Source organism: Pseudomonas sp. RT4P38, from assembly GCF_054897765.1.
The window spans coordinates 6,506,630-6,618,577 of record NZ_CM142703.1 but is presented as its reverse complement, the minus strand read 5'-3'; the positions used below and the strand labels follow the sequence as shown (position 1 = coordinate 6,618,577).

General features: G+C 59.6%; 107 protein-coding genes and 4 pseudogenes (2 of these 111 only partly in view). 62 read left to right on the top strand and 49 right to left on the bottom strand.

The annotated features are described in order from the left end of the window. A protein-coding gene (gcvP, locus tag ACYZT7_RS30870; RefSeq protein WP_462039408.1) for an aminomethyl-transferring glycine dehydrogenase crosses the window boundary here: on the top strand, positions 1–2,320 show its 3' portion. Its footprint begins 554 nt before the window's first position; only the last 2,320 of its 2,874 coding nucleotides appear in the window; the start codon falls outside the window, past its left edge; the stop codon is at positions 2,318–2,320. A 170-nt stretch (positions 2,321–2,490) separates the two neighbouring features. Here the strand turns inward: gcvP and ACYZT7_RS30865 are convergent, their stop codons facing one another. The 5 genes from ACYZT7_RS30865 to ACYZT7_RS30845 all read right to left on the bottom strand — a co-directional run bounded on the left by ACYZT7_RS30865 (position 2,491) and on the right by ACYZT7_RS30845 (position 6,573). Then, complete coding sequence (locus ACYZT7_RS30865; RefSeq protein ID WP_010466645.1) at positions 2,491–2,808, bottom strand: DUF2388 domain-containing protein; 318 nt, start codon at positions 2,806–2,808, stop codon at positions 2,491–2,493. Between the two features lie 68 nt (positions 2,809–2,876). Then, positions 2,877–3,326 (bottom strand): NfeD family protein, encoded by a 450-nt coding sequence (locus tag ACYZT7_RS30860; protein ID WP_462039407.1) that lies wholly within the window; start codon positions 3,324–3,326, stop codon positions 2,877–2,879. An 8-nt stretch (positions 3,327–3,334) separates the two neighbouring features. Further along, positions 3,335–4,255 carry an SPFH domain-containing protein gene (locus tag ACYZT7_RS30855; RefSeq protein ID WP_008150402.1) on the bottom strand — a complete coding sequence of 307 codons (921 nt, stop codon included), beginning with the start codon at positions 4,253–4,255 and terminating at the stop codon, positions 3,335–3,337. 108 nt (positions 4,256–4,363) lie between these two features. Next, the gene (locus tag ACYZT7_RS30850; RefSeq protein ID WP_462039406.1) at positions 4,364–6,148 is read right to left on the bottom strand and encodes a GspE/PulE family protein; all 1,785 of its coding nucleotides are present in this window, start codon (positions 6,146–6,148) and stop codon (positions 4,364–4,366) included. 62 nt (positions 6,149–6,210) lie between these two features. Beyond that, positions 6,211–6,573 carry a hypothetical protein gene (locus tag ACYZT7_RS30845; RefSeq protein WP_462039405.1) on the bottom strand — a complete coding sequence of 121 codons (363 nt, stop codon included), beginning with the start codon at positions 6,571–6,573 and terminating at the stop codon, positions 6,211–6,213. Positions 6,574–6,699: 126 nt separating this feature from the next. Between ACYZT7_RS30845 and ACYZT7_RS30840 the strand changes: the two genes are divergently transcribed. Then, on the top strand, positions 6,700–7,164 hold the full coding sequence (locus tag ACYZT7_RS30840; protein WP_046045137.1) for an Lrp/AsnC family transcriptional regulator: 465 nt from the start codon (positions 6,700–6,702) through the stop codon (positions 7,162–7,164). Between the two features lie 115 nt (positions 7,165–7,279). Here the strand turns inward: ACYZT7_RS30840 and ACYZT7_RS30835 are convergent, their stop codons facing one another. After that, complete coding sequence (locus ACYZT7_RS30835; protein WP_462039404.1) at positions 7,280–8,647, bottom strand: CYTH domain-containing protein; 1,368 nt, start codon at positions 8,645–8,647, stop codon at positions 7,280–7,282. 158 nt (positions 8,648–8,805) lie between these two features. On the opposite strand from ACYZT7_RS30835, the gene argE reads away from it, so the two are divergent. Then, the gene (gene argE, locus ACYZT7_RS30830; protein ID WP_462039403.1) at positions 8,806–9,975 is read left to right on the top strand and encodes an acetylornithine deacetylase; all 1,170 of its coding nucleotides are present in this window, start codon (positions 8,806–8,808) and stop codon (positions 9,973–9,975) included. 267 nt (positions 9,976–10,242) lie between these two features. Then, complete coding sequence (gene argA, locus ACYZT7_RS30825) at positions 10,243–11,541, top strand: amino-acid N-acetyltransferase (protein ID WP_462039402.1); 1,299 nt, start codon at positions 10,243–10,245, stop codon at positions 11,539–11,541. A gap of 198 nt (positions 11,542–11,739) precedes the next feature. Here the strand turns inward: argA and tauA are convergent. After that, positions 11,740–11,928 (bottom strand): annotated as a pseudogene (gene tauA / locus ACYZT7_RS30820) (taurine ABC transporter substrate-binding protein); the annotation flags it as partial. A gap of 432 nt (positions 11,929–12,360) precedes the next feature. Here tauA and ACYZT7_RS30815 point away from each other — a divergent pair. The 8 genes from ACYZT7_RS30815 (at position 12,361) to ACYZT7_RS30780 (ending at position 19,646) form a co-directional block, all read left to right on the top strand. Then, positions 12,361–13,701 (top strand): OprD family porin, encoded by a 1,341-nt coding sequence (locus tag ACYZT7_RS30815; RefSeq protein WP_462039401.1) that lies wholly within the window; start codon positions 12,361–12,363, stop codon positions 13,699–13,701. Between the two features lie 295 nt (positions 13,702–13,996). Beyond that, positions 13,997–14,635 (top strand): peroxiredoxin, encoded by a 639-nt coding sequence (locus tag ACYZT7_RS30810; protein ID WP_462039400.1) that lies wholly within the window; start codon positions 13,997–13,999, stop codon positions 14,633–14,635. Between the two features lie 333 nt (positions 14,636–14,968). Continuing rightward, positions 14,969–15,562, top strand: coding sequence for an NADPH-dependent FMN reductase (gene ssuE, locus ACYZT7_RS30805; RefSeq protein ID WP_462039399.1), 594 nt, complete (start codon positions 14,969–14,971; stop codon positions 15,560–15,562). Between the two features lie 101 nt (positions 15,563–15,663). Further along, on the top strand, positions 15,664–16,629 hold the full coding sequence (locus ACYZT7_RS30800; RefSeq protein ID WP_462039398.1) for a sulfonate ABC transporter substrate-binding protein: 966 nt from the start codon (positions 15,664–15,666) through the stop codon (positions 16,627–16,629). 25 nt (positions 16,630–16,654) lie between these two features. Next, complete coding sequence (ssuD, locus tag ACYZT7_RS30795; protein WP_462039397.1) at positions 16,655–17,803, top strand: FMNH2-dependent alkanesulfonate monooxygenase; 1,149 nt, start codon at positions 16,655–16,657, stop codon at positions 17,801–17,803. 8 nt (positions 17,804–17,811) lie between these two features. After that, positions 17,812–18,594, top strand: a complete 783-nt coding sequence (ssuC, locus tag ACYZT7_RS30790; RefSeq protein ID WP_462039396.1) for an aliphatic sulfonate ABC transporter permease SsuC — start codon at positions 17,812–17,814, stop codon at positions 18,592–18,594. After that, entirely contained in the window at positions 18,591–19,397 is an 807-nt protein-coding gene (ssuB, locus tag ACYZT7_RS30785) for an aliphatic sulfonates ABC transporter ATP-binding protein (RefSeq protein WP_462039395.1), read from the top strand. The genes ssuC and ssuB overlap by 4 nt, the downstream gene beginning before the upstream one ends. A gap of 33 nt (positions 19,398–19,430) precedes the next feature. Continuing rightward, entirely contained in the window at positions 19,431–19,646 is a 216-nt protein-coding gene (locus ACYZT7_RS30780; protein ID WP_007942473.1) for a TOBE domain-containing protein, read from the top strand. 12 nt (positions 19,647–19,658) lie between these two features. Here ACYZT7_RS30780 and ACYZT7_RS30775 read toward each other — a convergent pair whose 3' ends face one another. Together ACYZT7_RS30775 and ACYZT7_RS30770 are read right to left on the bottom strand one after the other, a co-directional pair. Beyond that, positions 19,659–20,294, bottom strand: a complete 636-nt coding sequence (locus tag ACYZT7_RS30775) for a TetR/AcrR family transcriptional regulator (RefSeq protein WP_462039394.1) — start codon at positions 20,292–20,294, stop codon at positions 19,659–19,661. 255 nt (positions 20,295–20,549) lie between these two features. Next, positions 20,550–21,926 (bottom strand): glutamine synthetase family protein, encoded by a 1,377-nt coding sequence (locus ACYZT7_RS30770; protein WP_282376101.1) that lies wholly within the window; start codon positions 21,924–21,926, stop codon positions 20,550–20,552. Positions 21,927–22,204: 278 nt separating this feature from the next. Here ACYZT7_RS30770 and ACYZT7_RS30765 point away from each other — a divergent pair. The 8 genes and pseudogenes from ACYZT7_RS30765 to ACYZT7_RS30730 all read left to right on the top strand — a co-directional run. Beyond that, positions 22,205–22,522 (top strand): annotated as a pseudogene (locus ACYZT7_RS30765) (gamma-glutamyl-gamma-aminobutyrate hydrolase family protein); the annotation flags it as partial. A 100-nt stretch (positions 22,523–22,622) separates the two neighbouring features. Beyond that, entirely contained in the window at positions 22,623–23,981 is a 1,359-nt protein-coding gene (locus ACYZT7_RS30760) for a glutamine synthetase family protein (RefSeq protein ID WP_462039393.1), read from the top strand. 57 nt (positions 23,982–24,038) lie between these two features. Beyond that, positions 24,039–25,403: an aspartate aminotransferase family protein gene (locus ACYZT7_RS30755; RefSeq protein WP_462039392.1), complete on the top strand. Its 1,365-nt coding sequence runs from the start codon at positions 24,039–24,041 to the stop codon at positions 25,401–25,403. Between the two features lie 197 nt (positions 25,404–25,600). Continuing rightward, entirely contained in the window at positions 25,601–26,698 is a 1,098-nt protein-coding gene (locus ACYZT7_RS30750) for a polyamine ABC transporter substrate-binding protein (RefSeq protein WP_462041889.1), read from the top strand. A gap of 239 nt (positions 26,699–26,937) precedes the next feature. Then, on the top strand, positions 26,938–28,035 hold the full coding sequence (locus ACYZT7_RS30745) for a polyamine ABC transporter substrate-binding protein (RefSeq protein ID WP_462039391.1): 1,098 nt from the start codon (positions 26,938–26,940) through the stop codon (positions 28,033–28,035). A gap of 73 nt (positions 28,036–28,108) precedes the next feature. Beyond that, the gene (locus ACYZT7_RS30740; RefSeq protein WP_462037357.1) at positions 28,109–29,251 is read left to right on the top strand and encodes an ABC transporter ATP-binding protein; all 1,143 of its coding nucleotides are present in this window, start codon (positions 28,109–28,111) and stop codon (positions 29,249–29,251) included. Between the two features lie 35 nt (positions 29,252–29,286). Then, on the top strand, positions 29,287–30,168 hold the full coding sequence (locus ACYZT7_RS30735; protein WP_462041804.1) for an ABC transporter permease subunit: 882 nt from the start codon (positions 29,287–29,289) through the stop codon (positions 30,166–30,168). After that, positions 30,165–31,055: an ABC transporter permease subunit gene (locus ACYZT7_RS30730; RefSeq protein ID WP_462039390.1), complete on the top strand. Its 891-nt coding sequence runs from the start codon at positions 30,165–30,167 to the stop codon at positions 31,053–31,055. Before ACYZT7_RS30735 ends, ACYZT7_RS30730 begins: the two co-directional genes overlap by 4 nt. Before the next feature lie 61 nt (positions 31,056–31,116). Here the strand turns inward: ACYZT7_RS30730 and ACYZT7_RS30725 are convergent. After that, positions 31,117–31,362: pseudogene (locus tag ACYZT7_RS30725) on the bottom strand (phosphohydrolase); the annotation flags it as partial. 118 nt (positions 31,363–31,480) lie between these two features. On the opposite strand from ACYZT7_RS30725, the pseudogene ACYZT7_RS30720 reads away from it, so the two are divergent. Then, positions 31,481–31,820: pseudogene (locus ACYZT7_RS30720) on the top strand (AraC family transcriptional regulator); the annotation flags it as partial. A gap of 141 nt (positions 31,821–31,961) precedes the next feature. On the opposite strand, the gene ACYZT7_RS30715 reads toward ACYZT7_RS30720, so the two are convergent. Continuing rightward, positions 31,962–34,361, bottom strand: a complete 2,400-nt coding sequence (locus tag ACYZT7_RS30715) for a penicillin acylase family protein (protein ID WP_462039389.1) — start codon at positions 34,359–34,361, stop codon at positions 31,962–31,964. Between the two features lie 112 nt (positions 34,362–34,473). Next, positions 34,474–35,055: a DUF6436 domain-containing protein gene (locus tag ACYZT7_RS30710; RefSeq protein WP_462039388.1), complete on the bottom strand. Its 582-nt coding sequence runs from the start codon at positions 35,053–35,055 to the stop codon at positions 34,474–34,476. A 97-nt stretch (positions 35,056–35,152) separates the two neighbouring features. On the opposite strand from ACYZT7_RS30710, the gene bipL reads away from it, so the two are divergent. Next, on the top strand, positions 35,153–36,100 hold the full coding sequence (bipL, locus tag ACYZT7_RS30705) for a phospholipase BipL (RefSeq protein ID WP_462039387.1): 948 nt from the start codon (positions 35,153–35,155) through the stop codon (positions 36,098–36,100). Positions 36,101–36,220: 120 nt separating this feature from the next. On the opposite strand, the gene ACYZT7_RS30700 is transcribed toward bipL, so the two are convergent. Then, positions 36,221–36,973: a DUF2059 domain-containing protein gene (locus ACYZT7_RS30700; protein WP_449646073.1), complete on the bottom strand. Its 753-nt coding sequence runs from the start codon at positions 36,971–36,973 to the stop codon at positions 36,221–36,223. A 108-nt stretch (positions 36,974–37,081) separates the two neighbouring features. Here ACYZT7_RS30700 and ACYZT7_RS30695 point away from each other — a divergent pair, with 108 nt between their 5' ends. Continuing rightward, a complete protein-coding gene (locus ACYZT7_RS30695; protein WP_462039386.1) occupies positions 37,082–37,714 on the top strand; it encodes a 2OG-Fe(II) oxygenase in 633 nt (210 codons plus the stop codon). A 2-nt stretch (positions 37,715–37,716) separates the two neighbouring features. Then, positions 37,717–38,202 (top strand): 2-thiouracil desulfurase family protein, encoded by a 486-nt coding sequence (locus ACYZT7_RS30690; RefSeq protein WP_462039385.1) that lies wholly within the window; start codon positions 37,717–37,719, stop codon positions 38,200–38,202. Between the two features lie 129 nt (positions 38,203–38,331). Here ACYZT7_RS30690 and ACYZT7_RS30685 read toward each other — a convergent pair whose 3' ends face one another. Then, entirely contained in the window at positions 38,332–38,916 is a 585-nt protein-coding gene (locus ACYZT7_RS30685; RefSeq protein ID WP_462039384.1) for a transporter substrate-binding domain-containing protein, read from the bottom strand. Positions 38,917–39,051: 135 nt separating this feature from the next. Between ACYZT7_RS30685 and ACYZT7_RS30680 the strand changes: the two genes are divergently transcribed. After that, a complete protein-coding gene (locus ACYZT7_RS30680; RefSeq protein ID WP_462039383.1) occupies positions 39,052–39,477 on the top strand; it encodes a DUF4399 domain-containing protein in 426 nt (141 codons plus the stop codon). A gap of 63 nt (positions 39,478–39,540) precedes the next feature. On the opposite strand, the gene serA is transcribed toward ACYZT7_RS30680, so the two are convergent. Next, the gene (gene serA / locus ACYZT7_RS30675) at positions 39,541–40,770 is read right to left on the bottom strand and encodes a phosphoglycerate dehydrogenase (protein ID WP_462039382.1); all 1,230 of its coding nucleotides are present in this window, start codon (positions 40,768–40,770) and stop codon (positions 39,541–39,543) included. 204 nt (positions 40,771–40,974) lie between these two features. On the opposite strand from serA, the gene ACYZT7_RS30670 reads away from it, so the two are divergent. The 4 genes from ACYZT7_RS30670 (at position 40,975) to ACYZT7_RS30655 (ending at position 45,338) form a co-directional block, all read left to right on the top strand. Then, on the top strand, positions 40,975–42,369 hold the full coding sequence (locus tag ACYZT7_RS30670) for an FAD-binding oxidoreductase (protein WP_462039381.1): 1,395 nt from the start codon (positions 40,975–40,977) through the stop codon (positions 42,367–42,369). Positions 42,370–42,405: 36 nt separating this feature from the next. Next, positions 42,406–43,071: a fumarylacetoacetate hydrolase family protein gene (locus tag ACYZT7_RS30665; protein WP_462039380.1), complete on the top strand. Its 666-nt coding sequence runs from the start codon at positions 42,406–42,408 to the stop codon at positions 43,069–43,071. 290 nt (positions 43,072–43,361) lie between these two features. Continuing rightward, positions 43,362–44,291, top strand: a complete 930-nt coding sequence (locus ACYZT7_RS30660; protein ID WP_462039379.1) for an SdiA-regulated domain-containing protein — start codon at positions 43,362–43,364, stop codon at positions 44,289–44,291. A 129-nt stretch (positions 44,292–44,420) separates the two neighbouring features. Beyond that, the gene (locus ACYZT7_RS30655) at positions 44,421–45,338 is read left to right on the top strand and encodes an SdiA-regulated domain-containing protein (protein WP_462039378.1); all 918 of its coding nucleotides are present in this window, start codon (positions 44,421–44,423) and stop codon (positions 45,336–45,338) included. 126 nt (positions 45,339–45,464) lie between these two features. Here ACYZT7_RS30655 and rpiA read toward each other — a convergent pair whose 3' ends face one another. After that, positions 45,465–46,139 (bottom strand): ribose-5-phosphate isomerase RpiA, encoded by a 675-nt coding sequence (gene rpiA / locus ACYZT7_RS30650; protein ID WP_415772079.1) that lies wholly within the window; start codon positions 46,137–46,139, stop codon positions 45,465–45,467. Between the two features lie 147 nt (positions 46,140–46,286). Here rpiA and ilvA point away from each other — a divergent pair, with 147 nt between their 5' ends. Together ilvA and ACYZT7_RS30640 are read left to right on the top strand one after the other, a co-directional pair. After that, positions 46,287–47,801 (top strand): threonine ammonia-lyase, biosynthetic, encoded by a 1,515-nt coding sequence (gene ilvA / locus ACYZT7_RS30645; RefSeq protein ID WP_462039377.1) that lies wholly within the window; start codon positions 46,287–46,289, stop codon positions 47,799–47,801. 39 nt (positions 47,802–47,840) lie between these two features. Then, positions 47,841–48,269, top strand: coding sequence for a DUF2269 domain-containing protein (locus ACYZT7_RS30640; RefSeq protein ID WP_462039376.1), 429 nt, complete (start codon positions 47,841–47,843; stop codon positions 48,267–48,269). A 104-nt stretch (positions 48,270–48,373) separates the two neighbouring features. Here ACYZT7_RS30640 and ACYZT7_RS30635 read toward each other — a convergent pair whose 3' ends face one another. After that, positions 48,374–49,030: a histidinol-phosphatase gene (locus ACYZT7_RS30635; RefSeq protein ID WP_462039375.1), complete on the bottom strand. Its 657-nt coding sequence runs from the start codon at positions 49,028–49,030 to the stop codon at positions 48,374–48,376. 143 nt (positions 49,031–49,173) lie between these two features. Here ACYZT7_RS30635 and ACYZT7_RS30630 point away from each other — a divergent pair, with 143 nt between their 5' ends. Beyond that, the gene (locus ACYZT7_RS30630) at positions 49,174–49,653 is read left to right on the top strand and encodes an RNA pyrophosphohydrolase (RefSeq protein WP_008150514.1); all 480 of its coding nucleotides are present in this window, start codon (positions 49,174–49,176) and stop codon (positions 49,651–49,653) included. Between the two features lie 22 nt (positions 49,654–49,675). Further along, the gene (gene ptsP / locus ACYZT7_RS30625) at positions 49,676–51,955 is read left to right on the top strand and encodes a phosphoenolpyruvate--protein phosphotransferase (protein WP_462039374.1); all 2,280 of its coding nucleotides are present in this window, start codon (positions 49,676–49,678) and stop codon (positions 51,953–51,955) included. Between the two features lie 105 nt (positions 51,956–52,060). On the opposite strand, the gene ACYZT7_RS30620 is transcribed toward ptsP, so the two are convergent. After that, positions 52,061–52,807, bottom strand: coding sequence for an NRDE family protein (locus ACYZT7_RS30620; RefSeq protein WP_462039373.1), 747 nt, complete (start codon positions 52,805–52,807; stop codon positions 52,061–52,063). Positions 52,808–52,927: 120 nt separating this feature from the next. On the opposite strand from ACYZT7_RS30620, the gene ACYZT7_RS30615 reads away from it, so the two are divergent. From ACYZT7_RS30615 to ACYZT7_RS30605, 3 genes are all read left to right on the top strand, one after another. Then, positions 52,928–53,710, top strand: a complete 783-nt coding sequence (locus ACYZT7_RS30615) for a sulfite exporter TauE/SafE family protein (protein WP_462041888.1) — start codon at positions 52,928–52,930, stop codon at positions 53,708–53,710. A gap of 80 nt (positions 53,711–53,790) precedes the next feature. Then, entirely contained in the window at positions 53,791–54,600 is an 810-nt protein-coding gene (lgt, locus tag ACYZT7_RS30610; RefSeq protein WP_462039372.1) for a prolipoprotein diacylglyceryl transferase, read from the top strand. Positions 54,601–54,648: 48 nt separating this feature from the next. Continuing rightward, complete coding sequence (locus ACYZT7_RS30605) at positions 54,649–55,620, top strand: thymidylate synthase (protein WP_462039371.1); 972 nt, start codon at positions 54,649–54,651, stop codon at positions 55,618–55,620. A 120-nt stretch (positions 55,621–55,740) separates the two neighbouring features. Here ACYZT7_RS30605 and cadR read toward each other — a convergent pair whose 3' ends face one another. After that, positions 55,741–56,190, bottom strand: a complete 450-nt coding sequence (cadR, locus tag ACYZT7_RS30600) for a Cd(II)/Pb(II)-responsive transcriptional regulator (protein ID WP_462039370.1) — start codon at positions 56,188–56,190, stop codon at positions 55,741–55,743. 85 nt (positions 56,191–56,275) lie between these two features. Between cadR and ACYZT7_RS30595 the strand changes: the two genes are divergently transcribed. The 9 genes from ACYZT7_RS30595 (at position 56,276) to ACYZT7_RS30555 (ending at position 66,406) form a co-directional block, all read left to right on the top strand. Further along, positions 56,276–58,540, top strand: a complete 2,265-nt coding sequence (locus tag ACYZT7_RS30595) for a heavy metal translocating P-type ATPase (RefSeq protein ID WP_462039369.1) — start codon at positions 56,276–56,278, stop codon at positions 58,538–58,540. A gap of 16 nt (positions 58,541–58,556) precedes the next feature. Next, complete coding sequence (locus ACYZT7_RS30590; RefSeq protein ID WP_462039368.1) at positions 58,557–59,420, top strand: LysR family transcriptional regulator; 864 nt, start codon at positions 58,557–58,559, stop codon at positions 59,418–59,420. Between the two features lie 212 nt (positions 59,421–59,632). Continuing rightward, positions 59,633–60,709, top strand: a complete 1,077-nt coding sequence (locus tag ACYZT7_RS30585; protein ID WP_462039367.1) for a putative 2-aminoethylphosphonate ABC transporter ATP-binding protein — start codon at positions 59,633–59,635, stop codon at positions 60,707–60,709. Next, on the top strand, positions 60,709–62,433 hold the full coding sequence (locus ACYZT7_RS30580) for a putative 2-aminoethylphosphonate ABC transporter permease subunit (RefSeq protein WP_462039366.1): 1,725 nt from the start codon (positions 60,709–60,711) through the stop codon (positions 62,431–62,433). Before ACYZT7_RS30585 ends, ACYZT7_RS30580 begins: the two co-directional genes overlap by 1 nt. A gap of 36 nt (positions 62,434–62,469) precedes the next feature. Continuing rightward, the gene (locus ACYZT7_RS30575; RefSeq protein ID WP_462039365.1) at positions 62,470–63,495 is read left to right on the top strand and encodes a putative 2-aminoethylphosphonate ABC transporter substrate-binding protein; all 1,026 of its coding nucleotides are present in this window, start codon (positions 62,470–62,472) and stop codon (positions 63,493–63,495) included. 119 nt (positions 63,496–63,614) lie between these two features. Then, positions 63,615–64,748: a TIGR03364 family FAD-dependent oxidoreductase gene (locus ACYZT7_RS30570; RefSeq protein ID WP_462039364.1), complete on the top strand. Its 1,134-nt coding sequence runs from the start codon at positions 63,615–63,617 to the stop codon at positions 64,746–64,748. Beyond that, the gene (locus ACYZT7_RS30565) at positions 64,748–65,347 is read left to right on the top strand and encodes a phosphonate degradation HD-domain oxygenase (RefSeq protein WP_462039363.1); all 600 of its coding nucleotides are present in this window, start codon (positions 64,748–64,750) and stop codon (positions 65,345–65,347) included. The genes ACYZT7_RS30570 and ACYZT7_RS30565 overlap by 1 nt, the downstream gene beginning before the upstream one ends. Positions 65,348–65,441: 94 nt before the next feature. Then, the gene (locus ACYZT7_RS30560; RefSeq protein ID WP_462039362.1) at positions 65,442–65,975 is read left to right on the top strand and encodes a hypothetical protein; all 534 of its coding nucleotides are present in this window, start codon (positions 65,442–65,444) and stop codon (positions 65,973–65,975) included. A gap of 23 nt (positions 65,976–65,998) precedes the next feature. Beyond that, positions 65,999–66,406, top strand: a complete 408-nt coding sequence (locus tag ACYZT7_RS30555; RefSeq protein ID WP_462041887.1) for a hypothetical protein — start codon at positions 65,999–66,001, stop codon at positions 66,404–66,406. Between the two features lie 69 nt (positions 66,407–66,475). Here ACYZT7_RS30555 and ACYZT7_RS30550 read toward each other — a convergent pair whose 3' ends face one another. Both ACYZT7_RS30550 and ACYZT7_RS30545 read right to left on the bottom strand, forming a co-directional pair. Then, positions 66,476–67,852 carry a GTPase/DUF3482 domain-containing protein gene (locus ACYZT7_RS30550; RefSeq protein ID WP_462039361.1) on the bottom strand — a complete coding sequence of 459 codons (1,377 nt, stop codon included), beginning with the start codon at positions 67,850–67,852 and terminating at the stop codon, positions 66,476–66,478. Beyond that, complete coding sequence (locus ACYZT7_RS30545; protein WP_462039360.1) at positions 67,845–69,224, bottom strand: DUF2868 domain-containing protein; 1,380 nt, start codon at positions 69,222–69,224, stop codon at positions 67,845–67,847. The genes ACYZT7_RS30550 and ACYZT7_RS30545 overlap by 8 nt, the downstream gene beginning before the upstream one ends. An 85-nt stretch (positions 69,225–69,309) precedes the next feature. On the opposite strand from ACYZT7_RS30545, the gene ACYZT7_RS30540 reads away from it, so the two are divergent. Continuing rightward, positions 69,310–69,822, top strand: coding sequence for a dihydrofolate reductase (locus ACYZT7_RS30540; RefSeq protein ID WP_462039359.1), 513 nt, complete (start codon positions 69,310–69,312; stop codon positions 69,820–69,822). Positions 69,823–69,880: 58 nt separating this feature from the next. On the opposite strand, the gene ACYZT7_RS30535 is transcribed toward ACYZT7_RS30540, so the two are convergent. Further along, positions 69,881–70,474, bottom strand: coding sequence for a cation:dicarboxylate symporter family transporter (locus tag ACYZT7_RS30535; protein WP_462041886.1), 594 nt, complete (start codon positions 70,472–70,474; stop codon positions 69,881–69,883). A 181-nt stretch (positions 70,475–70,655) separates the two neighbouring features. Between ACYZT7_RS30535 and ACYZT7_RS30530 the strand changes: the two genes are divergently transcribed. Then, on the top strand, positions 70,656–71,723 hold the full coding sequence (locus tag ACYZT7_RS30530) for an HAD family hydrolase (RefSeq protein ID WP_462039358.1): 1,068 nt from the start codon (positions 70,656–70,658) through the stop codon (positions 71,721–71,723). Positions 71,724–71,965: 242 nt separating this feature from the next. On the opposite strand, the gene ilvD is transcribed toward ACYZT7_RS30530, so the two are convergent. The 5 genes from ilvD to ACYZT7_RS30505 form a co-directional block, all read right to left on the bottom strand. Further along, positions 71,966–73,807: a dihydroxy-acid dehydratase gene (gene ilvD, locus ACYZT7_RS30525; protein ID WP_462039357.1), complete on the bottom strand. Its 1,842-nt coding sequence runs from the start codon at positions 73,805–73,807 to the stop codon at positions 71,966–71,968. A 258-nt stretch (positions 73,808–74,065) separates the two neighbouring features. Continuing rightward, on the bottom strand, positions 74,066–75,274 hold the full coding sequence (locus tag ACYZT7_RS30520) for an MFS transporter (RefSeq protein ID WP_462039356.1): 1,209 nt from the start codon (positions 75,272–75,274) through the stop codon (positions 74,066–74,068). Then, a complete protein-coding gene (locus ACYZT7_RS30515) occupies positions 75,267–76,244 on the bottom strand; it encodes a diiron oxygenase (protein WP_462039355.1) in 978 nt (325 codons plus the stop codon). The genes ACYZT7_RS30520 and ACYZT7_RS30515 overlap by 8 nt, the downstream gene beginning before the upstream one ends. Next, positions 76,241–77,320 (bottom strand): SagB family peptide dehydrogenase, encoded by a 1,080-nt coding sequence (locus ACYZT7_RS30510; protein ID WP_462039354.1) that lies wholly within the window; start codon positions 77,318–77,320, stop codon positions 76,241–76,243. The genes ACYZT7_RS30515 and ACYZT7_RS30510 overlap by 4 nt, the downstream gene beginning before the upstream one ends. Before the next feature lie 423 nt (positions 77,321–77,743). Continuing rightward, a complete protein-coding gene (locus ACYZT7_RS30505) occupies positions 77,744–78,940 on the bottom strand; it encodes a class I SAM-dependent rRNA methyltransferase (RefSeq protein ID WP_282381575.1) in 1,197 nt (398 codons plus the stop codon). Between the two features lie 233 nt (positions 78,941–79,173). Here ACYZT7_RS30505 and ACYZT7_RS30500 point away from each other — a divergent pair, with 233 nt between their 5' ends. From ACYZT7_RS30500 to ACYZT7_RS30490, 3 genes are read left to right on the top strand one after another with little or no spacing between them, the layout of a single operon-like run. Then, positions 79,174–79,989 carry an HDOD domain-containing protein gene (locus ACYZT7_RS30500; RefSeq protein ID WP_462041885.1) on the top strand — a complete coding sequence of 272 codons (816 nt, stop codon included), beginning with the start codon at positions 79,174–79,176 and terminating at the stop codon, positions 79,987–79,989. A 28-nt stretch (positions 79,990–80,017) separates the two neighbouring features. Further along, the gene (mutM, locus tag ACYZT7_RS30495) at positions 80,018–80,830 is read left to right on the top strand and encodes a bifunctional DNA-formamidopyrimidine glycosylase/DNA-(apurinic or apyrimidinic site) lyase (RefSeq protein WP_462039353.1); all 813 of its coding nucleotides are present in this window, start codon (positions 80,018–80,020) and stop codon (positions 80,828–80,830) included. Between the two features lie 52 nt (positions 80,831–80,882). After that, complete coding sequence (locus ACYZT7_RS30490) at positions 80,883–81,206, top strand: multidrug transporter (protein ID WP_462039352.1); 324 nt, start codon at positions 80,883–80,885, stop codon at positions 81,204–81,206. A 143-nt stretch (positions 81,207–81,349) separates the two neighbouring features. Here ACYZT7_RS30490 and ACYZT7_RS30485 read toward each other — a convergent pair whose 3' ends face one another. The 5 genes from ACYZT7_RS30485 to ACYZT7_RS30465 form a co-directional block, all read right to left on the bottom strand. Beyond that, on the bottom strand, positions 81,350–81,601 hold the full coding sequence (locus tag ACYZT7_RS30485; protein WP_010466792.1) for a YfhL family 4Fe-4S dicluster ferredoxin: 252 nt from the start codon (positions 81,599–81,601) through the stop codon (positions 81,350–81,352). A gap of 102 nt (positions 81,602–81,703) precedes the next feature. Then, the gene (gene coaD / locus ACYZT7_RS30480; protein WP_008150570.1) at positions 81,704–82,183 is read right to left on the bottom strand and encodes a pantetheine-phosphate adenylyltransferase; all 480 of its coding nucleotides are present in this window, start codon (positions 82,181–82,183) and stop codon (positions 81,704–81,706) included. A 115-nt stretch (positions 82,184–82,298) separates the two neighbouring features. After that, the gene (locus ACYZT7_RS30475; RefSeq protein WP_462039351.1) at positions 82,299–83,894 is read right to left on the bottom strand and encodes a GMC family oxidoreductase; all 1,596 of its coding nucleotides are present in this window, start codon (positions 83,892–83,894) and stop codon (positions 82,299–82,301) included. Between the two features lie 82 nt (positions 83,895–83,976). After that, positions 83,977–84,522 carry a twin-arginine translocation pathway signal protein gene (locus ACYZT7_RS30470; RefSeq protein WP_462039350.1) on the bottom strand — a complete coding sequence of 182 codons (546 nt, stop codon included), beginning with the start codon at positions 84,520–84,522 and terminating at the stop codon, positions 83,977–83,979. 28 nt (positions 84,523–84,550) lie between these two features. Continuing rightward, positions 84,551–85,981 carry a coniferyl aldehyde dehydrogenase gene (locus tag ACYZT7_RS30465; RefSeq protein ID WP_462039349.1) on the bottom strand — a complete coding sequence of 477 codons (1,431 nt, stop codon included), beginning with the start codon at positions 85,979–85,981 and terminating at the stop codon, positions 84,551–84,553. A 146-nt stretch (positions 85,982–86,127) separates the two neighbouring features. Between ACYZT7_RS30465 and ACYZT7_RS30460 the strand changes: the two genes are divergently transcribed. After that, complete coding sequence (locus ACYZT7_RS30460; RefSeq protein WP_462039348.1) at positions 86,128–86,799, top strand: TetR/AcrR family transcriptional regulator; 672 nt, start codon at positions 86,128–86,130, stop codon at positions 86,797–86,799. Positions 86,800–86,843: 44 nt separating this feature from the next. Then, entirely contained in the window at positions 86,844–87,698 is an 855-nt protein-coding gene (locus ACYZT7_RS30455) for a sulfurtransferase (protein WP_462039347.1), read from the top strand. A gap of 136 nt (positions 87,699–87,834) precedes the next feature. Here the strand turns inward: ACYZT7_RS30455 and ACYZT7_RS30450 are convergent, their stop codons facing one another. From ACYZT7_RS30450 to ACYZT7_RS30435, 4 genes are all read right to left on the bottom strand, one after another. After that, positions 87,835–88,833: a hydrolase gene (locus ACYZT7_RS30450; protein ID WP_462039346.1), complete on the bottom strand. Its 999-nt coding sequence runs from the start codon at positions 88,831–88,833 to the stop codon at positions 87,835–87,837. A gap of 63 nt (positions 88,834–88,896) precedes the next feature. Next, a complete protein-coding gene (gene rsmD / locus ACYZT7_RS30445; RefSeq protein ID WP_462039345.1) occupies positions 88,897–89,508 on the bottom strand; it encodes a 16S rRNA (guanine(966)-N(2))-methyltransferase RsmD in 612 nt (203 codons plus the stop codon). Then, a complete protein-coding gene (locus tag ACYZT7_RS30440) occupies positions 89,508–90,998 on the bottom strand; it encodes a M16 family metallopeptidase (protein WP_462039344.1) in 1,491 nt (496 codons plus the stop codon). The genes rsmD and ACYZT7_RS30440 overlap by 1 nt, the downstream gene beginning before the upstream one ends. After that, positions 90,991–92,346 (bottom strand): M16 family metallopeptidase, encoded by a 1,356-nt coding sequence (locus ACYZT7_RS30435; RefSeq protein ID WP_462039343.1) that lies wholly within the window; start codon positions 92,344–92,346, stop codon positions 90,991–90,993. The genes ACYZT7_RS30440 and ACYZT7_RS30435 overlap by 8 nt, the downstream gene beginning before the upstream one ends. Before the next feature lie 344 nt (positions 92,347–92,690). On the opposite strand from ACYZT7_RS30435, the gene ftsY reads away from it, so the two are divergent. The 4 genes from ftsY to rpoH all read left to right on the top strand — a co-directional run bounded on the left by ftsY (position 92,691) and on the right by rpoH (position 96,842). Beyond that, a complete protein-coding gene (ftsY, locus tag ACYZT7_RS30430; protein ID WP_462039342.1) occupies positions 92,691–94,187 on the top strand; it encodes a signal recognition particle-docking protein FtsY in 1,497 nt (498 codons plus the stop codon). Further along, positions 94,184–94,855 (top strand): cell division ATP-binding protein FtsE, encoded by a 672-nt coding sequence (gene ftsE / locus ACYZT7_RS30425; protein ID WP_008152655.1) that lies wholly within the window; start codon positions 94,184–94,186, stop codon positions 94,853–94,855. The genes ftsY and ftsE overlap by 4 nt, the downstream gene beginning before the upstream one ends. After that, positions 94,852–95,874 (top strand): permease-like cell division protein FtsX, encoded by a 1,023-nt coding sequence (gene ftsX, locus ACYZT7_RS30420; protein ID WP_462039341.1) that lies wholly within the window; start codon positions 94,852–94,854, stop codon positions 95,872–95,874. The genes ftsE and ftsX overlap by 4 nt, the downstream gene beginning before the upstream one ends. A 113-nt stretch (positions 95,875–95,987) precedes the next feature. After that, on the top strand, positions 95,988–96,842 hold the full coding sequence (gene rpoH, locus ACYZT7_RS30415; protein WP_007897890.1) for an RNA polymerase sigma factor RpoH: 855 nt from the start codon (positions 95,988–95,990) through the stop codon (positions 96,840–96,842). Positions 96,843–96,981: 139 nt separating this feature from the next. Here rpoH and mtgA read toward each other — a convergent pair whose 3' ends face one another. Then, positions 96,982–97,704, bottom strand: coding sequence for a monofunctional biosynthetic peptidoglycan transglycosylase (mtgA, locus tag ACYZT7_RS30410; RefSeq protein WP_462039340.1), 723 nt, complete (start codon positions 97,702–97,704; stop codon positions 96,982–96,984). Between the two features lie 74 nt (positions 97,705–97,778). On the opposite strand from mtgA, the gene ACYZT7_RS30405 reads away from it, so the two are divergent. Beyond that, positions 97,779–98,150: a DUF423 domain-containing protein gene (locus tag ACYZT7_RS30405; RefSeq protein WP_462039339.1), complete on the top strand. Its 372-nt coding sequence runs from the start codon at positions 97,779–97,781 to the stop codon at positions 98,148–98,150. A 50-nt stretch (positions 98,151–98,200) separates the two neighbouring features. Here ACYZT7_RS30405 and ACYZT7_RS30400 read toward each other — a convergent pair whose 3' ends face one another. Continuing rightward, on the bottom strand, positions 98,201–100,192 hold the full coding sequence (locus ACYZT7_RS30400; protein ID WP_462039338.1) for an acyltransferase family protein: 1,992 nt from the start codon (positions 100,190–100,192) through the stop codon (positions 98,201–98,203). Between the two features lie 244 nt (positions 100,193–100,436). Here ACYZT7_RS30400 and thiS point away from each other — a divergent pair, with 244 nt between their 5' ends. Genes thiS through trmB form a run of 3 tightly spaced genes read left to right on the top strand, consistent with a single transcriptional unit; the run spans position 100,437 to position 102,227 of the window. Continuing rightward, positions 100,437–100,637 (top strand): sulfur carrier protein ThiS, encoded by a 201-nt coding sequence (gene thiS / locus ACYZT7_RS30395; protein ID WP_462039337.1) that lies wholly within the window; start codon positions 100,437–100,439, stop codon positions 100,635–100,637. Positions 100,638–100,697: 60 nt separating this feature from the next. After that, positions 100,698–101,492 carry a thiazole synthase gene (locus ACYZT7_RS30390; protein WP_007897902.1) on the top strand — a complete coding sequence of 265 codons (795 nt, stop codon included), beginning with the start codon at positions 100,698–100,700 and terminating at the stop codon, positions 101,490–101,492. Positions 101,493–101,501: 9 nt separating this feature from the next. After that, positions 101,502–102,227 carry a tRNA (guanosine(46)-N7)-methyltransferase TrmB gene (gene trmB / locus ACYZT7_RS30385; RefSeq protein ID WP_462039336.1) on the top strand — a complete coding sequence of 242 codons (726 nt, stop codon included), beginning with the start codon at positions 101,502–101,504 and terminating at the stop codon, positions 102,225–102,227. A gap of 132 nt (positions 102,228–102,359) precedes the next feature. Here the strand turns inward: trmB and ACYZT7_RS30380 are convergent, their stop codons facing one another. The 9 genes from ACYZT7_RS30380 to ACYZT7_RS30340 form a co-directional block, all read right to left on the bottom strand. Next, positions 102,360–102,683, bottom strand: coding sequence for a DUF3392 domain-containing protein (locus ACYZT7_RS30380; protein WP_090178584.1), 324 nt, complete (start codon positions 102,681–102,683; stop codon positions 102,360–102,362). A 22-nt stretch (positions 102,684–102,705) separates the two neighbouring features. Next, entirely contained in the window at positions 102,706–103,911 is a 1,206-nt protein-coding gene (gene hemW / locus ACYZT7_RS30375) for a radical SAM family heme chaperone HemW (protein ID WP_462039335.1), read from the bottom strand. Next, positions 103,908–104,504: an RdgB/HAM1 family non-canonical purine NTP pyrophosphatase gene (gene rdgB, locus ACYZT7_RS30370; protein WP_462039334.1), complete on the bottom strand. Its 597-nt coding sequence runs from the start codon at positions 104,502–104,504 to the stop codon at positions 103,908–103,910. The genes hemW and rdgB overlap by 4 nt, the downstream gene beginning before the upstream one ends. Further along, positions 104,501–104,935, bottom strand: a complete 435-nt coding sequence (locus ACYZT7_RS30365) for a DUF4426 domain-containing protein (RefSeq protein ID WP_462039333.1) — start codon at positions 104,933–104,935, stop codon at positions 104,501–104,503. The genes rdgB and ACYZT7_RS30365 overlap by 4 nt, the downstream gene beginning before the upstream one ends. Positions 104,936–104,961: 26 nt before the next feature. Then, positions 104,962–105,582: a methionine biosynthesis protein MetW gene (gene metW / locus ACYZT7_RS30360; RefSeq protein ID WP_149628312.1), complete on the bottom strand. Its 621-nt coding sequence runs from the start codon at positions 105,580–105,582 to the stop codon at positions 104,962–104,964. A gap of 25 nt (positions 105,583–105,607) precedes the next feature. Further along, positions 105,608–106,750: a homoserine O-succinyltransferase MetX gene (gene metX, locus ACYZT7_RS30355; RefSeq protein ID WP_462039332.1), complete on the bottom strand. Its 1,143-nt coding sequence runs from the start codon at positions 106,748–106,750 to the stop codon at positions 105,608–105,610. A 196-nt stretch (positions 106,751–106,946) separates the two neighbouring features. Next, entirely contained in the window at positions 106,947–107,537 is a 591-nt protein-coding gene (locus ACYZT7_RS30350; RefSeq protein ID WP_462039331.1) for a YggT family protein, read from the bottom strand. Between the two features lie 10 nt (positions 107,538–107,547). Further along, on the bottom strand, positions 107,548–108,366 hold the full coding sequence (gene proC / locus ACYZT7_RS30345; protein ID WP_462039330.1) for a pyrroline-5-carboxylate reductase: 819 nt from the start codon (positions 108,364–108,366) through the stop codon (positions 107,548–107,550). A gap of 33 nt (positions 108,367–108,399) precedes the next feature. After that, on the bottom strand, positions 108,400–109,098 hold the full coding sequence (locus ACYZT7_RS30340; protein WP_462039329.1) for a YggS family pyridoxal phosphate-dependent enzyme: 699 nt from the start codon (positions 109,096–109,098) through the stop codon (positions 108,400–108,402). Between the two features lie 56 nt (positions 109,099–109,154). Between ACYZT7_RS30340 and ACYZT7_RS30335 the strand changes: the two genes are divergently transcribed. Beyond that, positions 109,155–110,189, top strand: coding sequence for a type IV pilus twitching motility protein PilT (locus ACYZT7_RS30335; protein ID WP_462039328.1), 1,035 nt, complete (start codon positions 109,155–109,157; stop codon positions 110,187–110,189). Positions 110,190–110,331: 142 nt separating this feature from the next. Here ACYZT7_RS30335 and ACYZT7_RS30330 read toward each other — a convergent pair whose 3' ends face one another. Next, positions 110,332–110,949, bottom strand: coding sequence for a C40 family peptidase (locus ACYZT7_RS30330; protein WP_462039327.1), 618 nt, complete (start codon positions 110,947–110,949; stop codon positions 110,332–110,334). A gap of 249 nt (positions 110,950–111,198) precedes the next feature. Between ACYZT7_RS30330 and ACYZT7_RS30325 the strand changes: the two genes are divergently transcribed. Beyond that, positions 111,199–111,630, top strand: a complete 432-nt coding sequence (locus tag ACYZT7_RS30325) for an NINE protein (protein WP_462039326.1) — start codon at positions 111,199–111,201, stop codon at positions 111,628–111,630. A 39-nt stretch (positions 111,631–111,669) separates the two neighbouring features. On the opposite strand, the gene ACYZT7_RS30320 is transcribed toward ACYZT7_RS30325, so the two are convergent. Beyond that, positions 111,670–111,948, bottom strand: partial view of a dihydroorotase gene (locus ACYZT7_RS30320; RefSeq protein WP_462039325.1) — the 3' portion only. 993 nt of this gene lie beyond the right edge of the window; only the last 279 of its 1,272 coding nucleotides appear in the window; the start codon falls outside the window, past its right edge; its stop codon occupies positions 111,670–111,672.

Sequence of the window (111,948 nt, the reverse complement as noted above, 5' to 3'; positions counted from 1 at the left end):
TTCCGTGGTGCAGACCCGAGCAGAAGGGTTCGGCTTCGAGCTGATCATCGACACTGTGGATAACTTGAAACAGCACCAGGTGTTCGGCGCGCTCCTGCAATATCCCGATACCCACGGCGAGATCCGCGATCTTCGTCCCTTGATCGATCATCTGCATGCTCAGCAAGCCTTGGCATGTGTCGCCACCGACCTGCTGAGTTTGCTGTTACTGACGCCGCCGGGGGAGTTGGGCGCCGACGTGGTGTTCGGTTCATCCCAGCGTTTCGGCGTGCCCATGGGTTACGGCGGGCCTCACGCAGCGTTTTTTGCCAGTCGCGATGAGTACAAACGGGCGATTCCCGGGCGGATCATCGGCGTGTCGAAAGATGCTCGCGGCAATGTCGCCTTGCGCATGGCCCTGCAAACCCGCGAGCAACATATCCGCCGGGAGAAGGCTAACTCGAACATTTGTACCGCTCAGGTATTGCTGGCCAACATTGCCAGTTTCTATGCGGTCTATCACGGTCCGGAAGGGCTCAAACGCATTGCCCAGCGCGTCCATCGGCTGACCAGCATCCTCGCCGTCGGCCTTGAGCGCCATGGCATCACCCGCCTCAACACACACTTTTTCGACACGCTGACGCTGGAGGTCGGTGGTACTCAGACGGCAATTATCGAAAGCGCTCAAGCGGCGCAGATCAACTTGCGCATTCTTGGGCGCGGGCAGTTGGGTCTGAGCCTCGACGAAACCTCTGACCAATCCACCGTCGCGAAGTTGTTTGATGTGTTCCTCGGGTCCGATCATGGGCTTAACGTCGACGAACTGGACGCTGAAGCCCTTGATTCCGGCATTCCCACAGGTCTGCTGCGTACCTCGCCTTATCTGCGGCACCCGGTGTTCAGCGCACATCACAGCGAAACCGAGATGCTGCGCTACCTCAAGCAACTGGAGAACAAGGACCTGGCGCTCAACCAATCGATGATCCCGCTGGGCTCCTGCACCATGAAGCTCAACGCCACCAGCGAGATGATTCCCATCACCTGGCCGCAGTTCGCCAACCTGCACCCGTTTGCGCCGAAAGAGCAGGCGGTCGGTTATTCACTGATGATCGAAGAACTGGAGCGCTGGCTCTGCGCGATTACCGGTTTCGACGCAATCTGTATGCAACCCAACTCCGGCGCCCAAGGCGAGTACGCCGGGTTGCTGGCGATCCGCAAATACCATGAGAGTCGTCATGAGGGTGCGCGGGATATTTGCCTGATCCCGTCCTCGGCGCACGGCACTAACCCGGCGTCGGCGCAGATGGCCGGGATGCGCGTGGTGATCGTCGAGTGCGACGAGGCGGGCAACGTCGATCTGGATGACCTCAAAGGCAAAGCCGCCGAGGCGGGCGACAAACTTGCCTGCCTGATGGCGACGTATCCTTCTACCCACGGGGTATACGAGGAAGGCATCAGCGAAATCTGCGAAGTTATCCACAGCCACGGCGGTCAGGTGTACATGGATGGCGCCAACCTCAACGCCCAGGTCGGGCTGGCGCGCCCGGCGGACATAGGCGCCGACGTGTCCCACATGAACTTGCACAAGACGTTCTGTATTCCCCACGGCGGAGGCGGGCCGGGCATGGGGCCGATTGGGGTGCGGGCGCATTTGGCGCCGTTCGTGGCCAATCACCCGGTGGTGCCGATTGAAGGACCACTGGCGCAAAACGGCGCAGTCAGTGCGGCGCCCTGGGGCAGCGCGAGCATTTTGCCGATCAGTTGGATGTACATCGCGATGATGGGGCCGCAATTGGCGGATGCCAGCGAGGTGGCGATTCTTGCCGCGAATTACCTGGCGCAGCATCTGTCCGGTGCATTTCCGGTGCTCTATACCGGGCGTAACGAACGGGTGGCTCACGAGTGCATTCTTGACCTGCGGCCACTCAAGGCGCTGACCGGGATCAGCGAGGAAGACGTCGCCAAGCGGTTGATGGACTATGGCTTCCATGCGCCGACCATGTCGTTTCCGGTGCCGGGGACGTTGATGGTGGAACCGACCGAAAGTGAGTCGAAGGCAGAGCTGGACCGGTTTATCGGCGCGATGCTGAGTATCCGCGCGGAAATCACCGAGGTGCAGAACGGCAACTGGCCGGCCGATGACAACCCGTTGAAACGTTCGCCGCATACCCTGGCGGACATCACCGGAGTTTGGGAGCGGCCCTACACCATCGAGCAGGCAGTGACGCCGGATGCTCATACCAAGGCGCATAAATATTGGCCGGTGGTGAACCGGGTGGACAACGTCTACGGTGACCGAAATCTGTTCTGCGCCTGTGTGCCGGTAGACGATTACCGCTAATAGCACCGCCCCCTGTAGGAGCGAGGCTTGCCCGCGAAGGCGATTTAATATTCAACATTTACGTCGACTGATACACCGCTTTCGCGGGCAAGCCTCGCTCCCACAGGGGTTTTGTGCTGGACAAAAAAATGCCGCTCATTGGGAGCGGCATTTTTGTTCAGCTGGAAAGCTTACTCGGAGGCAACGGCATTCTTCGCCAGGATCGCATTCGCCAGTTCCATGTCCGTGGCCTGCAGGCCAGGGTTGTCGGCGCGGACTTTCTGCATCGCGGCTTCCAGGTATGGCCCACGAATGCCGCCATCACTGGCAACAAAGCTGCCGGCGTCGTCCTGGGCGGCAACGATCAGCTTGTGATCCTTGAAGGTCAGGTAGGTCGAGCCGGTGGTCGCACCGGACGAGATGACGTTACGCCAAAAGCTATCGGCCATCGCCGAACCGACGGGAAGGGACAACAGGGCGATGGTAGCGACAGCAAGTTTGAGACGCATAAGGGGTGACTCCACTGGGTTATCTACGGCCTTTGATTGCCAATCACCCAGTCGAGTTCCGTAACGGCTCATTCAGCCGGTTCAACCAGCAAAATAGCCCCTTGCTGCCCGATCACCCGAACGCGGCAGCCCGCTGCGGCGTCAGGCCCTCGGGCCATCCACACGCCGTCGGCGACCTTGATCTTGCCGCGACCGTCGACAATCGCTTCATGTACCACAAAGGTTTTGCCGATCAATTCCTGACCGCGCAGATTGAGGTTCGGCTGATCACTCAGCCGCACCGCGCTACGCTGGCGTCTCCACCAGTACAGGGCGGTAGCGATCGAGAGCAGGCCGAACAGCAGAAACTGCAATTCCCAGGTGATGTCCGGCGCTGCATAAGTCAGTACGCCAACGGCGGCGGCTGCCATGCCGATCCACAGCAAGTAGCCACCGGCGCCAAACACTTCGAGAATCAGCAGCACGGTGCCTAATGCCAGCCAGTCCCAGAACGATAAATGCTGCAGGAATGCCCACATATCGTGCCTCAGGCTTTCTTGTTATCGAACGTGGCCTTGACGATTTCGCCGATGCCGCCGACTGCGCCGATCATCGAACTGGCCTCGAGCGGCATCAGAATCACTTTGCTGTTGTTGGCCGAGGCCAGTTTGCCCAGCGCATCGATGTACTTCTGCGCGACGAAGTAATTGACTGCCTGCACGTTGCCGCCAGCGATGGCTTCGGAAACCACTTTGGTGGCCTGGGCTTCGGCTTCGGCCTGGCGTTCACGGGCTTCGGCCTCAAGGAACGCTGCCTGACGGCCACCTTCGGCCTCCAGGATTTGTGCCTGCTTCTTGCCTTCTGCAGTCAGAATCGCCGCGGCGCGCAGGCCTTCGGCTTCAAGAATTTGCGCACGCTTGATCCGCTCGGCTTTCATCTGCCCCGACATTGCAGCCATCAAGTCCGCGGGCGGGCTGATGTCCTTGATCTCGATCCGGGTGATCTTGATGCCCCACGGCGCCGTGGCTTCATCGACGGTGCGCAGCAGTTTTTCGTTGATCCCGTCACGCTGGCTGAGCATCGCGTCCAGCTCCATGGAGCCGAGCACGGTACGGATGTTGGTTTGCAGCAGGTTGCGGATCGCGTGTTCGAGGTTGTTGACCTCGTAGGCGGCCTGGGCAGTGTTGACCACCTGGAAGAAGCACACCGCGTCGATCTGCACCGTGGCGTTGTCGGCAGTGATGACTTCCTGAGGCGGAATATCCAGCACGCTTTCCATGACGTTGATCTTGCGACCGATGCGGTCCATCACTGGAATGATGATGTTCAGGCCGGGCTTGAGCGTGTTGGTGTAACGGCCGAAACGTTCGACCGTCCATTGGTACCCCTGAGGCACGACCTTGAAACCCATGAACAGAATGGCGACCACCAGGCCGACAAAAAGTAAAAGCACGCTACCGATCTGCATAACGATTCCCTGTTGATCAATGAAGTTGCGATCGCAGGAGTGTAGCGGCGCCGGCTGGGGATAAGAACCGTTAGTCGGCCCTCGCATCATCAGGAGACATAAAAGGCTTCATTTCTGCTCGCTCTGCGGCGTCACCCGCAAGACTTCCTCAATCGTCGTTAAACCCGCCGCCACTTTTTGCGCCCCCGACAACCGCAAACTGCGCATGCCTTCCTTGAACGCCTGACGCCGCACCGCCAGCAAATCGGTGTCGGGGTTGATCAGCGCTTTGACGCCGTCCGTCAGCTGCATGATTTCGTAGACCCCGGCGCGGCCGCGGTAACCGGTATCGCGGCATTCCAGGCAACCAATGGCGCGATGTGCGTTGTTCGGCAATGGTGCCTGCCAGGGGCGGGTCAAGGTTTGCCAGTCTTCTTCACCCAGCGTCAGCGGCGCCTTGCAATGCGGGCACAAGGTGCGGACCAGGCGCTGGGCCATGACGCCGAGCACCGTGGCTTTGATCAAGTAATGCGGCACGCCCAGTTCCAGCAAGCGGCTGATCGCGCTCGGTGCATCGTTGGTGTGCAGTGTCGACAGCACCAAGTGACCAGTGAGCGCGGCCTGGATCGCCATTTCTGCGGTTTCGAGGTCACGGATCTCACCGATCATGATGATGTCCGGATCCTGTCGCATCAGTGCGCGCACACCGGCGGCGAAAGTCAGGTCGATGTTGTGTTGGACCTGCATCTGATTGAACGCCGGCTCGACCATTTCGATCGGGTCTTCGATGGTGCAGAGGTTGACCTCTGACGTCGCCAGCTTCTTTAACGTGGTGTAAAGCGTGGTGGTTTTACCGGAACCGGTCGGCCCGGTGACCAAAATAATGCCGTTGGGCTGGCTAGTCATGTCCTGCCAGCGGCGCAAGTCATCGGCGGAGAAGCCCAGCTGGTCAAAGTCCTTGAGCAGTACCTCCGGGTCGAAGATCCGCATGACCATTTTTTCGCCGAATGCGGTAGGCAATGTCGATAGCCGCAGCTCGACTTCGCCACCGTCCGGGGTTTTGGTCTTGACCCGGCCGTCCTGGGGTTTGCGTTTTTCCGCGACGTTCATCCGCCCGAGGCTTTTCAGGCGGCTGACGATCGCCATGGTCACTTGCGGCGGGAATTGATAGACGTTGTGCAGCACGCCGTCGATGCGAAAGCGCACCGTGCCTTGTTCGCGCCGGGGTTCGATGTGGATGTCACTGGCGCGTTGCTGGAACGCGTACTGGAACAGCCAATCGACGATGTTGACGATGTGCGCGTCGTTGGCGTCCGGTTCCTGGTCGCTGGCGCCGAGGTTGAGCAGCTGCTCGAAGTTGCCCAAGGTGTTCATCTGCTGATCGGCGTTGGTCGCGCCGCTGACCGATTTGGCCAGGCGGAAAAACTCCACGCTGAAGCGCTGGATGTCGACCGGGTTGGCCACCACACGCTTGATCGGCAGTTTCAGCACATGGGTCAGGTCGGCTTCCCAGCCGGTGACGTAGGGCTGGGCGCTGGCCACGGTCACCGCGTCGCGGTCGATGGAGACCGCAAGAATCTTGTGGCGCTGGGCGAAGGCGTAGGACATCAGCGGCGTAATCGCCGCAACGTTGATTTTCAGCGGATCGATCCGCAGATAAGGCTGGCCGGCCTGCTGCGACAGCCAAAGCGTCAGGCCTTCCAGATCGAGGTGTTTACCTGGACGACTGAGGTCGTCCAGGTGTTGGCTGGCGATGAATTCCAGTGGGTGCATCTGGCCATTGGCGGCGTGACGGCGTCGGGCATTGAGCGCGTGTTCGGCCGAGTCCTGGCTGATAAAGCCTTGGGCGACCAGTTCACGCAGCAAATCATTGAGATCCAGCCAGCGGTCCTGAATGGCAAGGTGAACGGACATGCGGGCTCCTCATGAACAACAGTTCGCAAAGGATAGTCGCGGACCCGCAGACCGTTGGGCCACTACCCGACGAAGCCGTGTCGAGTTCTTTCAGCCTGTTGAGCCGGTTCATCCCAAGCGCAATCAGCCGCTTGCAGCTCAACCGAACAGACGCTGATCAGGTTACGTAATTTTTCCGCGATCACTTGGGCACGGTGCCAGCTCAGGCCGTCTATCACGATGTCGATCGACAACAGATCGTCCATCCGCTGCACGTTGACCTGTTGCGGCGTCAGAAACTGCAAAGCGAACAGGTTGAGCGCCCGGCACAGCAGGTCCGGTTCGGCCTCGGCCAGCATTTGATAGTGAACGCGGCAGTGGGCGTTGCTGACGTTCCAGACATCGGCGCGGGTGTGCGGGGTGTTCACGGCTTCTAGATGCGGCATGGTCGGTCTCCAAAATCACTGGAGGAATTTTTACATTCGGTGCCGGGTATTTCTTATCTATGATTGGGCTTATTGGCGATTATTTGAATTGCTTGATTCGGTAAGTTATCAATCAAAGGTTTTTTTATGCATAGCGAGCTGGATGGCTACGACCGCAAGATTCTCGCGTTGCTGCAAGAGGACGCTTCACTCTCCAGCGCACAGATCGCCGAGCAGGTGGGGCTGTCGCAGTCGCCGTGCTGGCGACGGATTCAGCGGATGAAGGAGGAGGGGATTATTCGCGGGCAGGTGACCTTGCTCGACCGGAAGAAAATCGGTCTGAACACGCAGATCTTCGCTGAAATCAAACTCAACGCTCACGGGCGTTCGAACTTCACCGAGTTCACCGAGGCGATTCGTGGCTTTCCCGAAGTGCTGGAGTGTTATGTGCTGATGGGGTCGGTGGACTTCTTGCTGAGGATTGTGACGGCGGATATTGAGGCGTATGAGCGGTTTTTCTTCGAGAAGCTGTCGATGGTGCCGGGGATACAGGAGGTGAACTCGATCGTGGCGTTGTCGGAAATAAAGTCCACGACGAGTTTGCCAGTCTGAGGTTTTGCGGTGAATGGGCTGGCCTCTTCGCGGGCAAGTCGGGTCGCCGCATCGCTCACTCCTACAGGATTTCGGTGATCCTCTGTAGGAGCGAGGCTTGCCCGCGAAGGCGGTGTTACATACGCAGCAGCATCTTCCAGGCACGATTCTGATACACCGCAATCGCCTGCTGCTTGCGCGCATCCAGCGATTCGTCGGTGATCGGCTCGTTAGCAAGCAGAGCAAGCTGTTTCAGCTCACCGTACAGGCGATCCATTTCCGGGATGTCCAGCACGCTGCGGGCGTGGTGCAGCCAGGCCTGGATGCGCTCGATGCGCGGCAGTTGCTCGGCCAGGTCTTCCGGCTGTTGCTGATAACGCTGCAGTTGCAGCGAAGTCGCTTCTTCACCCAGCAGGCGCGGCAACCAGCTGCCCAGTTGCGCAGCGCCTTGGCGATTGCCGCGGACGTTGCGATCGGCCGCCCAGGTGCGCGCCAGCAACCAACGCGACGTGTTCAGCGAGAACAGGCCCCAACGCGGGTCTTCGAGTTCTTCGAGGAACTGCTCCGGCGCGGCTTTGCGCACGTCTTCGTCGTCGACACCGGCTTGCACCAGCGGACGCCAGTCTTCGAGCAAGGCATCCAGCGCGACGCGCAGATCGTGCGTCGACTGACGCGGTGCGGCTTGACCCAGGCTGCTGAGCAGCGCGCGCAATTCAGCCAGGTTTTCGACCCAGTCCTGCAGCAGGCGCCAGTGGCCGTTGAAGCGATACTGCTCGGCCAGACGCTGGCTGCTGCTCAGCAAGTGCCAGCTCAGCGCGGCGAAGGCGTCATCCAGCGGGGTTTCGGCGGTGATCTGCGGCGCCGGCAGGCTCAATGAGTAGCTGTTGGCGTCGTACAAGCGATAACCGCGTTCGGCCTTGCTGATGTCACATGGCATCAGGGCCAGGGTCGCGGCCAGTTCGGCGGCCAGTTCCAGCAAAGCGGCCGGCTCGCCTTCGCGCAGTTCCAGTTCCAGTTCGCAGATTTCTTCTTTCTGCTTGCCGACCACCACATGGCCGAGGTCCAGCGCGGCTTCGATGACCACTTTGGTCTTGCCACGGCCCCAAGCGATTTCAGCGCGTTCGCGGACGAAATCGGTGGTGAAGATCGCCTTCAGGGTTTTCTTGTCCAGCTCGGCGAGTTCTTCGGGCCAGCATTCGCCGTCGAGTTTCTTCACGTCGAGCTTGGCTTTGGGCAGGTTCCAGTCGTATTCGTTACGCACCGACAGACCGGCGACGCTCTGGCCACGGGTCTTGAGGGTTTGAATCACTTCTTCGCCATCGCGGCGCAGGCGCAGGGCAACCTTGGCGCGGGCCAGGTCGCGCTCAGGCGTGTCGAAGTACTGGTTCATCAACTCACGGCGTTCCCAGCCACTTTTGTTGCGTTTTTTCAGGAGCGGGTGCTCGCGCAGGGCCGCGAGAGTTTCTCGGCTGACGCGGAGTTTGATTTCGGTTTCTTTCTGCATGGCCGGAAAATCCAGGATCGGGAGCGCAGCCGGGGGGAATGTGTGGCTGCCAAGGCCGTGCAGTGTACAGGACTCATCAGTCCTACGTGCCGCGGCGGTTTATTCCTGTCACTGGATGGCTCTATGATGGACTTCAAATCGGGAGTTGGGAGTCAGCGATGCCTTTGCCGTCCATGAAAGATCAGTTCGCTGCGCTGATCGCTACGCCGTCCGTCAGCTGCACCCAACCCAGCCTCGATCAATCCAACCGCCCGGTGATTGACCTGCTGGCGGGTTGGCTCGGTGACCTTGGTTTTGCCTGCGACATTCAGCAGGTCAGCCCCGGCAAGTTCAACCTGCTGGCCAGTTTCGGTTCTGGCCCCGGGGGGCTGGTGCTGGCCGGTCATAGTGACACTGTGCCGTTCGATGGCGCGCTGTGGCAGACCGACCCGCTGAAGCTGACCGAAGTCGATGGCCGCTGGATCGGGCTGGGCAGTTGCGACATGAAGGGTTTTTTCGCCCTGGCCATCGAAGCCGTCATTCCTCTGCTCGACCAACCGTTCAAACAACCGCTGCTGATCCTCGCTACCTGTGATGAAGAAAGCTCGATGTCCGGCGCTCGCGCCTTGGCCGAAGCCGGGCGTCCGCTCGGTCGTGCGGCGGTGATCGGCGAGCCGACCGGGCTGAAGCCGATCCGCATGCACAAAGGCATCATGATGGAGCGCATCGACATCCTCGGCCAGAGCGGCCACTCCTCGGATCCGCGCCTTGGCCACAGCGCCCTCGAAGCCATGCACGATGCCATCGGTGAACTGCGTGGTTTGCGGTTGGCGTGGCAGCGTGAATTCCGTAATCCACAGTTCAGCGTGCCGACGCCGACCCTGAATTTCGGCTGCATCCATGGCGGCGATAATCCCAACCGTATTTGCGGCCAGTGTTCGCTGGAGTTTGATCTGCGCCCGTTGCCAGGCATGGACCCCAATGCCCTGCGCGCGCAGATTCTGCAGAAGCTCAAGCCCATTGCCGAGTGGCATCAGGTGAAGATCGATTACGCGCCGCTGTTCCCCGAAGTGCCACCGTTCGAGCAGGCTGAGGACGCCGAATTGGTCCGGGTCGCGGAAAAGCTCACCGGCCATCGCGCCGAAGCAGTGGCGTTCGGCACCGAAGCGCCTTATCTTCAGCGTCTTGGCTGCGAAACACTGGTGCTGGGCCCTGGCGATATCGCCTGCGCGCACCAACCGGGGGAATACCTCGAAATGTCACGTTTGCAGCCTACGGTGCATCTATTACGACAACTGATTAAACATTACTGCCTGACACCGGCCAAAACGCCAATGCCAGTCAATTGAGCACAATTCCATGTGGGAGCGAGCTTGCTCGCGATGGCGGTTGTACATTCGACACATGTGTTGCCTGTCAGTCCGCTATCGCGAGCAAGCTCGCTCCCACAGGTTCTGTGTTTTGGCTAACTAACCGTATAAATTGCCAGTGTCCCAACCCGTATTCATGAGGAGAGCGCGCGTGTCGCCAAGCCTGTTCCGACGATAACCATCAGCCCGCTGTGCGTTTTCTGTTTCGCCCATTTTTTGGCTGCTATTTATTACAGGCCCAGGTTCATGCCCGAATACGTTAATTGGCTTCGTCACGCTTCGCCCTACATCAACGCCCACCGTGATTGCACCTTCGTCGTCATGCTGCCCGGCGACGGCGTGGAGCACCCGAACTTCGGCAATATCGTCCACGACCTGGTGCTGTTGCACAGCCTGGGCGTGCGACTGGTGCTGGTTCACGGTTCCCGTCCGCAAATTGAAACCCGCCTGGCCGCGCGCGGCCTGACCCCGCATTACCACCACGGCATGCGCATCACCGATGCAGCAACGCTGGAGTGTGTGATCGATGCGGTCGGCCAGCTGCGTATCGCCATCGAAGCGCGACTGTCCATGGACATGGCTTCATCGCCGATGCAGGGCTCGCGTCTGCGGGTGGCCGGCGGCAATCTGGTGACGGCGCGGCCGATCGGCGTGCTCGAAGGCGTCGACTATCACCACACCGGCGAAGTGCGTCGGGTCGACCGCAAGGGCATCAATCGTCTGCTGGATGAACGTTCCATCGTGCTGTTGTCGCCACTGGGTTACTCGCCGACCGGTGAGATTTTCAACCTCGCCTGCGAAGACGTCGCCACTCGCGCGGCCATCGATCTGGGGGCGGACAAGCTGCTGTTGTTCGGCGCTGACCTGGGGCTGATCGATGAAAACGGTCGGCTGGTTCGTGAGTTGCGTCCGCAACAAGTGCCCGCGCATCTGCAGCGCCTGGGCAGCAACTATCAGGCTGAGCTGTTGGATGCGGCCGCTGAGGCCTGCCGCGGTGGTGTGGCGCGCAGTCATATCGTCAGCTACGCCGAAGACGGCGCGCTGCTGACCGAACTGTTCACCCGTGACGGTGGCGGTACGCTGGTGGCCCAGGAGCAATTCGAGGTTGTGCGCGAAGCGGCCATCGAAGACGTCGGCGGCTTGCTGGATTTGATCAGCCCGCTGGAAGAGCAGGGCATTCTGGTGCGGCGTTCCCGTGAGGTGCTCGAGCGTGAGATCGAGCAGTTCAGTGTGGTCGAACGCGAAGGCATGATCATCGCCTGTGCGGCGCTGTATCAGATTGCTGATTCGGATGCGGGGGAGTTGGCGTGTCTGGCGGTGAACCCGGAATACCGCCATGGCGGTCGGGGTGATGAGCTGCTGGAGCGCATCGAAACCCGCGCCCGGGCGCAAGGGTTGAAAACCTTGTTCGTACTGACTACCCGGACCGCTCACTGGTTTCGCGAGCGTGGTTTCGTGCCGAGCAGCGTCGAACGCCTGCCGTCGGCGCGGGCATCGCTATACAACTTTCAGCGTAATTCGAAGATCTTCGAAAAAGCCTTGTAACCGCAGGCTGATCGTTCCCACGCAGCGTGGGAACGATCATTAATCCTGCACAAACTTCGCGCTGACATACGGCGAATAATCCGGCAGCACTGTCTCGACCTTCCCTTGTTCCTTCAAGAACTTCGCCGTTTCACCAATGGCCTTGGCCGTGCCGCCGTCCAGCAGCGCGGTGGTCTGTTGAGCCTTGGCATCCGGGAAGGCTGAGCCGCGGCTGCCGATCTGCACATCGCCGGAAGCAATGGCTGTAACCACTTCCGGGCCGCTGTTGAAACGACGCCAGTCAATTTTCTGGCCGATGGTTTTCTCGTACAGTCCATCTGCCTGGGGGACTTTGCTGGGGTCGATACCGGTTTGATAACCGACGGTGAGGTTCGCTGCATGGGCGGTAAAAGAAAATGCGAGCGATACACAAACTGTAACAAATCGACTAGATAGTGCGCGTTTGGCCATCATGGCGTCGCCTTTTCGATAGGGACTGACGTTTGGGGAATGCGTCAAAGCTAATCGATCTAAAAAAATGCTAACAAATACCATTTAGGAATTAGCTTAGGTGCCGATACGTTGTGTCCGGCTCAGAAGCCTAGTGCGGGGCTATATTCCATAATGGTATGAAAAAGAATGAAATAATTCTTTTTGGCTTTATGAAGAAGCCATTACCCTTGCACGGACCAAATAACTGCGGTTAGACCTTGGTCGTAGACACACATAGTTACGATTGACTTGTCAGTCGCGGTCTGGCGCTAATCGCGCATCTTAGGATCCGGGGCACTCGACCCAGGACCAGGACCACAAGAATTAGAAACGATAGGAGCGAAACAAATGAACAAGTCCACCTTGGCCCTGGCTGTGGCCGTAGGGGTTTTGGCGCAGCAGGCAGGCGCCGCCGGTTTCATCGAAGACAGCAAGGCTACTTTGGGGCTGCGTAACTTCTACATCAACAACGATAACCGTGATCACGCTGCTGCCACTGCTTCTGGCGTGCAGAGCAAAAACGAAGAATGGGGCCAAGGCTTCGACCTGCGTTTCATCTCCGGCTACACCCAAGGCACCGTCGGCTTCGGTATCGATGCTATCGGCCTGCTGGGCGTGCGTCTGGATTCGGGCGGCGGCACTAACGGCGCCACTTCGACTTCTTACGGCGGTACTGTTTTCCCAAGCAAGTCCAACGGCGAAGCGGTTGATAACTTCTCCAGCGTGGGCCTGACTGCCAAAGCCAAGATCTCCCAGACCGAACTGAAGTTGGGCACCCTGCAGCCAAAACTGCCGGTTATCGTGACCAACGATGGCCGTCTGCTGCCGCAAACCTTCCAGGGCGGTCAGATCACCTCGAACGAGATCAAAGACCTGACGCTGGTCGGCGGTCAGATCGAGCACGTCAAAGGCCGTAACTCCAGCAGCAATGAACAACTGTCTATCGGGGGGGCTTCCGCGCGTACCGCCAACAGCAACAAGTTCATCTATGCCGGCGGCGACTACAAGATCACCAAAGACCTGACTGCCCAGTACTACTACGGCAATCTGGAAGACTTCTACAAGCAACACTTCCTGGGTCTGGTGCACAACTGGTCGATCGGTCCGGGCGTGTTGAAGTCTGACCTGCGTTATTTCAACAGCTCCGATGACGGGCTGAATGGCAACACTCCGGCCTATTACAGCAACGGTAACTACAACAGCACCGCCAACGGTAAAGGTAAGGTCGACAACAACCTGTACAGCGGCCTGTTCCTGTATACCGTTGCCGGCCACACCTTCGGCGGCGGCTATCAGGTCAGCAACGGCAGCAGCGACTTCCCTTGGTTGAACCAGGGTGACGGCTCGTCGGCTTATCTGACTACCGACAGCCAGATCGCCAAGTTCGCCCGTGCCGGCGAACGCACCTGGCAGGCACGCTACTCGTATGACTTCGTCAAGGTTGGCGTGCCTGGCTTGACCGCCGGTATGGTTTACTTGCGTGGCGACGACATCGATACCCGGTCCCCGGCGAGCACTAACAGCTCCGAGTGGGAACGCGATCTGACCCTGGCATACGTAGTCCAGAGCGGTCCAATGAAAAACCTGGGCCTCATGTGGAAAAACGCCATGTGGCGCAACGACATCCCAGGCCAACGCGACCAGGACGAAAACCGTCTGATCGTCAGCTACTCGATCCCGCTGTTGTAATAGCACTCGCGTAACTGAAGTAAAAAAAGCCCCGCCCGGCATCACGCCGGGCGGGGCTTTTGCGTTTTCAAGTCAGGCTCACCCCCGTAAACCCTCCTCGAAATTTCCCTCTTTGTGCAGCAACTCAAGGCCTTCTCGAACCTTGTGGGCGATAGTCGTCCTGATCGTCGCCAAGGTCCAATGAACACATTTTTAATATTCATTTACGATCTAAACAAATCGATATTTATTCTTTTTAATGAATAAGAAATGCAGGCACAGTTGACCTCAACAAGCACTCACCAGGAGCAGCATCATGAGCCTCAGACTGGGCGATATCGCCCCCGACTTCGAACAGGATTCCAGCGCCGGCACCCTCCGTTTCCACGAATGGCTTGGCGATAGCTGGGGCGTGCTGTTTTCCCACCCGGCGGACTTTACCCCGGTGTGCACCACCGAGTTGGGCTTCACGGCCAAGCTAAAGGACGAATTTGCCCAGCGCGGTGTGAAAGCCATCGCCCTGTCCGTGGACCCGGTGGACTCGCATCACAAGTGGATCGAGGACATCAACGAAACCCAGAGCACCCTCGTCAACTTCCCGATCCTCGCCGACGCCGACCGCAAGGTGTCGGACCTTTACGACCTGATCCACCCCAACGCCAACGACACCCTGACCGTGCGCTCGCTGTTCGTGATCGACCCGAACAAAAAGGTTCGGCTGACCATCACCTACCCGGCGAGCACCGGCCGTAACTTCCATGAAATTCTGCGGGTGATCGACTCGCTGCAACTCACCGACAACTACAAGGTGGCCACGCCGGCCAACTGGCAGGACGGTGATGAAGTGGTGATCGTGCCTTCGCTCAAGGATGAAGACGAAATCCAGAAACGTTTTCCCAAGGGCTATCGCGCGGTGAAGCCGTACCTGCGTCTGACGCCACAACCAAACAGGTAAACCATTAACCCTAGCGGTGTGGCTTAAATCGCCATCGCGAGCAAGCTCGCTCCCACAAGTAGAGCGCGATCCAATGTGGGAGCGAGCTTGCTCGCGATGACGGCATACCTGGCGCCGCAAAATTCAGATTGAACCGTATCCACAAAGCAGGGGATTTCAGGCCGTTTTTACGGCCTATTTTTTTGCCTGGGAAAAGACAATCCACATAGATCTATAAGGAATAAACAAATGAATAAATATGATTTATGGATATAACAATCACCTGTTAAGGTCACTCCATCACAGCGAGATCGCAAGCCGCGAATCGCCAACACCGTTCAAGGAATCGCCTGAATGCTGGTCGTCTCACTCGGTGGCAGTCCCAGCTTACGCTCGCGTTCCGGGGTGCTGCTGGAGCGCTCCCAACGTTGGTTGCAAGAGCAAGGTGTGGAAGTGGTGAGTTACCAGGTACGGGACTTCCCGGCCGAAGACTTGCTGCATGCACGCTTCGACAGCCCGAAGGTCATCGACCTGCTGCAGCAGATTGAAAGCGCCGATGGCCTGCTGATCGCTACACCGGTGTACAAGGCGTCGTTCTCCGGCGCATTGAAAACCGTGCTGGACCTGCTGCCCGAGCGCGCCCTGGCCCACAAGGTGGTTTTGCCAATGGCCACCGGTGGCAGCATCGCCCACATGCTGGCGGTCGATTACGCGCTCAAGCCGGTGCTGTCGGCGTTGAAAGCCCAGGAAATGCTCCACGGGATTTTCGCCGTGGACAGCCAGATCGCTTACGGCGAAGGCAGCGCCCAGGCGCAGTTGGTACCCGAGCTGGAACAACGACTGAATGAATCGCTGGAGCTGTTTTTCAGCGCCATGGCCCGGCGGCCCAAGCCGATCGATCCGAACCTGTTGAATGAACGTTTGTTGAGTGCTCGCTGGAGCATTTAAGCCAGCACTTAAGCCACACCTGAAATTGATCCACTCACCTTACTCAGCCGCTAACGGCCAAGCAGGTGCAGCCAAAACCCAACTGCAAAAAGGAGAGCGCCATGCGCACTGTCATTTTGCGTCGTGGTCTGGTCGCTCTGTTTGCTGCGGCTGTAACCTTCGGCGCCATTACTCAAGCTCAAGCCGAGACTCTTCGGATCGGTTATCAAAAGTACGGCACTTTGGTGCTGCTCAAAGCCAAAGGCACTTTGGAAAAACGCCTCGCCACCCAAGGCGTGGACGTGCAATGGACTGAATTCCCCGGCGGCCCACAACTGCTCGAAGGCCTGAACGTCGGCTCCATCGACTTCGGCGTTACGGGTGAAACGCCACCCGTATTCGCTCAAGCCGCCGGCGCCGATCTGCTCTACGTCGCCTACGAACCGCCTGCTCCTCACAGCGAAGCGATCCTGGTGCCGAAAGACTCGCTGATCAAATCGGTGCAGGACCTCAAGGGCAAGAAAGTCGTCCTGAACAAAGGCTCCAACGTTCACTACTTGCTGGTCCGCGCACTGGAAGACGCCGGCCTCAAATACACCGACATCCAGACCGTCTTCCTCCCGCCGGCCGATGCCCGCGCCGCGTTCGAGCGTGGCAGCGTCGATGCCTGGGTGATCTGGGACCCGTACCAGGCTGCCGCCGAACAGCAACTGCAAGCACGCACCTTGCGTGATGGCCAAGGCATCGTCGACAACCATCAGTTCTACCTCGCGACCAAGCCTTATGCGCAGAAGAATCCAGAGGTGATCAAGACCCTGGTGGAAGAAGTGCGTGCGGTCGGCGAATGGTCCAGGGCCAATCCCATCGAGGTGACTAAACAAGTCTCACCGCTGCTCGGCCTGCCAGCGGACATCACCCTGACTTCGGTGAAACGCCAAGGCTACGGCGCGCTGTTCCTCACGCCTGAAGTGGTCGCCGCGCAACAGAAAATCGCCGACAGCTTCTACCAGCTCAAGCTGATTCCAAAGCCGCTGAGCATCAAAGACGTGATCTGGACGCCACCGGCGGCCGTTGCCAAAGCTCAGTAATTCGATTCCCTAAGGAGACCACTCCATGAGCCTCAATATCTTTTGGTTCCTGCCTACCCACGGCGACGGCCATTACCTTGGCACCTCCGAAGGCGCTCGCGCCGTCGACCACGGTTATCTGCAACAAGTCGCGCAAGCGGCGGATCGCCTGGGTTTCGGCGGGGTGTTGATTCCTACCGGTCGCTCGTGCGAAGACTCGTGGCTGGTAGCGGCGTCACTGATCCCGGTGACCCAGCGTTTGAAATTCCTCGTCGCGCTGCGCCCCGGGATCATTTCCCCGACGGTGGCAGCGCGTCAGGCCGCGACGCTGGATCGCCTGTCCGGCGGTCGTGCGTTGTTCAACCTGGTCACCGGCGGTGATCCGGAAGAATTGGCCGGCGACGGATTGTTCCTCAGTCACGAAGAGCGCTATCAAGCCTCGGTGGAATTCACCCGCATCTGGCGCCGCGTGCTGGAAGGTGAAACCGTTGATTACGACGGTCAGCACATCAGCGTGAAGGGGGCGAAGTTGCTGTATCCGCCGATCCAGCAACCGCGTCCACCGCTGTACTTCGGTGGATCTTCGGAAGCGGCGCAAGACCTCGCGGCAGAGCAGGTCGAGATGGTCCTGACCTGGGGCGAACCTCCGGCAGCCGTTGCCGAGAAGATCGAACAAGTGCGTGCCAAAGCCGCGAAGCTCGGTCGCACGGTGCGCTTCGGCATTCGTTTGCACGTGATCGTTCGCGAAACCAATGCCGAAGCCTGGCAAGCGGCGGATCGGCTGATCTCTCATCTGGATGACGAAACCATCGCTCGTGCCCAGGCCTCTCTGGCGCGCTTCGACTCGGTCGGTCAGCAACGCATGGCCGCATTACACGGTGGCAGCCGCGACAATCTGGAAGTCAGCCCCAACCTGTGGGCCGGTGTCGGCCTGGTGCGCGGTGGTGCTGGCACGGCGCTGGTGGGCGACGGTCCAACCGTGGCCGCCCGCGTGAAGGAATACGCGGACCTGGGCATCGACACGTTCATCTTCTCCGGTTATCCACACCTGGAAGAGTCTTACCGCGTTGCCGAGTTGCTGTTCCCGCACCTGGACATCGAGCGTCCAGAGCTGCCAAAAGGAGCCGGTTACGTCAGCCCGTTTGGTGAGATGGTCGCCAACGACATTCTCCCCAAAGCCGCGTCGCAGAGCTGAGGCGCGCCATGAAGAAGCTTATCCACAGTCTTGCGCCCTGGGCGTTATCTGTTTTGCTGCTGGCGGTGTGGCAGTTGTCGGTGTCGGCGGGCTGGTTGTCGACACGGATTCTGCCGGCGCCGATTGCGGTCATCGAAGCCGGCGTCAGCCTGGTGCGCAGCGGTGAAATCTGGACTCACCTGGCGATCAGCGGTTGGCGCGCAGCGCTGGGCTTCGCCATCGGCGGGGGTATCGGTCTGGCGTTGGGTTTCATCACCGGTCTGTCGAAATGGGGCGAACGGCTGCTCGACAGTTCGGTTCAGATGATCCGCAACGTGCCGCACCTGGCGCTGATTCCGCTGGTGATCCTGTGGTTCGGCATTGATGAGTCGGCGAAGATTTTCCTGGTGGCATTGGGCACGTTGTTCCCGATCTACCTCAACACCTATCACGGCATCCGCAACGTTGATCCGGCGCTGGTGGAAATGTCCCGCAGTTATGGCGTGTCCGGTTTCAGTCTGTTCCGTCAGGTGATTCTGCCGGGCGCGCTGCCTTCGATTCTGGTCGGCGTGCGGTTCGCGCTGGGCTTCATGTGGCTGACGTTGATCGTCGCGGAAACCATTTCCGCCAGCTCCGGCATCGGTTACCTGGCAATGAATGCCCGGGAGTTCTTGCAGACCGACGTGGTGGTGCTGGCGATTCTTATGTACGCGGTACTCGGCAAACTCGCCGACCTCGCGGCCCGTGGACTTGAACGCGTGTGGTTGCGCTGGCACCCGGCCTATCAGGTTGTTAAAGGAGGTGCGGCATGACGGCTCAACAACCTCCACGCCTGCTGCGCGGGATTCCGTTGGTGGTGCAAAAGCTGCAAAAAACCTTTGGCTCGCGGCAAGTGCTGCGCGAGATCGATCTACACATCCCGGCCGGTCAGTTTGTCGCCGTGGTCGGTCGTAGCGGTTGCGGCAAAAGTACCTTGCTGCGCTTGCTCGCCGGTCTCGACAAACCCACGGGCGGTGAATTGCTGGCCGGTTCCGCGCCGCTCAGTGAGGCGCGGGAAGACACCCGATTGATGTTCCAGGAAGCGCGTTTGCTGCCATGGAAAAAGGTCATCGACAACGTCGGCCTCGGGCTCAAGGGCAACTGGCGGCCACAAGCGCTGGAAGCCTTGGAGTCGGTAGGTCTGGCAGACCGCGCCAATGAATGGCCGGCTGCCTTGTCCGGCGGCCAGAAGCAACGTGTGGCCCTGGCCCGCGCGCTGATCCATCAACCGCGCTTGCTGTTGCTGGACGAACCGCTGGGCGCGCTGGATGCGCTGACCCGAATTGAAATGCAGCAGCTGATCGAGCGGCTCTGGCAGAAGCACGGTTTCACCGTGTTGCTGGTCACCCACGACGTCAGTGAAGCGGTGGCGATTGCCGATCGGGTGATCCTGATCGAGGAGGGCGAAGTCGGTCTCGACCTGCACGTGGAACTGCCGCGCCCTCGGGTTCGCGGCTCCCATCGGCTGGCGGCGCTGGAAGCCGAAGTCCTCAATCGCGTGCTGGCGTTGCCCGGCGAACCGCCGGCGCCGGAACCTGTTTCACCATTGCCCACGCAATTGCGTTGGGCTCAATAACTCAAGCCTTATCCAACGACAGGAATCAACATCATGACTATCAAGGCCATCAACGTTCGCAACCAGTTCAAAGGCGCCATCAAGGAAATCGTACTCGGTGACGTGCTGTCGGAAATCGACGTACAGACCGCTTCCGGCATCGTCACCTCGGTGATCACCACGCGCTCGGTGAAAGAGCTGGAACTGGTGGTCGGCAGCGAAGTGATCGCGTTCGTGAAATCCACCGAGGTGTCGATCGCCAAGTTGTAAGCGCGGGAACGATCAGAGCGCGGGCCGTTTGTGCAAATACGGCGGCAAATACAGACCCAGATAGGCGTCGAATACCCGCATGCCTTCTTCGGCCATGCGCGGGGTGATCTGTCCGTGTTGTTGCACCGAGCGCGCATAGACGCGGTCGCCGAGCTCCATGGCCAGGGCAAACACATCGACGTCGGTCGGTAGCGTCGGCAGCTCGAAGTGATGGTCGAAGAGTTTGTGCATCAGATCGCCGAGTTCGATGTCGTGCTGACGGTCGGCCTGGGTGACCTCGGTCAAACCGTGCTGGGCAAGAATGAGCTGGCGGGCGGCGGCGTCCTCGCTGTAGATCGCGAGCATGCGTTGCTCCACCAGTCGCGAGAGATCGCGCCAGCCGTTCAGGGCGTTGTGGTCGATGGGCGCTTGCAGGCAGGCACGGAACGCCGCGTGGACGTCAGCCGTCAGGGCTTCGAGCAGCGCCGGGACGCTGGCAAAGAAGTGGTAGACGGAGGAGGGCGGGATCTCCGCGCGTTCGGCGACACTGTAGATCGACAGGCTGGCCACGCCCTCGGCAGCCAGCAGCGTGCGGGCGGCATCGAGTATCGAATCGATCCGGGCCTGGCTGCGTGCGCGGGGTTTGCGTGGGGTGGCGAGTCGGGTCATTGGTGTCTCCTGCAGGGCAGCGGGCATTGTACGAGCAGGCATCTATGTTGTCTGCCCGGCCGCCATCGTCGGAACGCCGCCCGGAGCAAGCTCGCTCCCACAGGGGATCTTCTGTGTACACAAAATTTAGTTTCACTGGAGATCTACTGTGGGAGCGAGCTTGCTCGCGATGAATCCACCGCGGTCCTACTCAATGAGCCCATAAAAAAACGCCGCAAGCTGTGAGGCCTGCGGCGTTGTTTTTACTGCAACCGCTTAAACGGTATGCAGGTACCAGTTGTACTCAAGGTCGGAGATGGAGTGTTCGAACTCCTCCAGCTCGCTCTCTTTACACGCGACGAAGATATCGATGTATTTCGGATCGATGTACTTGGCCATGACTTCGCTGTCGTCCAGCTCGCGCAATGCATCGCGCAGGTTGTTCGGCAAGCTTTGCTCGTTCTGCTCGTAGGAATTGCCTTCCACGGGTGCGCCTGGCTCGATCTTGTTGGTCAGACCGTGGTGCACGCCTGCCAGGACCGAAGCCATCAGCAGGTACGGGTTGGCATCGGCGCCGGCAACGCGGTGTTCCAGACGGACCGCGTCGGCGGAACCGGTCGGCACACGCACCGCAACAGTACGGTTGTCCAGACCCCAGCACGGTGCATTCGGCACGTAGAACTGTGCGCCGAAACGACGGTAGGAGTTGACGTTCGGGCAGAGGAAAGCCATCTGCGCCGGTAGGGTCTCGAGCACACCGCCGATCGCGTGACGCAGTGCGGCGTTCTGCTCGGGATCCTCACTGGCAAAAATGTTTTTGCCGTCTTTATCAAGAATCGAGATGTGGACGTGTAGACCATTACCCGCCTGGCCTGGATAAGGCTTGGCCATGAAGGTGGTATCCATTTCATGGTCGTAGGCGATGTTTTTGATCAGACGCTTGAGCAGAACCGCGTAGTCGCAGGCCTTGATCGGGTCGGCCACGTGGTGCAGGTTCACTTCGAACTGCGCCGGGGCACTTTCCTTGACGATCGCGTCGGCAGGAATGCCTTGCTCTTTCGCACCTTCCAGAATGTCCTGGAGGCAGTCGACGTATTCGTCGAGGTCGTCGATCAGGTAGACCTGTGTCGAGTGCGGGCGTTTGCCGGACACTGGCGAGCGTGGCGGTTGCGGACGACCGTTCACGTTCTCCTGGTCGATCAGGTAGAACTCCAGTTCGAACGCGGCGCAGATGGTCAGGCCCATCTCGTCGAACTTGCGCACGACATTGGCCAGCACTTCTCGCGGGTCGGCAAAGAACGGCTGGCCTTCCAGTTCGTGCATGGTCATCAACAGTTGCGCGGTAGGGCGTTTCTGCCAAGGCTCATTACACAGGGTGTCAGGGATTGGATAGCAGATTCGGTCAGCATCGCCGATGTCCAGGCCCAGACCGGTGCTTTCGACCGTCGAGCCATTGATATCCAGAGCAAATAGAGAGGCCGGCAGGTTGATGCCTTTCTCGTAAACCTTGTGGAGACTGGTGCGTTCAATGCGCTTGCCGCGCACCACACCATTCATATCCGCAATCAGAAGGTCAACGTACAGAACCTCAGGATGTTCCTTAAGGAACGCGTTCGCTTCGTTAAGCTGAACGGCACGCGGGGGTACCGACATGATGCAACACCTTTGTTGTTAAAAATATCAATCATTGATCTCTTCGGGTTTCAGTCAACCCGAACGGCATGCCGAAGTCAAGCGAGGCCTTTTTTGCCCTAAAAAAGCGCCCGTAGGGCTTTTTTGAGGCAGTTTGGAGCGTTTTTATGCCTTTGAGCGCTTTGGCGCCCGCAGGCTTGAGCGGGCCGTGTTGTATTTTTTACGGGGGTGTTGTGTAAAAAAATGAACAAGGCTAAGCTCGATTCAAACCCATAACAGCAATAATACCGGGGTGCTTCATGTCTCGCCTGCCGTTAATCGGCGTCACCATCTGCTCTAGGCAGATAGGTCTGCATGCTTACCACATCAGTGGCGATCGTTGCGTTCACGCTGGGGCCTTCATCGCCAAAGGCGTGCCGTTGACTCTTCCTTCCCCGGCGGTTCTGCTGGCCCCGTCCGATATTCTGGACGGCCTGGATTGCATTCTCTTTACTCGCTCTCCTTCCAATATAGAACCGTTTCACTGTAGCGGCCCAGCCAATGCGTCAGGTCCTGCTCATGATTCTGCACGTACCACTATGCTCTCGTTGACCCGCGCCACTACCCGGGCGGGTATTTGTGCGCGGCAATTGCAGTGGCAATCTGTATCACGCGACGCCGATGCGTCAAACAACGCCTGACTTATAAGAGTCAGGAAACCAAGCCTAAGAGGCATTTATGAGTAACAACCTCGACCAGCTCACCGATTGGTTGAAAGACCACAAGATCACAGAAGTCGAATGCATGGTTGGCGACTTGACGGGTATCACCCGGGGCAAGATCTCGCCGACCAACAAGTTCATTGCCGAAAAAGGCATGCGCCTGCCCGAGAGCGTTCTGTTGCAGACCGTGACCGGCGACTATGTCGAAGACGACATCTATTACGAACTGCTCGACCCGGCCGACATCGACATGATCTGCCGCCCGGACTCGAATGCGGTGTTCCTGGTGCCGTGGGCCATCGAGCCCACCGCTCAGGTGATCCATGACACCTACGACAAGCAAGGCAACCCGATCGAGCTGTCGCCGCGCAACGTGCTCAAGAAGGTGCTGAAACTCTATTCCGACAAGGGCTGGCAGCCGATCGTGGCGCCAGAAATGGAGTTCTACCTGACCAAGCGCTGCGAAGATCCGGACTTCCCGCTGCAACCGCCGGTTGGCCGTTCCGGTCGCCCGGAAACCGGTCGCCAGTCCTTCTCGATTGAAGCGGCGAACGAATTCGATCCGCTGTTCGAAGACGTCTACGACTGGTGCGAATTGCAGGAGCTGGACCTCGACACGCTGATCCACGAGGACGGCACGGCGCAGATGGAAATCAACTTCCGTCACGGTGATGCCCTGTCCCTGGCCGACCAGATCCTGGTGTTCAAGCGCACCATGCGCGAAGCCGCGCTCAAGCACAACGTGGCGGCCACTTTCATGGCCAAACCCATGACTGGCGAGCCGGGCAGTGCGATGCACTTGCACCAGAGCATCATCGACATCGAGACCGGCAAGAACGTCTTCTCCAACGAAGACGGGAGCATGAGCCAGTTGTTCCTGAATCACATCGGTGGTTTGCAGAAACTGATCCCCGAGCTGTTGCCGCTGTTCGCGCCTAACGTCAACTCGTTCCGCCGCTTCCTGCCGGACACCTCGGCACCGGTGAACGTGGAGTGGGGCGAAGAGAACCGCACCGTGGGCCTGCGGGTTCCGGATGCAGGGCCGCAAAACCGTCGGGTGGAAAACCGCCTGCCGGGCGCCGACGCCAACCCGTACCTGGCGATTGCCGCGAGCCTGCTCTGCGGTTACATCGGCATGGTCGAAGGCTTGAACCCGAGTGCGCCGGTGGTGGGTCGTGGCTATGAACGCCGCAACCTGCGCCTGCCACTGACCATCGAAGACGCGCTGGAACGCATGGAACACAGCGCGACTATCGAGAAATACCTGGGCAAGAAATTCATCACTGGCTACGTCGCGGTCAAGCGGGCCGAGCATGAAAACTTCAAGCGCGTGATCAGTTCGTGGGAGCGGGAATTCCTGCTCTTCGCCGTCTGATGCGCCGGGCGCCGCTGATATTGGCGGCGCTTTCACTGAAATCTTAGGAGAATTCGCATGACCAGCAACAACCCGCAAACCCGTGAATGGCAAACCCTGAGCAACGATCACCACCTGGCCCCGTTCAGCGACTTCAAGCAGCTGAAAGAGAAAGGCCCGCGGATCATCACCAGCGCCAAGGGCGTTTACCTCTGGGACAGCGAAGGCAACAAGATCCTCGACGGCATGGCCGGCCTGTGGTGCGTGGCGATCGGCTACGGTCGCGATGAACTGGCCGATGCCGCCAGCAAACAAATGCGCGAACTGCCTTACTACAACCTGTTCTTCCAGACGGCTCACCCGCCGGTGCTGGAACTGGCCAAGGCCATCTCCGACATCGCGCCACAAGGCATGAACCACGTGTTCTTCACCGGTTCCGGCTCTGAAGGCAACGACACCATGCTGCGTATGGTTCGTCACTACTGGGCGATCAAGGGCCAGCCGAAGAAGAAAGTCATCATCAGCCGCAAGAACGGCTATCACGGTTCCACCGTGGCCGGCGCGAGCCTGGGTGGCATGACCTACATGCACGAACAAGGCGACTTGCCGATCCCGGGCATCGTCCACATCGCGCAGCCGTACTGGTTTGCTGAAGGCGGCGAGATGACACCGGAAGAGTTCGGTATCTGGGCGGCCAATCAGCTGGAAGAGAAGATTCTGGAAGTCGGCGTGGACAACGTCGGTGCCTTTATCGCCGAGCCGATCCAGGGCGCCGGCGGCGTGATCATTCCGCCAGACACCTACTGGCCGCGCATCAAGGAAATCCTCGCCAAGTACGACATCCTGTTCGTGGCTGACGAAGTGATCTGTGGTTTCGGCCGTACCGGTGAGTGGTTCGGTAGCGATTTCTACGACCTCAGACCCGACATGATGACCATCGCCAAGGGCCTGACGTCCGGCTACATCCCTATGGGTGGCCTGATCGTGCGTGACGAAGTGGTTGCGGTGCTCAGCGAAGGTGGCGATTTCAACCACGGCTTCACCTATTCCGGGCACCCGGTGGCTGCTGCGGTGGCACTGGAAAACATCCGCATCCTGCGCGAAGAAAAAATTATCGAGCGCGTTCATGCAGAAACGGCACCCTATTTGCAGAGTCGCCTACGAGAACTGAACGATCATCCCCTGGTGGGGGAAGTGCGTGGGGTGGGGCTGCTGGGGGCGATCGAACTGGTGCAGGACAAGGGCACGCGCAAGCGTTACGAAGGCAAGGGCGCTGGCATGATTTGCCGTACGTTCTGCTTCGAAAACGGCCTGATCATGCGCGCTGTCGGCGATACCATGATCATTGCTCCACCACTGGTGATTACACCGGCAGAAATCGATGAGTTGATGACCAAGGCACGCAAGTGTCTGGACCTGACCCTGAGTGCGTTGCAGGGCTAAGTGCTAGGCTCTGAGCGGGGTGCGAAGTTTGCATTTCGCTCAGCGCAAACAAAGGATGGGTCTTTCCTTGAAAGCCTGCCTCGGATCTTGCCAGACTACCGGTTGTTTTAGTTGCCCAGGAATAGGCCGCTGGCTCTTGGTTAACAAGCACGTGGTTAAAAAGAAAAATTGGAGCATTACCCATGAAGGCATTAGGTATGAAGATAGCTGGCAAGACCCTCCTCGCCATGTCCCTGATGGGCGTGATGGCGGGCGCAGTTCAGGCGGACGACAAGGTTCTTCACGTGTACAACTGGTCCGATTACATCGCACCGGATACCGTCAAGAAGTTCGAAGCCGAGTCGGGGATCAAGGTTGTTTACGACGTATTCGACAGTAACGAAACCCTCGAAGCCAAGTTGTTGGCAGGCAAATCCGGCTACGACATTGTCGTGCCGTCGAACAACTTCCTGGCCAAGCAGATCAAGGCGGGTGTTTACCAGAAGCTCGACAAGTCCAAGCTGCCTAACTGGAAGAACCTGAACCCTGACCTGCTTAAAGCAGTATCGGTCAGTGACCCGGGCAACGAACACGCGTTCCCGTACATGTGGGGTTCGATCGGTATCGGCTTCAACGCCGAGAAGGTCAAGGCTGCACTGGGTGCCGATGCGCCAACCAATTCCTGGGACCTGCTGTTCAAACCTGAAAACGCCGCGAAGTTGAAGTCGTGCGGTATCAGTTTCCTCGATTCGCCAACCGAGATGATTCCGGTGGCGTTGCACTACCTGGGTTATCCAACCGACAGCCAGGACAAAAAACAACTGGCCGAAGCCGAAGCACTGTTCCTGAAGATTCGTCCTTCGGTGGGCTACTTCCACTCGTCCAAGTACATCTCTGACCTGGCTAACGGTAACATCTGCGTCGCTGTCGGTTACTCGGGCGACATCTACCAGGCCAAGTCCCGCGCGGCTGAGGCTGGTGACAAGGTGAAAGTCAGCTACAACATTCCGAAAGAAGGTGCGGGCAGTTTCTACGACATGGTCGCCATCCCTAAAGATGCCGAAAACGTCGAAGGCGCCTACAAGTTCATGACCTTCCTGCAGAAGCCGGAAATCATGGCCGAAATCACCAACGCCGTACGCTTCCCGAACGGAAACGCGGCCGCCACCGCATTGGTCGATAAAGACATCACCGCCGACCCAGGCATCTACCCGCCAGCGGACGTGCTGGCCAAGCTGTACGCGATTGCCGACTTGCCGGCCGCGACCCAGCGGATCATGACCCGCAGCTGGACCAAGATTAAATCCGGTAAATAAGTAAAACCCTGTAGCAGCTGCCGAAGGCTGCGTTGAGGTCCGAAGGACCTCCGCTTTTCGACAGCACAACGGCTTCGCAGTTGAACGCCGCCTTCGGCAGCTGCTACAGGTCTCTGCATAAAAGTTTTGCTGGAACGGTTTTTCGAGGGTAAGTTGCGCGCCGGTTTTGTTGCCAGGCAGCCATGGCTGTCATGTAACGCTGGGCAACTTGGGCCCAACTAAATTTAGAGGACCTCCACGTGCCTATTTTTTCTTTGTTGCGCAATGCACTGCTGGTCGGCGCCGGACTGACACTTGCCGTTAGTGTTCAGGCCGCTGGCACTGTGCATATTTATAACTGGTCGGACTACATCGGTTCGACGACCCTGGCAGACTTCCAGAAAGAGACCGGCATCAAACCGGTGTATGACGTTTTCGACTCTAACGAAACCCTGGAAGGCAAGTTGCTGGCCGGGCGTACCGGTTATGACGTGGTCGTGCCGTCCAACCACTTCCTTGGCAAGCAGATCAAGGCGGGCGCTTTCCAGAAGCTCGACAAGTCGAAACTGACTAACTACGCCAACCTCGACCCGGTGCTGCTCAAGCGCCTGGAGCAAAACGATCCGGGTAACCAGTACGCCGTGCCGTACCTGTGGGGCACCAATGGCATCGGTTACAACGTCGACAAGGTCAAGGCTGTGCTGGGTCTCGACAAGATCGATTCTTGGGATGTGGTGTTCGAACCGGAAAACATCAAGAAACTGCACAGCTGCGGCGTGGCGTTCCTCGACTCTGCCGATGAAATGATGCCCACAGTCCTCAACTACATGGGCCTGAACGCCAACAGCACCAACCCCGAAGACTACAAAAAGGCCGAAGCCAAGTTGCTGGCGGTGCGGCCTTACGTGACCTATTTCCACTCGTCCAAATACATCGCGGACCTGGCCAACGGCGATATCTGCGTGGCGATCGGTTTTTCCGGCGACATGTTCCAGGCCAAGGCCCGCGCGGCTGAAGCTGGCAAAGGCATGAACATCGCCTACTCGATTCCCAAAGAGGGCGGCGCGCTCTGGTTCGACATGCTGGCGATCCCCAAGGATGCGGCCAACGTCAAGGAAGCCCATGCCTTCATCAACTATTTGCTGAAACCCGAGGTGATCGCCCAGGTCAGTGATTCCGTGGGTTACGCCAACCCTAACCCAGGGTCGGACACACTGATGGAACAGTCCATTCGCACCGACGAATCGGTTTATCCACCGCAAGCAGTCCTCGACAAGACTTACGTGTCTATCGAGTTACCACCAAACATTCAACGTTTGATGACCCGCAGCTGGACCAAGGTCAAGTCGGGTAAATAGCTTCAAGGCTCAAACTATCCAAGGTTGGCTCACCTTGAGCGAACTGCACTCTTTTTTTTTGGGAGTTTCGTAAATGGCAGTTGCCTCCGGCGCCTATAAGAAAGCCCTCGAGGGCGACCAGTCACCTAAACAGGTGTTGGTCAAAATCGACCGGGTCACGAAGAAGTTCGACGAGACGATTGCCGTGGACGACGTGTCCCTGGAAATCAGGAAAGGCGAGATTTTCGCCCTGCTCGGCGGTTCGGGATCGGGCAAATCCACGTTGCTGCGCATGCTCGCAGGCTTCGAACGGCCCACGGAGGGGCGCATTTTCCTCGATGGTGTCGACATCACGGACATGCCGCCGTACGAGCGGCCGATCAACATGATGTTCCAGTCCTACGCCTTGTTCCCGCACATGACCGTGGCGCAGAACATCGCCTTCGGCCTCAAGCAGGACAAGCTTTCCGGCGCAGAAATCGATGCTCGCGTAGCCGACATGCTCAAACTGGTGCAGATGAGCCAGTACGCCAAGCGCAAGCCGCATCAATTGTCCGGTGGTCAGCGTCAGCGTGTGGCCCTGGCGCGTTCTTTGGCCAAGCGACCGAAGCTGCTGCTGCTCGATGAACCGATGGGTGCGCTGGACAAGAAGCTGCGTTCGCAAATGCAGCTGGAGCTGGTCGAGATCATCGAGCGGGTCGGCGTAACCTGCGTCATGGTGACCCACGACCAGGAAGAGGCCATGACCATGGCCGAGCGTATCGCGATCATGCACCTGGGCTGGATCGCCCAGATCGGCAGCCCGATCGACATCTACGAAACCCCGACCAGCCGTCTGGTCTGCGAGTTCATCGGCAACGTCAACATCTTCGACGGTGAAGTGGTGGACGACGCCGAAGGCCATGCGACCATCACCTGCAAGGACCTGGACCGTCAGATTTATGTGGGCCACGGCATCAGCACCTCGGTGCAGGATAAATCGGTCACCTACGCGATCCGTCCGGAAAAACTGCTGGTCACGGTCGACATGCCGACCTGCGAGTACAACTGGTCCAGTGGCAAGGTGCATGACATCGCCTACCTCGGCGGTCACTCGGTGTTCCACGTCGAGCTGCCGAGCGGCAAGATCGTCCAGTCCTTCGTTGCCAACGCCGAACGCCGTGGCGCGCGTCCGACCTGGGGTGACCAGGTTTACGTGTGGTGGGAAGACGACAGCGGCGTGGTACTTCGCTCATGAACATGCGCAAATTCAAACGCCGCCTCAACCGAATAATTCCCGGTGGCCGTCAGTTGGTCATCGGGGTTCCGTTCATCTGGTTGTTCCTGTTCTTCATGTTGCCGTTCTTCATCGTCTTGAAGATCAGCTTCGCCGAAGCCGACGTCGCCATTCCGCCGTACACCGAGATCTACAGCTACATCGACCAAAAGGTGCAGTTGCTGCTTAATCTGAGCAACTACGCGATGCTGGCCGGCGACGAGTTGTACATCGCCGCTTACCTTGGCTCGTTGAAAATGGCGCTGATCAGCACCATCCTCTGTTTGCTGATCGGCTACCCGATGGCCTACGCCATCGCCAGTGCCCGCAAAGAGATGCAAACGGTGCTGGTGCTGCTGATCATGATGCCGACCTGGACTGCGATCCTGATCCGCGTCTACGCGTGGATGGGCATCCTCAGCAACAACGGCCTGCTCAATGGTTTCCTGATGACGATGGGCTGGATCGATGAACCGCTGCAGATCCTCAATACCAACCTCGCGGTCTATATTGGGGTCGTTTACTCCTATCTGCCGTTCATGATCCTGCCGCTCTACGCCAACCTGGTGAAGCACGACAACAGCCTGCTGGAAGCTGCATCCGACCTGGGTTCGAGCACCTTCAACAGCTTCTGGAAGATCACCATTCCGCTGTCCAAGAACGGCATCATCGCCGGCTGCATGCTGGTGTTCATCCCGGTCGTGGGTGAGTTCGTGATCCCGGAACTGCTCGGCGGCCCGGAAACCCTGATGATCGGTAAAGTGCTCTGGCAAGAATTCTTCAACAACCGCGACTGGCCGGTGGCATCTGCCCTGGCAGTGGTGATGTTGCTGATCCTGATTGTGCCAATCATCCTGTTCAACCGTAGTCAGGCCAAAGAAATGGAGGGCAAGGAATGAAGCGCTTCCGTTTCTCAAGTTTCATGCTGGTAGCGGGTTTGCTGTTCATCTACGCGCCGATGCTGATCCTGGTGATCTACTCGTTCAACGCCTCGAAACTGGTGACGGTGTGGGGTGGCTGGTCGATCAAGTGGTACGTCGGGTTGATGGACAACACCCAGCTGATGGGCTCGGTGGTGCGCTCGCTGGAAATCGCCTGCTACACGGCGGTGGCGGCGGTGGCGCTGGGTACGTTGGCGGCGTTCGTCCTGACCCGTATCACCCACTTCAAGGGACGCACGCTGTTCGGTGGCTTGGTTACCGCGCCGCTGGTGATGCCCGAAGTGATCACTGGTCTGTCGCTGTTGCTGCTGTTCGTGGCGATGGCGCAGATGATCGGTTGGCCACAGGAGCGGGGCATCATCACCATCTGGATCGCCCACACCACGTTCTGTGCGGCGTATGTGGCGGTGGTGGTGTCGGCGCGCTTGCGTGAGCTGGACCTGTCCATCGAAGAAGCGGCCATGGACCTCGGTGCGCGGCCATGGAAGGTGTTCTTCCTGATCACCATCCCGATGATCGCGCCATCCTTGGGGGCCGGCGGCATGATGTCCTTCGCCCTGTCCCTGGATGACCTGGTGTTGGCGAGCTTCGTGTCCGGCCCGGGTTCGACGACCCTGCCGATGGAAGTGTTCTCGGCGGTGCGTCTGGGCGTGAAACCCGAGATCAACGCCGTGGCCAGCCTGATTCTGCTGGCGGTGTCGTTTATGACGTTCCTGGTCTGGTTCTTCAGCCGCCGTGCCGAAGAAGCGCGCAAGCGTGCGATTCAGCAGGCGATCGAAGAAGGTGCTGCCGACTCCTGGAAACAACCGGACGCTCGTCGCGCCCCGGCGCCGGAAGCGGCTTAAAATCGGTCGTACAAAAAACCTCACTCCCTGAAAAGGCAGTGAGGTTTTTTTTATGTGTGCTTCAGGAAACCCACAGCGATTTGCGGATGATCTCGACGAAGTTCATCGGCTTGAAGCCTGGCTCGCTGTCGACCAGCACATCAGCGTTTACAGTGCCGAACGTAGAGTCCGGTCGGTGTTTGAAGCCATTGGCGAACGCACACAGGATGCACTCCTTGAACCCTTCGCCACGCGGGTGGGCGTGCACCACTTCTTCGCGGTGCGCACTGGGGAACGCCGCGTAATCGATGCCCAACACATCCATTTCGGACAGACTGAACCCATCAACGCCGCCACGGCGTTCCCCACGAGGACAGCACCATGAGCAGCACCATCGCCGGTATCAAAGTTTCTGACAGCGTTGGCCATTCACCCGAAACCGGACGGCAAAACGATTGGTGGTGTTCACTCAGCGCTCCGGCGGGCAGTCACAGTTCAGCCCATTCCTCGCGCCACACGCCGAACCCACTTCTGCCGTGGCACTGGCGCAGCTCTACGTGTTGGCCAACCTGACGGGTGATTTGACGATTGCCGACCTGGCCAACGCCGCCAACATGAGTGCCCGCAACTGCAGCGCGGGTGCTGCTTGAAAGCACGCATTCACCGCTTAAAACCGTGGCTTATCAGTGCGGGTTTCGCGATGCCCAGCACATGCGCAGTGTATTCAACCGCAGGCTGGGGGTGACGCCGCAGCAGTTCAGGCTGAGTTTTGCGGCGATGGTTTGAGCTGAACTTTTTGTCGCTTGTCAGGGCCTCATCGCGAGCAAGCTCGCTCCCACAATTGACCGAGTTGTTAAGACGGACGCGGTCAAAATGTGGGAGCGAGCTTGCTCGCGATGGCGGCAGAACAGCCGATGAGATTTCGATCTACTGCGCCGACCGCGCCGGCAACAGCTTCAACGTGCTCCGCGTATTGGCCGTGACTTCTTCTTCATTGAGATGCGCCTGGTAGTAGACCCCTTCGATAAACGCCTCAGCCTGGTCGTCATAGTGGCTGTCGAACAGCACGCCGCTCTGGCCGACCGGGTTGATGGTCAGGCTGTGGGCGGGGTCGGCGAAGTCGATCAGGCGGCGGGTCGACGGACCATACGTCACTGGCCATGGCGCCGGACCGATTTTCGCCGAAAGGTTGTTCGGCACTTCGTGAGTACCTGGCGCCGCGAACGGGCCGACATTGAAGAGACGGTCCAGCGGCTTTTGCTGCCCCAGCGGATGGCCATGCGTCAGCGTGTGCGCCTTGCCCCACTGCCATTGTGCGAAATCGGCGCCGAGGGTGGTCTTGAGGTGAGCGATGCTCGCTTGCCACGCAACCTTGACCGTATCGGCGCGGGTTTCCTTGCCGAGGGTGTTGCGGTTGTCCCACCACGGCGAATCGGGGGTCGCGGCCAGTCGCGGTAATGCCGCATCAATCACCCGGGTCGACAGCAATGTTTCGAAGAAGTCATTGCCCAGCTCATCGTGCATCGTCGCGTCAGCCAGGTTGAACAGGAGCTGGTTGAACAGCGTGGCGCTGGTGGAATCGAGCGGGTAGTCGCCTTTCCACTGGGTCAGTTGCTCAACCAGTTTGAGCTCGGCGGGGTCACTCACTACTTCACGCAATACCGGCAGCAACGGCGCCAACACGCGAGGGCCGTAGGCAGTGGTGGTGCCCAGTTGCAGCTTCTGGCTGGCGTCCAGATCCCATTTGATTGTTTTGTCGCTGAGCTGGCGATTAAGCTGCTGACCTCGATCGGCCAGGTTGTAGTAACCGGGAATCTCCATGCCGGTCGGCGACACCGGCTGGAAGTTGGCCGAGACGATGTAACCGCGTGCCGGGTTCTCTTCCTGTGGGTTGGCGCTGAACGGGTAGAAGCCTTCCTTGTCAGTTTCAGCGGTGCTGCCGTCGAGGATGAACCCCGGACGCACACCCGCCGGACGTTTTGGCAATTGCGCTGCTGCCCACCAGCCGATGTCGCCCTTGGCGTTGGCCCAGACGATGTTCAGACCCGGCGCCTGAATCTTCGCCGCGGCACTGCGCGCCTTGGCCAGGGTGTCGGCGCGGTTGAGCTGGTAGAAGCCTTCAAGGATCGGATTCTGACTTTCTAGAAACCCCCACCACATGGCGATCGGTGTTTTGCCGACGCTGCTGCCCAGCGCATCGTTGACGATCGGACCGTGGGGCGACTGGCGCAGCACCAGTGTCACCGGCGCCTGGCCCTTGACCGCGATCTGCTGTTCGCTGGTCACCATGTCCACCCACTTGCCGCGATACCAGACCTGATTGGGGTTGTCGGGGTTGACCTTCTCGGCGATCAGATCGAGGTCATCGTTCTGGAACATGGTGATGCTCCAGCCGAAATCGCGGTTCAGCCCGAGGGAGGCGAACGGCATCAACGCCTGATAGTGGCCGTAGAGCTCAAAGCCCGGCGCCGAGAGGTGCGCTTCATACCACACCGACGGCGCGGAAAAGCGGATATGCGGGTCGCCGGCCAACAGCGGTTTGCCGCTTTTGGTTTGGCCTCCAGAGACGACCCAGGCGTTGCTGCCCTCGAACTGCGGCAAGCCGTTGTCGGCGAGTGCCTGTTCGCTAAGGCGGGCGAGGGTGTTGAGGTCTTTCCAGTCGATACTGGCCAGGGGCGGCGTGCTGCCGTTGAGTACACCTTTGGGCTGCCAGTCGAGATCGAAGATGTTCAGGTAGTTGGCGCCCAACTGATCGCGCACGAAGGTCAGCAACGGTTCGGTGCGAAACGCCGCGGCAAAACTGTAGGCCATGTAGCCGGCGATGCTGATGGTGTCCTGAGCAGTGAACGGGCGTTTGGGGATGCCCAGAACGTCAAACTCTGCGGGTTTTGGATGGCTGTCTTGATACTGGTTAATGCCGTCCAGATAGGCTTGCAGGGCGATAAAGGTCGGCGACTGTTTGTCCAGATTCGCCAGGTAGGTTTCGGCGCGTTCGCGAATGCGCAGGCTGCGCATCAACTTGTCAGTGTCGAGCAGTTTCGGGCCGAGCATCTCGGCCAGCTCTCCGCGGGCGAGGCGGCGCAGGACTTCCATCTGAAATAGCCGGTCCTGGGCGTGCACGTACCCGAGGGCGCGGTACAGGTCGGTTTCGTTCTCAGCGCGGATGTGCGGGATGCCGCGCTCGTCGTAGCGCACGGTGACCGAACCTTGCAGGTGTTGCAGCTCCACCATGCCCTGGCGTGTCGGCTGCTTGCTGTAGACATACCAACCTGCACCTGCGGCGAGCGCGACAATCAGCAGGGCGAGAACGGTCAGGCTACGTTTCATGGTGATTCCTTGTTGTTATAAGTGGCAGCAGATCCCTGGCGGCACTGTTTAACACGACCTGCCGCATCGGCCCATCACCCGTAGGAGGGATTCTTGTTTGCCTTGTTTGTCCCTACTTCGTTGCATCGACCGGCCACGGGCAGTAACAACCCACCGCCAGCGTGTGCGTGGCATTCACCGCGCGCCCTTCGTTCAACGCTTGCAGAATCGGCTCGATAAAGCTGTTACTCGAATTGCAGGTCAGGCCTTCGCTGTACGGGCCGAAATACGCCAGTTTGCCGCTGAGATCCCAGATCGCCACGGCCGGGCTGGCGGGGATCTGTTCGGAACCAGGGAGGACGGCGATGCTTTTCAGGCGGCTTAAAGTGCTCGGCAACTGACCGTGGCTGCCAGGCTTTTGTACCGCATAAAACTCCACGCCTTGCGGTACATAATGCTCAACCAGTTCGCTCAGGTGCTGTTGGTTACCCACATTGCACGGGCAGGCCGGGTCCCAGAAGTGCACGAGGCGGATGGCACCGGGGCCGGCGAGATGATCGGGCAGGCGCAGCGGGTCACCGGAGAACACCGCGGTATGCTCGCTGAACGCTCGCAGGTAGCGGTCCTGAAACCAGTCGTAAGCAACCCACAGCACCCCGGCACACACGAGGGCGAGCAGGCTGGCAAGCAGTGTGGCGCGGTAGGGCGAACGCATGGGTTTCAATCCTCGAAGGTCGGCTAGCTTGCCATGCTTGCCGCGACAGATGAATATCGCAGGCCCATAAAGTCCGTTTCGCGTTTTGGAATTGCTCATGTCTGCCACTTTCGATCCCGATCATCTGCGTGCCAGCCTGCGGCCACTGGCCGACAGGCAGCCGCTGTCGGTGGAAGCGCTGGCTTACCAGCGGTTCTACGGGCTGGATTTTGCGGGGCGTAATGTGCGCAGTAGCCTTGGGCGTTTCGAGGTCGATGGTTATGAAGTGGTCAGCCAGGTCTGGTGGCCCGAGCGGGCGAAGGGGACGCTGTTTTTATTCCACGGCTTTTACGATCACGCCGGGCTTTACCGGCATGTGATCGAGTGGGCGCTGGATCAGGATTTTGCGGTGATTGCCTGCGATTTGCCGGGGCATGGGCTGTCCAGTGGTGAACGGGCGAGCATCAAGGATTTCGCCGAGTATCAGGACACGCTGCAAGGATTGTTCGCCGAGGCGTTGTCCCTTGATCTGCCGCAGCCGTGGCACCTGTGCGGGCAAAGCACTGGCGGCGCGATCGTGATCGATCATGTGCTCAATCAGGGCGCCAGCAGTCCGGCCCAGGGCCAGGTAATCCTGTTGTCACCGCTGGTGAGGCCGCGGGCCTGGGGTTGGTCGCTGCTCAGCTATTACCTGCTCAAGCCTTTCGTCAAAGCCATCGCCCGGCGCTTCAGCGAAAACTCCAACGACCCGGATTTTTTGCCCTTCCTGCAAACCGATCCATTGCAGCCGCTACGCTTGCCGACCGCCTGGGTCGGTGCGTTGGCGTGCTGGATCAAACGCATCGAAGCCGCACCGAGCAGTCCGCGGCGACCGTTGATTGTTCAGGGGCAGGCGGACATGACCGTGGATTGGGAGCATAACCTTGAAGTATTGCGGGGCAAGTTCGATCGGCCGCAGGTGCTGATGTTGCCGCAGGCTCGACATCATTTGGCGAATGAGACGTTGGCGATGCGAGGGGAGTATTTCGGGTTTTTGACGAAGCGGATTAAGGGGCGGAATCTTTAGCGGTAGAAAGGGCCTCATCGCGAGCAAGCTCGCTCCCACATTCGACCGTGCTTTCCCGGACAACTCGGTTAACTGTGGGAGCGAGCTTGCTCGCGATAGCGATCTATCAGGCGCCAAAGATTACTGGGTGAGGCTCGGCGTACTCTGCCCCACCGCCAGGCCCGCCCGAATCGCCGCCAGTGCTGCCTGATAGTAAGCCTTGCCTTCGTCAGACTCGGCAAACGTGGCGAACTCTTCCAGTTCGTTATCCGACAGGTCGCGATAGACATACAACAGTGTGTTGTTCAGATCGCTGCCTATCTGGTCCATCAAGCGCTGACGCTGACCGTTCAACATGCCTTGAGCCTGACCACCGCCGAGCAGGCCGGGGATCATCGAACTGAGGCTGTCGGCCGCGACACCGGCAATCGCCAGGCTGACTTCAGCGCCGGCCTCGCGAGCGGGCAGGGCCTGAGCCAGATGGCCGATGATCAACAGGCGGCTGTCGCTGGCCTGGATCTTGGGTAAACCCTTGGCGTTTTTTGCCAGTTGATCACGACGGGTCGCGAGCAGTTCGGCGGCGACGATTTTCTTGCCCAAGGGCGATTGAAAGAACGCCAGCGCGGGTTTCGGATCGGCAAGGGTCTTGCGCAATTGCGCTTCGGCGCGCTGGTCCACGGCCTGGGGGGCAAAGCGCTGATTGCTGTTATTCACCAACGCCTGGAAAACGGCCGGTGGCAGGCTGTTCTGATACCGCTGCTGAGCGGCCGAGAGAGCGTCGTTGAAATGCGCGCGTTGTTCTGGCCAACCGGCGACCTTGTACAACTGGTCGTGGCCGTCTGCCCAAGCAGGCATAACGCAGAACATCAGCATTGAGAAAAGCAAACGGCGCATAGGGACTCCTGTCAGCAGGCGACTATTCTCCGTGTGGCATTCGTCCTTGTCGAGAATTCGTATCAAGCCGCTGCGCGGCTCTGTCGGATTTCCGGGCACAGGAATACTATGCGCGCCATGCAAGTACCCTCTGATCACCCGCTGCTGTTACGTATCGTCGACGACTTGGCTGAACACGGCTGGTCGCAGCAGAATATTTTCCTGCCCAAGGCTCTGACCCTGGAACTGGCGGCTGAGTGCCGTAAACGTGCTGCCGAGGGCGAATTGACCCCGGCCGCCGTGGGGCGCGGGCCGACAACCGAAATTCGCGAGGGGATTCGCGGCGACCATATCCAGTGGATCGAGCCCGGCCAGGCCGATGCTTGCGACAACTATCTGGAGTTGATGGACAGCCTGCGCGAGACGATGAATCGCGGTTTGTTTCTGGGCCTGGAAGATTTCGAAAGCCATTTCGCCCTGTACCCGCCCGGCGCTTTCTACCTCAAGCATGTCGACCGTTTTCGTGATGATGACCGGCGCATGGTGTCGGCGGTGGTTTACCTCAATGACGCCTGGCTGCCCGAGCACGGCGGCCAGTTGCGCATGTACCTCGATGAAAGCGTCGAATACGATGTAGTCCCTACCGGCGGATGCCTGGTGGTGTTCCTGTCGGGCGAGGTGCCCCACGAAGTCCTGCCCGCGACCCGAGATCGCCTGTCGTTGACCGGCTGGTTCCGGCGTCGAGGTAACGAGCCGTTCTGATCATGCAGAAAATTCTGGTAAGCCGCTGCCTGCTGGGCCACCGCGTACGTTACGACGGCGGGGCCAGCGGGTCTTTCGATCAGCTTCAGCAGTGGCTTGATGAAGGTCGGGTGGTGCCGTTGTGTCCGGAGGTTGCCGGTGGCTTGCCGACGCCGAGGGCAGCGGCGGAGATTCCGGGCGGGCAGGGTGGTGAGGTGCTTGATGGCCACGCCTCTGTGATTACCACCGAGGGCGAGGACGTCAGCGCCGCGTTTCTCTCGGGGGCTTGTCAGGCGTTGGAACTGGTGCAAAAGCACGGCATCAGGATCGCCGTGCTCAAGGCCAACAGCCCGTCTTGCGGGAATTTGCTGACGTATGACGGGACGTTTAGTGGAGTGAAGGTCAGTGGCGAGGGGGTTACTGCGGCGTTGCTCAAGCGCCATGGCGTTCAAGTCTTCAGTGAGCTGGAGCTGGCTGAAGCAGCCTCTGCATTGACCGCCCAAGACTAACGATCAACACAAAACCACTGTGGGAGCGAGCTTGCTCGCGATGGCGGCCGAACATTCAACATTGATGTTGACTGGTAAGGCCTCATCGCGAGCAAGCTCGCTCCCACAGGGGTAGTCGCCAGCCTGGAATCAGGGTTTCGGCGGCACACTCGTATCCACCCCCAACCACTTCTGTTCCAGTGCTTCCAATCGTCCATCCGCCTTGATCCGCTGCAACGCGTTTTCCAGGCTGGCATGAAAGGCCGGGTTACCCTTCTGAAACGGAATCGCCAGGCTCACTGCAGGGCCAGCCTTCGGCTTCTCTTCCGTCAGCGACTGCACCAGCAGAATCGAACGTGGCTCCTCCTTCTGCGCGATCAATTGCGCATCAGTGTGAATGTAAGGTTCGCTGAAATCGAAACGATCCTTGAGGTCCGGGGTCACTGCTATGTGGTTAATGGCGATGTCGTATTTACCGGTTTCAACGCCTTGCAGCAGATCGCTGGAATCGGTAACGACGAAGTCGGCCCGTACATCCAGTTCGTTGGCCAGCAGTTGGCCCAATTCGACCTCGAAGCCCGTTAGATTGCCATCGTCCTTGAAATTGAACGGCGGTGTATTAGCCTCAAGAGCAATGCGCAATTCGCCACGGTCGTTTACATCGTCCATCAGTTCGGCATGAGCCAAAGGGCTCAAAAGGGGTAGCAGGCAGATCAGGCCAGGCAAAAAACGCATGGTCACTCCTTTGAATTCATTATCGCGATGCTCTGGTTCAGGCTCGCTTTGCTATGGTTGTCGAGTGACTTCGACAACGAATGGCCGTGAAGTTGTCATGGCCACGCGGATTTTACGAAAAAACTGGAGAAGAGAATGAAAACCTTTATGTCACGAGCAGCATTGGCTGGCCTGTTGCTGGGGGCTTCGATGCTGGCAACGGCTGCCACACCGGCTCCCGAGGGTGCAGAAGTGTCCATCGTTTCTCCCGCGGACGGTGCCACGGTTCCGCAAACCTTCATCGTCAAGTTCGCCGTCGAGAACGTCGCGCTGGCGCCTGCGGGCGATGTCACCAAAAACACCGGCCATCACCATCTGCTGATCGATGTCGACAAGCTGCCTGCCAAAGGCGCACCGATTCCGAATGATGCCAACCATATGCACTTTGGCAAGGCGCAGACCCAGGCTGAAGTAAAACTGGCACCGGGCAAGCACACCTTGCAGCTCGAACTGGGCGACAGCGTTCACCTGCCGTTCGATCCGCCAATCGTTTCGAAAAAAATCACCGTCAACGTCAAGTAACGTTGTCGCGCGCATGAAAAAGGGAGACCCGAGGGTCTCCCTTTTTTGTCGCTCAAGTCGCTATCAGAACAACACGCGGCAACGAATGGTGCCGTTGATGTGCTGCAGCTTCTCTTGCGCCATTTCCGAGTATTCGGCGTCGACGTCGATCACGACGTAGCCGACTTTCTCGTTGGTCTGCAGGAACTGACCGGAAATGTTGATGCCGTTTTCGGCGAAGACCTTGTTGATCTCGCTCATCACACCCGGAATGTTCTCGTGGATGTGCAGCAGACGGTGCTTGCCAGGGTGAGCCGGCAGTGCTACTTCCGGGAAGTTCACCGACGATACCGACGTACCGTTGTCGCTGTACTTGACCAGCTTCTCTGCCACTTCCAGACCGATGTTGGCTTGCGCTTCAGCGGTGGAACCGCCGATGTGCGGGGTCAGGATCACGTTGTCCAGGCCACGCAGCGGGCTTGCAAACTCTTCGTCGTTGGAGCGAGGCTCCACCGGGAATACGTCGATGGCCGCGCCGATCAGGTGCTTGTCCTTGATCGCGTCCGCCAGGGCGTCCAGCTCGACCACGGTGCCGCGAGCAGCGTTGATCAGGATGCCGCCCTTCTTGATCGCGCGGATTTCCTTCTCGCCGATCATCCACTGGGTCGCAGCGGTTTCCGGAACGTGCAGGGTGACGATGTCGGACATGCCCAGCAGCTCGGTCAGGCTGGCAACTTGCGTCGCGTTGCCCAATGGCAGCTTGGTCACGGTGTCGTAGAAGTACACCTGCATGCCCAGGCCTTCAGCCAGGACCGACAATTGAGTACCAATCGAACCGTAACCCACGATGCCGAGCTTCTTGCCACGGATTTCGAAGGAGTTGGCTGCGCTCTTGATCCAGCCGCCACGGTGGCAGGAAGCGTTCTTCTCAGGAATGCCGCGCAACAACAGGATCGCTTCGGCCAGCACCAGCTCCGCTACGGAACGCGTGTTGGAGTACGGTGCGTTGAACACCGCGATGCCGCGTTCGCGAGCCGCGTTGAGGTCGACCTGGTTGGTGCCGATGCAGAAACAGCCGACAGCCACCAGTTTCTTCGCCTGATCGAAGATCTCTTCGGTCAGTTGAGTGCGCGAGCGAATGCCGATGAAGTGCGCATCAGCGATCTTTTCCTTCAGCTGGGCTTCCGGCAGAGAACCTGTAAGGTACTCGATGCTGGTGTAGCCCGCCGACTTGAGGACGTCGACAGCCGATTGGTGGACGCCTTCGAGAAGAAGGAACTTGATCTTGCTCTTATCGAGAGAAGTCTTGCTCATCTGCGTAAACCTGTATCCCGGAGAAAAATGGCAGGAGATAGCCAGCAGACGCTGACCCGGACGACAAGAATGCCGTCGCCGCAGAACAGCCGTTGGGCACTATGCTGCGGGGTCGGTATGCTAGCATATGCACCCCGCTAAACACTCATTCCTGCGACGTGAAGCGTTCTCAGGATGACCATGAATTGTTCGAGAGTTCTGTCGATGACCAATCCTGCCCTGATTGAAGAGCTGAAGACCCTGGTTGAGCCTGGCAAGGTGCTGACCGATGCCGACTCCCTGAATGCTTACGGTAAGGATTGGACCAAGCATTTCGCCCCGGCCCCAACCGCCATCGTGTTCCCCAAGACCACCGAGCAGGTTCAGGCCATTGTTCGCTGGGCCAATGAGCACAACGTTGCGTTGGTGCCGTCCGGCGGTCGCACCGGTCTGTCCGCTGCTGCCGTGGCCGCGAATGGCGAAGTCGTCGTGTCTTTTGACTACATGAACCAGATCCTCGACGTGAACCTGACCGATCGCACGGCGGTCTGCCAGCCAGGCGTGGTCACCGAACACCTGCAGAACGTCGCCGAAGAAAAAGGCCTTTACTACCCGGTGGACTTCGCTTCGGCAGGTTCCAGTCAGATTGGCGGCAATATCGGCACCAATGCCGGCGGGATCAAGGTCATTCGCTATGGCATGACCCGCAACTGGGTCGCGGGCATGAAAGTCGTCACCGGCAAAGGCGATCTGCTGGAACTGAACAAAGACTTGATCAAGAACGCCACGGGTTACGACCTGCGTCAGCTGTTCATCGGCGCTGAAGGCACCCTCGGTTTTGTGGTCGAAGCCACCATGCGCTTGGACCGTGCGCCGAAGAACCTCACCGCGATGGTCCTCGGCACTGCCGATTTCGACTCGATCATGCCGGTGCTGCACGCGTTCCAGAGCAAACTCGACCTGACTGCTTTCGAATTCTTCTCCGACAAAGCGTTGGCCAAGGTGATGGCTCGCGGCGATGTGCCGGTGCCTTTCGAAACCGATTGCCCGTTCTACGCGCTGCTGGAGTTCGAAGCGACCACCGAAGAAGTGGCCAACCACGCCCTGGAAACCTTCGAGCACTGCGTCGAGCAGGGCTGGGTGCTGGACGGCGTGATGAGCCAGAGCGAAACCCAGCTGCAGAACCTCTGGAAGCTGCGCGAATACATCTCCGAGACCATTTCCCACTGGACGCCGTACAAGAACGACATTTCGGTCACTGTGTCGAAAGTCCCGGCGTTCCTGAAGGAAATCGACGCGATCGTCGGCGAACACTATCCGGATTTCGAAATCGTCTGGTTCGGCCACATCGGCGACGGCAATCTGCACTTGAACATCCTCAAGCCGGAGAACCTGAGCAAGGACGAGTTCTTTGCCAAGTGCGCGACCGTCAACAAGTGGGTGTTCGAAACCGTCGAGAAGTACAACGGCTCGATTTCGGCCGAACATGGCGTGGGCATGACCAAGCGTGACTACTTGACCTACAGCCGCTCGCCAGTTGAGATCGAGTACATGAAAGCCGTCAAAGCGGTGTTCGACCCGAACGGCATCATGAACCCGGGCAAGATTTTCGCTGTTTGACTTTTGAATTTAAGAGCTACGAAACAGGAGTCGGTAATGAGCTATCAGCACCAGTATGTCGACGGTACGCGTATTCACTTTCCGCTCGGGAAGGTGGTGTGCATCGGCCGCAACTACGCCGAACACGCCAAGGAACTGGACAACCCGGTGCCTACAGAACCGTTGCTGTTCATTAAGCCGGGCAGTTGCGTAGTGCCGCTGGAAGGCGGTTTCAGCATTCCGACCGAACGCGGCTCGGTGCATTACGAAGCGGAAATCGCGGTGTTGATCGGCAAGCCATTGTCGACCAAGCCAAACCGTGAAGAAGTACTCGATGCTATCTCCGGCTTCGCTCCGGCCCTGGATCTGACGCTGCGCGACAAGCAGGCCGAGCTGAAATCCAAGGGCCTGCCGTGGGAAATCTCCAAGTCCTTCGACGGTGCGGCGGTGATTGCGCCCTTCGTGTCCGGCAGCACGTTCGCTGACCTGACCGACATCGGCATCCGCCTGACCATCAATGGTGAAGTCCGCCAGGACGGCAACAGCAGCGCGATGCTCAACCCGATCGTGCCGATGATCCAGCACATGGCCGGCTGCTTTTCGCTGCAGGCCGGTGACGTGATCCTGACGGGTACGCCGGTTGGCGTCGGTCCGCTGAATGTCGGTGATGAACTGGTGCTGGAATTGCCAGGCGCCAGCAGCTTCACCAGCAGCGTCCGCTAAACCAAACACCACTAAACCCTGTGGGAGCGAGCTTGCTCGCGATGAGGTCGTGTCAGTCGATAGAGATATCGACTGTCAGATTGCCATCGCGAGCAAGCTCGCTCCCACAGTGGTTGTTGTTGTTGTTGTTGTTGTTGTTGTTGTTGCCTCAAGTCCTGCGTCTGCACAGGGCAATCCCGCCATTTCCCGTTTTTTTCACATCTCGTCCGGATAATTCCGGGACTTGCGGCGTCTGAGCCGGTCCCAATTGTGCTATTACCCATAGCCTGAATTTCTGGAACGCATCCTTGATGGCCACCCAACCGCTGCCCACGCTTAAAACTGCCCGCCGCTCGCGCTTTGTCATGCGTTGGTATTCCTGGCTTTTGCTGGGGGGCGCCGCCGCGTATGGCCTCGCGTTTGCGATGCACTGGGATGACCGTGGTGTGCTCTGGGTGCTGGAGCGTTTCGAAAGCCCCGCCGAACGTCAGGAGAGCATCTGGCTGCCGGATTACCGGGCAGTGATCGACGCCAAAGTGCTGCCGGGCATGGAAAAGGACGAAGCGTCGGACCTGGCCTACGATCCGCAGTCCAAAACCCTGTTTTCGGTCATGGGCAATAAACCGTTCCTGGTCGAGCTGACTTTGCAGGGTGACGTGCTGCGCAAGATGCCGCTGGTGGGCTGGAGCAACCCGGAAGGGGTGACCGTGATGGGCAACGGTTTGCTGGCCATCGTCGATGAGCGCGAACACATGCTCTCCATCGTCAAGGTTGACGCCGACACCCGCGAGCTGAATATGGCCAACTTCCCGAAATACGACCTCGGCCCTTCGAAAGACCAGAACAAGGCCTTCGAAGCCATCGTCTGGGACTCGCGCAATCAGCAAATGTTGCTGGGTGAAGAGCGTCCACCGGCGTTGTTCACCTGGAAAAGCAACGATGGCCAGACACTCACCGGCGACAAGCAGAAACTTGCCAATGACGAACTGGACATCCGCAACCTGTCTGCCTTGGCCATCGACCCGCGCACTGGTCATACCCTGGTGTTGTCCGCCGACTCCCACTTGCTGCTGGAGCTGGACGAGAAGGGCGAGCAGGTCAGCTTCATGACCTTGCTGGGCGGCTTCAATGGTCTGAAGAAAACCATCCCTCGCGCCGAAGGCGTGACCATGGACGATGCGGGTAAGCTGTACATCGTGAGCGAACCGAACCTGTTCTACCGTTTCGAAAAACAGAAGTAAGCCCGTCGTGAGGGTGGCGCGCGGTCGCTTGTTGGGGTAAACCTTCCGGGCCGCGGCCACTGGCCATTAAGCTTCAATTCAGGCTGGCGTGGTATTTCATCCGCCTGTTCTGTTCTCGAGCTTGCCTGAATGCGCCGACTTGCCCGCCCCAAACCCCTGATGTTGATCCTGTCGGTGATTGCCCTGATCGCGCTGATTGCGGTCGGCCAGTACCTGCGCCTGTTCGAGCGCGGCTGGTTCAATCTGCACACGCTCTGGCAGCCGACGAACGATCAGTCCATCGCTCTGGATCACTATCAGGTGACGGTCGAGGCGCGAGTCATTGAAGGGCTGGATGACGATGTTTCGGCGTTGACCTTCGATCCGGTGCGCAAAAGCCTGTTCACCGTCACCAACAAAAACTCTGAGCTGATCGAGCTGTCTCTGGACGGCCAGATTATTCGACGCATTGCGCTGGTCGGGTTTGGCGATCCGGAAGCCGTAGAATTCATCAGCGCCGACACGTACGTGATCACTGACGAGCGCGAGCAGCGGCTGATCAAGATCCATCTGGAGAAGGACACAACGTTCCTCGACGCAGCGGATGCCGAGCAGATGACCCTTGGCGTGCACATGAGCAGCAATAAGGGCTTCGAAGGTCTGGCTTACGACTCGGTGGGCAAGCGGTTGTTTGTCGCCAAGGAACGCGACCCGATGCTGATCTATGAAGTGCAGGGCTTTCCGCATTACAACCCGGAAAAATCCTACGCGGTGCACGTGGTGAACAACCCCAAGCGCGATGCCGGGATGTTCGTGACGGACCTGTCGAGCCTGCAATACGACGAGCGCAGCGGCCATCTGCTGGCGTTGTCGGATGAGTCGCGACTGATTCTGGAACTGGATGTGAACGGGCGACCGCTGAGCACCCTGTCACTGAGCAAGGGCCGTCAGGGGTTGCAGAAGACGGTGCCGCAAGCGGAAGGGATCGCCATGGATGACGACGGTACGATGTACCTGGTGAGCGAGCCGAACCTGTTTTACACCTTCAAAAAACCGCCACAACCCTAACAAACGCCCCAAACAAATGTGGGAGCGAGCTTGCTCGCGATATCGGTTTGTCATTCAACATCTCTGTCGACTGACATGGCCTCATCGCGAGCAAGCTCGCTCCCACAGGTTTCGTGTTGTGTCTAATTACTCAGCGCGCAGGGTTTTCACGCCTTCGCTGGTGCCCAGCAGCAACAGATCCGCCGGACGCGCCGCGAACAAACCGTTGGTGACCACGCCGACGATGGCGTTGATCTGCGTCTCCAACTCCACCGGGTTGGTGATCTGCATGTTGAAAACGTCGAGGATGATGTTGCCGTTGTCGGTCAGCACGCCTTCACGGTAGACCGGGTCGCCGCCCAGCTTCACCAGTTCGCGGGCCACATGGCTGCGGGCCATCGGAATCACTTCCACCGGCAGCGGGAACGCGCCGAGCACCGGCACCAGTTTGCTGGCGTCGGCGATGCAGATGAAGGTCTTGGCCACGGCTGCCACGATCTTCTCGCGGGTCAGGGCTGCGCCGCCGCCCTTGATCAGGTTCAGGTGCTCGTCGCTTTCGTCGGCGCCGTCGACGTAGAACTCCAGGTCGCTGACGGTGTTCAGCTCATACACCGGAATGCCGTGGCCCTTGAGGCGGGCAGCGGTGGCTTCGGAACTGGCGACCGCGCCGTCGAACGCGCCTTTGTGCTTGGCCAGTGCATCGATGAAGCAGTTGGCGGTGGAGCCGGTGCCGACCCCGACGATGCTCTTGTCGTCGAGTTTCGGAAGGATGAAGTCGACGGCGGCCTGAGCCACTGCCTGTTTGAGTTGATCCTGGGTCATGCGGGCTCCGAAGCGGGCAAGGGGAGAACGGAAAGGCCGGCATTATAGCCCCATGCCGGGCTAAAACCTCTTGATTCGTGTGGTCGCCCGCCCGAAAGCCGGGTTAGACTCCTTGGCCCTGCCCAACCCGCTCAGTGATGCTTTCCGATGCTCGAACAGTACGTCAAAAAGATCCTCACCTCGCGCGTTTATGACGTTGCCGTAGAAACCCCATTGCAGACTGCCCGCCAGCTCTCCGAGCGGCTGGGCAATAATATTTGGCTCAAGCGCGAAGACTTGCAGCCCGTATTCTCGTTCAAGATTCGCGGCGCCTACAACAAGCTGACCCAACTGAGCGATGAAGAGCGCGCTCGCGGTGTCGTGACCGCGTCGGCGGGCAACCATGCGCAAGGCCTGGCCCTGGCGGCAAAGGTGTTGGGCGTGAAAGCGACCATCGTCATGCCCAAGACCACTCCGGAAATCAAAGTCGAAGGCGTGCGCTCGCGCGGCGGCAAAGTGGTGCTGCACGGGGATTCGTTCCCGGAAGCCCTGGCCTACTCGCTGAAACTGGTCGACGAAAAAGGCTACGTCTACATCCATCCGTACGACGATCCCCACACCATTGCCGGGCAGGGCACGGTGGCGATGGAGATTCTGCGTCAGCACCCAGGGCGTCTGGATGCGATTTTCGTCCCGGTGGGCGGCGGCGGGCTGATCGCCGGGATCGCGGCGTACGTGAAGTACTTGCGGCCTGAAATCAAAATCATCGGCGTCGAGCCGGATGATTCCAACTGCCTGCAAGCCGCCATGGCCGCTGGCGAGCGCGTGATCCTGCCGACCGTGGGCCTCTTCGCCGACGGCGTCGCGGTGGCGCAGATTGGTCAGCACACCTTTGATATCTGCAAAGACTATGTCGATGAAGTGATCACCGTCAGTACCGATGAAATCTGTGCGGCGATCAAGGATATCTACGACGATACCCGCTCGATCACCGAACCTGCAGGCGCTCTAGGCGTGGCCGGGATCAAGAAGTACGTCGAGCAACGAGGTTTCACCGGGCATACCTTCGTGGCCATCGACTCCGGCGCCAACGTCAACTTCGACCGCCTGCGCCACGTCGCTGAACGCGCCGAGCTGGGCGAAGGTCGCGAGGCCATCATCGCCGTGACCATCCCCGAGAAACCGGGCAGCTTCAAGGCGTTCTGCGAAGCCATCGGCAAGCGCCAGATCACCGAATTCAATTACCGCTACAACACGGGCAGCGAAGCGCACATCTTCGTGGGCGTGCAGACGCATCCGGAAACCGACCCGCGCAGTGCGCTGCTTGCCAGCCTGACCGAGCAGGGTTTTCCGGTGCTCGATCTGACCGACAACGAACTTGCCAAGCTGCACATCCGCCACATGGTCGGCGGGCGTGCGGCTCATGTGGTCGATGAAGTGGTGCTGCGCTTTGAGTTCCCGGAGCGTCCGGGCGCGCTGTTCAACTTCCTCAACAAGCTCGGCGGGCGCTGGAACATCTCGATGTTCCACTACCGCAACCATGGCGCGGCGGATGGCCGTGTCGTCGCGGGCCTGCAAGTGCCTCACGATGAACGCCATCTGGTGCCCACTGCGCTGGAAGAAATCGGCTACCCATACTGGGACGAAAGCGACAACCCTGCCTATCAGTTGTTTCTCGGCTGAGCGGCTACGCTGATGGGCAAGCCATAAGGAAATCGAACAATGGAAACGTTAACCGCCCTGAAAATGGCTCACATCGTGGCAACAGTGCTGCTGTTGGTCAGCGCGTTGGGTCTGGCGATCTGGGTCTGGCGTACGCGTCGTAACGGTGATGCGACGGCTCACACGCGCACGTTGCAACGGCCACGAGTGTTTATCTGGCTGGTGATGGGGCTGGCGCTGCTGAGCATGCCGTTTACCGGCTGGTGGATGGTGCATCTGGTGGGCTGGCCGCTGGGGCAGACCTGGTTGCTGGCGTCCAGTGTGCTTTACACCGTCGCGGCGTTGGGCTGGTTCTGGCTGTTGGTGCGGCTGAATCGGCTGCGTAAGGCACCGGCAGCGGGCAATGGGAAATTTACCTTTGCCTTGGCGTTGTTCAGTTTTGTCTGCTTTATCGCCATTGCAGGGTTGATGGGCGCGAAGCCTGTTTAAGGCGTTGGACCGAGTCGGCTCCATCGCGAGCAAGCTCGCTCCCACAGGGGATTTGAGTCGTTCACACATCCAATGTGGGAGCGAGCTTGCTCGCGATAGCGATGTCAGTCGCGCAGACTAATCACCGGCCAGCCACGCTTCTCGGCTTCGGCGCGCAAGTTAGGGTCCGGATCAACCGCAACCGGATTCGCCACCTGCTCCAGCAACGGCAAATCATTCATCGAGTCGCTATAGAAATAACTGTCCTCCAACGAATACCCAGTCTCTTCCAGCCAACGATTCAACCGCGTCACCTTGCCTTCACGAAAGCACGGTACGTCGGTGCTGCGCCCGGTGTAGCGGCCATCAACCATTTCACATTCGGTGGCGATCAGGGTTTCGACACCCAAACGCTCGGCAATCGGCCCGGTAACAAAACGGTTGGTGGCGGTGATGATCACCAGTTTGTCGCCGGCCTCACGGTGCTTGGCCAGCAGTTCGATAGCCTTGGGCAACACAATCGGCTCAATGCAATCGCGCATGTAATCCAGGTGCCATTGATCCAGCGTGGCCATTTCGGTACGGCCGAGGACTTCCAGGCAGAAGTTCAGGTAGGCATCGTTATCCAGCTTGCCGGCCAGGTAATCCTGATAGAACTCGTCGTTGCGTGCCTTGTAGGCGACGGCGTCGAGGAAGCCGCGCTCGCACAGGTAATCGCCCCAGGCGTGGTCACTGTCACCGCCCAAGAGCGTGTTGTCCAAGTCGAATAAAGCCAGCCGCATTGCAGTTACTCGCTGAAAAGTCTGTAGAAAGGCGTCCAGAATACGGACTTTTCACAAGAGTGCACATAAGGTAGGCCGGCTCGTTGCTGCTATCACAACCTTTGTGGAACAATGCGCCGACATGCGTTTGCGAGGTTGTTGCCGTGATCGACCCCGATGGTTTCCGCCCCAATGTCGGGATCATTCTCACGAATGATGCCGGACAGGTGCTATGGGCTCGCCGTATCAATCAAGATGCCTGGCAGTTTCCACAGGGCGGGATCAACCCCCAGGAGACGCCGGAAGACGCCTTGTACCGCGAGTTGAACGAAGAAGTGGGTCTTGAGCGCGAAGATGTTGAAATTCTCGCCTGCACCCGGGGCTGGTTGCGCTATCGTTTGCCGCAACGTCTGGTCCGGACACACAGCCAACCGCTGTGCATCGGCCAGAAACAGAAATGGTTTCTCCTGCGCCTGGTCTCCAACGAGCAGCGGGTGCGGATGGATTTGACCGGTAAACCGGAATTCGATGGCTGGCGCTGGGTCAGCTATTGGTACCCGTTGGGCCAGGTGGTGACATTCAAGCGCGAAGTGTATCGACGCGCTCTCAAAGAGCTTGCCCCGCGCCTTTTATCGCGCGACTGACGACGGAGTTCGACCCCGAGCCATGCTCAATACGCTGCGCAAGATCGTCCAGGAAGTTAACTCCGCCAAGGATCTCAAGGCGGCGTTGGGGATTATTGTGTTGCGCGTCAAAGAGGCCATGGGCAGCCAGGTCTGCTCGGTCTACCTGCTTGACCCTGAGACCAACCGCTTCGTGCTGATGGCCACCGAGGGCTTGAACAAGCGCTCGATCGGCAAAGTCAGCATGGCACCCAACGAAGGTCTGGTCGGCCTGGTCGGCACGCGTGAAGAACCCCTGAACCTCGAAAACGCCGCGGATCACCCGCGCTACCGCTACTTCGCCGAGACCGGTGAGGAGCGCTACGCCTCGTTCCTCGGGGCGCCGATCATTCACCACCGCCGCGTCGTCGGCGTGTTGGTCATTCAGCAAAAAGAACGTCGCCAGTTCGATGAAGGTGAAGAAGCCTTCCTCGTGACCATGAGCGCACAGCTCGCCGGCGTTATCGCCCACGCCGAAGCCACCGGTTCGATCCGGGGGCTGGGCCGTCAGGGCAAGGGCATCCAGGAAGCCAAGTTCGTTGGCGTACCGGGTTCGCCGGGTGCGGCGGTCGGTACCGCGGTGGTCATGCTGCCGCCGGCTGATCTGGATGTGGTGCCCGACAAGACCATCACCGACATCGCCGCAGAACTCGGGCTGTTCAAGACCGCGATCGAAGGCGTGCGCGCCGACATGCGCGCCTTGTCCGCCAAGCTGGCGAACCAGTTGCGTCCCGAAGAGCGCGCGCTGTTCGACGTCTATCTGATGATGCTCGACGATGCCTCGCTCGGCAGCGAGATCACCACCGTGATCAAGACCGGCCAGTGGGCCCAGGGCGCGTTGCGTCAGGTGGTCACCGAACACGTCAACCGTTTCGAATTGATGGACGACGCCTACCTGCGTGAGCGCGCCTCCGACGTCAAAGACCTTGGTCGTCGCTTGTTGGCGTACTTGCAGGAAGAGCGTCAACAGACCCTGGTTTATCCCGACAACACCATTCTGATCAGCGAAGAACTGACGCCGGCGATGCTCGGCGAGGTGCCGGAAGGCAAGCTGGTCGGTCTGGTCTCGGTACTCGGTTCCGGCAACTCCCACGTCGCGATCCTGGCTCGCGCCATGGGTATCCCGACGGTCATGGGCCTGGTCGACCTGCCGTATTCCAAGGTCGACGGCATCCAGATGATCGTCGACGGCTACCACGGCGAGGTCTACACCAACCCCAGCGAAGTGCTGCGCAAGCAGTTCGCCGAGGTGGTCGAGGAAGAGAAACAACTGTCCCTCGGACTGGATAAGCTGCGGGACTTGCCGTGCGTGACCCTCGATGGTCACCGCATGCCGCTGTGGGTCAACACCGGCCTGCTGGCGGATGTGGCGCGGGCGCAGAAGCGTGGCGCTGAAGGCGTCGGTCTGTACCGCACCGAAGTGCCGTTCATGATCAACCAGCGCTTCCCGAGCGAAAAAGAGCAGCTGGCGATCTATCGTGAACAACTCGCCGCGTTCCACCCGCAACCCGTGACCATGCGCAGCCTGGACATTGGCGGTGACAAGTCGCTGTCGTACTTCCCGATCAAGGAAGACAACCCGTTCCTCGGCTGGCGCGGTATTCGCGTCACGCTCGACCACCCGGAAATCTTTCTGGTCCAGACTCGCGCCATGCTCAAGGCGAGCGAAGGCCTGAACAACCTGCGGATTCTGCTGCCGATGATCTCCGGCACCCACGAACTGGAAGAAGCCCTGCACCTGATTCACCGGGCCTGGGGTGAAGTCCGCGACGAAGGCTGCGACGTGCCTATGCCGCCGATCGGCGTGATGATCGAAATTCCGGCGGCGGTTTATCAGACCAAGGAACTGGCGCGACAAGTGGACTTCCTGTCGGTCGGCTCCAACGACCTGACCCAGTACCTGTTGGCGGTAGACCGAAACAACCCGCGTGTAGCCGACCTCTACGACTACCTGCATCCGGCGGTCCTGCAAGCCCTTCAGAGCGTGGTGCGCGACGCTCATGCCGAAGGCAAGCCAGTGAGTATCTGCGGTGAGATGGCCGGCGATCCGGCGGCGGCGGTGCTGTTGATGGCGATGGGCTTCGACAGCCTGTCGATGAACGCCACTAACTTGCCGAAAGTGAAGTGGATGCTGCGTCAGATCAACCTGAGCAGGGCAAAGGAATTGCTGGCCGAGCTGATGACCATCGACAACCCGCAAGTTATCCACAGCTCGCTGCAACTGGCGCTGAAGAACCTTGGGTTGGCACGGATGATTAATCCGGCTTCGGCTAAAACTCTCTAAGCCTGCATTGGCCTCTTCGCGGGCAAGCCTCGCTCCTACAGGGATTAGGTGATCCTTGTAGGAGCGAGGCTTGCCCGCGAAGGCGTCCTCGAATACGCCACAAATCTAAACCCTGATCTCCACTTCCCCCAAATGCCCGCCATACGGCCCAAAACTCCGCTCAACCATCCACCGCGTCCCATCCGCCTGAACAATCAACGCCGTACTCGCCCGTGTCCCATAAGTCGGGCTGGCAATAAACACACTCGACAACAACGTCTCAGTCGCCAACCCGACCCCGGTATCCGGCAGTTCGGCAAATGGCGCCGCCTGCGGATCATTCAGCAACGCCAATAACGCCTGAGGCTGCGGATCGTCCAGCACTTCCTCCAGCGCTGTCCGTGCCTTGAGCAGTTTTGGCCACGGCGTATCCAGCCCCGCGTTTGACAACCCATAAACCCCCGGTGGCAGCATCACCGCCTCAGTCTCCCGGGCATTGAAGTGCCACAGTTCGTTGGCATTACCGATCAGCAGATTAAATCCAGCATATTCCAGCGAACGTGCGACAACGTCGCTCAAATAGTCATCTATCGGCAAATCGCCGCTAAGAAATCGCGCCACCAGCTCTCCTCGCGACTTGCGTGCAGGTGGCTGATGCGGGTCGCGGATATTGGTCAGCGCGGCGAAGCGTCCATTGGCGCCAACACCGAGCCAGGTGCCCCCAGCCTCGAGATCGCGACCGGCATGAACGTGCGGTGCTTCGGGCCATTGCGCCAGAGGCAGGCTGGGCCGGGCGTAGAACTCGTCGCGGTTGGCCGCCACGATCAGCGGCTGGGCGTGACCCGGTCGCCAAGCGAAAACAATCAGGCACATAAGGTGGTCCTAGTGTGTTTTCTGCCCACTCTACTCAGTCATCGTGCGGGTATCCATCGCCATCCAGTGGAGCTTGAGGCCATGCATCCGTTACCATGCCGCTCTCATTTGGGGATGCGCATGGAATTTCTGCTCTATCTGGCGCTCGGCGCCTGTGCAGGTGTGCTGGCCGGGCTGTTCGGGGTCGGCGGCGGGATCATTATCGTTCCGGTGCTGGTATACAGTTTCACCTTGCAGGGTTTCGATGCGTCGATCCTCACGCACCTGGCGGTCGGCACGTCCCTGGCGACAATCATATTTACCTCGATCAATGCGATCCGCGAACATCACCGTCGCGGTGCCGTGCGTTGGCCGATTTTTGCCTGGATGACCCTTGGTATTCTCATCGGTGCCGGTTTCGGCGCGTTGACGGCGGAGGCGATCTCCGGGCCAAACTTGCAGAAAATCATCGGCGTCTTTGCACTGATCATCGCCGTTCAGCTCGCCTTGGACTTCAAACCAAAGGCCAGCCGAACGGTGCCCGGTAAAGTCGGTCTGACCGTGGCCGGCAGTGTGATTGGCTGGGCCTCGGCGATTTTCGGGATTGGCGGCGGTTCGCTGACCGTGCCGTTCCTGACCTGGCGTAGCGTGCCGATGCAGCAAGCGGTGGCGACTTCATCCGCCTGCGGTCTGCCGATCGCCTTGTCCAGTGCATTATTTTTCATGATTCTGGGCTGGCACGATCCATTGCTGCCGGGCCATAGTCTCGGTTTTATTTATTTACCGGCGCTGCTGGGGATCGCCCTGACCAGCATGGTCTTCGCCCGCCTCGGCGCGCGACTGGCTCACAGGCTGTCGCCGCGCTTGCTGAAAAGACTGTTCGCCGCTTTGCTGTTCTGCGTGGGCCTGAGCTTTTTGCTCTGACGCGTACCGCAATCCTGGCTTAATCCTGGCGTGGCAGCGTCGCCCAGGAATTTTGGTTTCAACTCTAACAAGGAGTCGCAATGCTGCCTTACCCGCAGATCGACCCGGTGGCATTGGCCATCGGTCCGCTGAAAATCCACTGGTACGGCTTGATGTACCTGATCGGCATCGGCGGCGCCTGGCTGCTGGCGTCGCGCCGGTTGAACCGCTTCGACCCGACCTGGACCAAGGAGAAACTCTCCGACATGGTCTTCTGGATGTCGATGGGCGTTATCGTCGGGGGGCGTCTGGGCTACGTGCTGTTCTACGATCTGAATGCTTATCTGGCCAACCCGACGCTGATTTTCGAGGTCTGGAAGGGCGGCATGTCGTTCCACGGCGGCTTTATCGGCGTGATGCTGGCAGCATTGTGGTTCGGTAAAAAGAACGGCAAGTCGTTCTTCCAACTGATGGATTTCATCGCGCCGATGGTGCCGATCGGCCTGGGTGCCGGGCGCATCGGCAACTTCATCAACGCCGAGTTGTGGGGCAAGGCGACCGACGTGCCGTGGGCGATGATCTTCCCGACCGATCCGGCGCAACTGGCGCGCCACCCGTCGCAGCTGTATCAGTTCGCGCTCGAAGGCGTGGCGCTGTTCGCCATTCTTTGGTTGTTCTCGCGCAAGCCGCGGCCGACCATGGCGGTGTCCGGGATGTTCGCGCTGTTCTATGGCATTTTCCGTTTCATCGTTGAATTCGTCCGCGTACCGGACGCGCAACTGGGCTATCTGGCCTGGAACTGGCTGACCATGGGTCAGGTACTGTGCGTACCGATGATCGTCGGCGGTCTGTTCCTGATCTGGCTGGCCTATCACCGTGCCCCGGCAGCTCCAGCCAACGCTGCGCTATAAATTCGAACCCCGGGGCTTTGGCCCCGGGTTCAAGGACACAGGTAACTCATGAAGCAATATCTCGAACTGGTCGCCCACGTCATCAAGAACGGCACCAAGCAGGCCAACCGCACCGGCGTGAACACCATCAGTTTCCCTGGCGCGATGCTGCGTTATGACTTGAAGGAAGGTTTCCCGGCGATCACCACGCGCAAGATGGCCTTTAAATCGGCCATCGGCGAGATGTGTGGTTTTCTGCGCGGGGTGAACAACGCTGCCGAATTCCGTGCGCTGGGCTGCAAGGTCTGGGATCAGAACGCTAACGAAAACGCTCAGTGGCTGGCCAACCCGTTCCGTCAGGGCGAAGACGACCTCGGCGAGATCTACGGCGTGCAATGGCGCAAATGGCCGGCGTACAAGCAGATTCCGGTCAGCAACAAGGCCGCCATCGAACAGACCCTGAGCCAAGGTTATCGTCAGATTGCCGAAGGCGAAGAGGACGGTCAGGCTTACGTGGTGCTGTACAAGGCGATCGACCAGATCCGCCAGTGCGTCGACACCATCATCAAAGACCCGGGCAGCCGCCGCATCCTGTTCCATGGCTGGAACGTCGCGCAGCTCGATGAAATGGCTTTGCCGCCGTGCCACTTGCTGTACCAGTTCCACCCGAATGTGGAGACCAAAGAGATTTCTTTGACCCTCTACATCCGTTCGAACGACTTGGGCCTGGGCACGCCGTTCAACCTCACCGAAGGCGCCGCGCTGCTGAGCCTGATCGGTCGCCTGACCGGCTACACGCCACGCTGGTTCACCTATTTCATCGGTGACGCGCACGTCTACGAAAACCACCTGGACATGCTCAACGAACAGCTCAAGCGCGAGCCGTTCGCGATGCCGAAACTGGTGATTAGTGATCGTGTGCCAGAGTTTGCCAAGACTGGCGTTTACCAGCCGGAGTGGCTGGAGTTGATCGAGCCGAGCGATTTCTCGCTGGAAGGCTACGAGCACCACGCCCCAATGACCGCGCCAATGGCGGTCTGAAGAACCACCGCTGACCCTGTGGGAGCCGAGCTTGCTCGCGATAGCGGTTTGTCAGACACATCAATGTTGAATGTGCTGCCGCCATCGCGAGCAAGCTCGCTCCCACAGGGATAGGTGTTCTTAATGGCCGTGACTGCGGCCGACATGGGAATGCTCAACCTCCGTCGCCACCACCCCGCCACTCACCTCAAGCCGCTGCAAAATCCCGCACTGATCAATTTCCGGCCCCTCGCCGCAGCGTTGGCGCAGGTCGAGCAGTTGTACCTGTAACGCCAGCAACCCATCAATCCGCGCCTTCACGTGATGAATGTGTTCGTCGATCAACGCATTCACGTTTTCACACTGATCCTGCGGACTGTCGCGCAATGCCAGCAGGCTGCGGATTTCTTCCAGCGTCATGTCGAGGGTGCGGCAATTGCGGATGAAGGTCAGGCGCTCGGCATGAGCCTGGGTGTAGACGCGGTAGTTGCCGTCGCTGCGGGCCGGTTCCGGCAGCAGGTTTTCGCGCTCGTAGTAGCGGATGGTTTCTACGGCGCAGTCAGTGAGTTTGGCCAGTTCTCCGATCTTCATGAAGGCAATCTCCAAAAGGGTGCTTGACCCTATAGTGGCTACAGGGTCTTTACTTGGCAACAGGCACCTTTCTGGACGCGACCCAATGAGCGATTCCCTTCACACGCACAAACCCGAAGACGGGCATGATCACGATCACAAGCTGCAGCCTGTGCAGAAGAAGCATGACCACGGCGGCCACGGGGATTCCTGCTGTTCCTCAAAAGTGGCGGCACCGTCGCTGATCAAATTGAGCGAAACCCCAACGGCCGGCGCACGGCTGAGCAGCTTCCGCATCGACGCCATGGATTGCCCGACCGAGCAGACGCTGATCGAGAACAAACTCGGCAAGCTCGTCGGCGTGCAACAACTGGAGTTCAACCTGATCAACCGCGTGTTGGGCGTCACCCATGATCTGCCGAACACCGCGCCGATCATCGACGCCATCAAGTCCCTCGGCATGCAGGCCGAGCCGGTGGAGCAGGGCACCGAAGCGCCAGCGCCAATCCCCGAGAAAAAGCACTGGTGGCCCTTGGCACTGTCCGGCGTGGGCGCACTGGCTGCAGAAGTTATCCACTTCACCAACGCCGCACCGACTTGGGTCGTGGCCGTCATCGCGCTGATTTCGATCCTCAGTGGCGGCCTCACCACTTATAAGAAAGGCTGGATCGCGCTCAAGAACCTCAACCTGAACATCAACGCGTTGATGAGCATCGCGGTGACCGGCGCGATCCTGATCGGTCAGTGGCCGGAAGCGGCGATGGTGATGTTCCTGTTCACCGTGGCCGAGTTGATCGAAGCCAAGTCCCTGGACCGTGCGCGCAACGCCATCAGCGGCCTGATGCAGATGACCCCGGAACAGGCCACGGTGCAGCAAGCCGACGGCAGCTGGGTCTCGCAGTCCGTGAAAACCATCGAGCTGGGCGCGCGAGTGCGGGTACGTCCCGGCGAGCGGATTGGTCTGGACGGTGAAGTGGTGTCGGGCAGTTCGACCATCGATCAGGCGCCGATCACCGGTGAAAGTCTGCCGGTTGAGAAGACTGTCGGTGACAAGGTTTTCGCCGGCACCATCAACCAGGCCGGCTCCCTGGAGTACTCGGTAACCGCAGCGGCCAACAACTCGACCCTGGCGCGAATCATCCACGCCGTCGAACAGGCTCAGGGCGCACGGGCACCGACCCAGCGTTTCGTCGACAGCTTCTCGAAAATCTATACGCCAGCGGTGTTTATCCTGGCGCTCGCGGTGGCGGTGATTCCGCCACTGTTTATGGGAGCGCTGTGGTTCGACTGGATCTACCGGGCGTTGGTGTTGCTGGTGGTCGCCTGCCCATGTGCGCTGGTGATTTCCACCCCGGTGACCATCGTCAGCGGCCTCGCGGCGGCGGCGCGCAAAGGCATTCTGGTGAAGGGCGGCGTCTATCTGGAGGGCGGTTACAAGCTCGATTACCTGGCCTTGGACAAGACCGGCACGATCACGCACGGCAAACCGGTGCAGACCGATTACCTGTCGCTTGATCCGACCGCGGACGAATCAGCCCCGGCGATTGCAGCAGCGCTCGCCGGTCGTTCGGATCACCCGGTGTCCTTGGCCATCGCCAACGCGGCTGTGGATAAACAACTCGCACCGCTGATTGTGGGTAACTTTGAGGCGCTGGCCGGTCGCGGTGTACGCGGCGAAATCAATGGTCAGGTTTACCACTTGGGTAATCACCGTTTAGTGGAAGAACTGAACCTGTGTTCGCCTGCACTGGAAGAAAAGCTGTTCGCGCTGGAGAAGCAGGGCAAGTCCGTGGTGCTGCTCCTCGACAAATCCGGCCCATTGGCGCTGTTTGCCGTGGCCGACACCGTAAAAGAGTCCAGCCGCGAGGCGATCCAGCAACTGCACGATCTGGGCATCAAAACCCTGATGCTCACCGGCGACAACGTCCACACCGCTCAGGCGATTGCCGCGCAAGTTGGCATCGACGAGGCCAAGGGCGATCTGTTGCCGACCGACAAGCTGCAAGCCATCGAAGCCCTTTATGCACAGGGCCATAACGTCGGCATGGTCGGCGACGGCATCAACGACGCACCGGCGCTGGCACGCGCCGAGATCGGTTTCGCCATGGCGGCGGCGGGCACCGATACCGCCATCGAAACCGCCGATGTCGCCCTGATGGACGACGATCTGCGCAAGATCCCGACCTTCATCCGGCTGTCACGGCAAACCTCAAGCATCCTCAAACAGAACATCGCCCTGGCATTGGTCATCAAAGCGATCTTTCTTGGGGTAACCTTCGCCGGGATCGCCACCATGTGGATGGCGGTGTTCGCCGACATGGGCGTGAGCCTGTTGGTGGTGTTTAACGGTTTGCGCCTGTTGCGCAAATAGACGATGAGGGACGGGTGTGCTGAGTGCCGAGCTGAAGGCGTTTTACATGGTTGCCCGCCTGGGCAGTATTACCCTGGCGGCGAAAAAACTCGGCCTGAGCCAACCCACGGTGACGACCCAGATTCGGCATCTGGAGAGTCAGTACTCGGTTGAGTTGTTCTACCGTGGCGGCCGTCGCCTCAGCGTCAGCGATGAAGGCGCGCGGTTGCTGCCGATGGTCAAGGCGCTGTTGCAGCAGGAAGCCGACATCGAGTTTTTCCTGCGTAACAGCGGTCAGGTCCAGGGCACGTTGCGCATCGCCGCGACCGCGCCGTATTACATCCTCGATCTGGTGAAGACCTTTCGCGAGCGCTTGCCGCAAGTGGAGGTGTCAGTGGAGATCGGTAACTCCCAGCAGGTACTTGAAGCGCTGGAGGATTACCGGGTCGATATCGCTGCGTCTTCGCAGTTACTGGAGGATGCACGGCTGATTCGCCGGGTGCTCGGCAGCGATCCGCTGGTGCTGGCGGTGCATCGCAATCATCCGCTGGCGGTTCGCGACCATGTTCCTCTGAGTGCGTTGGCCGGGCATACCTTGCTGATGCGTGAGTCGGGCTCGACCACTCGGCGTTTGACCGAAGAATTGTTGGCCAGCGCCGGGGTGAGTTTCGGGCCGTTGCTGGAGATTGGCAGCCGTGAGTCGATCCGTGAGGCGGTGCTGCGCAACATCGGCATCAGCATCATTGCCCGGCAGGAAGTGCCGCATGATCCGCAATTGCGCGTGCTGACCATCGAGAATGCGCCGCAGATTCCGGAGTATTTGTACTGCCTCAAGGAACGAAAAGGCGCGCGGCTACCGGCGGCGTTTCTGGGGTTGGCGCAGGAAATGGCCCCTGCCTAGAAATCCTCATCGCCAGTCATGGCCTCATCGCGAGCAAGCTCGCTCCCACAGTTGACCGCGTTCCCCTGTGGGAGCGAGCTTGCTCGCGATATGGCGTCAGTCCAGGCAACCAAAATCCTTGAATACCACTATCAGCCGTTTTTGCCTCTCTGCCACATGACGGACGCATTACAAACCTAGGATGGCTCTCATCTGCTTGATGAGGCCTGTCCATGAACCACTCGATCGCAACTGCCCTGACCAACCCCGGCGCCCCGATGAAAGTGCGCGGCGTGCAGAAACGCTTCGGCGCGTTCACCGCGCTGGATAACGTTTCCCTCGACGTGGCGGCCGGTGAACTGGTGTGTTTGCTCGGTCCGTCGGGCTGCGGCAAAACCACCTTGCTGCGCTGCATCGCCGGTCTTGAGAAGCAGGACAGCGGCGAGTTGTACCTCGGCGATCGCGACGTTTCCCACCTGGCGCCCCAGGCTCGGGACTACGGCATTCTGTTTCAGTCCTACGCGCTGTTTCCCAATCTCACCGTCGAAGCGAACATCGCCTACGGCCTCGCCGGCAGCGGTCGCGATGAAGTGCGTAAGCGCGTCGGTCAGATGCTGGAGCTGGTCGGCCTGATCGGCAGTGAGAAAAAATACCCCGGCCAATTGTCTGGCGGTCAACAGCAGCGTGTCGCGCTGGCTCGGGCATTGGCACCGGCACCTTCGTTGCTGCTGCTCGACGAACCGATGTCGGCCCTCGACGCCCGGGTCCGCGAGCATCTGTGCACCGAGCTGCGCCAACTGCAGCGCAACCTTGGCGTCACCACCCTGATGGTCACGCACAATCAGGACGAAGCCATGCTGATGGCCGACCGCATCGCCGTGATGAACAATGGCAAGGTTGAGCAGTACGCCACGCCGCAGGAAATCTACGACCGCCCGGCCACACCGTTTGTGGCGGAGTTCGTCGGTCAGGGCAACTGGCTGCCATTCCAGCGCAGCAGCGACAGCCATGCCCAGGTCGGCGGTATGAACATGCGCCTGGCCGACGGCAGCGCCAAAACCGCGTCCGGACGTTTGTTCTGCCGCCCGGAAGCGATCAACGTCAACCCGCCCGTGCATGAAGAAAACCTGTTCCCGGCCAAGGTTCGCGAGATCACCTTCCTCGGCAACCGCTGCCGCATGAGCTTCGAACTCGATCAACTGCCGGGCCACGCATTGCTCGCGGAACTGGCGCCGGAAGCCATGCCGCGCCTCGGCGCCCAGCAGATCATGGTCGCCTTGCCTCCGCGCAGCCTGCAGGTGTTTGCCTGATGAGCGCGAACCTCGCGCTGCCGATACCGCACAAGCAGGTTCGGCAGACCTCCCGTGCCGAGATCGGCGACCGGGTGTTCGTGGTCGGTGGCAAAGTCCTTTTGTTGGTGTTGCTCGGTGTCGCGGTACTGATGCCGTTGCTGGCGATTTTCTGGCGCGGCTTCAGTTCGGAAGCCGGGCAGGGCGGCGGTCTGGTGGCCGCCCGTGAATTGGTGACCAGTGCCAATTTTCATTGGCTGCTCGGCAATAGCCTGAAAGTTTCCCTCAGCGTTGCGGCGATTGTCGTACCGCTGGCTTACCTGTTTGCTTACGCCCTGCAACGCACCTTGATTCCGGGCAAAGGCATCTGGCGTGGGATGTCACTGTTGCCGTTGATGGCGCCGTCGATGTTGCCGGGTATTGCGCTGGTTTATCTGTTCGGCAACCAGGGCATATTGCGCGGTTTGCTCTCGGACAATATCTACGGCTTCTGGGGCATTGTTCTGGGCGAGGTCATCTACACCTTCCCACACGCGCTGATGATTCTGCTGTCGGCGCTGTCCTTGGCGGATGCGCGACTCTTCGATGCCGCCTCCAGCATGGGCGCCAGTCCAGCGAAAGCCTTTCGCAGCATCACTTGGCCGGCAACCCGTCAGGCGGTGTTCGCGGCGTTCTGTCTGGTGTTCACCCTGACCATCACCGACTTCGGCGTACCCGTGGTGGTCGGTGGCGATTATCAGGTGCTGGCGCTGGAAGCCTACAAAGCCGTGGTCGGCCAGCAACAATTCGGTCGCGGCGCGTTGATCGGCATGGTCCTGCTGCTGCCAGCGCTGTTCAGCTTCGGTGTCGACGCCTGGCTGCGTCGGCGTCACGGCGACTCCATGAGCGGTCGAGCACAGGTCTTTCAACCGGCGCCGTCGAAACTGCGGGACGGCTGCTACCTGGCCATCGTGCTGCTGATCTGCGCGGTGTTGCTGCTGGTGTTCGGCATGGCGGTGTATTCGTCGCTGGTGAAGTTCTGGCCGTACAACCTGTCGCTGTCGCTCAATCATTACCAGTTCAACGACACAGCGGGCGGCGGCTGGCTGGCCTACGGCAACAGCGTGAAGATGGCGCTGTGCACGGCGTTGATCGGCAGCGTGCTGATCTTCACCGGCGCCTACCTGATGGAAAAAACCAAGGGCCAGCGCGGACTGAATCTGACACTGCGCATGCTCAGTTTCGTACCGATGGCGGTGCCGGGTCTGGTGCTGGGCCTGGGTTATGTCTTCTTCTTCAACCTCACCGGCAACCCGTTGCATGTGCTCTACGGGACCATGACCCTGCTGGTGGTCTGCACCATTGCTCACTATTTGACCACCGCGCAAATGACCGCCACCACGGCGCTGCGCCAACTCGATGCCGAGTTCGAAGCCGCCGCGCTGTCGCTCAAGGCGCCGCTGTATCGGCATTACCTGCGCGTCACCGTGCCGATCTGCCTGCCGGCGCTTCTGGACATCGTGCGCTACCTGTTCGTCTCGGCCATGACCACTGTCTCGGCGGCGATCTTCCTCTACAGCCCCGACACCATCCTCGCGGCGGTGGCGGTGCTGAACATGGATGACGCCGGCAACGTTGGCGGTGCGGCGGCGATGTCGACTTTGATTCTGTTCACCTCGGCGGGCGTGTCCCTGCTGCTGGCCTGGGCTTCGCGTGGTTTGCTGCGCCGCTCCCAGGCCTGGCGGCAGACCGCGCCGGGCCATTGATTCGCTTCAACCCCTCAACTCAAACAGGAAAAGATCATGTTCAAGCCTATGGCCCTGGCCGCTGCTGTCCTCACCGCTTTCAGCCTGAACGCTTACGCTGCGAAAACCGAGTTGACGGTGTACACCGCCCTCGAAGCCGAACAACTGAAGACCTATAAAGAAGCCTTCGAAAAGGCCAACCCGGACGTCGAGATCAAGTGGGTGCGCGACTCCACCGGCATCATCACCGCCAAGCTGCTGGCCGAAAAAGCCCGCCCGCAGGCTGACGCGGTCTGGGGCCTGGCGGCTTCTAGCCTGGCGATCCTCGACCAGCAAGGCATGCTGCAAAGCTACGCGCCGAAGGACCTGAGCAAGATCGGCGGCAACTACCGCGACGCCGCCAACCCGCCAGCCTGGGTCGGCATGGACGTCTGGGCCGCGACCATTTGCTTCAACACTGTCGAAGCCGAAAAGCAGGGCTTGAGCAAACCCGTGAGCTGGCAGGACCTGACCAAGCCTGAGTACAAAGGCAAGATCGTCATGCCCAACCCGGCCTCGTCCGGCACCGGTTTCCTCGACGTCAGCGCCTGGCTGCAAACCTTCGGCGAGAAGCAGGGCTGGCAGTACATGGACGACCTGCACCAGAACATCGGCCAGTACGTTCACTCCGGTTCCAAGCCGTGCAAGCTGGCGGCGGCGGGTGAATTCCCGATCGGTATTTCCTTTGAATACCCGGCCGTTCAACTGAAACGCCAAGGCGCGCCGCTGGACATCATCCTGCCGAAAGAAGGCCTGGGCTGGGAGATCGAAGCGACGGCTGTGATCAAGGGCACACCGCATGAAGACGCGGCGAAAAAACTGGCTGACTTCTCCGCCAGTCCGGCGGCGATGGAGCTTTATAAAGAGAACTTCGCGGTGCTCGCGCAGCCAGGTATTGCCAAGCCGCAGACCGAGTTGCCGGCGGATTATGAGCAGCGCTTGATCAAGAACGACTTTGCCTGGGCGTCGAAGAATCGCGACGAGATCCTGACCGAGTGGCGCAAGCGCTATGACGGCAAGTCCGAGAAAGTGGCTGCCAAGTAAGATCTTCATCGGCTGTGAGGGCCCCTTCGCGGGCAAGCCTCGCTCCTACAGGGATACGCGTTCCCCTGTAGGAGCGAGGCTTGCCCGCGAAGGCGGCTTCGAATTCAGGGCAAAACTTCATGACACAACACAACGACATGCTGATCGTAGGCGCTGGCATTTTAGGCCTGTCCCACGCCTACGCTGCCGCCAAACGCGGTCTCAAGGTCACCGTTTTCGAACGCAGCGAAACGCCTTTGGGCGCCTCGGTACGCAACTTCGGCCAGGCACTGGTCACCGGCCAACCACCGGGCCCGATGCTCGAACTGGCCAAGGCCAGCCGCGAGATCTGGGGCCAATGGGCGCAGCTCGCCGGTCTGCAACTCAAGCGCAACGGCTCGTACCTGTTTGCCCGCACCGAAGCGGAAGAACACCTGCTGGAAGCTTTTTGCGCCGGCCGCGCCATGGAACACGGTTACCGCGTCGACCTGCTGCGCGGCGCTGCGTTACGCGATGTGTACGGAGGTCAGTTCAGCCATCATCGCGCGGCGTTGCACGGCATGGACGATCAGCAGTTGTATTCGCGCGAAGCGATTCCGGCGCTGATCGACTACCTGCGCCGCGAGCTTGGCGTCGCGTTTCACTTCTCCACGCTGGTGCGCGATATCGAGCCGGGCCGCCTGCACAGCACCGCCGGAACCTTCAGCGCCGAACAGATCATCGTCTGTTCCGGTCACGATTATCAGACGCTGCTGGCCGAGCCGATCGCCGAACTCAACCCGCAAATCTGTCGCCTGCAAATGCTCCGCGCTCGGCCGCAAATCAACCTGAACCTGCAACACGCCTTGCTCACCGGTTTGAGCTGCGTGCACTACGGCGCCTTCGCCGATCTGCCGGAAGCGGCGGCGGTGCACGCGCAAATCCTGCGAGAGGAACCGCATCTGCATGAAAACGGCATTCACCTGCTGATCAGCCCGACGCCTCACGGTGAATTGATCATCGGCGACTCCCACCATTACGGCCGCGATCCGTCGCCGTTCAATGCCGAGCAGGTGGACCATTGGATGATTGAGCTCGCGGAACACACCCTGGGTTGCAAGGTGCAAGTGGTGGAACGCTGGCAGGGTGTCTATGGTTCTCGGGGACCGGGGCCGTTCTCGTTCCTGCGCCCGATGCCGGGTGTGAGCGTGGCACTGATGCACACGGGTGTCGGCATGAGCGTCGGGCCGGCGATGGCTGAACGTAATGTCGCGACTGTGTTGGGAGACCTCTGATGGACCGCAATGAGCAAGTGATCGCCGAGGTGTTTGGTCTGTACGAGCGCTTTGGCGAGAGCGATTACATCGGCGAGCCGGTGTCGCAGATCGAACACATGTCCCAGGCGGCCGAACGGGCGATGGCCGAGGGTTTCGATGATGAAGTGGTGCTGGCAGCGTTCTTCCACGACATCGGCCATATCTGCGCAGAGAGTGCCGAGAACATGGGTGGCTTTGGCGTGGTCAGTCACGAGCGGTTGGGCGCGGATTATCTACGCCGCGCAGGTTTCAGCGAGCGCATGGCGCGGCTGGTGGAATACCACGTTCAGGCCAAGCGTTATCTGACGCTCAAAGAGCCTGGGTATTACGAGAGATTGAGCGAAGCCAGTCGCCGGACCCTGGAATACCAGGGTGGAGTGATGACCCTTGAAGAAGCAGAAGCCTTCGAGCAGGACCCGTTGTGTGCGGTCAGTTTGCGGATGAGGCAGTGGGATGAGTTGGCGAAGGAGATGGGGGGGCCGGTGATCGACCTTCAGATATTGAAGGCAAAAGCATCGGCGTTGCTGGCCAAGAGCACGTCTCCTTCAACGGAGACATCTTTTGCGGCGGGTGTTTAGCGAAAGGCCCTACTTGTCACGGCGAAGTCGATCCATGGCTACGGGGCTTTCCAGCCGCTAGTGTTTGAGCTTCTTTAATTGCCAGGGAATGCTCATGCGCTATTTGAAAGTCACCGTTCAGGATCGAGTCGGCAACGGTCGGCCTGATTCTGTTTTGCTGCAGTTCTATGAATCGGCTTGTACGCCAGGCGAAGATGTCCTGGTCAACAAAGCCTTCGCACTGGATTTCGATGCCGATGGCAACGTCGATTACAAAATGGGCGACGTCACTAACGACGGCAGGGAAAACAGTGTTGACCAACGTCTGCTGAAGACCTTCGCCAATGCCTGTCTCAAACTCAACTGGTTCAATCCAGGCGCTGGCACAAAACGTTATCTGAAAATCTTCGTCGAGGATTTTGCCAAAGATGGCAGCCCGGATACCGTGCGTTTGCACTTTCACGAAGGCAATGGGAAACCGACTGACAAGACGCTGGCCTACACTGCGTCTGCCTACGACACGGATAACAACGGCACACTGGACTGGACGATCCGCTTTGATGTGGATAACGATGGCGATACTGATGCCGTGGACCGTGAGTTGGTATCGTTGCTGAGCGCCACTTACCTGAAGTTCAAATGGAAGTGAGCGCGAGGACGCGCTACTTGAAAGTGATCGCCCAGGAGCCTATCGGTCAAGGGCAGGCCGGAATCGTGCGTTACCGGTTTTTTGAGAGTGATCATTTGCAGCGTGAGGCAACGGACGCTGAACTTCGGTGGCTCAAGAACTTCGGCAAGACGTATTTGAAGTGTGCCTGGTTCAGTGAAGGGCAAGGCGAGGAGCGCCATTTACGGATCTTCTCGGAAAATCCCAACGGTGATGACACGCCGGAAACGGTGCGGCTGCATTTTCATGAAGGGCTGACGATTGCCTATAAAGCAGCTGCCCGTGATCTTGATAACGATGGGGATTTCGAGCTGATATTAAGTTCGGATGTAGATAATGACGGGCGGTCGGATCGCACGGATCGGCGACGAGTCGCGTCGCTGGTGCGAGAATTTTTGAAGGTTGGTTGGTAGCGATCACTCCACGAGACCAAGTCGCGGCCCTTCGCGAGCCTGCTCGCGAAGGGCCCCAACACCGCAGATCTATAGTTGCTGCGCCAATACCTCAACCTGCTCCTGCCGTTCTGCCTGGCTCAGCTTCGGATGAGGATTGAGCGACGACCACTGCGGATGCGCCCGCGCCTTGTTCAGTGCCTCGGGTAGTTTGCCGTCGCGCCAGGTTTTGTCCTGGGGCGTGGCTACCTGAATGCTGTCCATCGCGGCATGCCCACGCGCATTAAGCGCTTGCAGCAGTTGCCGCTGACGCAATGCCAATAGCCGCAGCACGCTGTCATCCACGGTCAGCTCTCGCTGGCCTTTGATCTTGCCCAGCAACCGGCTGCCATAACCGCGGGCGGTTTGCAGAGCTCCGCCAGCAATGGCCCCGGCCAATGCTGCTACGCCAAGGGTCAGCCCGCCCACCAACAGGTCGACGCCGGCCCCGGCTGCCGCGCCGGCAGCGATACCACCACCGACTCGCACGCCCAGCTGTTTCAGGGTTTCGGGGTTGAACAGGTCGTCACCCCAGCGGCCATCAAGCAGCGGCAGATCACTGGCCGCCGCATCCTGTGGACGGAAGGCGTAGAGCTTGAGCAGCGCTTCGACGCAGCGTTGTTCCCGTTGTCGAACGGCTTTGCGCAGTTCGTTGATGGCTTGCTGTTCTTGCTCGGCTTCGCTGACCACGCTGCGCCGGCAGGCGGCACAGTCGATCAATAATTCAGCAATCAGCCGCGCCGCACTCTGTTGCCGGGCCTGGCGTTGGGCTTGCTGATCGGCGATCAGGCGTTCCAGTTGTGGGCGGGCGTTTTCCAGCAGCAGCGCGAGGCTTTCATAGAGCCGACGTTCGCCGTCCTCCGGCGGTGCGACGCTGTCGAAACGCACCAGCGCATGCAAGCCCAGACGTGCCAACGCTTCGCGCCAATCCGGTTCGCGGTGGTTGGCGCTGCTGACGAAATTCAGTACCGGCAGCAGCGGTTTACCGCAGCTGGCCAACACTTCCAGTTCGTCGCGGTACTTGGCCAGCACCGGTTCCCGGGCGTCGATCACGTAGAGACCGGCGTCGCAGGTCAGCAGTTGCCGCAGCACCTTGGCTTCCTGTTCGAAACGCTGCCTGGCTTCGCTGCCCTCAAGAAATCGCGCCAGACGCGCCGGGCCGTCGAGGCGTTCACCCGGCCGCTCCAGACGCTCGAGGTAGTCGAGCAGAACGATGGCGTCTTCCAGGCCGGGGGTGTCGTAGAGGTCGAGCAAAGGCTCGCCATCCACCGACAACCGTGCGCCTTCGACGTGTCGCGTGGTGCTGGGGCGATGAGACACCTCACCGAAACCGACATCGCGGGTCAGGGTGCGCAGCAACGAGGTTTTGCCGACGTTGGTGTGGCCGACCACGGCGAGTTTCAAGGGCGGTGTCCAGGGATTAGTCATGACCGGTCTCCAGCCAGTTCAACGGCGCGCAATCGGCGAACGGCAGGTCCAGCTGTCGCAGCGCCACGTGCCAGTCGCCCAGTCTTTCGGCATCCAGCGCTTCGCCCTGCGGTGCTTGCAGCAGCCAGACGCGGGTGGCGCTGGCGTTGCGAGCCAGTTCGGCGATCAGTGCCAGACTGCCGCGGTCCGGCGAACGTCGCGGATCGCAGGCGATGGCCAGACGGGCAGGAGGGAAGCGGCTCAGCTGTTCGAGAAGTTTGTGCCGCGATTCGCGACTGTCGAGAATGCCGGCGTTACTCACGGTTTTCGGCAGTGGCGGCGGCCAGGGGCGTTGATCGTCCAGCTCGATGGCCACCAACAGCGCGCCATCGCTTGGCAGGTCGCTGACACCGTTTTCGATACGGTTCAGTTGCTCTGGCGCAGCGTCGCTGATGCCCAGGCGTTCACTGGTAGGCATCAGCCGTTCGCGCAACTGGGCGTAACCGGGCAGGTTCAGATCCAGGTGCAATACCGCTTGACCGGTTTTCCAGCGCCACAGGCAAAACAGCGCCAGCAACAGCCGTGGCAAAACACCGTAGACCACCAACACGCCTACCAGCCATGTGGCCCAGGCCTGACGGGCGCTTTCAATGTTCAATGCGGCGTCGCCGCTGGCGCGAATCATTTCCACCGTCGGAACATTGAAACCCAGCACGGCCGGCAGGGCGCCAAGGGCTTGAGTCATGACGACGAAGGTGTCGCCGCTGAGGAGGGTGGTTTCCCAGACGAAGCCGTAACGCCGGGTCGCCATCAGCATCAACAGGATCACCAGGGCGCTGAGCATCGCCAGCAGCCACAAACCGTTGACCAGTACACCGATCGCCCAGAGATTGAGTTTTTTTCGTTGCAGCAATAGCAGCAGGGCCGGCGCGAGTTGCGCGGCTTTGGCATCGCGAGCGAATTTGTCGCTGAGCCATAACCACAAGCGTCCGAGGGTGGCGCCGTGTTCGCCAGCGAAGACCAGGCCCAATGCCCAGCTCAGCAATAGAATCAGGTTCAGCCCCAGCAAACTGCCCAAGGCCCAGAACACATTGACCGGGGTTTGTCCGTTGCCCAGCGCGGCAAACGCCAGGCCGGCGCCGCTGGCGATGGCGAGAACAGCCAGTACCAACAATGCCAGTCGCGCACCTTGCAGCCAATGTTTGAGGGCGCTGGTCAGCCCATCGCGTTCGGCCAGCCACAGGGCGCGGCGCGCAATACGTGTCGGCAGATCGCCGCCCGCGCTGCGGGCCAGTCGGTTGGCTTCCAGATCATCCAGGGGTCCGGCGTGTTCTTCACGCAGGCGCACCGTCTCTGTCAGCCAGAGGTTTTGCAGTGGAGTCAGTTCAGTCACGCGCCATCCCGTCGCTCAATTGAACGGTGAGCATAACCGCTGTGACGCTTATCGGGGTACGGGAGGCTCTGGTATCCTCGCCGGCATGACTAAATCACTCCCCCTCAGCCTGATCGCAGCCCTCGGTGAAAACCGTGTGATCGGCGTCGACAACAGCATGCCCTGGCACCTGCCGGGGGACTTCAAATACTTCAAGGCCACCACCCTCGGCAAGCCGATCATCATGGGTCGCAAGACCTGGGATTCCCTTGGTCGCCCGTTGCCGGGCCGGTTGAACATCGTGGTCAGCCGTCAGGCGGATCTGCAACTCGAAGGCGCGGAGGTTTATCCGTCGCTTGAGGCGGCGGTGGTTCGGGCGCAGGAATGGGCGAACGAGCAGGGCGTCGATGAGGTGATGCTGATTGGCGGGGCGCAGTTGTATGCGCAGGGGTTGGCTGAGGCTGATCGGTTGTATTTGACGCGTGTGGCGTTGAACCCGGAAGGGGATGCGTGGTTTCCGGAGTTTGATTTGACGGCGTGGAAGTTGGTGTCGAACGTGCCAAATCCGGCGGAAGGCGACAAGCCAGCGTACAACTTCGAGGTGTGGGAAAAGGCCTAAAAGCATCGTCGGATCGCCGCCCGGAGCAAGCTCGCGATGGCGTCCTGGCAGGCGCTAATTACGCCTGAGCCAACGCCCCATGCTCATCCGCATCCAGCAGTTCTTTATCCGTCTGCTGCATGATCTGGCTGGTGATTGCACCGGCGGTAATCGAACCACTCACGTTCAACGCCGTACGTCCCATGTCGATCAGCGGCTCGACCGAAATCAGCAAAGCCACCAGTGACACCGGCAACCCCATCGCCGGCAGCACGATCAGCGCGGCAAACGTCGCGCCACCACCGACGCCGGCCACACCGGCCGAACTCAGCGTCACAATCGCCACCAACGTCAAGATCCACAGCGGGTCCAGCGGGTTGATGCCCACGGTCGGCGTAACCATCACCGCCAACATTGCCGGGTACAGACCGGCACAGCCATTCTGGCCAATGGTCGCGCCGAACGACGCGGCGAAACTGGCGATGGACTGTGGAATACCCAAACGGCTGGTCTGGGCTTCGATGCTCAGCGGAATCGTCGCGGCGCTGGAGCGGCTGGTGAAGGCAAACGTCAGCACCGGCGTGCAGTGGGCCACGGCGCTGAGGATCGAGGAAAACACCAGCGGGATCACGATCGGGGTAGCCGCGAACCGGCGAGCGTAACAGGCTGATATCTAATGAATTAATATCAAAAACATCTGATTACTGTCGTTTTTGGAATAAGTAGCTGTCGCTGTCAGGGATGCAGCTGACGCAATAGGGACGTGAGCGGTCGCAGGCAGACGGGAACCGTCACACTAATTTGTTAGCGTCGATATCTTTGAATCAGGGTCTTTTAATAAGGAAAGCATGCCGATGAAGCTCGCACCGAAATTTCTGGTTGCTGCACTGGGATTGAGTTTGGGCCTGGGCCTCGCCGGCCAGGTATTCGCTACGGATTTGAAACACTGGCCAGCCGATCAGGCCAAGGCGCTGGACGCAATGATTGCCGCCAACGCCAACAAAGGTAACTACGCGGTGTTCGACATGGACAACACCAGTTACCGCTACGACCTCGAAGAGTCGTTGCTGCCGTTCATGGAAAACAAGGGTCTGATCACCCGCGAGAAACTCGACCCCTCCCTGAAACTGATGCCGTTCAAAGACACTGCCGACCACAAGGAAAGCCTGTTCAGCTACTACTATCGCCTCTGCGAACTCGACGACATGGTTTGCTACCCATGGGTCGCCCAAGTGTTTTCCGGCTTCACCCTCCAGGAACTCAAAGGCTACGTCGATGAGTTGATGGCGTCCGGTAAACCGGTGCCGGCAACTTACTACGAAGGCGACGTGGTCAAGAAACTCGACGTCAACCCGCCGAAAATCTTCACCGGCCAGAAAGAGCTCTACAACAAGCTGATGGAGAACGGCATCGAGGTCTACGTGATGACCGCCGCCTCCGAAGAACTGGTGCGGATGGTCGCCGCCGATCCGAAGTACGGCTACAACGTGAAACCGCAGAACGTGATCGGCGTGAGCTTGCTGCTCAAGGATCCCAAGTCTGGCGAACTGACCACGGCGCGCAAGCAAATCACCGCTGGCAAGTATGACGAGAAGGCTAATCTCGGCCTCGAACTGACCCCGTACCTGTGGACTCCGGCGACCTGGATGGCCGGCAAACACGCGGCGATCCTGACCTACATCGATGAGTGGAAAAAGCCGGTACTCGTGGGCGGCGATACGCCGACCAGCGACGGTTACATGCTGTTCCACGATGTCGACGTGGCCAAGGGTGGCATCCACTTGTGGGTCAACCGCAAAGACAAATACATGACCCAGATTAACGGCATGATGGCCAAGCACGCCGCAGCTCAGGCCAAGGAAGGGTTGCAAGTTACGGCGGACAAAAACTGGGTGATCGTGAAGCCTGAAGAGATTCAGTAAAACCGAGGCGCTCCCATCGCGAGCAAGCTCGCTCCCACAGGAACTGTGTAAGGCCACACTATTGTGATCGACACACAATCCCCTGTGGGAGCGAGCTTGCTCGCGAAAGCGTCGGATCAGTCGACATCGATGCTGGATGTGATGACCCCTTCGCGAGCAAGTTCGCTCCCACACTTGACCGAGTTGGCCACAAAAAAATGCCCCGCACTTGGCGGGGCATTTTTTTGTTCAACGGTTAAGCATCACAGCCCGTCGAGCATCGCCTTGTTACGCACGGCACCCTTGTCGGCGCTGGTTGCCAACAGAGCGTAGGCCTTCAGTGCGGTGGTCACCTTGCGTGGACGTTTTTCCACAGGCTTCCAGCCTTTCTGATCCTGCTCGGCACGACGGCCGGCCATTTCTTCGTCGCTGATCAACAGGTTGATCGAGCGGTTCGGAATGTCGATCAGCACTTTGTCGCCATCCTGCACCAGACCGATCGCGCCACCCGCCGCCGCTTCTGGGGAAGCGTGGCCGATGGACAGGCCCGAGGTGCCGCCGGAGAAACGGCCGTCGGTGAGCAGGGCGCAATCTTTGCCCAGGCCTTTGGATTTCAGGTACGACGTCGGGTACAGCATTTCCTGCATGCCCGGGCCGCCTTTCGGGCCTTCGTAACGGATGATCACGATGTCGCCAGCCTTCACTTCGTCAGCGAGGATGCCGCGTACGGCGCTGTCCTGGCTTTCGAAGACTTTCGCGTTGCCTTCGAAGACGTGGATCGATTCGTCGACACCGGCGGTTTTCACCACGCAGCCGTCCAGCGCGATGTTGCCGTACAGAACGGCCAGGCCGCCTTCTTTCGAGTAGGCGTGTTCGACACTGCGGATGCAGCCGTTTTCACGGTCGTCGTCCAGGGTTTCCCAGCGGGTCGACTGGCTGAACGCGGTTTGCGTCGGGATGCCCGCCGGACCGGCCTTGAAGAAGTGATGCACCGCTTCGTCGCTGGTCTGGGTGATGTCCCACTTGGCGATGCCTTCGGCCAGGGTTTTGCTGTGCACGGTCGGCAGGTCGGTGTGCAGCAGACCTCCACGGGCCAGCGAGCCGAGGATGCTGAAAATCCCGCCGGCACGGTGCACGTCTTCCATGTGGTACTTCTGGATGTTCGGCGCAACTTTGCACAGTTGTGGCACGTGACGGGAGAGACGGTCGATGTCGCGCAGGTCGAACTCGATCTCGGCTTCCTGGGCCGCGGCCAGCAAGTGCAGGATGGTGTTAGTGGAACCGCCCATGGCGATGTCCAGGGTCATAGCGTTTTCGAACGCCTTGAAGTTGGCGATGTTGCGCGGCAACACCGACTCGTCGTTCTCGCCGTAGTAACGCTTGCACAGCTCGACGATGGTGCGACCGGCCTGCAGGAACAGCTGCTCGCGGTCGCTGTGGGTGGCCAGGGTCGAACCGTTGCCCGGCAATGCCAGGCCGAGGGCTTCGACCAGGCAGTTCATCGAGTTGGCGGTGAACATGCCGGAGCACGAGCCGCACGTCGGGCAGGCGCTGCGCTCGTACTCAGCGACTTTCTCGTCAGAAGCGCTGGAGTCGGCGGCGATCACCATGGCGTCGACGAGGTCGATGCCATGGCTGGCCAGTTTGGTCTTGCCGGCTTCCATCGGGCCGCCGGACACGAAGATCACCGGGATGTTCAGGCGCAGGGCGGCCATCAGCATGCCCGGGGTGATCTTGTCGCAATTGGAGATGCAGACGATCGCATCGGCGCAGTGGGCGTTGACCATGTACTCGACGGAGTCGGCGATGATCTCGCGACTCGGCAGCGAATAGAGCATGCCGTCGTGACCCATGGCGATGCCGTCATCCACGGCAATGGTGTTGAATTCTTTCGCTACACCGCCGGCGCGCTCGATTTCGCGGGCGACCAGTTGGCCCAGGTCCTTGAGGTGCACGTGGCCCGGTACGAACTGGGTGAAGGAATTGGCAATGGCGATGATCGGCTTTTTGAAGTCGTCATCTTTCATCCCCGTGGCACGCCACAGTGCGCGGGCGCCGGCCATGTTGCGGCCATGGGTGGATGTTTTCGAGCGGTAATCAGGCATGAAGCACTCCGGGCGGCTAATCAGGTATCAAAAGGGAAGTGAGCTTCTATTGACGTCTGGAACACTCAGAAATGGCCGTGTGTCCGGAAGTTGCCGATAACTTTGCGGGATCGCCGCGCGCTTCAGCTTGAGCTCATAAACCCGCCGGGGGATGACTGGCGATGAATGTCGCGATTCTACACGGCTGGCGTCAGGAGGGAATGCCGGGAAGTGTCGATCCAGTGCTGACAGAGCGTGTGGGATGACGACCGGCAGCTATCAGCCCACCTTCAGTGCCAGATGCCGCCGTGTGATCAGTACATTCAAGCCAAGACCCGCGGCACTCAAGGTCAGGAAACACAAGGCAAGCGCCGTGGTCAGGTCGTCGTACGCAAGATTGATCACCACGCTGATCACGCCACCGAACATGAAAATCAGCACGCCGCCGACCGAGGTAGACGTTCCGGCGTTCTGTGGGTAGAGACTCATGGCTTTGGAATTGGCGATAGGTCTGGCAATGGTGGTGCCTGCTGTACAAATCAGCATGGGTATCAGTATCGCGGCAGCAGAGAGGCCGAACTGATCCGCCAACCACAGCATGATCAACCCTGACAACGCGATCAGACCCAGACCGATAGCTATCTGCGTGTTGGCTTGCAGGTGCCGATGCAGGGCGCTGGCGGCAATCCCGCCGAACACATAGGCCACGCCATACAGCAATAACGCCCAGGCAAATTCGTACGATGAAAGCGCCAGACGTTCCATGAAAATGATCGGTGAAATGACGATGAACGAAAAATGGCAGGCAAAGGCCAAAGCTGAAATTAGCCAGTAACCCATGAAGCGCAGATCCGAGCACACCCGCCAATAGGCACTGAAAAAGCGTCCCTGCGACGCCGTATGACGGTGCGGGTGTTCCTTGAGCAGAAAGCAGGCTTTGAGCCAGACAATGACGGCCAGTGTGATAAACACATAAAAGCTGCCCTGCCAGCCTAGCTGCGATTGCAACCAGGCCCCCAGCAGGGGCGAAATCGATATGAACACCCCGCCGCCCGTCACCATCCAGATTCTGATTCGCTCCTGTTCCTTGCCGACGAACAAATCCTGAACCAGTGCCTGTGACAGCACGAACGATCCGCAACCAACCGCCTGGATCACGCGAAAGAACAGAAACCAGTTGTACTCGCTGGAAGCCAGGCAACCCGTCGCACCGACCACCGCGATTGCGATACCTGCCAGCAGCAGCTTCTTGCGCCCCCACAAATCTGACAACGGTCCGACCAGCACCACGGACAACGCCAGACCCATGGCGAACACGCTGACGGACAGGGCAATCTCGGACGGTGAAGTCTGAAAGTAGTCAGAAAGAACGGGAAAGGACGGGAGCACCACATCAAGGGGGAAGACGCCGAGCAGCGTCATGGACATCAACAGAATGACCGTGGCCCGGCGGTTTTTGGCACTGACTGCGGATTTTCCTTCATCCATCGACAAGTCCTGCCTTTACGAAGAGCTGCTGGTTGGAAGGCAGGTCGAAAAAACCTGCCTTTTCCATTGCCTGAAACGTCGCGCCTGCACCCGATCGGGAGCGTTGAAGGCAGGCTTGCGGCCCGGTCAGGGCACTGAGGATTTCTGCGACGCAATTCTCGCCGAGGCCCACGCTGTTCAGGCTTTCCTTCAGCCATCGCTCATCGACCTCAAAGAACATCGGGATGACGTCTACCAGCAACTTTGCGGCGAAGGTGCGTTGGCTGCTGTTCAGTGTCAGCCACAGATAATGAAACACTTCGCAAAAGTAGCGACTGTGTCGGGCCTCGTCGGTGAGGTGGTCCCTGAGCATTTCCTGGACGCTGGACACCAGCCCGTTGCGGCAAACCTCGAGCAGTTCACTGGCGATGATTGTCTCGGACACGAAGCCGACGAGAAACCAGGCCAGCGACTTATGCCTGTCCGGGGTGTGGTCGATGAGGGCGTTCAGTCGGGTAATGCGGTGCGGCATCACTGGGCGTTGGGTCATGCCGTAGAGGTCGGCTATCTGCTCGGCGAGGCTATTGGAAAACAGGGCGTGATAACCCTCATCGGTATAGAGCTGGAGGGCGGCCGTTTTCATTCGTCGGGGGATGGACGCACCGAGCTCATCGTGGACGATGGTTTCCACGGAGCGGTTGACGATCCGATGTTCGAGTCGGGTGGTGTAGTCGAGGAAATACACCAGATGATTGGCCGATAATCGATGGACGATCGCGCTGCCTGCTGCTTCGATTGCCGGGTGGCTCAGGTAGGGCAGGAAGGCCGGCGGGAACCAGTGTCGTGTTTCCAGCTGCCGTTCCAGGTCTGATGGCAATTGATAGCAGTGCTCGCTGGTTCGTACCGAGGCTCGAGTGTTCCAGTCGCCGAGGGTGAAGCGCTGGGCCCAGGCGTCGGGAAGGGAAAGGTCTTCTGTGCGGGGCTCGGTCATTGGTGTGAGCCTCGGCTGCTCAGCAGCGCTTTCAATTCTTTGCACATTGCTTGTCCGTCACTCTGGCCACAACCAACAAAAAACAACGGCTGTTCGGCGCTGTCCTCGATCCCCAGCAACGTTTCGACCTGATCGTCTGCCAACGCACCGGTCAGCCAGGTGCTCAACCCAAGTGCGGTGGCCACCAGTTGAAAGGTCTGGGAAATATGGCCTGCCTCGACGTATGCCATTCGGTACGCCCGCGAGTGTTCATATTTCCACCACAGTTTGTCGAAGCGGGCGGTGATGAACAGGCCGACTGGAAGGTTGTTGATGAAATGCTGCCCACACAACAACTGCCCCAAGGGCGAGTCAGGCAGCGGATTGAGGAAGCTCAACGCATGATCGGTGGGGTGGTAGGCGTAAAGCCCGGGATTCAGGCCGCTGACGTTCTGAACATGAAGAAAACCTTCGCACGCATTCAGTCCACCACCGGATGGACTGCTACGCCGGGCGCCATGACCTTCTGCGATGGTTTCGTCGATATCGTTTTCGCGCTCACGCAGATAGCCAAGGGACAAATACAGGAGAGTGCTCAAATCATCGAGGGAAACCCTTTCACCCGTGAAGGTGCGACAGGTCTTTCGCTCGATCAACGTCTTTACAAGAGCGTTTACCGGGAAGCAGGAAGGTTGAGGCAGGGAAATCCGCTCGCTTGTCGGGCGCTCATTGAGGCTGCTCTCTGGAGCAGGGGTGGCCAGTACTTCGGCGCAATGGTCCAGATAGTGTCTCGACCATTCATTAATATCTTGGGGGACATATTCACACGGGATGTTCTTGGTGCCGATATGAAATATCTTCGATAGTTCATCCCAGCCCCATTCAATAGGGTTTTGTATTGAAGGTGTTAGTATTCCTGCGCTTACAAATTGATTGTCTATTGTATTGTTTTGGTCAAACCTTTCGGGATTGTCGATAAGGTGTGCGAGACGGGTTGAGTATTCCAGGTTTAATTCGAATTGTTTGTGGTTTTTGTAATCCCAGACTATTTGGCCGGGCGAACGAGGCAGTATGAATATATAAGGGTTAATCTGCATGTTGGGCAACTCACTCTGGTCCGTACAATAGAAAACGCTGGGTAGCCGGCACTCCCCAGCGTCTCATTTACTTAGCGGGCTTTTGGAGCAACCAGAAAAGACAGGTTGGCGATTTTGTTTGCTTCCAGAGTAATTGCTTTCATGTTTTGAACTCCTTGTAAGTGATAGTGAGTGTCACTCCTTTGTGACAGCTTAATCATAGTTTGTAATGAGTTCTTATCAAGGGGGTATTTGGTAGGAATGTTCCAGTAATTTTGTCGGATCAATCGTGGGGCTGGATGAATCTTGTAAGTTTTGTCCGCTAAAATAAAAGACAGCGCGAAACGTCCTGCAAGTTAGTAAGACGGCGGGAGTAGGAAGTTGGAAAATTCAGTAACGGAAATAGAACGGGGAGCCGGTTGGCCCCCCGTCAAACCGGCGTAATCAGCTGTTTGGCAGCAGACGGCAGGTGATGCTCTTGATGTAGCGGGTTTCGGCGATGGCTGGGTGAACCGGGTGATCCGGGCCCTGACCGCCGCGCTCCAGGATCTGGATGTTGCGGTCCAAGTGACGGGCGCTGGTCAGCAGGATGTTTTGCAGATCGTCTTCGGGCAGGTGCATCGAGCACGAAGCGCTGACCAGGATGCCGTCCTTGCTGAGCAGGCGCATGGCTTGCTCGTTCAGGCGACGGTAGGCGCCTTCACCGTTCTTCATGTCTTTCTTGCGTTTGATGAATGCCGGCGGGTCGGCAACGATCACGTCGAAGCGTTCTTCGCTGGCTTTCAGCTCTTTCAGGGCTTCGAACACGTCGCCTTCGATGCAGGTCATTTTGTCGGCAAAACCGTTCAGCGCGGCGTTGCGCTCGACGCCGTCGAGGGCGAAGGCCGACGCGTCGACGCAGAACACTTCACTGGCGCCGAACGCAGCCGCTTGCACGCCCCAGCCGCCGATGTAGCTATACAGGTCCAGTACGCGTTTGCCTTTGGCATAAGGAGCCAGACGCGCGCGGTTCATGCGGTGGTCATAGAACCAGCCGGTTTTCTGCCCCTGGATAACGGGTGCTTCGAATTTCACACCGTTCTCTTCCAGCGCGACCCACTCCGGCACCAGGCCGAACACGGTTTCGACGTAGCGATTGAGGCCTTCGGCATCACGGGCAGCAGAGTCGTTCTTGAACAGGATGCCGCTTGGCTTGAGCACTTGGGTCAGCGCTGCGATCACGTCTTCTTTATGAGCTTCCATGGTTGCCGAGGCGATCTGTACCACCAGAATGTCGCCAAAACGGTCAACCACCAGGCCTGGCAACAGGTCGGAGTCACCGTAGACCAGGCGATAGAACGGCTTGTCGAACAGACGATCGCGCAGGGACAGGGCAACGTTCAGGCGATGCACCAGCAGCGACTTGTCCAGCGGCAACTTGATGTCGCGCGACAGCAGGCGGGCGCAGATCAGGTTGTTCGGGCTCATGGCAACGATGCCCAGCGGTTTGCCGCCGGCAGCTTCGAGGATCGCCTGGTCGCCGGCCTTGAAACCGTGCAAAGGAGTTGCGGCTACATCGATTTCGTTGCTATAGACCCACAAATGGCCATTTCGCAGGCGACGGTCGGCGTTGGCTTTGAGGCGCAGGCTGGGCAGGGACATGACGTCGCTCCGGAAAAAAGAGCGGGAGTATAGCGTGTTGCGCAAGGCCACGGTTTGGCGGATGGACATGCGGTGAGGAACGCCCGGGCTTTGATGAAACTTCAGGCGATGTACCGGCCAAGGTGTCGGATCCAACTTTATAAGGGTTAGAATCGCCGCCTGTCCCAGAGTGTGTACTTATGGCCCAAGAGCTGACTTCCGAACAGATTCAACAATCCCTGCAAGGCATCAGCGTGCCGGCCCAGCCGCAGATCATGGTGGATTTGCAGATGGAACAGTACATGCCCGATCCCGATCTGGAGGTGATAGCGAAGCTGATCTCCCAGGACCCGGGCCTCTCTGGCGCCTTGTTGAAAATCGTCAACTCGCCGTATTACGGCTTGAGCAACAAGATCGCCTCGATTCAGCGTGCAGTGAATCTACTGGGCAGCCGCTCGATCATTAACCTGATCAACGCGCAGTCGATCAAAGGCGAGATGAACGACGACACCATCGTCACCTTGAATCGTTTCTGGGACACCGCTCAGGACGTGGCGATGACCTGCCTGAGCTTGGCCAAGCGCATCGGCGCCCAGGCTGGCGATGAAGCGTACGCCCTGGGTCTGTTCCATGACTGCGGCGTGCCGCTGATGCTCCAGCGTTTTCCCAACTACATGACCGTTCTGGAAGAAGCCTATGCCAGCGCCAGCGCTGAATGCCGGGTGGTGGACACGGAGAATCGGGTGTTCAATACCAACCATGCGGTGGTGGGTTATTACACCGCCAAATCCTGGCGCCTGCCGGAGCATGTGACCGCCGCCATCGCCAATCATCACAATGCATTGGCGATCTTCAGCGATGAGTCGTCGCGCAACAGCCAGCTGAAAAACCTGCTGGCAATCCTGAAAATGGCCGAGCACATTTGTGCGTCCTATCGAGTGCTGGGCAACCAGGCCGAGGATCATGAGTGGGACAGCATCGGGTCTTTGGTTCTCGATTACGTCGGCCTCTCGGACTACGACTTCGAGACCCTCAAACAAACGATTCGCGACCTTGGCACTCACCGCTGAGCGTTGCACAGTCTGATTCGAGAGCACCATGCCGGAACTGCCTGAAGTCGAAACCACCCGCCGCGGGATTGCGCCGCACCTGGAAGGCCAGCGCGTCAGCCGGGTGATCGTGCGTGACCGGCGCCTGCGCTGGCCGATCCCTGAAGACCTGGATGTGCGGTTGTCTGGCCAGCGCATCGTGCTGGTGGAAAGACGCGCGAAGTACCTGCTGATCAATGCCGAAGTCGGCACGCTGATCAGCCATTTAGGCATGTCGGGAAATCTGCGTCTGGTGGAAGTCGGCACGCCGGTGGCCAAGCATGAGCATGTGGACATCGAGCTGGAATCCGGCCTGGCTTTGCGTTACACCGACCCGCGACGGTTTGGTGCGATGCTCTGGAGCCTCGACCCGCTCAACCACGAATTGTTGATTCGCCTGGGGCCGGAGCCGTTGACCGACCTGTTCGACGGTGAGCGCTTGTTCCAGCAGTCCCGCGGTCGATCCATGGCGGTCAAACCGTTCATCATGGACAACGCGGTGGTGGTCGGTGTGGGTAATATCTACGCCACCGAAGCGTTGTTCGCGGCAGGTATCGACCCGCGTCGTGAGGCCAAGAGCATCTCTCGGGCGCGTTATCTGAAATTGGCGATCGAGATCAAACGCATCCTGGCTGCCGCTATTGAACGCGGCGGCACCACGCTGCGCGACTTTATCGGTGGTGACGGTCAACCGGGTTATTTCCAGCAGGAACTGTTCGTGTATGGCCGCGGCGCTAAGCCGTGCAAGGTCTGCGGGACGGAGCTGCGGGACGTGAAGCTTGGGCAGCGCGCCAGCGTCTTTTGCCCGCGCTGTCAGAGCTGATACCTCACGCGGTCTATAGTCAGTGCTCACTGCCTAGCCGAAGGACCGCGTCATGAACCTGTTTCGAACCTTTGTCGTCGCGTTGCTGCTGAGTGTCGGCGCGCCAGTGCTGGCGGCAAACACCGGCAGCGGTGACCCGCGTTACACCATCCAGAATCCCCCGGCGTACGCCATGCTTGGCGACTTGCTGATCGCCCGACCCTTGCTGGTCGTGGCGACGGTGATCGGTGCGGGGGCATTTGTGGTGTCATTGCCGTTTACCGCGCTGGGTGGCGGCGTTGGCGATGCGGGGCAGGCGTTGGTGGTCGACCCGGCGAAAGCGGCGTTCGTGCGGTGTCTGGGGTGTATCGGGGAGGGGTTTGAGCGGCGGGAGTGAAGTGTCAGTTACTTCTTGGTGTGGCTGATGGCCCTATCGCGAGCAAGCTCGCTCCCACAGGGGATGTGCGTTGTGACATACACCGAAGATCTACTGTGGGAGCGAGCTTGCTCGCGATAGCGCCCTCACGGGCGCCAAATGAATCAAGCCTTACCGGTAATGATCCGGTACTTCGCCATCAACTGCTCTTCAGTCTCTGGATGCGCTTCATCCAGCGGGATGCAATCCACCGGGCAAACCTGTTGGCACTGAGGTTCGTCGTAGTGGCCCACACACTGTGTGCACAGGTTCGGGTCGATCACGTAGATCTCTTCGCCTTGAGAAATGGCGGCGTTCGGGCACTCGGGTTCGCAGACGTCGCAGTTGATGCAATCGTCGGTGATGATCAGGGACATGCTAACTCCAGCCAGGGCGGAAGGCCCGGGCGCAATAAACCAATGCGCACAATTGTGCCGCATTGGCGCCCGCAGTGCACGCGGGCGCCGCTTGAGCGGTTGTTACTTCTTGAAGCGCTCGTTCAGGGCATCCGCCACCGCAGGGTGGACGAACTTGGTGATATCGCCGCCCAGGGCTGCGATTTCACGAACCAGCGTCGAGGAAATGTACGAATAACGCTCGGACGGGGTAAGAAACAGACTTTCCACATCTGGCGCCAGCTGACGGTTCATGTTGGCCAACTGGAATTCGTATTCGAAGTCCGACACCGCACGCAAACCACGCAGGAACACGTTGGCGTTCTTCTCTTTGGCAAAATGCGCCAGCAACGTCGAGAAGCCGACGACTTCAACGTTCGGCAGATGTTTAGTGACCTCGCGGGCCAGCGCCACACGCTGTTCCAGGGGAAACAACGGGTTTTTCTTCGGGCTGGCGGCGACGGCGATGATCACATGATCGAACAGGCGCGCGGCGCGTTCGACCAGATCGCCATGGCCCTTGGTAATAGGGTCGAAGGTACCTGGGTACAACACTCGGTTCATCGCGTCGTCCTGGCGGGAGTCCGTTGGGGAGTCGGATGGTATCGCAGCCTTCCCGGTCGGCCAAGTCGCCTTTTGGGTAAGAAAGCACTATAGACGATTGGAATATTCTCCATTTTCATGGGTTTTTCAAACGTTCGGCCAAAGAAGTTGCCAACTGCGCTGTCAGCCCGTAGACCGACAATTGCGGGTTTGCGCCAATGCTGGTGGGGAACAGCGAGCCGTCATGAATCGACAGATTGCCTAACTGATGATGCCGGCCGAGGCTGTCAGTCACGGCATTTTTCGGCTCTTCACCCATGGCACAACCGCCCATCACATGGGCGCTGCCCAGGCGTGTGCGATACAGCTCAAGGTTCAGGCCGTCGATCAGCGTGCGCGCTTCGGCGAGGGTTTTCACGTAGCGAGCGTCGGCGTGCATGGGCATCACCGCATTGGCACCGCCCGCGAACTGGATCTCGGCCATGCTGTGGAACGCCCGACGCAATCCGTCCCAGGCATAGGGTGAAACCTGATAGTCGAGCACCGGCGTGCCGTCACCGCGCAACTCGACGCTGCCGCCGGGGCTGTCCGGGTGGAAACCGTCCCGCAGCAACGCCAACATGGCGTGGGTGTGGGGTAGGTTTTCCATGTGTTGGGCGTTTTCCTTGCCGAAACCGCCGAGCAGGGTCGTGGCCAGTGCCGGGTGCAGCGGCGGCACTTCGAGTTTGTAAGACATTTTTCCGGTGGTGCCGTCCTGCCATTGGAAATGGTCGGAGTAGATCGACTGTGGTGCGCCATAAAACGGGTTGATCACCTCGTCGAACAGCCCGGCCGACATGTTCACCAGGTGTAGAAAAGTCCTTTTACCCAGCCGCGTGTGAGGATCGGGCGCCTCGGAACGCATGAGCAGCGCCGGGCTGTTGATCCCGCCGCCAGCCAGCACGTAATGCCGGGCCTTGACCGTGATTGTCTTGCCCATTGGAGCGACGCAACGGTCATCCATCGCTACGCATTGTAATCCTGTGACCTTGTCGCCGCTGATCAAGAGTTTTTCGGCGCGAGCCAGATAGAGCAGCTCACCGCCTTTTTCCAGGGTCGCCGGAATGGTCGTGACCAGCATTGATTGCTTGGCGTTGGTCGGGCAACCCAGGCCGCAGTACCCGAGATTCCAGCAGCCACGCACGTTGCGCGGGATCACATGCCAGGCGTAGCCGAGTTTTTCGCAGCCTTTGCGGATCACGTCGTTGTTGGCGTTGGGCGGGATCATCCAGGGGGCGACGCCCAGGCGTTGCTCCATTTTCTCGAACCACGGCGCCATTTCGGCCGGCGTGTGGCCTTTGACGTCGTGTTCCTTGGCCCAGTGGTCGAGGGTCGGGTCCGGCGTGCGAAAGCTTGAGGTCCAATTGATCAGCGTGGTACCGCCCACCGCCCGACCCTGAAGGATGGTGATTGCGCCGTCCTTGCTCATGCGGCCGATACCTTCCTGATAGAGGTTGGTGTAGGCCTGGTCTTCGAGCATCTTGAAGTCGCTGCTGGTCTTGAGCGGGCCTTCCTCGATCAGCAATACCTTGTAGCCCGCGGCGCTGAGGATCTCGGCGGTGGTGCCGCCGCCAGCGCCGCTGCCGATAATCGCCACGTCCGCTTCGAGGGTCAGGTCCTGGGTCAGTTGTGAACCGTTATAGGTTTTCCAGCCACGGGCCAGGCCTTCTCGGAACGGATCGGGTACGGGCATCTTCAGGTTCTCTTTTTATTTTGGATTCTGTGGGAGCCGAGCTTGCTCCGGGCGGCGATCCGACGATAGGGTCAACTCGGTTTCAGACCGTGGGTGGCCCGGGATACCCGCAATGCGCCCACGACTCCGCCCGGCTGTACCACGCCATCATCACCAGCTGCTGCAGCGAGCTGTGGCCCATGCGCAGCAGACTTAACGAGCTGTTTTCCCAGCGATCGATAAAGTGCCGGATCTCGTCAGCACTGGCGTTTTCCCAGCTGCCCCAGATCCCGGTCAGCGGTCCGCGAGTCACGGCCATTCCCAGCACATCGAATAACTGCTGGGTCAGCTTGAGCATTTCCGGCGACAGGTGATTCAGGCTGTTATCCAGACAGTGCAGGGTGCCATCGACGGCCGCCGGCATTTTCTCGACGGCCACGGCGCCGTCGAGCATCACCGGAATCAGTGCCCGCAGAAACAGCAAGTCACCGCTGCGCAGAATCGCGAAACCACTGGCCGGAATGCTCGACGAGCAGCCGCTGAGGCTCGCTCCCAATCCAGCGGTGGCGAGAAAGGCGCTGGCACCCAGGCTGAATTTAAGCAAGCCGCGCCGTGACAGCGCGGGTGTATCGGACAGACTTGGGCTCATTATTGTTATTACCCGAAGGGGATGATCGTTAGCGGATAAACAGCTTCTGAATCAGCTTCTGAATGGATTTGCCGTACGGCGGGTAGATCAATTTCGCCGCATTGAACCGCTGTTTGATCAGCACACCTTTGGCTTTGCTGAAGGTCAGGAAACCTTCGTGGCCGTGGTAATGGCCCATGCCCGAGGCGCCGATACCGCCGAATGGCATGTCGTCTTGAGCGACGTGCAGCAGGGTGTCGTTCAGGCACACGCCGCCAGAATGGGTTTCGTGAAGTACGCGGTGTTGCTCACGCTTGTCGTAGCCAAAGTAATACAGGGCCAGCGGACGGGGTCGTTCATTGATGTAGGCAAAGGCCTGATCCAGATCCTTGTACGGAACGATCGGCAACAGCGGGCCGAAGATTTCGTCCTGCATCACCATCATGTCGTTGCTGACGTTGAGCAGCAGGCTGTGGCTCATGCGACGCCCCTGGCCTTTGTCGAACAGCGGAATCAGCAGCGCGCCCTTGCTGGTGGCGTCGCTGATGTAGCCGTTGAGGCGCGCCAGTTGTCGGTCATTGATGATCGCTGTGTAGTCCGGGTTGTCGGTCAAGGTCGGATAAAACCCGCGAACTGCCTGACGATAGGCTTCGACGAAAGCTCCGACGCGATCTTCCGGCACCAGCACATAGTCCGGGGCCACGCAGGTCTGCCCGGCGTTGAGCGTCTTGCCGAAGGCGATGCGTTCGGCAGCATCCTTGAGCGGCACGTCGCGGGACACAATGGCCGGGGATTTGCCGCCGAGTTCGAGGGTCACCGGGGTCAGGTTCTCGGCCGCCGCACGCATCACGTGTTTGCCAACGCTGGTGGCGCCGGTGAACAGCAGGTGATCGAAACGCAATCTGGAGAACGCTACACCGATATCGGCTTCGCCCAGTACCACGCAGACCAGGTCTTGCGGGAAGATTCGGCCCAGCAAGTTCTTGAGCAACAAACCGGTGGCGGGGGTCGATTCGCTGAGCTTGAGCATCACCCGATTGCCTGCCGACAACGCGCCTACCAATGGCCCGATGGCCAGATACAGTGGATAGTTCCACGGCACGATCACCCCGACCACACCCAAAGGTTGATAAACGACTTTGGCTGCCGCGGGTTGAAAGGCAATCCCGACCTTGCGCTTCGACGCCTTCATCCACCCTTTGAGGTGCTGATTGGCGTAGTGAATGCCATGCAAGCTGGGCATCAGTTCGGCGAGCAAAGTTTCATCGGCGCTGCGATGGCTGAAATCCTGGCTGATGGCATCGATCAGTGCCTGACGCTCATTGCTCAACAGATCTCGCAGGGCTTTTAGCCATTGCTGGCGCTGGGCAGCGGGAGGCATCGGGTTGGCTGCATACGCCGCGCGTTGGGCGTCGAACAGGGTCTGGAGCTCTTCCAGGGGCTGCTGAAGGTTCTGCAAGTAGGCGATGTCAGCAGTCATGGTCGGCTCCGGTTTTATTGTAATATGGGACTTTTTAGAGTCTATGCTCTAAAAAGTCAAATGACATCCTGGCGCAGCGTTGTTTTATCCACTCCCCGTTAGGTCGTAAGATGCCCGTCAACGCACTCTGAATTAAAGCCCAAGCCATGGCCCCTCGGATCAAAACCAGCGAGCGCATCGTGCAGAACAGCCTGGAGCTGTTCAATCAGCAGGGTGAGCGCAGCATCAGCACCAACCACATTGCTGCCCACATGGAAATTTCCCCGGGCAACCTGTACTACCACTTTCCCAACAAGCAGGCGATCATCGCCGTGCTGTTCAGTGAGTACGAAAGCCTGGTGGACAGCTTCCTGCGCCCGCCCCAGGGTCGTGCCGCCACGGTCGAAGACAAGCGCTTCTACCTTCAGGAATTGCTGGCCGCCATGTGGCGCTACCGGTTTTTGCACCGCGATCTGGAGCACTTGCTCGACAGCGATCCGGAGCTGGCCGCCCGTTATCGGCGCTTTTCCCAACGCTGTTTGATCCATGGCACGCACATCTACGCGGGCTTCGTCGAGGCCGGCATCCTGCAAATGGACAAGGTTCAGATCGAATCCCTGACGCTCAATGCCTGGATCATCCTGACGTCCTGGGTGCGTTTTCTGTGCACCACACGTGAAAATTCCAATCACCTGAGCGAGCAGGCCATTAAACGTGGTGTGTATCAGGTGCTGGTGCTTGAGGCCGGTTTTGTCACGGATCAGTCCCGCGACGCGGTGAATGCACTGTTCAAGGAGTTTTACGTGCCGCTGGCCCAAGCGCTGGAAGAAGTGGGATAGAAAGTGCAGTAGGATCAAACATCGCCCAATCACAGGAGCCCGTTATGCCCATTGCGCAACTGATCAGCCCGCAAGCGTTGGACCTGAAAAAGGAGCAGCCTGGGCTGGTGATTCTGGATTGTCGTTTTGCCCTCGAAGACCCGGATTACGGTCAACGCAGCTATGCCGAAGGGCATATTGCCGGGTCGAGCTTTGCCGATCTTGAGCGTGATTTGAGCGGGACAGTGATCAAGGGTGTGACCGGGCGCCATCCGTTGCCTGAACCTGAAGACTTGATTGAACGTCTGCAAACCTGGGGCGTCAACGCCGACAGCGATGTGATTTTGTACGACGACGGTCCGGGTGCCTACGCGGCGCGGGCCTGGTGGTTGCTGGCCTGGCTGGGCAAACGTGACGGCGTGTTCATTCTGGATGGCGGGCTCAAGGCCTGGCATGCGACCGGTTTGCCCCTGAGTCTTGATGCGCCGCAGATTGAACGGGGCACCTTCACGGGGGCGCCGGACAACGCGCTGATCTTGAGCGCCGAACAGCTTCAGCAACGTCTAGGCCAGCCCGCGCTGACCTTGCTCGATGCCCGCGGCTTGCCGCGTTTCAAAGGCGAAGTAGAGCCGATCGACCCGATTGCCGGGCACATCCCCGGCGCGCAATGTGCGGCGTTCACTGACAACCTGGGCAGCGACGGGCGTTTTCTGCCGGCGGATCAGCTCAAGCAGCGTTTTGCCGCGAAACTCGGTCATCGTTTGCCGACCGATCTGGTCGCGTACTGCGGTTCTGGCGTGACGGCGTGTCACAACCTGTTTGCCTTGTGTCTGGCCGGGTATCCGTTGGGATCTTTGTATGCCGGTTCATGGAGCGAGTGGATCAATGATCCCGCGCATGGCATCGCCAAGGGCGAGTAAACACAGACCCAAATAATGTGGGAGCGAGCCTGCTCGCGAAAGCGGCGGGTCAGTCGACATTAGTGTTGACTGTTACTCCGCCTTCGCGAGCAGGCTCGCTCCCACACTTGGATTTGCGCTCTGATAAGCAAACCCATTACTCGCGACCCACGGCGGTCAACCACTGCGGGATGCGTCGTTCCAGGTAGTAACCCGGTTGCCTGAGCGAGCCATCGACGAAGCCGACATGCCCACCCTTGGGCTGTAGTTCGAATTGAGTGCAGGCGGACAATTCCTCGGCTTGCGGCAGGCTATGAGGAAAGACAAACGGGTCATCGGCCGCTTGAATGATCAGGGTCGGCGTACGAATCTCGCCAAGGAAATAGCGACTCGAGGCGCGGCGATAGTAATCCTCGGCATCAGCAAAACCATTCAGCGGCGCCGTGACCCGGCCATCGAAATCCCAGAACGTGCGCATGTTCTCCAGCGAGCCCAGCTCAGCCAATGTCGCCAGTCCATCCTCGCGCCCGTCATGCTGGAACTGCCGCTGCTTATTCTTGATGTAGGCCACCATCTCGCGCATGAAATGCGCCTGATAGACCTTGGAGAAACCCTGACCGATACGGTCGGCGCATTGATCGAGACGAAACGGCACCGACACCGCCACCGCACCGACCACGCCGCTGTCACTGCCGGATTCGCCCAAGTGCTTGAGCAAGACATTGCCGCCCAGGGAATAGCCGATCGCATACAGTGGCGCCAGAGGGCGTTTGGCCCGCAGGTGTTTGATGGTTTCGGCCAGGTCTTCGCTGGCGCCGGAGTGGTAGCTGCGCGGCAACAGATTCGGCTCGCCTGAGCAGCCGCGCCAGTTCAGCGCGACGCTGGCCCAGCCTTGCGCGCCCAGTGCTTTCTGCACCCCAGCCACGTAAGGCGAATTTGAAGAGCCGGTCAGGCCGTGCAACACCAGTACCAGTGGCGTATCGGCGCTGTGCGGGCCGTGCCAGTCGAGATCGAGAAAGTCACCATCCTCAAGCCACAAGCGTTCGCGTTGGCGTTCGATGTGCGTGGTTTTGCGCCACAGCGGCCCCCACAAGGTTTGCAAGTGCGGGTTGCCGAGGCCGAAGGCCGGGGTGAAGCGTTCTGGCGGATGGGACACGTTTGTTCTCGATGCAGCGGTGCGAGCCTCGCTTGAGGCACGCACCTTTTTCAAACCGGTCGATTAACCGGCGATCTCTGCCATACGTTGCCACAACGCGTAGTAAACCCGCCCGGATTTCTGCTCACGGTGCAGGCGCCAGTTGCCTGGCAGACCGAGTATCGATGGCGCGTTTTCGCTTTCAGTGTAGATCCAGGCCTCGTTGGCCAGCCATTGACGCTCTTCAAGCAGCGTGCAGACGGTCGGCAACAGATTCTGGTTGAACGGCGGGTCGAGGAACACCACGTCGTACGCGGTCGCTGTCTGGGTTTCCAGGTAGCGCAGGGCGTCGGCGGTCTGAATCTGGCCGGTGGTGCAGCGCAGCGTGCCCAGATGCTCCTTGATGCTGGCGACCGCGATGTTGCTGGCGTCCAGCGCCTGACCAATGGCCGCGCCACGGGACAACGCCTCGAGGAACAATGCGCCGCTGCCGGCGAACGGATCAAACACTTTGGCCCCGGCAACGTACGGCGCGAGCCAGTTGAACAGGGTTTCACGCACCCGGTCCGGGGTCGGGCGCAAGCCCGGTGCGTCAGGGAAGCTCAGCTTTCGGCTGCCCCATTCACCGCCGATGATGCGCAGTTGGTTCACACCGTTGTGCACGTTGTGAACGGGTTTTTTAGGACGAGTGGCCATTAATGCTCCGGAACCCCGAGCGGTTGCTCGGCAGGTTTATCAGTAGGGGCCGGCAACGGCTTTTGCGGCACGGTCGGGCCAGCGCTGACGATGACCATTTTGTCCGTGCTCAAGTGTTTGTTCAGTGCGGTTTTGACCTGCTCGACCGTCAGTCCCTGGGACTCACGCATAAAGTCATCCAGATAACTCAGCGGCAGGTTGTAGAAACCCATGGCGCCGAGCTGACCAACGATATCGGCGTTGCTGGCAGTGGACAGCGGGAAGCTGCCGGCCAGTTCACGCTTGGCGTCATCGAGTTCTTTCTCGGTCGGGCCGGTTTTAAGGTAGTCGGCGAGCACGTCTTGCACCAGTTTCAGCGTGCCTTCGCTCATCTCGGCGCGGGTTTGCAGGTTGATCATGAACGGGCCGCGCGCCTGCATCGGGCTGAAACCTGAATACACGCCGTAAGCCAGGCCACGCTTCTCGCGCACTTCGCTCATCAGCCGGGTGCCAAAGCCACCGCCGCCGAGTATCTGGTTGCCCATGGACAGTGCCGCGTAGTCCGGGTCGTCACGATCGATACCCAGTTGCGCGAGCATCAGGTTGGTCTGCTTGGACGGGAACTCGATGTGGCCGATGCTGGCTTTCGGTTCCTCCGGTTGCGCGATTTTCGCCAGCTCAGGACCTTTTGGCAGCGTGCTGGAGACTTGTGCAGCAATCGCCTCCGCCTCGGCGCGAGACAGGTCGCCCACCAGCGCAATTACCACGTTGCCCGCCGCATAGGCCTTCTCATGAAACGCGCGCATCTGCGCCACCGTAATCGCCGGAACGGTTTTCGCCGTGCCGTCGCTGGAATGCGCATACGGGTGATCGCCGTACAGACGGTTCATCAGTTCCAGGCTCGCCAGTTTGCCGGGGTTCTGTTTCTGGTATTCGAAACCGGCGAGCATCTGGTTCTTGATGCGCGCAAAGGAGTCGGCAGGGAAGGTCGGTTTGCCGACGACTTCAGAGAACAACTTCAGGGCCGGTTCGCGTTTGTCCGCGGCACTGAGACTGCGCAGGGAAGCCAGTGCCATGTCTTTAAAGGCGCCGTTGCCAAAGTCTGCGCCCAGGCCTTCGAAGCCCTGAGCGATGGCACCAACATCTTTGCCGGCTACACCTTCGTTGAGCATGGCATTGGTCAGCACGGAGAGACCGGGTGCGTTGCCGTCCTGGCTGCTGCCGGCGGCGAAGATCAGGCGCATGTCGAACATCGGCAGCTCCCGGGCTTCAACGAACAGTACCTTGGCGCCTTCGGCGGTTTTCCAGGTCTGCACGTCCAGGGTGCGGTGGCTTGGCGCCTTGCCGTCGAGTTCAGCCAGCGATTGCAGCTTCTGGCTGGCCTTGGCCTTGTCGAGGGCTTCGCTGGCCTTGGATTCGTCGGTCTTCGAGAAGTAAAACGCGGCAGACCCGATCAATGCGACGGCGATCAGGCCCATCAGGACCAGGCGCGGTTTTTTACGCTCACTCATGAGTCGTCTCCTCTGGCAATACATGGGCGACGCTGAGACGTTCGCGGGTGAAATACAGCTTGGCGGCTTTCTGGATGTCTTGCGGGGTCACGCTTTCCAGCTCGGCGAGTTCGGTGTCCATCAGCTTCCACGACAGGCCAACAGTTTCCAGTTGGCCAATGGCGGTGGCCTGGCTGGTGATCGAGTCACGCTCGTAGACCAGGCCGGCAATCACTTGAGCCCGCACTCGTTCCAGTTCTTCAGCGGACGGCGCGGTGGTTTTCAGCTGTTCGAGCAGCTTCCACAGGCCGGCTTCGGCCTGGGCCATGGTTTTCTTTTTCTGGGTATTGGGTGTTGCGGACAAGGTGAACAGGCTATCACCACGGGTATAAGCGTCGTAACTCGACGAACCGCCGGACACCAGCTCTTCGCCGCGCTCCAGTTGTGTCGGAATACGTCCGCTGTAGCCGCCGTCGAGCAGGGCGGAGATCAGGCGCAAGGCGTTGACCGAGCGTTTGTCTTCAGCGGTGGCGATGCTTGGCACGTTGAAACCCAGCATCAGGCTCGGCAATTGGGTCTTCACATGCAGAGTGATCTGCCGTTCGCCGGGCTCGGCCAGTTCCAGCGGGATTTTCGCCGATGGCACATCACGTTTGGCGATCGGGCCGAAGTAGCGCTGGGCCAGGGTTTTGACCTCGTCCGGGGTCACGTCGCCGACCACCACCAACGTGGCGTTGTTCGGCACGTACCAGGATTGGTACCAGTGGCGCAGCTCCTCGACTTTCATGCGGTCGAGGTCAGCCATCCAGCCGATGGTCGGCGTGTGGTAACCGCTGGCCGGGTAGGCCATGGCCTTGAAGCGTTCGTAGGCCTTGGACATTGGCTTGTCGTCGGTGCGCAGGCGACGTTCTTCTTTGATGACTTCGATCTCGCGGGCGAACTCGTCGGCCGGCAGACGCAGGCTGGCCATGCGGTCGGCTTCCAGCTCGAAGGCCACGCCCAGACGGTCACGGGCCAGCACCTGGTAATAAGCGGTGAAGTCGTCGCTGGTGAATGCGTTCTCTTCAGCGCCGAGGTCGCGCAGGATCAGCGAAGCTTCGCCGGGGCCGACTTTTTCGCTGCCCTTGAACATCATGTGTTCCAGGGCGTGGGACAAACCGGTCTGACCCGGGGTCTCGTAGCTTGAGCCGACCTTGTACCAGACTTGGGAAACCACCACCGGCGCACGGTGGTCTTCGCGCACGACGACCTTCAGGCCGTTATCGAGGGTGAATTCGTGAGTGGGTTGTGGATCGGCAGCCAGGGCCGAGAGGGGCAGACAAACTGTGCTGAGCAGCAGGCCTGCAGCGCGGCGGGCTAAAGCATTCATTCGTTTTTAAACCTTTGGGGCTGCCCGCTTGGTCTTAGCGTCTACGGGCGAGAGGGTGCTAGGATACTGGTCCGTTTTACTGGCGGCCACGCCTATCAGGCCTTTGATCGGCCGGAAGGTTGTATGGGTTACCTGCGGAAGCTTTGAGTTTGTCAGCTAAACTCTGCGTTTTCGCCGACGATGCCGTTCCAGTCCTTCGTATTAGTCAACCTTTGAGGTGCTGTTTGCACCTCGACAAAATGTTGCGCGTGAACAAGCTGGGTCAATCGCAGTCTGTTCTGCATCGAATATTTATTTGCCGGGGCGCCCTTTGGCGCGTCGCTACCGTGAGATAGCCGTCCTCCATGTTTGGTTCCAACGACGACAAGAAAGCCCCAGCTGCGGCTGGTGAGAAGAAAAGCCTGTTCGGATGGCTGCGCAAAAAGCCGCAGGAACCCGTCGTCGAACAGCCACAGCCACTTCCTGAGCCAACACCTGCGCCGGTCATAGAAGAAGAGCCCGCGCCGGTTGTCTTGCCGATCGCTGAGCCGGTGCTGCAACCGATAGTCGAGGTTGAGCCTGAAACTGAACTGGTGGTTGAGCTGCCGCTGGCGCCAACCGCAGAGCCGTGGCTGACCTTGCCTGTGGCGGAAGAGCCGGTGGCATTGGTCGAAGATGAGCTGGCGCCGTACGTTGCGCCGCCGATTCCAGCGCCGAGCGCATTTGCTCCGGAGCCCGTTCAGGCGCCAGTGGTTGAGCCGGTTGTCGCGCCAGTTGTCATGGCCGAGCCTGCGTTCGTGGTCCTGGAGCCTGTCGTTCCTGCATTTGTTGCTCCGGTTGCTCCAGCACCCGCACCGGTTGTCGCTCCCGTTGCCGCACCTGTCGCTCCCGTCGAAGCGCCTGCCGAGCCTGCGCGTACCGAAGAAACCAAAGCCGGTTTCTTCGCCCGCCTGAAACAAGGCTTGTCCAAGACCAGCGCCAGCATCGGCGAAGGCATGGCCAGCCTGTTTCTGGGCAGGAAGATCATCGATGACGAGCTGCTCGAAGACATCGAAACCCGCCTGCTGACTGCCGACGTTGGCGTCGAGGCAACGTCGGTGATCATTCAGCATCTGACCCAGAAAGTCGCCCGTAAAGAACTGGCCGATGCCGATGCGCTGTACAAATCCCTGCAAGCGGAACTGGCGGCGATGCTCAAGCCGGTCGAGCAACCGCTGAAAATCACTTCGCAGAGCAAGCCGTTCGTGATTCTGGTTGTCGGCGTCAACGGCGCCGGCAAGACCACCACCATCGGCAAACTGGCGAAAAAGCTGCAACTTGAAGGCAAGAAAGTCATGCTCGCGGCCGGCGATACCTTCCGCGCCGCCGCCGTCGAGCAATTGCAGGTCTGGGGCGAGCGCAACAAGATCCCGGTCATCGCCCAGCACACCGGCGCTGACTCGGCTTCGGTTATCTTCGATGCCGTGCAAGCGGCCAAGGCACGTGGCATCGACGTACTGATCGCCGACACCGCCGGTCGTCTGCACACCAAAGACAATTTGATGGAAGAGCTGAAGAAGGTTCGTCGGGTGATCAGCAAGCTCGACGCCGACGCGCCTCACGAGGTGCTGTTGGTGCTCGATGCCGGTACGGGGCAGAACGCGATCAACCAGGCCAAACAATTCAACCAGACCGTCGAACTGACCGGCCTGGCGCTGACCAAGCTCGACGGCACCGCCAAAGGTGGGGTGATTTTCGCCCTCGCCAAGCAGTTTGGCTTGCCCATTCGCTACATCGGCGTCGGTGAAGGCATCGATGATTTGCGTACTTTTGAAGCAGAACCCTTTGTCCAGGCACTGTTTGCCGAGCGGGAGCGTTCATGATTCGTTTCGAGCAAGTCGGTAAGCGCTACCCGAACGGTCACGTCGGCTTGCATGAGCTGAGCTTTCGAGTCCGTCGGGGCGAGTTTTTGTTTGTGACCGGCCACTCTGGCGCCGGTAAAAGCACCTTATTGCGCCTGCTGCTAGCGATGGAGCGTCCGACCACCGGCAAATTGCTGTTGGCCGGTCAAGACCTGAGCACCATCAGCAATGCGCAGATTCCGTACTTGCGCCGGCAGATCGGCGTGGTGTTCCAGAACCATCAGTTGCTGTTCGATCGCACGGTGTTCAACAATATCGCGCTGCCCTTGCAGATCCTTGGACTGTCCAAGGCCGAGATCGCCAAACGCGTGGATTCGGCCCTGGAGCGCGTAGCGCTCTCGGACAAGACCGATCTGTACCCCGGCGACCTGTCCACCGGTCAGCAACAGCGCGTCGGCATCGCCCGCGCCATCGTTCACCGCCCGGCCTTGCTGCTGGCAGATGAGCCGACCGGTAACCTCGATCCACGTCTGGCGGCAGAAATCATGGGCGTGTTCGAAGACATCAACCGTCTGGGCACCAGTGTGCTGATTGCCAGTCACGACCTGGCACTGATCGCCCGTATGCGTCACCGCATGCTGACCCTGCAGCGCGGCCGATTGATCGGCGACGGGGAGGCGGGCGTATGAGTGCGACACGCAGCCCCAAGGTTTCCGAGCGCGTGGCCCCAAAGGCCGCCGATCCGCAGCCGCAGAAGAAAAAACGCGACGATGATGACGGTCCGGACTTCGCCACGTTGTTCCGCGCCTGGGTCGAGAGTCATCGGGCCAGTCTGCTCGATAGCTTGCGTCGTTTGGGCAAGCAGCCAGTCGGTAGTTTCTTTACCTGCATGGTGATGGCGGTGGCTCTGAGTTTGCCCATGGGCCTGTCACTTTTGCTAAGTAACGTCGAACGCCTCGGCGGTTCCTGGCAGCGTGCGGCGCAGATTTCCCTGTACCTGCAAATCGAGGCCAGCCCGGCTGAGGGTGAGTCGCTGCGCGAGCAGATCAAGGGGATGCCCGGCGTCGCGGATGCTGAATATGTCGGCCGCGATCAAGCGCTCGAAGAGTTTCAGCAGCAGTCCGGTCTGGGCGAGGCGCTTAAGGAACTGCCGGAGAACCCGCTGCCAGGCGTGGTTCTGGTGACGCCGAATGAAGTCGACAAGCCCGCCCTTGAAGCATTAAGACAAAAACTATCCGAGTTACCCAAGGTACAACAGGCGCAACTTGATCTAGTCTGGGTCGAGCGTCTGGCAGCGATCCTCAAGCTGGGCGACCGTTTTGTCTTCGGTCTGACCGTGCTTTTGGTTTCTGCATTACTTTTGGTGATAGGCAATACCATTCGTCTTCATATTGAAAACCGCCGCACAGAGATAGAAGTGATTAAACTCGTCGGCGGCACTGACAGCTATGTGCGTAGGCCCTTTCTGTATATGGGTGCGCTTTATGGCTTCGGTGCGGGGATTCTTTCCTGGGGCGTATTGGCGTTTGGCCTTGATTGGCTGAACGACGCGGTAGTGGGGCTGGCCGGCTTGTACGGCAGTGATTTCGCGCTGGCCGGAGTGCCAGTTGCCGACGGTCTGTCGCTCTTGCTTGGCGCGGTGCTGTTGGGGTATATCGGTGCATGGATTGCAGTCGCACGCCACCTGAGGGAGCTTGCGCCTAAGTAGTATCATTTTGCTCGTATTGACCTTTCAGCGTTTATGGGAACTTGTCTTTCGGTTTCCGGTCAATTTTCGCAGTGCTGAACTGCACGAGTTATGTAAGTCGGAGGTTTTTTCGTATGACCAATTCTTTGCAACCTGCATATGCTCTGGTCCCGGGTGCAAACCTGGAGGCCTATGTGCACACGGTGAACAGCATTCCATTGCTGACACCGGAGCAGGAGCGTGAACTGGCCGAGAGTCTCTATTATGAGCAGGATTTGGGGGCGGCTCGGCAGATGGTGCTCGCCCACCTGCGTTTTGTTGTACATATCGCCCGTAGCTATTCCGGTTACGGTCTGGCTCAGGCCGACCTGATCCAGGAAGGCAACGTCGGCCTGATGAAGGCCGTGAAGCGCTTCAACCCGGAAATGGGTGTACGCCTGGTGTCCTTTGCCGTGCACTGGATCAAGGCGGAAATCCACGAGTTCATTTTGCGCAACTGGCGCATTGTGAAAGTCGCGACCACCAAGGCTCAACGCAAGCTGTTTTTCAACCTGCGCAGCCAGAAGAAGCGTCTGGCGTGGTTGAACAACGAGGAAGTCCACCGTGTGGCGGAAAGCCTCGGTGTAGAGCCTCGGGAAGTGCGCGAGATGGAAAGTCGCCTGACCGGCCATGACATGGCCTTCGACCCGGCCGCGGAAGCGGACGATGACAGTGCTTTCCAATCGCCGGCCAACTATCTGGAAGACCACCGGTACGACCCGGCCCGTCAACTGGAAGATGCTGACTGGAGCGACAACTCGAACCACAACCTGCACGAAGCGCTTGAAGTGCTGGACGACCGCAGCCGTGACATCCTCTACCAGCGCTGGCTGGCAGAAGAAAAAGCTACGCTGCACGACCTGGCGCAGAAGTACAACGTGTCGGCCGAGCGTATTCGTCAGCTCGAGAAGAGCGCGATGAACAAGCTCAAGTTGTCGATCGCCGCTTAACCTGCGCGCCCGACAACAAAAAACGCCCCGATCATTGATCGGGGCGTTTTTGTTGGTGCTCATTTTCCGCTTCACCGTGCTCCCCTGTGGGAGCGAGCAAGCTGCTCCCACAGGGGTTCTCAGGTATTCAGGAGATTGGCTACTGTGCCCAAGGTGCGCGGCGCGAATCATTGAGCCCTGCAAGGTAGCTGTCACCACCGAGCTGACTCATCTGTCGCCGAATCCATCCCGCTCGCCGTGCGACATAGTTGGTTGGATGACCGGCACTCCAAACGCGCGGGTTAGGCAGCACCGCAGCCAGCGAACTGGCCTGCTGCCGGGACAACGAGCGAGCGCCGACGCCAAAGTGATGCCTGGCCGCTGCTTCGGCGCCAAACACACCGTCATCCCACTCAACGCTGTTGAGGTACACCTCGAGAATTCGCTGCTTGGGCCAAAGCACTTCGATCAGTCCGGTAAACCAGGCTTCCAGGCCTTTGCGCAGCCAGCTGCGGCCGGACCACAGAAACAGATTCTTCGAGACCTGCTGACTCAGGGTGCTGGCACCGCGAATCGATCCGCCGAGCTCGTTGTGGGCCAATGCGGCCTGGATCGCGCCAAAGTCAAAACCCCAATGCTCCGGGAATTTCTGATCCTCGCCGGCAATCACCGCGACTTTCAGGTCATCGGAGATTTCATCCCAGGGTTTCCAGGTGCGTTGCAGGTCGATGGGTTCGCCGTCGAACCAGGATTCGACCTTGCGCTCGACCATCAAGGCCGTTCCAGGTGGTGGTACCACGCGAAAAATCAGAACCAGCAATACGCTGCCACCCGCGAACCAGAGCAGGGCCTTCGTGAATCGTCGCAAAAATATACGCAGCATAGAGATGGCTTGGCCGAACCCGTTGAGCGGGCCATTATACAGACCCTGTGGATCGAGTCTGACTGGAGTTCTTCATGCTGCGTGGCTTTCTGATGCTGGCCGCTTTCTTCGGCTTCACTGGCGTTGCCCTTGGCGCGTTCGCCGCCCATGGCTTGAAAAGCCGTCTGACGCCCGAGTACCTGGCAATTTTCCACACCGGCGTGACCTACCAATTGGTGCACACCTTGGCCTTGCTGGGCGTTGCGCTGCTGGCCACGCAGATTCCCGGTCGACTGATCACGTGGGCGGGTGCATCGTTTGTAGTCGGCATCCTGCTGTTTTCCGGCAGTCTGTACCTGTTGACCATGACCGGCGTCAGCAAGCTCGGGATCATCACCCCCTTCGGCGGCCTGGCATTCCTGATCGGCTGGCTCTGCCTGGGCTTCGCCGCTTGGCGCTTGGGTTAAGTTGACGGCGCGCATTTGTGATCATGCAGCCACGTGAGTTTTTAGCGGAATCAACCCGCGTTTTTCAAGGCGTTCAGCAGTGCCTGCGTGAAAGCCGGCGCAAGGATGCGGTTGCCATGTCCGCTGAGGTGATCGCCGTCGCGGAACAGCGGTTTATCGTCGTCAAAGGCTGAACAGGTTCGGCCCGGGCACAACAGCGGTAGCGGGTCCCAGACCTGAAGCATCGGATATAGGCGGGTCAACCGGTCGATCAGCGCCATTTGCGGCGCGCGTAGCTGCTCAAGTTGGTCGCGCTCCATGGTGAACCCGGGGGCGCAGATCGGGTTCATCCGGTTGAACCAGTCCGAACAGCGATAGAGTGGGGCTTTGAATAGAGGCTTGGGAGCATCGATCAGCACTTGCAGTCTGGAGGTCATCAGGCGCGTCAGCACCGCTTCGGCGGAGGCTTGGGCGCCTTCAATCTGCTGCAGTGTGAATTCAGAAAGCACTTCGTTGACGACTTCCTGTTCTCCGCGTGCCCACTCTCGCCCTGCCATCTCTGGCATTCGCAACGAAGCGAGGAAGACGATATCTCCCGGGTTTGCCTGCGCTTCAATATTGCGCAGGGCTCTTTCCCGGGCTTGAGTGCACGCACCTTGCGGGTCTGGTGCAATAAGGCTGACCACCGCGCAGCCGCCGCGCTCATATTCCACGACCTTGATACCCAGTTGTTGCGATGCGAGGCTTAACATCGTGCGGTAGGCGGCTGCGTGCGAATCGCCAATTACAAACAGCTGACGTCCTTGCCATTGCAAGTCTTTGAGCGGTTCGCTGGTCGCGCGTTGCGGCAACCGTCTGGAGAACCAGGTATAGGTATCGCTGGTTTTGCTCAGCGACAGCGCCTCGGTATTCTCGGACACCCACCGCGCACCTGACCAGGACAGGCCGGTCGCCGCCAGGCACGAGGCGATCGTGATCCAGGCCCGGCGTTGCAGGAGCCAATTGCCGGTGCGCATCGGCGTCTCAACTGCGTGGTAAGAGAGCGCAGCGAGTGCGGTGATGATGACAGGGTAGGCCAATTGTACGGCGAGTTGCTCCAGGCCGGTGGTCCAGCGCAGGAACACCAGGACTGGCCAGTGCCAGAGATACAACGAGTAGGACAGCCGGCCGATATAGGTCGCGGGGGACGATTGCAGTAGGCGCAGGGGTAGGGAAGGTGTGTCGGTTTTCTGTGCCAGGGCGGTGATGACCAGCAAGGTGCCGCAAACAGTGACGAGTGCCCAAGGGAAGGGGAAATGGTTTTCGTCGGCAAGGAGCAGTGCGCCGATGATCAAGGTGAGTCCGCCGAGAAGCATGGCTCGGGGTGCGGCAGCCGAATACAGGGTGAAGCGGCCTGTGCTGATCGACTGGTAAAGGATTGCCCCTGCGGCCAGCTCCCAGAATCGGCTGGGCAGCAGATAGAACGCTATGAGCGGATCGGCCTGTGTCTGAATGGCGCTGAACGCCAGTGAGATCAGCGCCAGGAAGGGCAGGAGCGCCCAGATGAAGTTGTTGCGTTCCTGGTAGCGCAACCAGACGAAGTAGATAAGCGGGAATATCAGGTAGAACTGCTCTTCTACGGCGAGGGTCCAGGTGTGGGTATAGGGGTTGAGCAGGGTGGAAGGCGAGAAATAGGTGTCGGAGGCCCAGGCCAGTACGAAGTTGCTCATGCCAAAGAAAGCGGCCAGGCCGGTACGGTCATTCTGCATGCTGAGCCAGGCCTGTGGCACGAACATCGCCGAGACCAGACTGCATACCAGTAGAACCAACAGCAGTGCCGGGACAATTCGCAAGAGTCTGCGGCGATAAAAGTCTGCGAGATACTCTCCGAATCCCCTGTTGGAGCGAGCGGAAAGCGACTGGCTGATGACGTAGCCTGAGATCACGAAGAAGATGTCGACGCCGGTAAAACCGCCGGGCAGAACGTTCAGGAAGTCGGCGTGAAAGATGATCACGCTCAGGACCGCGACAGCGCGCAGGCCGTCGATAGCGGGGATGTTCGTTGTCGAGTTGACGCTGGACACAGGCCCTCCGTGGGTGCGTCAACAGTGTTGGTGCGGCGTCGGCGCGTGATGTCGAATATAGAAGGTTCGGGTACGGCTTGGACTGTTCGGTTTGTTACAAGGCTAGTCCGTGCCCTTTGCCGGTGCGGCGAGCGCCGCCTGGCGGTTGAGCTGACTGAGCAGTCCATTTCATGACGAATGGCTTGGGTCGCCAAGACTGATCGGGCTAGAATGCCAGCCCCTAAAAATGATGGTGGTTTGCGGCATGCGCATTCAGTTGAACGGCGAATCCCTTGAACTGCCCGACGGTGAAACCGTTGCGGCCCTGCTGACCCGTCTGGAACTGACCGGACGCCGGGTGGCGGTCGAACTCAATCTGGATATCGTCCCGCGCAGCCAGCATGCCGACACCAGGCTGAACGACGGCGACAATGTCGAAGTGGTACACGCCATCGGCGGCGGCTAGTCGCCCGGCCCGCAAGGGCACAGAATTCTGCAAGAACCTCACCCCTACAGAGGATTTCCCATGAGCATCGTTCGTAGCGACAAGCCCTTCGTCCTGGCCGGTCGTACTTACCAGTCGCGTTTGCTGGTAGGCACCGGCAAGTACCGCGACATGGAAGAAACCCGCCTGGCCATCGAGGCCTCGGGTGCCGAGATCGTCACATTCGCCGTGCGCCGCACCAACCTCGGCCAGAACCCGGGCGAACCAAACCTGCTCGAAGTCCTGTCGCCGGATCGCTACACCTTCCTGCCTAACACCGCCGGTTGCTTCGACGCTACCGAGGCTGTGCGCACCTGTCGCTTGGCCCGTGAGCTGCTCGGCGGCCACAACCTGGTGAAGCTGGAAGTGCTGGCGGACCAGAAAACCCTGTTCCCTAACGTGATCGAGACCCTCAAGGCCGCCGAAGTGCTGGTCAAGGAAGGTTTCGACGTGATGGTTTACACCAGCGATGACCCGATCATCGCCCGTCAACTGGCGGAAATCGGCTGCATCGCGGTGATGCCGCTGGCCGGTCTGATCGGTACAGGCCTTGGGATCTGCAACCCGTACAACCTGCAGATCATCCTCGAAGAAGCCAAGATTCCGGTGCTGGTGGATGCCGGTGTCGGTACCGCTTCCGACGCCACCATCGCGATGGAGCTGGGTTGCGAAGCGGTGCTGATGAACTCGGCCATCGCCCATGCCCAGCAGCCGATCATGATGGCTGAAGCCATGAAACACGCCATCGTTGCAGGCCGCCTGGCCTACCTCGCCGGCCGCATGCCGAAAAAACTCTATGCCAGCGCCTCCTCGCCGCTGGATGGTCTGATCAAGTAAGAGCCATTGATGACTGAATCAAACGACACGCCAATCCAGACGGAAGAAGGCGAAGAGCGCCAACACCGCCGCATCAAGAGTTTCGTGATGCGCGCCGGACGCATGACCGAAGGCCAGCAAAAAGGCCTGGAGCAGGGCACGCCGCTGTTCGTCCTGCCGCTGGCCGATGCGCCGGTGGACTTCGATCAGGTGTTCGGCCGTTCGGCGCCGCGCTCCCTGGAAATCGGCTTCGGCATGGGTCATTCGCTGCTGGAAATGGCCGCGGCCTCGCCGGAACAGGATTTTATCGGCGTGGAAGTGCACCGTCCGGGTGTTGGTGCGCTGCTCAATGGCGTGCTGACTCAAGGCCTGACCAACCTGCGCGTCTACGATTGCGACGCGATCGAAGTGCTCAACCGCTGCGTGGCCGACAACAGCCTCGATCGCCTGATGCTGTTTTTCCCGGACCCGTGGCACAAGAGCCGTCACCACAAGCGCCGTATCGTTCAGGCATCGTTCGCTGAACTGGTACGCAGCAAGTTGAAGGTCGGCGGTGTGCTGCACATGGCCACCGACTGGGAACCGTACGCCGAGTACATGCAGGAAGTGATGAACGTTGCGCCGGGTTACCGCAACCTGGCCGAAGACGGCAAATACGTCCCGCGCCCGGCCGAGCGCCCGATCACCAAGTTCGAACGCCGCGGCGAACGTCTTGGGCATGGCGTGTGGGACCTGAAGTTCGAAAAACAGTCTTAAGCCGTAACGCAATAAAAACTGTGGGAGCGAGCTTGCTCGCGATGAGGCCATCACATTCAACATCTATGTTGGCTGTTATACCGCCATCGCGAGCAAGCTCGCTCCCACATTGGTTTTGTGTGTTGTTTAGATTCAGCGGCGGTCGGCGACGACGCCGATGAGCACCAGCACCACCAACAACACCGGCGCCAGGCTGTAGTTGTTGAACTGGCTCAGGCCTTTGATGATCCACGGCGTGGCGTAGATCAGCGCCACGCCGCTGCCGACCATGCACAGCAGGGCCATTAGCGGGACGCGCAAGGCGCCGGCGATGCTGCCCAGGCGTTGGTCGACCCAGCCTTTGATGTCGGCGCCAAACAACACCAGCAGGCAGCCCACCAGTGCCAGAGCGATTTCCGACAGGTTGCTACGGCTCCAGCGGGACGCGGTGGCGAGCAGGTCGAGTATCAAATCCATTCGTTTTCCCTTAAGGCTGAAATCAGCTCAGAAATGTCTGCAGCAAGTCATTGAGAAAGAGTTGTCCGCGCTCGGTGGCCGCCAGACGTGACGGTTCGACCTGCAACAAGCCACTTTGTTCGGCGACCCGGCGGCCTTCGGCGAGGCTTTCCAATGCAAGCCCGGTGCGCTCCGGATACAGCCGCGATTCAACACCTGCCGTCAGGCGCAAGGCGTTCATCAGGAACTCGAACGGCAGCTCTTCATTGGTCAGGGCTTTCTCACCAGCCTTGAAGCTTTTGGCCGGGTTGAGGTAGTCCTTCGGCAGACGGGTTTTCCAGGTACGGACGATGCGTCCGTCCGGATGGCTGAGCTTGCCGTGGGCGCCGGCACCGATGCCGATGAAGTCGCCGAAACTCCAGTAATTGAGGTTATGCCGCGCCGCACGATCGGGCTGCGCGTAAGCCGAGACTTCGTATTGCGCGTAACCGTGTTCGGCTAACAGCGCCTGGCCGGCTTCCTGAATGTCCCACAGGGTGTCGTCTTCCGGCAGCGTCGGCGGCTGGTTCCAGAACACCGTGTTCGGCTCCAGGGTCAGCTGATACCAGGATAAGTGGGTCGGCTTCAGGGCAATGGCCTGGCGCAGATCGCTCAGGGCGTCGTCCAGGGACTGATCGGGTAAACCGTGCATCAGGTCCAGATTGAAGTTGTCGAACCCGGCCAGACGGGCCATGCCGGCGGCACGTACCGCTTCGTCGCCGTTGTGGATCCGCCCCAGCGCTTTGAGTTTCTCTTCCTGAAAACTCTGGATACCAATCGACAGGCGATTGATGCCCAGCGCCCGGTAGGCAACGAACTTCTCTTGTTCAAACGTCCCCGGATTGGCTTCCAGCGTGATTTCGATGTCGCTGGCAAACGGAATGCGCTGCTCGACGCCTTTGAGCAAACGGCCCAAAGCGTCGGCGCTAAACAGGCTCGGCGTGCCGCCACCAAAGAAGATCGAGCTCAGCTCACGGCCATAGACCGCATGCAGGTCCTGATCGAGGTCGGCCAGCAGCGCGTCCACATAGTCTTCTTCCGGCAACACCGGGCTGGCGGTGTGGGAATTGAAGTCGCAATAAGGGCATTTGCGCACACACCACGGGATGTGGATGTACAGCGCCAAGGGCGGCAGCGTTGGCAGCGCGGCCCGTGGCGATTGTGCGTCGCCGCCGAAGATTAGCGGCGATGCGGATGAGTCGTGGATCATTTCAGGCCCAGACGCTGGCGCAGCAGATCCATTGCACGGGCGCGGTGGCTGATGAGGTTCTTGTCGCTGGGGCTCAGCTCGGCACTCGAGCAATCGCGCTCCGGCACCCAGAACAGCGGGTCGTAACCAAAGCCGTGCTGACCGCTGGCCTCGGTGAGGATACGCCCGTGCCACAGGCCTTCGCAGAGGATCGGTAACGGATCGTCGGCATGCCGCACCAGCGCCAGCACACAGACGAACTGCGCGCCGCGCTCGTCTTGCGGCACGTCTTTCAACACATCGAGCAGTTTGGCGTTATTCGCCGCATCGCCCTGGCCATCGGCGTAACGGGCTGAGTAGATACCCGGCGCACCGCCGAGGAAATCCACGGCCAGCCCGGAATCGTCGGCCAGCGCCGGCAGGCCGGAGATGCGCGCGGCATTGCGGGCCTTGAGGATGGCGTTCTCGACGAACGACAAGCCGGTTTCTTCAGGCTCGACGCTGCTGAACTCGCCGATCGAGCGCAGTTGCACCGATTCGCCGAGCATGGCCTGGAGTTCCTTGAGTTTGCCGGCGTTATGGCTGGCCAGTACGAGTTGCGTGAAATTGATCATTGGCCGGGGAAAAGCTCTTGTTGGAAACTGATGGTGTTGGTTTTGTCGCCGGTTTTAACATCGATCTTGAAGGTGCGGGTTTCCTGCTGATCCACCGGGAATTGCGCGATGTAGTAGATCGCGCCTTGTTCGGTGATCTGTTTGAATTTCAGCGGGACGGTTTGGCTGGTCAGGTCTTTCACCGACCCGCTGACTTGGGCGGTCAGCGGCTTGCCGTCCTTGATCACCGAAACGTTGATCACACCCTGGTTCTTGCTGCGCACCAGCTCCGTCGATTTGGCGATGTCCGGCGTCAGAAAGGTGGAGTTGAAGGTGTTGTAATGCACCGTCACGTCGCCAAAGGTTTCCTGACGATCGCCTTTGATGGCGTCGGCGGCCATGGCGGTGACGCTCAGGCAGGCAGTAAGTACAAACAGCGCTAGACGACCCATGATCGTTCTCCTCGAAGTGTCGTGACTCAGACCGCGACCTTGTGGTCTTGCAGCCCGGGGCTGCTGACGCGGTAAATACCGATTTCACCTAATAGATTAGGCCATAGCTTACTGGCCCACCCGTGGCGGTGCTGTTGATCCACGGCAAGCCGATCAATGACCTTGGCTTCACGTTCGCGACACAACGCTTCAAAGTCTTCGAAGGTGCAAAAGTGGATGTTCGGTGTGTTGTACCAGGTGTACGGCAGAAAATCGGACACCGGCATCCGGCCCTTGCTCGCCAGGTACCAGCGGCAGCGCCAGTGACCGAAGTTGGGAAAGGTGATGATGCACTGGCGACCGACGCGCAGCATTTCGTCGAGGATCTTGTCCGGGTAGTGCACGGCTTGCAGTGCCTGGGTCATGACCACGACGTCGAAGCTGTTGCTGGCAAAGTTGCCCAGGCCCTTGTCCAGGTCCTGCTCGATGACGTTGATGCCCTTGGCCACACACTCGGCAATGTTGTCCGGGTCGTTTTCCAGGCCATAGCCAGTGACTTGCTTGTTATCACGCAGCCAGGTCAGCAATTCACCGTCGCCGCAACCGAGGTCGAGCACGCGGCTGCCGGCGGGGATCCATTCCTGGATGATTTCCAGATCGGCTCTCATGGCTTTCTCCCCAAGTGATAACGGCTCATATAAGCGAAATTCGGTTCATGTAGTTGCGAAAAGCCTGCAAGTAACGCGGGATCGGAATCAGAAAGGCGTCGTGGCCTTGCGGAGCGTCGATCTCCAGGTAGCAGACGTCTTTCCTGGCCGCCATCAGCGCGTCCACCAGTTCTCGCGAGCGGGCAGGGGAGAAGCGCCAGTCGGTGGTGAAGGACATCACGCAGAACTTGGCCTGGACGTTGGCGAAGGTTTTCGCCAGGTCATCGTCGAAGTTCGCCGCCGGATCGAAGTAGTCCAGCGCCTTGGTCATCAGCAGGTACGTGTTGGCGTCGAAACGCCCGGAGAACTCTTCGCCCTGATAACGCAGGTAGCTTTCGACCTGGAACTCGACGCTGTGGAAGTCGTAGTTGAGCTTTTCGCTCTTCAGGCCCCGGCCGAATTTCTCGCCCATGGAGTCGTCTGACAGGTACGTGATGTGTCCGACCATCCGCGCCAGCATCAAACCGCGCTTGGGGATCACGCCCGCTTCCTGGAACGAACCGCCGTGGAATTCGGGGTCGGTGAGGATCGCCTGGCGCGCCACTTCGTTGAAGGCAATGTTCTGCGCCGACAGCTTGGGTGCCGAGGCGATGGCCAGGCAGTGTCGAATGCGATCAGGGTAAGTGATGCTCCACTGCATGGCCTGCATGCCACCGAGACTGCCGCCAATCACGGCGGCCCATTGGCTGATGCCGAGCAGGTCTGCCAGGCGTGCCTGGCTGTGAACCCAGTCTTCTACGGTCAGTACCGGGAAGTCGGCGCCAAACGGCTTGCCGGTGTCCGGATTGACGCTGCTCGGGCCGGTCGAGCCATTGCAACCACCGAGGTTGTTCAGGCTGACCACGAAGAACTTGTGGGTGTCGATCGGTTTGCCGGGGCCGATGCAGCTGTCCCACCAACCGGGCTTGCGATCGTCGGGGCTGTGGAAACCGGCAGCGTGATGGTGACCGGATAAGGCGTGGCAGATCAGCACGGCGTTGCTCGCCGTGGCGTTCAGCGTGCCGTAGGTTTCATAGATCAGGTCATAAGCTGGGAGCGAACGGCCGCAGGCCAAGGCCAGGGGTTCACTGAAGTGCGCCACTTGCGGCGTCACCAGACCAACAGAATCGGGGGGAAAGGCAGCTGGCATCGACCCTGCTCTCGTTGAAATGAGGCGTAAGTCTAAAGACCGCTGCCTCTAGCAGCAAGCTAACGCCGGGCCTGATTTCATTCAGTAGACCGAGGTGCGGCCATCGCGGGCAAGCCACGCTCCCACATCTAGAATGCGTTTCCCTGTGGGAGCGTGGCTTGCCCGCGAAAGAACGATGACGCGGTGAGCCTGCCGGTCAGATGAGCAGACGGAGGATTTCCGGCATCATCGTCATGGCGGCGAGGTTGTTGATCACCAGCATGTCGATCAGCTTGAGCACAATGAACGCCAGGATCGGCGAGATATCCAGGCCGCCCATGCTGGGCAGGATCTTGCGGAACGGCGCCAGGGCCGGTTCGCAGATCTGGTTCACCAGTTCGGCGCCAGGGTTATGGCTGCCCGGTGCAACCCACGACAGGATCACGCTGATGATCAGGGCAAAGAAGAAAATCTTCAGGAACAGCGCGGTCACGCCAATCAGCGACCAGATCAGCAATTGCAGCGGGTTGCCGATGGTGCCGTAAGTCAGCAGCAGGGTCAGGGCCATCAGCGCCAGTTGCACGAGGATTGCCAGCACCAGCGAGGACATGTCCAGGCCGAACATGCTTGGGATAATCCGGCGCAGTGGCTTGAGCAGCGGTTGAGTGGCTTTTACAGCGAACTGGCAGAGCGGGTTGTAGAAGTTCGCGCGTACCAGTTGCAGCACGAAGCGCAGCAGCACGATCAGCAGGTACAGGCTGCCGAGGGTTTGCAGCACGTAGACCGCTGCAGTGTTCAATCCAATCATGTAAGGCTCCTTATTGACCCAATTGTTCGGCCATCTCGGCCGAGCGGTGCGCCGCGGCGCCGAGTGCTTTTTCTACCAGGGCTTCGAAGCCGCCGGCCTGGAACGACTTGATCGCCGCTTCCGTCGTGCCCGCAGGCGACGTCACGCGGCGACGCAATTCAGCAGCGTCGACGTCACTGGCTACCGCCATGTGAGCAGCGCCCAAAGCGGTTTGCAGAGTCAGTTGTGCAGCGGTTTCCGGCGGCAGGCCAAGTTTCACGCCCGCGGCGGTCATGGCTTCGATCAGCAGGAAGAAGTACGCCGGGCCCGAGCCGGAAACGGCGGTGACCGCGTCCAGTTGTTGCTCTTCGTTCAGCCACAGAGCAATGCCGACGGCCGACAGCAGCTCTTCGGCTTGCTGGCGTTGTTCGGCGTTCACTTCGGCGGTGGCGAACAAACCGCTCACGCCCTGACGCACCAGCGCCGGGGTGTTGGGCATGCAGCGCACGATCGGTTGGGCGCCGAGCCAGTTGTTCATGCTGGCGCAGGTGATGCCGGCAGCAATCGAGACCACCAGTTGATTCGGCTTGAGGCTTGGGCGAATCGCTTCGCAGACGGCTTTCATCGCTTGGGGTTTGACCGCCAGTACGACGACGTCAGCGCCCTGGATGGCGTCGCTGTTGTCGGCGAATACTTCAACGCCGTGTTCAGCGTTCACTTTGGCGCGGGTTTCAGCGCCCGGATCACTGGCGCGAATCTGAGCGGCGTCCAGACCTTTGGCGCGCAGGCCACCGATCAGGCTGGCGGCCATGTTGCCGGCACCGATAAAGGCAATACGAGTTTTGCTCATGTCAGGTCCTTATAAAGAGAGGCGACAGCCACGTTATGGCTGGCCATGCATTTTTTGAGAGCCGCGAGCACCAAACAGGGCCGTACCAATACGGACCCAAGTGGCGCCCATGGCGATGGCCGACTCGAGGTCGTGGCTCATGCCCATGGAAAGTGTGTCGAGCGGCAGGTTCAGGCTGGCTTGCAGGCGCTGCACGGCAGCAAAAGCGGCATCCTGGGCGGCGCGATCTTCAGTCGGCTCGGGGATTGCCATCAACCCGCGCAGCTTGATGCGTGGCAGTTCGCTGATGGCATTGGCCAAGGCTGGCAGGTCGGCCGGGGTGCAGCCGGACTTGCTGGCTTCACCGCTGACGTTGACCTGGATACAGATGTTCAGTGGTGGCAAATCGGCAGGACGTTGTTCGGACAGACGTTGTGCGATTTTCAAACGATCCACGGAATGCACCCAGGCGAAATGCTCGGCGATAGCGCGAGTCTTGTTCGATTGAATGGGGCCGATGAAGTGCCAGATCAAGGGCAGGTCGGCCAATTCGAGCTGTTTGCTCAGGGCTTCCTGCAGGTAGTTCTCGCCAAAGTCGCGGATCCCGGCGGCATGCGCTTCACGCACGGCCTCGGCCGACTTGGTCTTGCTCACGGCCAGCAGCTGGACGCTGTCTTCGTCGCGCTTTGCGGCGACGGCAGCGGCGTAGATGCGTGAACTAACCTGAAGAATGTTGTCTGCTATCGTGGACATCAAGAGGCGCCAGCGGTCTGAAGGTTGGCGGCATTCTACTGGAATTGAGGAGCGCTATGGATATCACTGAGCTGCTGGCCTTCAGCGCTAAACAAGGAGCGTCCGACCTGCACCTGTCCGCCGGCCTGCCGCCGATGATCCGTGTCGATGGCGATGTGCGGCGCATCAATTTGCCCGCCCTGGACCACAAGCAGGTTCAGGCGCTGATCTACGACATCATGAACGACACTCAGCGGGTGGACTTCGAAAAGCACCTGGAAACCGACTTCTCCTTTGACGTGCCCGGCGTGGCACGCTTTCGGGTTAACGCGTTCAACCAGAATCGGGGGGCCGGCGCGGTGTTCCGGACCATTCCGTCCAAGGTCCTGAGCATGGACGATCTCGGAATGGGAGAAGTGTTTCGCAAGATTACCGAAGCACCGCGGGGGCTGGTGCTGGTGACCGGTCCGACCGGTTCCGGCAAATCCACCACCCTGGCGGCGATGATCGATCACCTGAACACCCATCGTCATCACCACATCCTCACCATCGAAGACCCGATCGAGTTCGTCCACGAGTCGCGCAAATGCTTGATCAACCAGCGTGAAGTCCATCGTGATACTCGCAGTTTCGCCACGGCTCTACGCTCGGCCCTGCGGGAGGATCCGGACGTGATTCTGGTCGGTGAGATGCGGGATCTCGAGACCATTCGCCTGGCGTTGACCGCCGCCGAAACCGGTCACCTGGTGTTCGGCACGCTGCACACGACATCGGCGGCAAAAACCATCGACCGCGTGGTGGACGTGTTTCCGGGGGACGAGAAGTCGATGGTCCGTTCGATGCTGTCCGAGTCGTTACTGGCGGTGGTGTCGCAGACGCTGGTCAAGAAGATCGGCGGCGGGCGGATTGCAGCCCACGAAATCATGCTCGGTACGTCAGCGATCCGTAACCTGATCCGCGAAGACAAGGTGGCGCAGATGTACTCATCGATTCAGACCGGCGGAAACCTGGGAATGCAGACGCTGGATATGTGCCTGAAGGAGCTGGTGAGCAAGGGCTTGATCAGCCGCGAGCATGCGCGGGAGAAGGCGCGTTCGCCGGATGGGTTTTGAGGGATCGAGTGTGGACCTGTGGCGAGGGGACTTGTCCCCGTTGGACTGCGCAGCAGTCCCGATTTTGGGGTCGCTTCGCAACCCAACGGGGACAAGTCCCCTCGCCACAAGTGCCCGCCTTCAGGAGGTAGAGGATTTCAAATCAGCGCTGAACAACCTGCAGGGTGTTCTTCTCTTTCGGCATAACCCGCTTGGCAACCACGTAGTGTTTTTGCCAGTACGGTTTCTTCAGGGTGTCGATGCTCACCGACTTGCCACGACGCGGTGCGTGGATGAAGCGGTCGTTGCCCAGGTAGATGGCAACGTGATTGACCCGACGACTCTTGATATTGAAGAAAATCAGGTCGCCCGGTTTCAGGTCGTTGCGATCGACTTTGTCGCCATGACCGCTAGCCATCGCATTGGACGTGCGCGGCAGGTCAAACGTGGCGTCATTGAACGCGTATTTCACCAGACCACTGCAGTCGAACCCTTTACTTGGGCTGCTGCCGCCCCAACGGTAGGGTGTACCGAGGACGTTGACTGCGCGGCTCAGCACGTCGCTGCTTTCCTTGGTCGCCATTGGCGGAACCAGGCTGCTTTTGCTGCTCAACTGGGGAGCGCGTTTTACGGTCTGTTTGTTTTTGCTCGAAGGAGCAGAAACATGTGATTTTTGGGTGTAACCATTAACGTTAGGAAGACGTTGCTCACGATTGGTGGCGTGGGCGGCCAGTGGCATCAAAAGGCAAATGGTTAGCCATGTCTTGAAAAATGGACGCATTAGGCAAGGCTCATATAAGTTAGCGCGCAACTTTATAACAGCTTTTTTGCCCCTTCCGAGGCCGTTGGTCGATTCAACTTGAGGGCAACGGAACCAAATAAGCTGTAAATGGACGCAATTGTCGGACACAAGTCAGGTGTGACAAGGCTTTGACGGGAGACAAGGTAACATCTGCCATACGTCGGCCACCTGTAAAAAAGTCACAAAGAATTCAAGAATATTTATCTATCGTGTGAATCGAGGTCCTTCATGAACACCTATCAACAGCCCGTTCCGCAGCAAGACACACACAGCAAAGTGATTGGTTATCTGCTGTGGATTTTGGGTTTTACCGGCGCTCACCGCTTCTATTACGGCAAGCCGGTGACCGGGACGATCTGGTTCTTCACCTTTGGTTTGTTGGGTATCGGTTGGCTGATTGATTTGTTTCTGATCCCGGCCATGGATCGCGAAGCAGACCTGCGTTTCACCGCCGGACCTATCGAGTACAACGTGGCGTGGATTCTGCTGACGTTTCTTGGTGTTTTTGGCGTACACCGGATGTATCAGGGCAAATGGATCAGCGGGTTGCTGTACCTGTTAACGGGCGGGGTGTTCTTTCTGGGGATTTTGTATGACTTCTGGACGCTGAATGACCAGGTGTCGATTCGCAATGCGCAGAACAGAGGCGCCTTCCATTGAGGCATTCCCACGCGGAGCGTGGGAATGATCAGGTCGCGCTTACGCCTGGTGGCTAATCCGTCCATCCACCAGGGTGTAACGCACCACGCCCGGCAGGCTGTGGCCAATGAACGGGCAGTTTTCGCCCTTGGACAGCCAGGTTTCACCGGCCACGGTCGAAGCCGCCGGATCGAACAGCACGATGTCCGCCGCACCACCCACCGCCAGCTTGCCCGCCGGCAGGCGCAACGCTTCGGCAGGTCCAGCGCTGAGGCGTGCCAGCAGCGTTGGCAGGTCCAGTAAACCGTCTTCCACCAGTGTCATCGCCAACGGCAGCAG

What these genes read in the sequence shown, in the direction of transcription:
- ACYZT7_RS30855 (WP_008150402.1), bottom strand. Translation starts at nt 4,255, where the DNA reads ATGCAGATCGGTAGCGTGCTTTTACTTTTTGTCGGCCTGGTGGTCGCC.
- ACYZT7_RS30560 (WP_462039362.1), top strand. Translation starts at nt 65,442, where the DNA reads ATGCGCTATTTGAAAGTCACCGTTCAGGATCGAGTCGGCAACGGTCGG.
- hemW (WP_462039335.1), bottom strand. Translation starts at nt 103,911, where the DNA reads ATGATCCACGACTCATCCGCATCGCCGCTAATCTTCGGCGGCGACGCA.
- ACYZT7_RS30325 (WP_462039326.1), top strand. Translation starts at nt 111,199, where the DNA reads ATGAACACCTATCAACAGCCCGTTCCGCAGCAAGACACACACAGCAAA.
- ptsP (WP_462039374.1), top strand. Translation starts at nt 49,676, where the DNA reads ATGCTCAATACGCTGCGCAAGATCGTCCAGGAAGTTAACTCCGCCAAG.
- argA (WP_462039402.1), top strand. Translation starts at nt 10,243, where the DNA reads ATGCCCGAATACGTTAATTGGCTTCGTCACGCTTCGCCCTACATCAAC.
- ACYZT7_RS30550 (WP_462039361.1), bottom strand. Translation starts at nt 67,852, where the DNA reads ATGACTAATCCCTGGACACCGCCCTTGAAACTCGCCGTGGTCGGCCAC.
- ACYZT7_RS30730 (WP_462039390.1), top strand. Translation starts at nt 30,165, where the DNA reads ATGAAGCGCTTCCGTTTCTCAAGTTTCATGCTGGTAGCGGGTTTGCTG.
- ACYZT7_RS30605 (WP_462039371.1), top strand. Translation starts at nt 54,649, where the DNA reads ATGAAGCAATATCTCGAACTGGTCGCCCACGTCATCAAGAACGGCACC.
- bipL (WP_462039387.1), top strand. Translation starts at nt 35,153, where the DNA reads ATGTCTGCCACTTTCGATCCCGATCATCTGCGTGCCAGCCTGCGGCCA.
- ACYZT7_RS30615 (WP_462041888.1), top strand. Translation starts at nt 52,928, where the DNA reads ATGGAATTTCTGCTCTATCTGGCGCTCGGCGCCTGTGCAGGTGTGCTG.
- rpoH (WP_007897890.1), top strand. Translation starts at nt 95,988, where the DNA reads ATGACCAATTCTTTGCAACCTGCATATGCTCTGGTCCCGGGTGCAAAC.
- ACYZT7_RS30475 (WP_462039351.1), bottom strand. Translation starts at nt 83,894, where the DNA reads ATGCCCGTACCCGATCCGTTCCGAGAAGGCCTGGCCCGTGGCTGGAAA.
- ACYZT7_RS30440 (WP_462039344.1), bottom strand. Translation starts at nt 90,998, where the DNA reads ATGAGTGAGCGTAAAAAACCGCGCCTGGTCCTGATGGGCCTGATCGCC.
- ACYZT7_RS30810 (WP_462039400.1), top strand. Translation starts at nt 13,997, where the DNA reads ATGAGCCTCAGACTGGGCGATATCGCCCCCGACTTCGAACAGGATTCC.
- rdgB (WP_462039334.1), bottom strand. Translation starts at nt 104,504, where the DNA reads ATGATCAATTTCACGCAACTCGTACTGGCCAGCCATAACGCCGGCAAA.
- ACYZT7_RS30540 (WP_462039359.1), top strand. Translation starts at nt 69,310, where the DNA reads ATGACTAAATCACTCCCCCTCAGCCTGATCGCAGCCCTCGGTGAAAAC.
- ACYZT7_RS30660 (WP_462039379.1), top strand. Translation starts at nt 43,362, where the DNA reads ATGGCCACCCAACCGCTGCCCACGCTTAAAACTGCCCGCCGCTCGCGC.
- ACYZT7_RS30530 (WP_462039358.1), top strand. Translation starts at nt 70,656, where the DNA reads ATGAAGCTCGCACCGAAATTTCTGGTTGCTGCACTGGGATTGAGTTTG.
- serA (WP_462039382.1), bottom strand. Translation starts at nt 40,770, where the DNA reads ATGAGCAAGACTTCTCTCGATAAGAGCAAGATCAAGTTCCTTCTTCTC.
- ssuE (WP_462039399.1), top strand. Translation starts at nt 14,969, where the DNA reads ATGCTGGTCGTCTCACTCGGTGGCAGTCCCAGCTTACGCTCGCGTTCC.
- ACYZT7_RS30655 (WP_462039378.1), top strand. Translation starts at nt 44,421, where the DNA reads ATGCGCCGACTTGCCCGCCCCAAACCCCTGATGTTGATCCTGTCGGTG.
- ACYZT7_RS30435 (WP_462039343.1), bottom strand. Translation starts at nt 92,346, where the DNA reads ATGAATGCTTTAGCCCGCCGCGCTGCAGGCCTGCTGCTCAGCACAGTT.
- coaD (WP_008150570.1), bottom strand. Translation starts at nt 82,183, where the DNA reads ATGAACCGAGTGTTGTACCCAGGTACCTTCGACCCTATTACCAAGGGC.
- ACYZT7_RS30685 (WP_462039384.1), bottom strand. Translation starts at nt 38,916, where the DNA reads ATGCGTTTTTTGCCTGGCCTGATCTGCCTGCTACCCCTTTTGAGCCCT.
- ACYZT7_RS30380 (WP_090178584.1), bottom strand. Translation starts at nt 102,683, where the DNA reads ATGGATTTGATACTCGACCTGCTCGCCACCGCGTCCCGCTGGAGCCGT.
- ACYZT7_RS30680 (WP_462039383.1), top strand. Translation starts at nt 39,052, where the DNA reads ATGAAAACCTTTATGTCACGAGCAGCATTGGCTGGCCTGTTGCTGGGG.
- rsmD (WP_462039345.1), bottom strand. Translation starts at nt 89,508, where the DNA reads ATGGCCACTCGTCCTAAAAAACCCGTTCACAACGTGCACAACGGTGTG.
- ACYZT7_RS30750 (WP_462041889.1), top strand. Translation starts at nt 25,601, where the DNA reads ATGAAGATAGCTGGCAAGACCCTCCTCGCCATGTCCCTGATGGGCGTG.
- ACYZT7_RS30340 (WP_462039329.1), bottom strand. Translation starts at nt 109,098, where the DNA reads ATGTCCACGATAGCAGACAACATTCTTCAGGTTAGTTCACGCATCTAC.
- ACYZT7_RS30840 (WP_046045137.1), top strand. Translation starts at nt 6,700, where the DNA reads ATGCATAGCGAGCTGGATGGCTACGACCGCAAGATTCTCGCGTTGCTG.
- ssuB (WP_462039395.1), top strand. Translation starts at nt 18,591, where the DNA reads ATGACGGCTCAACAACCTCCACGCCTGCTGCGCGGGATTCCGTTGGTG.
- ACYZT7_RS30780 (WP_007942473.1), top strand. Translation starts at nt 19,431, where the DNA reads ATGACTATCAAGGCCATCAACGTTCGCAACCAGTTCAAAGGCGCCATC.
- ACYZT7_RS30710 (WP_462039388.1), bottom strand. Translation starts at nt 35,055, where the DNA reads ATGCGTTCGCCCTACCGCGCCACACTGCTTGCCAGCCTGCTCGCCCTC.
- thiS (WP_462039337.1), top strand. Translation starts at nt 100,437, where the DNA reads ATGCGCATTCAGTTGAACGGCGAATCCCTTGAACTGCCCGACGGTGAA.
- mtgA (WP_462039340.1), bottom strand. Translation starts at nt 97,704, where the DNA reads ATGCTGCGTATATTTTTGCGACGATTCACGAAGGCCCTGCTCTGGTTC.
- ACYZT7_RS30465 (WP_462039349.1), bottom strand. Translation starts at nt 85,981, where the DNA reads ATGACTGCTGACATCGCCTACTTGCAGAACCTTCAGCAGCCCCTGGAA.
- ACYZT7_RS30455 (WP_462039347.1), top strand. Translation starts at nt 86,844, where the DNA reads ATGCCCATTGCGCAACTGATCAGCCCGCAAGCGTTGGACCTGAAAAAG.
- ACYZT7_RS30865 (WP_010466645.1), bottom strand. Translation starts at nt 2,808, where the DNA reads ATGCGTCTCAAACTTGCTGTCGCTACCATCGCCCTGTTGTCCCTTCCC.
- ACYZT7_RS30485 (WP_010466792.1), bottom strand. Translation starts at nt 81,601, where the DNA reads ATGTCCCTGATCATCACCGACGATTGCATCAACTGCGACGTCTGCGAA.
- ACYZT7_RS30800 (WP_462039398.1), top strand. Translation starts at nt 15,664, where the DNA reads ATGCGCACTGTCATTTTGCGTCGTGGTCTGGTCGCTCTGTTTGCTGCG.
- ACYZT7_RS30330 (WP_462039327.1), bottom strand. Translation starts at nt 110,949, where the DNA reads ATGCGTCCATTTTTCAAGACATGGCTAACCATTTGCCTTTTGATGCCA.
- ACYZT7_RS30585 (WP_462039367.1), top strand. Translation starts at nt 59,633, where the DNA reads ATGAACCACTCGATCGCAACTGCCCTGACCAACCCCGGCGCCCCGATG.
- metW (WP_149628312.1), bottom strand. Translation starts at nt 105,582, where the DNA reads ATGAGAGCCGATCTGGAAATCATCCAGGAATGGATCCCCGCCGGCAGC.
- ACYZT7_RS30565 (WP_462039363.1), top strand. Translation starts at nt 64,748, where the DNA reads ATGGACCGCAATGAGCAAGTGATCGCCGAGGTGTTTGGTCTGTACGAG.
- ACYZT7_RS30635 (WP_462039375.1), bottom strand. Translation starts at nt 49,030, where the DNA reads ATGCGGCTGGCTTTATTCGACTTGGACAACACGCTCTTGGGCGGTGAC.
- argE (WP_462039403.1), top strand. Translation starts at nt 8,806, where the DNA reads ATGCCTTTGCCGTCCATGAAAGATCAGTTCGCTGCGCTGATCGCTACG.
- ACYZT7_RS30815 (WP_462039401.1), top strand. Translation starts at nt 12,361, where the DNA reads ATGAACAAGTCCACCTTGGCCCTGGCTGTGGCCGTAGGGGTTTTGGCG.
- ACYZT7_RS30740 (WP_462037357.1), top strand. Translation starts at nt 28,109, where the DNA reads ATGGCAGTTGCCTCCGGCGCCTATAAGAAAGCCCTCGAGGGCGACCAG.
- ACYZT7_RS30715 (WP_462039389.1), bottom strand. Translation starts at nt 34,361, where the DNA reads ATGAAACGTAGCCTGACCGTTCTCGCCCTGCTGATTGTCGCGCTCGCC.
- ACYZT7_RS30845 (WP_462039405.1), bottom strand. Translation starts at nt 6,573, where the DNA reads ATGCCGCATCTAGAAGCCGTGAACACCCCGCACACCCGCGCCGATGTC.
- ACYZT7_RS30365 (WP_462039333.1), bottom strand. Translation starts at nt 104,935, where the DNA reads ATGGGTCGTCTAGCGCTGTTTGTACTTACTGCCTGCCTGAGCGTCACC.
- ACYZT7_RS30835 (WP_462039404.1), bottom strand. Translation starts at nt 8,647, where the DNA reads ATGCAGAAAGAAACCGAAATCAAACTCCGCGTCAGCCGAGAAACTCTC.
- ACYZT7_RS30670 (WP_462039381.1), top strand. Translation starts at nt 40,975, where the DNA reads ATGACCAATCCTGCCCTGATTGAAGAGCTGAAGACCCTGGTTGAGCCT.
- ftsE (WP_008152655.1), top strand. Translation starts at nt 94,184, where the DNA reads ATGATTCGTTTCGAGCAAGTCGGTAAGCGCTACCCGAACGGTCACGTC.
- ACYZT7_RS30850 (WP_462039406.1), bottom strand. Translation starts at nt 6,148, where the DNA reads ATGTCCGTTCACCTTGCCATTCAGGACCGCTGGCTGGATCTCAATGAT.
- ACYZT7_RS30335 (WP_462039328.1), top strand. Translation starts at nt 109,155, where the DNA reads ATGGATATCACTGAGCTGCTGGCCTTCAGCGCTAAACAAGGAGCGTCC.
- cadR (WP_462039370.1), bottom strand. Translation starts at nt 56,190, where the DNA reads ATGAAGATCGGAGAACTGGCCAAACTCACTGACTGCGCCGTAGAAACC.
- ACYZT7_RS30405 (WP_462039339.1), top strand. Translation starts at nt 97,779, where the DNA reads ATGCTGCGTGGCTTTCTGATGCTGGCCGCTTTCTTCGGCTTCACTGGC.
- ACYZT7_RS30665 (WP_462039380.1), top strand. Translation starts at nt 42,406, where the DNA reads ATGAGCTATCAGCACCAGTATGTCGACGGTACGCGTATTCACTTTCCG.
- metX (WP_462039332.1), bottom strand. Translation starts at nt 106,750, where the DNA reads ATGCCAGCTGCCTTTCCCCCCGATTCTGTTGGTCTGGTGACGCCGCAA.
- ACYZT7_RS30755 (WP_462039392.1), top strand. Translation starts at nt 24,039, where the DNA reads ATGACCAGCAACAACCCGCAAACCCGTGAATGGCAAACCCTGAGCAAC.
- ftsY (WP_462039342.1), top strand. Translation starts at nt 92,691, where the DNA reads ATGTTTGGTTCCAACGACGACAAGAAAGCCCCAGCTGCGGCTGGTGAG.
- ACYZT7_RS30595 (WP_462039369.1), top strand. Translation starts at nt 56,276, where the DNA reads ATGAGCGATTCCCTTCACACGCACAAACCCGAAGACGGGCATGATCAC.
- ACYZT7_RS30640 (WP_462039376.1), top strand. Translation starts at nt 47,841, where the DNA reads ATGGAAACGTTAACCGCCCTGAAAATGGCTCACATCGTGGCAACAGTG.
- ilvD (WP_462039357.1), bottom strand. Translation starts at nt 73,807, where the DNA reads ATGCCTGATTACCGCTCGAAAACATCCACCCATGGCCGCAACATGGCC.
- ACYZT7_RS30700 (WP_449646073.1), bottom strand. Translation starts at nt 36,973, where the DNA reads ATGCGCCGTTTGCTTTTCTCAATGCTGATGTTCTGCGTTATGCCTGCT.
- lgt (WP_462039372.1), top strand. Translation starts at nt 53,791, where the DNA reads ATGCTGCCTTACCCGCAGATCGACCCGGTGGCATTGGCCATCGGTCCG.
- ACYZT7_RS30695 (WP_462039386.1), top strand. Translation starts at nt 37,082, where the DNA reads ATGCGCGCCATGCAAGTACCCTCTGATCACCCGCTGCTGTTACGTATC.
- ilvA (WP_462039377.1), top strand. Translation starts at nt 46,287, where the DNA reads ATGCTCGAACAGTACGTCAAAAAGATCCTCACCTCGCGCGTTTATGAC.
- ACYZT7_RS30620 (WP_462039373.1), bottom strand. Translation starts at nt 52,807, where the DNA reads ATGTGCCTGATTGTTTTCGCTTGGCGACCGGGTCACGCCCAGCCGCTG.
- ACYZT7_RS30470 (WP_462039350.1), bottom strand. Translation starts at nt 84,522, where the DNA reads ATGAGCCCAAGTCTGTCCGATACACCCGCGCTGTCACGGCGCGGCTTG.
- rpiA (WP_415772079.1), bottom strand. Translation starts at nt 46,139, where the DNA reads ATGACCCAGGATCAACTCAAACAGGCAGTGGCTCAGGCCGCCGTCGAC.
- ssuC (WP_462039396.1), top strand. Translation starts at nt 17,812, where the DNA reads ATGAAGAAGCTTATCCACAGTCTTGCGCCCTGGGCGTTATCTGTTTTG.
- mutM (WP_462039353.1), top strand. Translation starts at nt 80,018, where the DNA reads ATGCCGGAACTGCCTGAAGTCGAAACCACCCGCCGCGGGATTGCGCCG.
- ACYZT7_RS30580 (WP_462039366.1), top strand. Translation starts at nt 60,709, where the DNA reads ATGAGCGCGAACCTCGCGCTGCCGATACCGCACAAGCAGGTTCGGCAG.
- ACYZT7_RS30690 (WP_462039385.1), top strand. Translation starts at nt 37,717, where the DNA reads ATGCAGAAAATTCTGGTAAGCCGCTGCCTGCTGGGCCACCGCGTACGT.
- ACYZT7_RS30350 (WP_462039331.1), bottom strand. Translation starts at nt 107,537, where the DNA reads ATGATTGGATTGAACACTGCAGCGGTCTACGTGCTGCAAACCCTCGGC.
- ACYZT7_RS30460 (WP_462039348.1), top strand. Translation starts at nt 86,128, where the DNA reads ATGGCCCCTCGGATCAAAACCAGCGAGCGCATCGTGCAGAACAGCCTG.
- proC (WP_462039330.1), bottom strand. Translation starts at nt 108,366, where the DNA reads ATGAGCAAAACTCGTATTGCCTTTATCGGTGCCGGCAACATGGCCGCC.
- ACYZT7_RS30575 (WP_462039365.1), top strand. Translation starts at nt 62,470, where the DNA reads ATGTTCAAGCCTATGGCCCTGGCCGCTGCTGTCCTCACCGCTTTCAGC.
- ACYZT7_RS30520 (WP_462039356.1), bottom strand. Translation starts at nt 75,274, where the DNA reads ATGGATGAAGGAAAATCCGCAGTCAGTGCCAAAAACCGCCGGGCCACG.
- ACYZT7_RS30770 (WP_282376101.1), bottom strand. Translation starts at nt 21,926, where the DNA reads ATGTCGGTACCCCCGCGTGCCGTTCAGCTTAACGAAGCGAACGCGTTC.
- trmB (WP_462039336.1), top strand. Translation starts at nt 101,502, where the DNA reads ATGACTGAATCAAACGACACGCCAATCCAGACGGAAGAAGGCGAAGAG.
- ACYZT7_RS30505 (WP_282381575.1), bottom strand. Translation starts at nt 78,940, where the DNA reads ATGTCCCTGCCCAGCCTGCGCCTCAAAGCCAACGCCGACCGTCGCCTG.
- ACYZT7_RS30760 (WP_462039393.1), top strand. Translation starts at nt 22,623, where the DNA reads ATGAGTAACAACCTCGACCAGCTCACCGATTGGTTGAAAGACCACAAG.
- ssuD (WP_462039397.1), top strand. Translation starts at nt 16,655, where the DNA reads ATGAGCCTCAATATCTTTTGGTTCCTGCCTACCCACGGCGACGGCCAT.
- ACYZT7_RS30490 (WP_462039352.1), top strand. Translation starts at nt 80,883, where the DNA reads ATGAACCTGTTTCGAACCTTTGTCGTCGCGTTGCTGCTGAGTGTCGGC.
- ACYZT7_RS30860 (WP_462039407.1), bottom strand. Translation starts at nt 3,326, where the DNA reads ATGTGGGCATTCCTGCAGCATTTATCGTTCTGGGACTGGCTGGCATTA.
- ftsX (WP_462039341.1), top strand. Translation starts at nt 94,852, where the DNA reads ATGAGTGCGACACGCAGCCCCAAGGTTTCCGAGCGCGTGGCCCCAAAG.
- ACYZT7_RS30515 (WP_462039355.1), bottom strand. Translation starts at nt 76,244, where the DNA reads ATGACCGAGCCCCGCACAGAAGACCTTTCCCTTCCCGACGCCTGGGCC.
- ACYZT7_RS30390 (WP_007897902.1), top strand. Translation starts at nt 100,698, where the DNA reads ATGAGCATCGTTCGTAGCGACAAGCCCTTCGTCCTGGCCGGTCGTACT.
- ACYZT7_RS30570 (WP_462039364.1), top strand. Translation starts at nt 63,615, where the DNA reads ATGACACAACACAACGACATGCTGATCGTAGGCGCTGGCATTTTAGGC.
- ACYZT7_RS30775 (WP_462039394.1), bottom strand. Translation starts at nt 20,294, where the DNA reads ATGACCCGACTCGCCACCCCACGCAAACCCCGCGCACGCAGCCAGGCC.
- ACYZT7_RS30510 (WP_462039354.1), bottom strand. Translation starts at nt 77,320, where the DNA reads ATGCAGATTAACCCTTATATATTCATACTGCCTCGTTCGCCCGGCCAA.